Origin of the sequence: Streptococcus sp. 27098_8_99 (assembly GCF_041431935.1) — a bacterium.
GTDB lineage: Bacteria > Bacillota > Bacilli > Lactobacillales > Streptococcaceae > Streptococcus > Streptococcus parasanguinis_D.
Genome location: NZ_JAPVYQ010000005.1, coordinates 1 through 115,343 on the forward strand (window position 1 = coordinate 1; position 115,343 = coordinate 115,343).

The 115,343-nt window shown below is 40.4% G+C and carries 115 protein-coding genes, 8 tRNA genes and 2 pseudogenes (1 of these 125 running past the window's edge); 98 read left to right on the plus strand and 27 right to left on the minus strand.

The window, feature by feature from the left end; all coding sequences use genetic code 11:
* Positions 1-3: 3 nt before the first annotated feature.
* The 25 genes from O3605_RS03810 to purH all read left to right on the plus strand — a co-directional run bounded on the left by O3605_RS03810 (position 4) and on the right by purH (position 19,398).
* Positions 4-77 (plus strand) — tRNA-Met (locus O3605_RS03810).
* Positions 78-93: 16 nt separating this feature from the next.
* Positions 94-167 (plus strand) — tRNA-Ile (locus O3605_RS03815).
* Between the two features lie 10 nt (positions 168-177).
* Positions 178-267: transfer RNA gene (locus O3605_RS03820), tRNA-Ser, on the plus strand.
* A gap of 12 nt (positions 268-279) precedes the next feature.
* Positions 280-353, plus strand: a tRNA-Met gene (locus O3605_RS03825).
* A 3-nt stretch (positions 354-356) separates the two neighbouring features.
* A tRNA-Phe gene (locus O3605_RS03830) sits at positions 357-429 on the plus strand.
* Between the two features lie 16 nt (positions 430-445).
* Positions 446-516, plus strand: a tRNA-Gly gene (locus O3605_RS03835).
* 33 nt (positions 517-549) lie between these two features.
* A tRNA-Ile gene (locus tag O3605_RS03840) sits at positions 550-623 on the plus strand.
* 4 nt (positions 624-627) lie between these two features.
* Positions 628-715: transfer RNA gene (locus O3605_RS03845), tRNA-Ser, on the plus strand.
* A gap of 63 nt (positions 716-778) precedes the next feature.
* Positions 779-1,597 carry a rod shape-determining protein MreC gene (gene mreC, locus O3605_RS03850; protein ID WP_371585287.1) on the plus strand — a complete coding sequence of 273 codons (819 nt, stop codon included), beginning with the start codon at positions 779-781 and terminating at the stop codon, positions 1,595-1,597.
* 1 nt (position 1,598) lies between these two features.
* Positions 1,599-2,099 carry a rod shape-determining protein MreD gene (gene mreD, locus O3605_RS03855; RefSeq protein ID WP_371585288.1) on the plus strand — a complete coding sequence of 167 codons (501 nt, stop codon included), beginning with the start codon at positions 1,599-1,601 and terminating at the stop codon, positions 2,097-2,099.
* Between the two features lie 93 nt (positions 2,100-2,192).
* Positions 2,193-3,434, plus strand: a complete 1,242-nt coding sequence (gene pcsB, locus O3605_RS03860; protein ID WP_371585289.1) for a peptidoglycan hydrolase PcsB — start codon at positions 2,193-2,195, stop codon at positions 3,432-3,434.
* A gap of 178 nt (positions 3,435-3,612) precedes the next feature.
* On the plus strand, positions 3,613-4,587 hold the full coding sequence (locus O3605_RS03865) for a ribose-phosphate diphosphokinase (RefSeq protein ID WP_003002322.1): 975 nt from the start codon (positions 3,613-3,615) through the stop codon (positions 4,585-4,587).
* A gap of 48 nt (positions 4,588-4,635) precedes the next feature.
* The gene (locus O3605_RS03870) at positions 4,636-4,776 is read left to right on the plus strand and encodes a hypothetical protein (protein ID WP_176744607.1); all 141 of its coding nucleotides are present in this window, start codon (positions 4,636-4,638) and stop codon (positions 4,774-4,776) included.
* Between the two features lie 222 nt (positions 4,777-4,998).
* On the plus strand, positions 4,999-5,619 hold the full coding sequence (gene abpA / locus O3605_RS03875; protein WP_223325567.1) for an amylase-binding adhesin AbpA: 621 nt from the start codon (positions 4,999-5,001) through the stop codon (positions 5,617-5,619).
* Between the two features lie 88 nt (positions 5,620-5,707).
* The gene (gene srtB / locus O3605_RS03880; RefSeq protein WP_118228669.1) at positions 5,708-6,556 is read left to right on the plus strand and encodes a class B sortase, LPKTxAVK-specific; all 849 of its coding nucleotides are present in this window, start codon (positions 5,708-5,710) and stop codon (positions 6,554-6,556) included.
* Between the two features lie 154 nt (positions 6,557-6,710).
* Positions 6,711-7,892 carry a pyridoxal phosphate-dependent aminotransferase gene (locus O3605_RS03885; RefSeq protein WP_371585290.1) on the plus strand — a complete coding sequence of 394 codons (1,182 nt, stop codon included), beginning with the start codon at positions 6,711-6,713 and terminating at the stop codon, positions 7,890-7,892.
* On the plus strand, positions 7,876-8,655 hold the full coding sequence (gene recO, locus O3605_RS03890; protein ID WP_201089983.1) for a DNA repair protein RecO: 780 nt from the start codon (positions 7,876-7,878) through the stop codon (positions 8,653-8,655). The genes O3605_RS03885 and recO overlap by 17 nt, the downstream gene beginning before the upstream one ends.
* Entirely contained in the window at positions 8,652-9,647 is a 996-nt protein-coding gene (plsX, locus tag O3605_RS03895) for a phosphate acyltransferase PlsX (RefSeq protein WP_155125373.1), read from the plus strand. The genes recO and plsX overlap by 4 nt, the downstream gene beginning before the upstream one ends.
* Before the next feature lie 3 nt (positions 9,648-9,650).
* Positions 9,651-9,899 (plus strand): phosphopantetheine-binding protein, encoded by a 249-nt coding sequence (locus tag O3605_RS03900; RefSeq protein ID WP_031574126.1) that lies wholly within the window; start codon positions 9,651-9,653, stop codon positions 9,897-9,899.
* A 150-nt stretch (positions 9,900-10,049) separates the two neighbouring features.
* A complete protein-coding gene (gene purC, locus O3605_RS03905; protein ID WP_371585291.1) occupies positions 10,050-10,757 on the plus strand; it encodes a phosphoribosylaminoimidazolesuccinocarboxamide synthase in 708 nt (235 codons plus the stop codon).
* Positions 10,758-10,812: 55 nt separating this feature from the next.
* Positions 10,813-14,538 (plus strand): phosphoribosylformylglycinamidine synthase, encoded by a 3,726-nt coding sequence (locus O3605_RS03910; protein WP_371585292.1) that lies wholly within the window; start codon positions 10,813-10,815, stop codon positions 14,536-14,538.
* A gap of 12 nt (positions 14,539-14,550) precedes the next feature.
* Positions 14,551-15,990 carry an amidophosphoribosyltransferase gene (gene purF / locus O3605_RS03915; protein WP_070505193.1) on the plus strand — a complete coding sequence of 480 codons (1,440 nt, stop codon included), beginning with the start codon at positions 14,551-14,553 and terminating at the stop codon, positions 15,988-15,990.
* A gap of 29 nt (positions 15,991-16,019) precedes the next feature.
* A complete protein-coding gene (gene purM, locus O3605_RS03920) occupies positions 16,020-17,042 on the plus strand; it encodes a phosphoribosylformylglycinamidine cyclo-ligase (protein ID WP_186823056.1) in 1,023 nt (340 codons plus the stop codon).
* Between the two features lie 184 nt (positions 17,043-17,226).
* The gene (purN, locus tag O3605_RS03925; protein WP_371585293.1) at positions 17,227-17,775 is read left to right on the plus strand and encodes a phosphoribosylglycinamide formyltransferase; all 549 of its coding nucleotides are present in this window, start codon (positions 17,227-17,229) and stop codon (positions 17,773-17,775) included.
* A 75-nt stretch (positions 17,776-17,850) separates the two neighbouring features.
* Positions 17,851-19,398: a bifunctional phosphoribosylaminoimidazolecarboxamide formyltransferase/IMP cyclohydrolase gene (gene purH / locus O3605_RS03930; RefSeq protein WP_371585294.1), complete on the plus strand. Its 1,548-nt coding sequence runs from the start codon at positions 17,851-17,853 to the stop codon at positions 19,396-19,398.
* Positions 19,399-19,452: 54 nt separating this feature from the next.
* On the opposite strand, the gene O3605_RS03935 is transcribed toward purH, so the two are convergent.
* Positions 19,453-20,466, minus strand: a complete 1,014-nt coding sequence (locus tag O3605_RS03935; RefSeq protein WP_371585295.1) for a GBS Bsp-like repeat-containing protein — start codon at positions 20,464-20,466, stop codon at positions 19,453-19,455.
* A gap of 182 nt (positions 20,467-20,648) precedes the next feature.
* Between O3605_RS03935 and purD the strand changes: the two genes are divergently transcribed.
* From purD to purB, 6 genes are all read left to right on the plus strand, one after another.
* Positions 20,649-21,911: a phosphoribosylamine--glycine ligase gene (purD, locus tag O3605_RS03940; protein ID WP_371585296.1), complete on the plus strand. Its 1,263-nt coding sequence runs from the start codon at positions 20,649-20,651 to the stop codon at positions 21,909-21,911.
* A gap of 334 nt (positions 21,912-22,245) precedes the next feature.
* Positions 22,246-22,734 (plus strand): 5-(carboxyamino)imidazole ribonucleotide mutase, encoded by a 489-nt coding sequence (purE, locus tag O3605_RS03945; protein WP_000805606.1) that lies wholly within the window; start codon positions 22,246-22,248, stop codon positions 22,732-22,734.
* Positions 22,721-23,812, plus strand: a complete 1,092-nt coding sequence (gene purK, locus O3605_RS03950; RefSeq protein ID WP_371585297.1) for a 5-(carboxyamino)imidazole ribonucleotide synthase — start codon at positions 22,721-22,723, stop codon at positions 23,810-23,812. The genes purE and purK overlap by 14 nt, the downstream gene beginning before the upstream one ends.
* Positions 23,813-24,763, plus strand: a complete 951-nt coding sequence (locus O3605_RS03955; protein ID WP_371585298.1) for a ketopantoate reductase family protein — start codon at positions 23,813-23,815, stop codon at positions 24,761-24,763.
* Positions 24,764-24,771: 8 nt separating this feature from the next.
* On the plus strand, positions 24,772-24,999 hold the full coding sequence (locus O3605_RS03960) for a hypothetical protein (protein WP_045613324.1): 228 nt from the start codon (positions 24,772-24,774) through the stop codon (positions 24,997-24,999).
* Positions 25,000-25,052: 53 nt separating this feature from the next.
* Positions 25,053-26,351, plus strand: coding sequence for an adenylosuccinate lyase (gene purB, locus O3605_RS03965; RefSeq protein WP_003009314.1), 1,299 nt, complete (start codon positions 25,053-25,055; stop codon positions 26,349-26,351).
* A 184-nt stretch (positions 26,352-26,535) separates the two neighbouring features.
* Here the strand turns inward: purB and agaR are convergent, their stop codons facing one another.
* Entirely contained in the window at positions 26,536-27,252 is a 717-nt protein-coding gene (gene agaR / locus O3605_RS03970; RefSeq protein WP_049498209.1) for a transcriptional regulator AgaR, read from the minus strand.
* Positions 27,253-27,383: 131 nt separating this feature from the next.
* Between agaR and O3605_RS03975 the strand changes: the two genes are divergently transcribed.
* From O3605_RS03975 to O3605_RS04105, 27 genes and pseudogenes are all read left to right on the plus strand, one after another.
* Positions 27,384-29,171, plus strand: coding sequence for a glycoside hydrolase family 35 protein (locus O3605_RS03975; protein ID WP_049498210.1), 1,788 nt, complete (start codon positions 27,384-27,386; stop codon positions 29,169-29,171).
* Entirely contained in the window at positions 29,168-29,644 is a 477-nt protein-coding gene (locus tag O3605_RS03980; protein WP_003009322.1) for a PTS sugar transporter subunit IIB, read from the plus strand. The genes O3605_RS03975 and O3605_RS03980 overlap by 4 nt, the downstream gene beginning before the upstream one ends.
* A gap of 26 nt (positions 29,645-29,670) precedes the next feature.
* Positions 29,671-30,585 (plus strand): PTS mannose/fructose/sorbose/N-acetylgalactosamine transporter subunit IIC, encoded by a 915-nt coding sequence (locus O3605_RS03985; RefSeq protein WP_003013827.1) that lies wholly within the window; start codon positions 29,671-29,673, stop codon positions 30,583-30,585.
* A complete protein-coding gene (locus O3605_RS03990; RefSeq protein WP_003002374.1) occupies positions 30,572-31,393 on the plus strand; it encodes a PTS system mannose/fructose/sorbose family transporter subunit IID in 822 nt (273 codons plus the stop codon). The genes O3605_RS03985 and O3605_RS03990 overlap by 14 nt, the downstream gene beginning before the upstream one ends.
* A gap of 11 nt (positions 31,394-31,404) precedes the next feature.
* The gene (locus tag O3605_RS03995; RefSeq protein WP_003002366.1) at positions 31,405-31,809 is read left to right on the plus strand and encodes a PTS sugar transporter subunit IIA; all 405 of its coding nucleotides are present in this window, start codon (positions 31,405-31,407) and stop codon (positions 31,807-31,809) included.
* Positions 31,810-31,892: 83 nt separating this feature from the next.
* The gene (locus O3605_RS04000; protein ID WP_049498211.1) at positions 31,893-33,062 is read left to right on the plus strand and encodes an SIS domain-containing protein; all 1,170 of its coding nucleotides are present in this window, start codon (positions 31,893-31,895) and stop codon (positions 33,060-33,062) included.
* 81 nt (positions 33,063-33,143) lie between these two features.
* Complete coding sequence (locus tag O3605_RS04005; RefSeq protein ID WP_049498212.1) at positions 33,144-34,184, plus strand: aldose epimerase family protein; 1,041 nt, start codon at positions 33,144-33,146, stop codon at positions 34,182-34,184.
* A 420-nt stretch (positions 34,185-34,604) separates the two neighbouring features.
* A complete protein-coding gene (ruvB, locus tag O3605_RS04010; protein WP_371585299.1) occupies positions 34,605-35,603 on the plus strand; it encodes a Holliday junction branch migration DNA helicase RuvB in 999 nt (332 codons plus the stop codon).
* A 6-nt stretch (positions 35,604-35,609) separates the two neighbouring features.
* Positions 35,610-36,176: a nucleotidyltransferase family protein gene (locus O3605_RS04015; RefSeq protein WP_070505202.1), complete on the plus strand. Its 567-nt coding sequence runs from the start codon at positions 35,610-35,612 to the stop codon at positions 36,174-36,176.
* 173 nt (positions 36,177-36,349) lie between these two features.
* A complete protein-coding gene (locus O3605_RS04020) occupies positions 36,350-36,775 on the plus strand; it encodes a low molecular weight protein-tyrosine-phosphatase (RefSeq protein WP_371585300.1) in 426 nt (141 codons plus the stop codon).
* A 28-nt stretch (positions 36,776-36,803) separates the two neighbouring features.
* Positions 36,804-37,208 (plus strand): MORN repeat-containing protein, encoded by a 405-nt coding sequence (locus O3605_RS04025; RefSeq protein ID WP_031572807.1) that lies wholly within the window; start codon positions 36,804-36,806, stop codon positions 37,206-37,208.
* Complete coding sequence (locus tag O3605_RS04030; protein WP_049498137.1) at positions 37,198-39,000, plus strand: acyltransferase family protein; 1,803 nt, start codon at positions 37,198-37,200, stop codon at positions 38,998-39,000. Before O3605_RS04025 ends, O3605_RS04030 begins: the two co-directional genes overlap by 11 nt.
* A gap of 402 nt (positions 39,001-39,402) precedes the next feature.
* Positions 39,403-42,054: a bifunctional acetaldehyde-CoA/alcohol dehydrogenase gene (gene adhE, locus O3605_RS04035; RefSeq protein ID WP_070505206.1), complete on the plus strand. Its 2,652-nt coding sequence runs from the start codon at positions 39,403-39,405 to the stop codon at positions 42,052-42,054.
* 313 nt (positions 42,055-42,367) lie between these two features.
* Positions 42,368-42,949, plus strand: coding sequence for a hypothetical protein (locus tag O3605_RS04040; RefSeq protein ID WP_014712637.1), 582 nt, complete (start codon positions 42,368-42,370; stop codon positions 42,947-42,949).
* 13 nt (positions 42,950-42,962) lie between these two features.
* On the plus strand, positions 42,963-43,268 hold the full coding sequence (locus tag O3605_RS04045) for a hypothetical protein (protein WP_049498136.1): 306 nt from the start codon (positions 42,963-42,965) through the stop codon (positions 43,266-43,268).
* A complete protein-coding gene (locus tag O3605_RS04050; protein WP_003009394.1) occupies positions 43,268-43,591 on the plus strand; it encodes a hypothetical protein in 324 nt (107 codons plus the stop codon). Before O3605_RS04045 ends, O3605_RS04050 begins: the two co-directional genes overlap by 1 nt.
* A gap of 207 nt (positions 43,592-43,798) precedes the next feature.
* Positions 43,799-43,916 (plus strand): annotated as a pseudogene (locus O3605_RS04055) (alcohol dehydrogenase); the annotation flags it as partial.
* A 79-nt stretch (positions 43,917-43,995) separates the two neighbouring features.
* Entirely contained in the window at positions 43,996-44,898 is a 903-nt protein-coding gene (locus O3605_RS04060; protein WP_371585301.1) for a helix-turn-helix domain-containing protein, read from the plus strand.
* A 249-nt stretch (positions 44,899-45,147) separates the two neighbouring features.
* A complete protein-coding gene (locus O3605_RS04065) occupies positions 45,148-45,534 on the plus strand; it encodes an ABC transporter permease (RefSeq protein ID WP_156671600.1) in 387 nt (128 codons plus the stop codon).
* A gap of 169 nt (positions 45,535-45,703) precedes the next feature.
* Positions 45,704-46,402 carry an N-acetylmannosamine-6-phosphate 2-epimerase gene (locus O3605_RS04070; RefSeq protein WP_156671601.1) on the plus strand — a complete coding sequence of 233 codons (699 nt, stop codon included), beginning with the start codon at positions 45,704-45,706 and terminating at the stop codon, positions 46,400-46,402.
* 138 nt (positions 46,403-46,540) lie between these two features.
* Positions 46,541-47,857 (plus strand): extracellular solute-binding protein, encoded by a 1,317-nt coding sequence (locus tag O3605_RS04075; protein WP_013904413.1) that lies wholly within the window; start codon positions 46,541-46,543, stop codon positions 47,855-47,857.
* 182 nt (positions 47,858-48,039) lie between these two features.
* Positions 48,040-48,927, plus strand: coding sequence for a carbohydrate ABC transporter permease (locus O3605_RS04080; RefSeq protein ID WP_013904414.1), 888 nt, complete (start codon positions 48,040-48,042; stop codon positions 48,925-48,927).
* 15 nt (positions 48,928-48,942) lie between these two features.
* The gene (locus O3605_RS04085; RefSeq protein ID WP_156671602.1) at positions 48,943-49,782 is read left to right on the plus strand and encodes a carbohydrate ABC transporter permease; all 840 of its coding nucleotides are present in this window, start codon (positions 48,943-48,945) and stop codon (positions 49,780-49,782) included.
* 74 nt (positions 49,783-49,856) lie between these two features.
* On the plus strand, positions 49,857-50,309 hold the full coding sequence (locus O3605_RS04090; protein WP_156671603.1) for a NanQ anomerase/TabA/YiaL family protein: 453 nt from the start codon (positions 49,857-49,859) through the stop codon (positions 50,307-50,309).
* Positions 50,310-50,330: 21 nt separating this feature from the next.
* Positions 50,331-50,978 carry a DUF624 domain-containing protein gene (locus O3605_RS04095; RefSeq protein ID WP_003009419.1) on the plus strand — a complete coding sequence of 216 codons (648 nt, stop codon included), beginning with the start codon at positions 50,331-50,333 and terminating at the stop codon, positions 50,976-50,978.
* Positions 50,979-51,009: 31 nt separating this feature from the next.
* Positions 51,010-51,927, plus strand: a complete 918-nt coding sequence (locus O3605_RS04100; RefSeq protein WP_371585302.1) for a dihydrodipicolinate synthase family protein — start codon at positions 51,010-51,012, stop codon at positions 51,925-51,927.
* A 15-nt stretch (positions 51,928-51,942) separates the two neighbouring features.
* Positions 51,943-52,830 (plus strand): ROK family protein, encoded by an 888-nt coding sequence (locus O3605_RS04105; protein ID WP_013904418.1) that lies wholly within the window; start codon positions 51,943-51,945, stop codon positions 52,828-52,830.
* A gap of 96 nt (positions 52,831-52,926) precedes the next feature.
* Here the strand turns inward: O3605_RS04105 and O3605_RS04110 are convergent, their stop codons facing one another.
* Positions 52,927-53,766, minus strand: coding sequence for a MurR/RpiR family transcriptional regulator (locus O3605_RS04110; RefSeq protein WP_371585303.1), 840 nt, complete (start codon positions 53,764-53,766; stop codon positions 52,927-52,929).
* A gap of 293 nt (positions 53,767-54,059) precedes the next feature.
* On the opposite strand from O3605_RS04110, the gene O3605_RS04115 reads away from it, so the two are divergent.
* The 11 genes from O3605_RS04115 to O3605_RS04165 all read left to right on the plus strand — a co-directional run bounded on the left by O3605_RS04115 (position 54,060) and on the right by O3605_RS04165 (position 64,941).
* Complete coding sequence (locus tag O3605_RS04115) at positions 54,060-54,383, plus strand: hypothetical protein (protein WP_003015405.1); 324 nt, start codon at positions 54,060-54,062, stop codon at positions 54,381-54,383.
* Complete coding sequence (locus O3605_RS04120; protein WP_070506094.1) at positions 54,373-56,334, plus strand: V-type ATP synthase subunit I; 1,962 nt, start codon at positions 54,373-54,375, stop codon at positions 56,332-56,334. Before O3605_RS04115 ends, O3605_RS04120 begins: the two co-directional genes overlap by 11 nt.
* Positions 56,335-56,364: 30 nt before the next feature.
* Entirely contained in the window at positions 56,365-56,844 is a 480-nt protein-coding gene (locus O3605_RS04125; protein WP_003009435.1) for a V-type ATP synthase subunit K, read from the plus strand.
* A 70-nt stretch (positions 56,845-56,914) separates the two neighbouring features.
* Positions 56,915-57,505: a V-type ATP synthase subunit E family protein gene (locus O3605_RS04130; protein WP_070506095.1), complete on the plus strand. Its 591-nt coding sequence runs from the start codon at positions 56,915-56,917 to the stop codon at positions 57,503-57,505.
* 9 nt (positions 57,506-57,514) lie between these two features.
* Complete coding sequence (locus O3605_RS04135; RefSeq protein WP_070506097.1) at positions 57,515-58,534, plus strand: V-type ATPase subunit; 1,020 nt, start codon at positions 57,515-57,517, stop codon at positions 58,532-58,534.
* Positions 58,515-58,835 (plus strand): V-type ATP synthase subunit F, encoded by a 321-nt coding sequence (locus O3605_RS04140; RefSeq protein WP_003009443.1) that lies wholly within the window; start codon positions 58,515-58,517, stop codon positions 58,833-58,835. The genes O3605_RS04135 and O3605_RS04140 overlap by 20 nt, the downstream gene beginning before the upstream one ends.
* Positions 58,832-59,536 carry a GNAT family N-acetyltransferase gene (locus tag O3605_RS04145; protein WP_070506098.1) on the plus strand — a complete coding sequence of 235 codons (705 nt, stop codon included), beginning with the start codon at positions 58,832-58,834 and terminating at the stop codon, positions 59,534-59,536. The genes O3605_RS04140 and O3605_RS04145 overlap by 4 nt, the downstream gene beginning before the upstream one ends.
* A 33-nt stretch (positions 59,537-59,569) precedes the next feature.
* Entirely contained in the window at positions 59,570-61,360 is a 1,791-nt protein-coding gene (locus O3605_RS04150) for a V-type ATP synthase subunit A (protein ID WP_156671609.1), read from the plus strand.
* Positions 61,347-62,732, plus strand: coding sequence for a V-type ATP synthase subunit B (locus O3605_RS04155; protein ID WP_003002370.1), 1,386 nt, complete (start codon positions 61,347-61,349; stop codon positions 62,730-62,732). The genes O3605_RS04150 and O3605_RS04155 overlap by 14 nt, the downstream gene beginning before the upstream one ends.
* A 3-nt stretch (positions 62,733-62,735) precedes the next feature.
* Complete coding sequence (locus tag O3605_RS04160) at positions 62,736-63,359, plus strand: V-type ATP synthase subunit D (protein ID WP_049475240.1); 624 nt, start codon at positions 62,736-62,738, stop codon at positions 63,357-63,359.
* 460 nt (positions 63,360-63,819) lie between these two features.
* Positions 63,820-64,941 (plus strand): LysM peptidoglycan-binding domain-containing protein, encoded by a 1,122-nt coding sequence (locus O3605_RS04165; RefSeq protein WP_049475241.1) that lies wholly within the window; start codon positions 63,820-63,822, stop codon positions 64,939-64,941.
* Between the two features lie 85 nt (positions 64,942-65,026).
* Here O3605_RS04165 and O3605_RS04170 read toward each other — a convergent pair whose 3' ends face one another.
* Together O3605_RS04170 and O3605_RS04175 are read right to left on the minus strand one after the other, a co-directional pair.
* Positions 65,027-66,196 (minus strand): CynX/NimT family MFS transporter, encoded by a 1,170-nt coding sequence (locus O3605_RS04170; RefSeq protein WP_049475242.1) that lies wholly within the window; start codon positions 66,194-66,196, stop codon positions 65,027-65,029.
* Between the two features lie 346 nt (positions 66,197-66,542).
* Positions 66,543-67,460 carry a helix-turn-helix domain-containing protein gene (locus tag O3605_RS04175; RefSeq protein ID WP_003015436.1) on the minus strand — a complete coding sequence of 306 codons (918 nt, stop codon included), beginning with the start codon at positions 67,458-67,460 and terminating at the stop codon, positions 66,543-66,545.
* Positions 67,461-67,671: 211 nt separating this feature from the next.
* Here O3605_RS04175 and O3605_RS04180 point away from each other — a divergent pair, with 211 nt between their 5' ends.
* The 3 genes from O3605_RS04180 to O3605_RS04190 all read left to right on the plus strand — a co-directional run bounded on the left by O3605_RS04180 (position 67,672) and on the right by O3605_RS04190 (position 69,672).
* Positions 67,672-68,274, plus strand: coding sequence for a hypothetical protein (locus tag O3605_RS04180; protein WP_049486045.1), 603 nt, complete (start codon positions 67,672-67,674; stop codon positions 68,272-68,274).
* Between the two features lie 494 nt (positions 68,275-68,768).
* Entirely contained in the window at positions 68,769-69,050 is a 282-nt protein-coding gene (locus O3605_RS04185) for an autorepressor SdpR family transcription factor (protein WP_371495647.1), read from the plus strand.
* Positions 69,037-69,672: an SdpI family protein gene (locus O3605_RS04190; RefSeq protein WP_371585304.1), complete on the plus strand. Its 636-nt coding sequence runs from the start codon at positions 69,037-69,039 to the stop codon at positions 69,670-69,672. Before O3605_RS04185 ends, O3605_RS04190 begins: the two co-directional genes overlap by 14 nt.
* A gap of 167 nt (positions 69,673-69,839) precedes the next feature.
* Here O3605_RS04190 and O3605_RS04195 read toward each other — a convergent pair whose 3' ends face one another.
* The 3 genes from O3605_RS04195 to O3605_RS04205 form a co-directional block, all read right to left on the minus strand.
* A complete protein-coding gene (locus O3605_RS04195; protein WP_371585305.1) occupies positions 69,840-70,646 on the minus strand; it encodes an Nmad3 family putative nucleotide modification protein in 807 nt (268 codons plus the stop codon).
* Positions 70,643-71,332: a hypothetical protein gene (locus O3605_RS04200; protein WP_023920118.1), complete on the minus strand. Its 690-nt coding sequence runs from the start codon at positions 71,330-71,332 to the stop codon at positions 70,643-70,645. The genes O3605_RS04195 and O3605_RS04200 overlap by 4 nt, the downstream gene beginning before the upstream one ends.
* 108 nt (positions 71,333-71,440) lie before the next feature.
* A complete protein-coding gene (locus tag O3605_RS04205) occupies positions 71,441-72,061 on the minus strand; it encodes a 3'-5' exonuclease (protein ID WP_371585306.1) in 621 nt (206 codons plus the stop codon).
* Between the two features lie 193 nt (positions 72,062-72,254).
* Between O3605_RS04205 and O3605_RS04210 the strand changes: the two genes are divergently transcribed.
* From O3605_RS04210 to O3605_RS04255, 10 genes are all read left to right on the plus strand, one after another.
* Positions 72,255-73,208, plus strand: a complete 954-nt coding sequence (locus O3605_RS04210; protein WP_371585307.1) for a helix-turn-helix transcriptional regulator — start codon at positions 72,255-72,257, stop codon at positions 73,206-73,208.
* Positions 73,209-73,537: 329 nt separating this feature from the next.
* On the plus strand, positions 73,538-74,662 hold the full coding sequence (locus O3605_RS04215) for a hypothetical protein (protein WP_371585308.1): 1,125 nt from the start codon (positions 73,538-73,540) through the stop codon (positions 74,660-74,662).
* 103 nt (positions 74,663-74,765) lie between these two features.
* Positions 74,766-75,653: an abortive phage resistance protein AbiGI gene (gene abiGI / locus O3605_RS04220; RefSeq protein WP_371585309.1), complete on the plus strand. Its 888-nt coding sequence runs from the start codon at positions 74,766-74,768 to the stop codon at positions 75,651-75,653.
* The gene (locus O3605_RS04225; protein ID WP_371585310.1) at positions 75,654-76,838 is read left to right on the plus strand and encodes an abortive infection system toxin AbiGii family protein; all 1,185 of its coding nucleotides are present in this window, start codon (positions 75,654-75,656) and stop codon (positions 76,836-76,838) included.
* A 499-nt stretch (positions 76,839-77,337) separates the two neighbouring features.
* The gene (locus O3605_RS04230; RefSeq protein WP_371585312.1) at positions 77,338-77,787 is read left to right on the plus strand and encodes a CopY/TcrY family copper transport repressor; all 450 of its coding nucleotides are present in this window, start codon (positions 77,338-77,340) and stop codon (positions 77,785-77,787) included.
* Positions 77,788-77,806: 19 nt separating this feature from the next.
* Positions 77,807-79,900, plus strand: coding sequence for a heavy metal translocating P-type ATPase (locus tag O3605_RS04235; RefSeq protein WP_371585314.1), 2,094 nt, complete (start codon positions 77,807-77,809; stop codon positions 79,898-79,900).
* Between the two features lie 706 nt (positions 79,901-80,606).
* A complete protein-coding gene (locus O3605_RS04240) occupies positions 80,607-81,221 on the plus strand; it encodes a CadD family cadmium resistance transporter (protein ID WP_070594807.1) in 615 nt (204 codons plus the stop codon).
* A gap of 11 nt (positions 81,222-81,232) precedes the next feature.
* Positions 81,233-81,571, plus strand: a complete 339-nt coding sequence (gene cadX, locus O3605_RS04245) for a Cd(II)/Zn(II)-sensing metalloregulatory transcriptional regulator CadX (RefSeq protein ID WP_371585315.1) — start codon at positions 81,233-81,235, stop codon at positions 81,569-81,571.
* 43 nt (positions 81,572-81,614) lie between these two features.
* Positions 81,615-81,749, plus strand: coding sequence for a hypothetical protein (locus O3605_RS04250; RefSeq protein WP_002889641.1), 135 nt, complete (start codon positions 81,615-81,617; stop codon positions 81,747-81,749).
* Between the two features lie 69 nt (positions 81,750-81,818).
* The gene (locus O3605_RS04255) at positions 81,819-82,103 is read left to right on the plus strand and encodes a hypothetical protein (RefSeq protein ID WP_014334291.1); all 285 of its coding nucleotides are present in this window, start codon (positions 81,819-81,821) and stop codon (positions 82,101-82,103) included.
* Between the two features lie 500 nt (positions 82,104-82,603).
* Here the strand turns inward: O3605_RS04255 and O3605_RS04260 are convergent, their stop codons facing one another.
* The 7 genes from O3605_RS04260 to O3605_RS04290 all read right to left on the minus strand — a co-directional run bounded on the left by O3605_RS04260 (position 82,604) and on the right by O3605_RS04290 (position 87,640).
* Positions 82,604-83,869, minus strand: a complete 1,266-nt coding sequence (locus O3605_RS04260) for a tyrosine-type recombinase/integrase (protein ID WP_371585316.1) — start codon at positions 83,867-83,869, stop codon at positions 82,604-82,606.
* A gap of 89 nt (positions 83,870-83,958) precedes the next feature.
* On the minus strand, positions 83,959-84,207 hold the full coding sequence (locus O3605_RS04265; RefSeq protein WP_002941172.1) for a MerR family transcriptional regulator: 249 nt from the start codon (positions 84,205-84,207) through the stop codon (positions 83,959-83,961).
* Positions 84,200-84,805 carry a replication protein gene (locus O3605_RS04270; protein WP_003009480.1) on the minus strand — a complete coding sequence of 202 codons (606 nt, stop codon included), beginning with the start codon at positions 84,803-84,805 and terminating at the stop codon, positions 84,200-84,202. The genes O3605_RS04265 and O3605_RS04270 overlap by 8 nt, the downstream gene beginning before the upstream one ends.
* A gap of 202 nt (positions 84,806-85,007) precedes the next feature.
* Entirely contained in the window at positions 85,008-85,613 is a 606-nt protein-coding gene (locus tag O3605_RS04275) for a DUF502 domain-containing protein (protein ID WP_003009483.1), read from the minus strand.
* Positions 85,610-86,710 (minus strand): P-loop NTPase family protein, encoded by a 1,101-nt coding sequence (locus O3605_RS04280; RefSeq protein ID WP_371468803.1) that lies wholly within the window; start codon positions 86,708-86,710, stop codon positions 85,610-85,612. Before O3605_RS04280 ends, O3605_RS04275 begins: the two co-directional genes overlap by 4 nt.
* Positions 86,710-87,030: a hypothetical protein gene (locus tag O3605_RS04285; RefSeq protein ID WP_037608226.1), complete on the minus strand. Its 321-nt coding sequence runs from the start codon at positions 87,028-87,030 to the stop codon at positions 86,710-86,712. Before O3605_RS04285 ends, O3605_RS04280 begins: the two co-directional genes overlap by 1 nt.
* A 181-nt stretch (positions 87,031-87,211) precedes the next feature.
* Positions 87,212-87,640 (minus strand): RNA polymerase sigma factor, encoded by a 429-nt coding sequence (locus O3605_RS04290; protein WP_371585317.1) that lies wholly within the window; start codon positions 87,638-87,640, stop codon positions 87,212-87,214.
* 309 nt (positions 87,641-87,949) lie between these two features.
* Between O3605_RS04290 and O3605_RS04295 the strand changes: the two genes are divergently transcribed.
* The 6 genes and pseudogenes from O3605_RS04295 to O3605_RS04320 all read left to right on the plus strand — a co-directional run.
* Positions 87,950-89,107 (plus strand): hypothetical protein, encoded by a 1,158-nt coding sequence (locus tag O3605_RS04295; RefSeq protein ID WP_003009495.1) that lies wholly within the window; start codon positions 87,950-87,952, stop codon positions 89,105-89,107.
* 76 nt (positions 89,108-89,183) lie between these two features.
* The gene (locus O3605_RS04300) at positions 89,184-89,915 is read left to right on the plus strand and encodes an ABC transporter ATP-binding protein (protein WP_003009498.1); all 732 of its coding nucleotides are present in this window, start codon (positions 89,184-89,186) and stop codon (positions 89,913-89,915) included.
* An 11-nt stretch (positions 89,916-89,926) separates the two neighbouring features.
* A complete protein-coding gene (locus O3605_RS04305; RefSeq protein ID WP_003009502.1) occupies positions 89,927-91,243 on the plus strand; it encodes an FtsX-like permease family protein in 1,317 nt (438 codons plus the stop codon).
* 27 nt (positions 91,244-91,270) lie between these two features.
* A complete protein-coding gene (locus O3605_RS04310; protein ID WP_003009506.1) occupies positions 91,271-91,732 on the plus strand; it encodes a hypothetical protein in 462 nt (153 codons plus the stop codon).
* The gene (locus tag O3605_RS04315; protein ID WP_003009509.1) at positions 91,722-92,525 is read left to right on the plus strand and encodes a hypothetical protein; all 804 of its coding nucleotides are present in this window, start codon (positions 91,722-91,724) and stop codon (positions 92,523-92,525) included. The genes O3605_RS04310 and O3605_RS04315 overlap by 11 nt, the downstream gene beginning before the upstream one ends.
* A gap of 87 nt (positions 92,526-92,612) precedes the next feature.
* Positions 92,613-92,716, plus strand: a pseudogene (locus O3605_RS04320) (FanG protein); the annotation flags it as partial.
* A gap of 182 nt (positions 92,717-92,898) precedes the next feature.
* Here O3605_RS04320 and O3605_RS04325 read toward each other — a convergent pair.
* The 7 genes from O3605_RS04325 to O3605_RS04355 all read right to left on the minus strand — a co-directional run bounded on the left by O3605_RS04325 (position 92,899) and on the right by O3605_RS04355 (position 98,017).
* Positions 92,899-94,164 (minus strand): tyrosine-type recombinase/integrase, encoded by a 1,266-nt coding sequence (locus O3605_RS04325; RefSeq protein WP_156677147.1) that lies wholly within the window; start codon positions 94,162-94,164, stop codon positions 92,899-92,901.
* An 87-nt stretch (positions 94,165-94,251) separates the two neighbouring features.
* Positions 94,252-94,503 (minus strand): MerR family transcriptional regulator, encoded by a 252-nt coding sequence (locus O3605_RS04330; RefSeq protein ID WP_156677146.1) that lies wholly within the window; start codon positions 94,501-94,503, stop codon positions 94,252-94,254.
* On the minus strand, positions 94,490-95,104 hold the full coding sequence (locus O3605_RS04335) for a replication protein (protein WP_156677145.1): 615 nt from the start codon (positions 95,102-95,104) through the stop codon (positions 94,490-94,492). The genes O3605_RS04330 and O3605_RS04335 overlap by 14 nt, the downstream gene beginning before the upstream one ends.
* Before the next feature lie 211 nt (positions 95,105-95,315).
* Positions 95,316-95,915 (minus strand): hypothetical protein, encoded by a 600-nt coding sequence (locus tag O3605_RS04340; protein WP_156677144.1) that lies wholly within the window; start codon positions 95,913-95,915, stop codon positions 95,316-95,318.
* Between the two features lie 3 nt (positions 95,916-95,918).
* Positions 95,919-96,995: an ATP-binding protein gene (locus O3605_RS04345; RefSeq protein ID WP_156677154.1), complete on the minus strand. Its 1,077-nt coding sequence runs from the start codon at positions 96,993-96,995 to the stop codon at positions 95,919-95,921.
* 11 nt (positions 96,996-97,006) lie between these two features.
* The gene (locus O3605_RS04350; protein ID WP_156677153.1) at positions 97,007-97,321 is read right to left on the minus strand and encodes a hypothetical protein; all 315 of its coding nucleotides are present in this window, start codon (positions 97,319-97,321) and stop codon (positions 97,007-97,009) included.
* 264 nt (positions 97,322-97,585) lie between these two features.
* Positions 97,586-98,017 (minus strand): hypothetical protein, encoded by a 432-nt coding sequence (locus O3605_RS04355; RefSeq protein ID WP_156677143.1) that lies wholly within the window; start codon positions 98,015-98,017, stop codon positions 97,586-97,588.
* A gap of 297 nt (positions 98,018-98,314) precedes the next feature.
* Here O3605_RS04355 and O3605_RS04360 point away from each other — a divergent pair, with 297 nt between their 5' ends.
* A complete protein-coding gene (locus O3605_RS04360; protein ID WP_156677142.1) occupies positions 98,315-99,469 on the plus strand; it encodes a hypothetical protein in 1,155 nt (384 codons plus the stop codon).
* A 98-nt stretch (positions 99,470-99,567) separates the two neighbouring features.
* Here O3605_RS04360 and O3605_RS04365 read toward each other — a convergent pair whose 3' ends face one another.
* Complete coding sequence (locus tag O3605_RS04365; protein ID WP_371585319.1) at positions 99,568-101,052, minus strand: DUF8451 domain-containing protein; 1,485 nt, start codon at positions 101,050-101,052, stop codon at positions 99,568-99,570.
* 799 nt (positions 101,053-101,851) lie between these two features.
* On the minus strand, positions 101,852-102,430 hold the full coding sequence (locus tag O3605_RS04370; protein WP_371585320.1) for a TetR/AcrR family transcriptional regulator: 579 nt from the start codon (positions 102,428-102,430) through the stop codon (positions 101,852-101,854).
* 228 nt (positions 102,431-102,658) lie between these two features.
* Between O3605_RS04370 and O3605_RS04375 the strand changes: the two genes are divergently transcribed.
* Positions 102,659-103,393 carry an ABC transporter ATP-binding protein gene (locus O3605_RS04375; protein WP_371585321.1) on the plus strand — a complete coding sequence of 245 codons (735 nt, stop codon included), beginning with the start codon at positions 102,659-102,661 and terminating at the stop codon, positions 103,391-103,393.
* A gap of 6 nt (positions 103,394-103,399) precedes the next feature.
* Positions 103,400-104,746, plus strand: coding sequence for a hypothetical protein (locus O3605_RS04380; RefSeq protein ID WP_371585322.1), 1,347 nt, complete (start codon positions 103,400-103,402; stop codon positions 104,744-104,746).
* Between the two features lie 411 nt (positions 104,747-105,157).
* Here O3605_RS04380 and rpmG read toward each other — a convergent pair whose 3' ends face one another.
* Complete coding sequence (gene rpmG, locus O3605_RS04385) at positions 105,158-105,307, minus strand: 50S ribosomal protein L33 (RefSeq protein WP_001265622.1); 150 nt, start codon at positions 105,305-105,307, stop codon at positions 105,158-105,160.
* Between the two features lie 15 nt (positions 105,308-105,322).
* Positions 105,323-105,505: a 50S ribosomal protein L32 gene (gene rpmF, locus O3605_RS04390; protein WP_003009516.1), complete on the minus strand. Its 183-nt coding sequence runs from the start codon at positions 105,503-105,505 to the stop codon at positions 105,323-105,325.
* A gap of 214 nt (positions 105,506-105,719) precedes the next feature.
* Between rpmF and ilvD the strand changes: the two genes are divergently transcribed.
* Together ilvD and O3605_RS04400 are read left to right on the plus strand one after the other, a co-directional pair.
* Positions 105,720-107,423, plus strand: a complete 1,704-nt coding sequence (gene ilvD, locus O3605_RS04395; protein WP_004219590.1) for a dihydroxy-acid dehydratase — start codon at positions 105,720-105,722, stop codon at positions 107,421-107,423.
* A gap of 588 nt (positions 107,424-108,011) precedes the next feature.
* On the plus strand, positions 108,012-109,286 hold the full coding sequence (locus O3605_RS04400; protein ID WP_049522925.1) for a uracil-xanthine permease family protein: 1,275 nt from the start codon (positions 108,012-108,014) through the stop codon (positions 109,284-109,286).
* A gap of 162 nt (positions 109,287-109,448) precedes the next feature.
* On the opposite strand, the gene O3605_RS04405 is transcribed toward O3605_RS04400, so the two are convergent.
* Positions 109,449-109,790, minus strand: a complete 342-nt coding sequence (locus O3605_RS04405) for a metal-sulfur cluster assembly factor (RefSeq protein ID WP_049522924.1) — start codon at positions 109,788-109,790, stop codon at positions 109,449-109,451.
* Positions 109,791-109,960: 170 nt separating this feature from the next.
* On the opposite strand from O3605_RS04405, the gene hisS reads away from it, so the two are divergent.
* The 5 genes from hisS to O3605_RS04430 all read left to right on the plus strand — a co-directional run.
* Positions 109,961-111,244 carry a histidine--tRNA ligase gene (gene hisS, locus O3605_RS04410; RefSeq protein WP_003010893.1) on the plus strand — a complete coding sequence of 428 codons (1,284 nt, stop codon included), beginning with the start codon at positions 109,961-109,963 and terminating at the stop codon, positions 111,242-111,244.
* Positions 111,245-111,424: 180 nt separating this feature from the next.
* Positions 111,425-112,909 (plus strand): threonine synthase, encoded by a 1,485-nt coding sequence (gene thrC, locus O3605_RS04415; protein WP_195424312.1) that lies wholly within the window; start codon positions 111,425-111,427, stop codon positions 112,907-112,909.
* 50 nt (positions 112,910-112,959) lie between these two features.
* Positions 112,960-114,240: an MATE family efflux transporter gene (locus O3605_RS04420; protein WP_070464639.1), complete on the plus strand. Its 1,281-nt coding sequence runs from the start codon at positions 112,960-112,962 to the stop codon at positions 114,238-114,240.
* Positions 114,237-114,866 (plus strand): HAD-IA family hydrolase, encoded by a 630-nt coding sequence (locus O3605_RS04425; protein WP_371585323.1) that lies wholly within the window; start codon positions 114,237-114,239, stop codon positions 114,864-114,866. The genes O3605_RS04420 and O3605_RS04425 overlap by 4 nt, the downstream gene beginning before the upstream one ends.
* Positions 114,867-115,135: 269 nt before the next feature.
* Positions 115,136-115,343, plus strand: the beginning of a protein-coding gene (locus O3605_RS04430; protein ID WP_371585324.1) for a MarR family winged helix-turn-helix transcriptional regulator. Its footprint extends 221 nt past the window's final position; the window shows 208 of its 429 coding nt (coding positions 1-208); the start codon lies at positions 115,136-115,138; the stop codon falls past the right edge of the window.

Below are 115,343 nucleotides of genomic sequence, written 5' to 3' on the forward strand. Positions count from 1 at the left end.
TATGGCGGTGTAGCTCAGCTGGCTAGAGCGTCCGGTTCATACCCGGGAGGTCGGGGGTTCGATCCCCTTCGCCGCTATATTGTTGATCTTGTTGGACCTTTAGCTCAGCTGGTTAGAGCTCTCGGCTCATAACCGAGTGGTCGTAGGTTCAAGTCCTACAAGGTCCATTGTTATTTTGGAGGATTACCCAAGTCCGGCTGAAGGGAACGGTCTTGAAAACCGTCAGGCGTGTAAAAGCGTGCGTGGGTTCGAATCCCACATCCTCCTTTTTAAAATTAACGCGGGATGGAGCAGCTCGGTAGCTCGTCGGGCTCATAACCCGAAGGTCGTAGGTTCAAATCCTGCTCCCGCAATTTGGCTCGGTAGCTCAGTTGGTAGAGCAATGGATTGAAGCTCCATGTGTCGGCGGTTCGATTCCGTCTCGCGCCATTTCTTTTAATAATAAGCGGGTGTAGTTTAGTGGTAAAACTACAGCCTTCCAAGCTGTTGTCGCGAGTTCGATTCTCGTCACCCGCTTTGAACATAGGTTCATTACCAAGTTTTTAACTTGGGCGCGTAGCTCAGGTGGTTAGAGCGCACGCCTGATAAGCGTGAGGTCGGTGGTTCGAGTCCACTCGTGCCCATTTTGGAGAATTACTCAAGAGGCTGAAGAGGACGGTTTGCTAAATCGTTAGGTCGGGTAACTGGCGCGGGGGTTCGAATCCCCCATTCTCCGTATAATTTCGAAGTTTGAGATAACGTCTCAAACTATTTTTTATATTTTTGAAGGTTTTTTTCTATGTTCTTGAATCGTTTCTTAAAAGTTTTTAGTTTGGTGTTTGTTTTGACTGTTTCAGGAATTTTATTTCTATTCCCATCTGTTAGAAATGCTATTGTTTCAAAATCTTCTGATCTATTAGCTATTGTTGATAAGGCTGTATCGGTACCATTTGTTCTTGTTGAAACTAAGGCAAATGATTTTAAGAATTTATCTGAATTAAGTGATGAAAATCTTTCTTTGAAATCTCGTCTTTATCAAAATGATATTGATCAGTCAAAACTTAGTCGTTTGGAATCAGAAAATAAGGAATTGAAAGACTTGATGTCAATCAAAAATTCTTCATCTGGTTCTAAGCAAGTTGTTAGTCAAATTATTGACCGTAATTATAGTTCTTGGGATCAGGAATTTGTTATTGATAAAGGTAGTTCCGATGGCATTTCTGATTCCATGTTTGTTCTATCATCAGGTGGCGTCATTGGTGTGGTAGAAAGTATAGAGAAAAATTCTAGCAAAGTGAAATTATTAGTCGAAGATACTATTTCTTCACAACACCTGACGTTTAAAATTAAGAGTCAAGGTCAATCTATTTTTGCTTTATTAAATGGTTATGACGAGAAGACAGGTGAGTTTCGGTTGTTGCAAATTGGAGATCCAGTTGAAATTAAAAAAGGGTCTCTGGTTTCAACAAGTGGTTTAGGAAAATATAAGAGTAGTGACTTACCTCTTGGTACTGTGACTTCTACTCAAAAGGCATCTGATCAGTTAGGACAAGAAATTCGTGTAAAACCAAAGGCTAATTTAGATGTCAATCGTTATGTACTATTGATTGGAGAGTAGTGTGAAAGTCATACGTAAGTACCATTTTTTCCCTTTAATCTTATTCTTATCTTTATTTGTTGATGGGCAAATCTCTTTTCTTATTTCTCGTTTCAGTCCAAGCTCCTTTGAACCTACTTCATTTTTATTTCTATATGGTTTTATGTTATTGAGTCTCTATTTCTCTGAGATAGCTAGTATTTGGTGGGGAATCCTTTTTGGTTTTTGTTTTGATGTGTATTTTTTACACACTATAGGAATTGCTTTCCTTGTCTTTCCTTTATTACAGGTGATTTTTTATCGGTGTAATCAGATTATTTTGGTCAATCGATTGACTCGTTTTTTTACATTTTTATTAACGATTCTATTATTTCAGTTTTTAACCAATCTTCTTTTGATTCTTTTTATCGGTATAAAATTTAACTGGATTACATTAATTATTTACCAAATGGCGCCTAGTTTAATTTTGAATGTGCTTCTATTAATAGTATTACAGCCTTTACTTGAAAAGATTTATTTATAAACTCGAAATAAAAATGTAACAATAGCGTAATATAAATTTTCAAAAAATTTGTTATACTAGTTAGTGTCTTATTAGAAAGGGAAAATTTATCTAATGAAGAAAAAATTATTTGCCACAATCTTATTGAGTACAGTTGCTTTATCACAAGGTGCTGTCGTAGCTGGTGTATCAGCTGATTCAACAGATGATAAGATTGCTGCTCAAGATAACAAAATCAATAGTATTAATCAACAACAACAAAGCGCACAAGCTCAGGTAGATCAAATTCAAGGTCAAGTATCTGAAATTAAAAAACAACAAGAAAATCTTCAAGCTGAAAATGATCGTTTGAAAGAAGAATCTGAACGATTGTCAGCTGAGATCGATGAGTTGTCAAAAAATATTGTTGCTCGTCAAGAATCACTTGCAAATCAAGCACGTAGTGCTCAAACAACTGGGACTGCAACAAGCTATATTAATGCGATTGTTAGCTCTGGATCTTTGACAGAAGCTATCTCACGTATTTCTGCTATGAATGAAATTGCAGATGCTAACAACAAAATGTTGCAAGAGCAAAAACGTGATAAAGAAGATATTGCACAAAAACAAAAAGAAAACAACGATGCTATCAATACTGTCATTGCAAACAAACAGCAATTAGAAGATGATGCGCAAGCTTTGTCAACAAAAGAAGCTGAGTTGAAAGTAGCACAATTGAACTTGGCTGCTGAAAAATCAACTGCTGAAAACGAAAAGAATGCTTTGTTGCAACAGAAAGCTGAAGCTGAAAAAGCAGCAGCAGCAGCGGCAGCAGCTGAAGCAGCTTACCGTGCAAAACAAAAAGAGCAACAAGCAGCTGTAAAAGCTTCTGCTAATACAACTCTTCAAGCACAAGTTCAGGCAGCGGCTCAAACACCTGCTGCAACACCAGCGGCGGCACAAACTCAAGCAGCAGCTCAACCTGCTGTTCAAACTCAAGCAGCGGCTGCACCAGTAGCAACTACTTCTCGTCCAACTTATAGTACATCTGCATCATCTTATCCAGTTGGTGAATGTACATGGGGTGCGAAGACATTGGCTCCATGGGCCGGTGATTACTGGGGTAATGGTGGACAATGGGCAGCAAGTGCAGCAGCAGCAGGATTCCGTACAGGATCTCAACCACAAGTTGGTGCCATTGCATGTTGGAATGATGGTGGATATGGACACGTAGCAGTTGTTACAGCCGTTCAATCTACAACAAGCATCCAAGTTTCTGAGTCTAACTATAATGGTATCCGTAGTATTGGTAACTACCGTGGTTGGTTTAACCCAACAACAGCACAAGGTACTGTTACTTATATCTATCCAAACTAAGAATTATACTGAAGCAGAACATTTGTTCTGCTTCTTTTTTGATAGAATTTAGGTAGTGATAGATTTTGTAATTTCCATAAATTAATATTTGAATATTTGCTTAAAAAGCGATAAAATGATTACAGGAGAAATTTGTGCTGACTGTACAATATGGTTTTAGATTTTACTGGAGGAAATCATGTCATTTTCTGATTTAATGCTCTTTGCTTTGTCGTCAAATCAAGAATTGGCTCAACGTGTGTCTCGAGAAATGGGACTACCGCTTGGAAAGTCAACGGTTCGTCAATTTTCTGATGGAGAAATTCAGGTTAATATTGAAGAATCAATCCGTGGGAAAGATGTTTATATTTTGCAATCCACTAGCTCACCGGTTAACGATAATCTAATGGAAATTTTGATTATGGTAGATGCGTTGAAACGGGCTAGTGCGCAATCCATTAATGTGGTGATGCCATATTACGGCTATGCTCGTCAAGACCGGAAAGCTCGGGCTCGTGAACCAATTACTTCTAAGTTAGTAGCCAATATGCTTGAGGTTGCTGGAGTTGATCGTCTGTTGACAATTGATTTGCACGCTGCTCAAATTCAAGGTTTCTTTGATATTCCCGTTGACCACTTGATGGGTGCGCCTCTGATCGCCGACTATTTTGAACGTCGCGGGATGATTGGAAAAGACTATGTTGTTGTCAGTCCAGACCATGGTGGGGTGACTCGTGCTCGGAAATTAGCTGAATTTTTGAAGACACCGATTGCGATTATTGATAAACGTCGAAGTGTCGATAAGATGAATACGAGTGAAGTGATGAATATCATTGGGAGTGTTGAAGGCAAGACTTGTATTTTGATTGATGATATGATTGATACAGCTGGTACAATCTGTCATGCCGCGGATGCCCTTGCAGAAGCAGGTGCTGTTGAAGTCTATGCGAGCTGCACTCACCCTGTTTTATCAGGTCCAGCGATGGATAACATCCAAAAATCAGCCATTAAGAAGTTGGTCGTATTGGATACGATTTATCTATCGGAGGATCGTTTGATTGACAAAATTGAGCAAATTTCGATTGCGAAACTTCTAGCTGAGGCTATTGTTCGCATTCATGAAAATCGTCCTCTTTCCCCTCTATTTGAAATCGGAAATGCCAAAAAATGTTAATAATAAGGAGGCTGGAGACCAGCCTCTTTTGTATAGGAGGAAATACAAATGGAAATCAGAAAATGGTTGGAAAATCTAAAAAAAGAAAAGAAAAGGAAAAAACTAGTTCGAGCAGCTAAAGAACTAGAAGCAAAGGCTGATCCTAGTTTGCCCAAGAAACGATTGCCAAAAAATGGGGTGGTAAAATAGGATAGAAAAGATTTCTATTTTTTAAATACATTTTTATATATGAATAAAGTGTCTTTCCAAGATGGTTTTAAATCCGTAGTTCTATATCTCAAATGGATCAAAAGCTTAAACTTTTTTTTAAAAAAAATGGAAAAAGTCTTGACATAGGCAGAATATCCTAGTATACTAGTCATAGTTACAAAGTAACGAATAATTTTTGAAAAGAAAAAAGGAGATAAAACAATGAAAAAAGTTTTATTATCATCAGTAGCAGCTCTTGCAGTATTTGCTGCAGCAGCACCAGTTCTTGCCGAAGGTGGAGTCAACGGTGGAGCTAACAATCCTAGAGGACCTCAAGATACTGACGTCGCTTCAAAATACTATGATCAATCTGAATTTGTAAGTGCTCGTACAGTTGAAGAATACCTTAACGGTCACATGGGAGAAATCCAAGCTGAAGCAGCTCAAGATCCAGCGGTAGTAGCAGCTAAAGCAGCTTTGGATGCAGTTGAAGGTGGAGACCACAAGTATACTGCAATTAAAGCAGCATACGATGAAGCATATAACAATGCATTCTTAAAAGTACGTAACGTATATGTACAAAAATTCCAAACTGTTCAAAACACAGCTAAGAAAGCTGAAGGCCGTTACTATATCTTGAATGAAACTCCAGAACAAGCTAACGCTCGTTACTTGAAAGAACATGGAATTAATCCAGAACAAGCTAACGCAGACGCAGCTAAAGCAGATGCAGCTAAAGCTGACGCAGCTAAAGCAGAAGAAGCAGCTAAAAAAGCAGAAGCTGGTAAAGCTGGTTCAAAACAAGCTGGTAAAGCTCTTCCAAAAACAAGCGCAGTTAAATAATTTGATTATTAATTAGCTCGTAAAATATCACTGGACCTTCGGGTTCAGTGTTATTTTTTAGAAAAAATCATCAAGAGGAGATCAATCAATGAAAAGAGCTGGGGAAAAAAGTTCAAATAAATTGGGTCTTGTAATTGCTGCTCTTGTTGCAGTTGTTGTTCTTGTTGCTGGATTTATTTTCTTTAATCCATTTGGAGGAACTAAGTCATCTAGCACGGCTAAAAAAACAACTGGAACAAGCTCAACCAAGCAAGAAACTAAATATGAACCAAGTCAAGAAGAAAAAGATTACTTGAAAAATCGTTTTGCTCAGTTAACAGCTGTTAACCCTGAGACAATTGCTTATGTCTATGCACCGGGTACTGAGTTGGATGAACCTGTTGTACAAACCACTGATAATGAAACTTATTTGAATAAGACGTTTGATGGTGGAAATGAACCATACATGGGAACAGTCTTCATGGATATGGACAACAAGAAAGACTTCAGTGATCGTTTGACTTGGTTGTTTGGTCATGCTCGTGGTAGTAAGGTCGGCGACCATCGTATGTTTAATGATGTCAACTACTATGACAAACAAGAGTATTTGGACCAACATCCATATGTTGTGATTGAGACACCAGAGCGGAAATATTACTATGAAGTCATGGGATTGGTCATTGTCCCAGAGGACACTGCTTTCTACCGTACAAGCTTTACTGATGACAATGATTTTACTACACAATTGAAGAATATCTATGAGTCAGCTCGTACGAAGAACCCTAATATCAAGATCAAAGCATCTGATAAGTATTTAGTATTGTCAACTTGTCGTGAAGAGGATGAAACGATTCGTTCTAACCTCTACCTTCGTCAAATTCCTGATTCAGAAATGAAGGATTTTGTGGCAAAACATGCGGATCAATTGAAATACGTGGCAACACGTGGCCAACAATAATGACTTGAAAGACTTAGCATTGCTAAGTCTTTTTTGCATGGAAGGATTTTTGAAATGTCCTTTGGTGGTAAGCAAAAGGTGGGGATCTGCCTTGTTCTTTTGCGATGGGGTCCTATTTATAGTATAATGAATATAAGTGTTTTGGAGGTGTTCTATGTATTTAACGAAACGTTTTAATAAAAATCTGAATCGGATTGAAGTATCTTTGATTCGTCAGTTTGACCAATCAATTTCTTCCATTCCTGGTGTCTTGCGTTTGACTTTGGGGGAACCTGATTTTACAACTCCTGAACATGTAAAAGAAGCAGGAAAGGCTGCCATTGATGCGAATTTTAGCCATTACACTGGGATGAGTGGTTTGCTGGCTTTGCGTGAGGCTGCGAGTCAGTTTGTGGCGGATAAGTATGGGATTCACTACCGTCCTGAAGATGAGATATTGGTGACGATCGGTGCAACAGAAGCCCTGTCTGCAACCTTGACAGCGATCTTGGAACCTGGAGATGTAGCCCTTCTTCCGGCGCCAGCTTATCCTGGTTATGAACCCATTGTGAATTTGGTTGGGGCGGAGATTGTCGAAATTGATACGACAGCAGATCGTTTTGTCTTGACTCCTGAAAAGTTGGAAAAGGCGATTCTAGAGCAGGGTGAAAAATTGAAGGCTGTTATTCTCAATTATCCAGCTAATCCAACGGGTGTTACGTATTCGCGCGAACAGATGGCGAAATTGGCTGCTGTCTTAAAAAAATATGCAGTCTTTGTGATTTGTGATGAAGTCTATTCAGAGCTGACTTATACTGGAGAAGCGCATGTCTCTATGGCCTCCTTCATTCCTGAACAGACCATTGTTATTAATGGCTTATCTAAGTCTCATGCCATGACAGGCTGGCGGCTTGGCTTTATCTTTGCGCCTGCTGCATTGACGGCCCAACTCATCAAGAGCCATCAGTATTTGGTAACGGCTGCTGGAACCATGAACCAGTATGCTGCGATCGAAGCTTTGACGGAAGGTCGGGATGATGCGGAGCCAATGAAGAAGGAATATGTGAAGCGTCGCGATTATATTATTGAAAAGATGTCCGCGCTTGGGTTTGAGATTATTAAGCCAGATGGAGCCTTTTATATTTTTGCTAAAATCCCAGCTGCTTATAATCAAGATTCCTTTGCTTTCTTGCAGGATTTTGCGCGTGAAAAAGCAGTTGCTTTCATTCCTGGTGCTGCTTTTGGTCAATATGGTGAAGGCTATGTGCGTTTGTCGTATGCAGCCAGCATGGAGGTTATCAAGGAAGCTATGAAACGCTTGAAGGAGTATATGGAAGAACATGCTGGAGTCAATTGAGACCCGGGGAATTGTCCTGTATAATCGGGAGTTTCGTGAGGATGACAAGCTGGTCAAAATCTTCACAGAGAAGTCAGGGAAGCGGATGTTTTTTGTGAAACATGCGGGAAAATCACGGTTGAATCCCATGTTGCAACCTTTGGTAACGGCAGATATGTTGTTGAAAATCAATGATGATGGGTTGAGTTATATTGATGATTTTCAAGATGTGCAGGTTTATAAAAAAATCAATGCAGATCTTTTTGCCCTTTCTTATGCGACCTATGTTCTGGCGCTTGCAGATGCAAGTATTCAGGATAATCAGGTGGATCCGGCCTTGTTTGCTTTTTTGGAAAAGACCCTGTCTTTGATGGAAGAAGGCTTGGATTATGAGGTTTTGACCAATATTTTTGAGATTCAGATTCTATCGCGGTTTGGGGTTGTCTTGAATCTGCATGAATGCTGTTTCTGCCATCGGGTTGGCCTTCCTTTTGACTATTCCTTCCGGTATAGTGGGGTCCTTTGTCCGGATCATTATGATCAGGATGAGAGACGCGCTCACTGGCATCCAAATGTTCTCTATTTATTGGATCAGTTTCAAGCAGTGCGATTCAGTGAGCTAGAGACGATTTCTCTACAAGCGGAGATGAAAGCAGCTCTACGTCAGGCGATGGATCAGTTGTATGAGGAGTATGTAGGGATCCATTTAAAAGCTAAAAAGTTTATCGATTCCTTAAGTGATTGGGGAGCGATTATGAAAGATTCATCTGGAGGTGAAACATGAAAAAAATTGCAGTAGATGCAATGGGGGGCGATAATGCACCTCAAGCCTTGGTAGAAGGCGTGAATCAAGCCATTCGTGATTTTGATGATATTGAGATTGTCTTGTATGGTGATGAGGCAAAAATCAAAAACTATTTAACAGCAACAGAGCGTGTATCGATTGTTCATACGGAGGAAAAAATCGATTCAGATGATGAGCCGGCACGTGCTATTCGTCGGAAGAAACAGGCCTCTATGGTCTTGGCTGCCAAGGATGTGAAGGCTGGAGATGTAGATGCTATGTTGTCTGCGGGTAACACGGGTGCCTTGTTGGCGGCAGGTTTCTTTATCGTTGGTCGTATCAAAGGGGTGGAACGCCCTGGATTGATGTCCACACTTCCGACGGTTGATGGTCGCGGGTATGACATGTTGGACTTAGGTGCCAATGCGGAAAATACACCAGAGCACTTGCATCAGTATGCTGTGATGGGGTCTTACTATGCGGAAAATGTTCGTGGGATTCAAAAACCACGCGTGGGTCTATTGAACAATGGGACAGAAGCTAGTAAGGGAGATCCTTTGCGCAAGGAAACTTACCAATTGTTATCTGAGGATGCGTCGATTCATTTTGTTGGAAATGTGGAAGCGCGTGATTTGATGGATGGTGTTGCAGATGTTGTTGTGGCGGATGGTTTCACGGGAAACGCTGTCTTGAAAACGATGGAAGGAACAGCTTTTGGAATCTTGAAGCAACTGAAACAAGCAATTGCTACTGGAAACTGGAAGGCGAAACTAGGAGCTTTTCTCCTCAAGGACCGGTTGAAATCATTGAAACAAACCTTGGATTTCTCAGATGTTGGAGGAGCGGTTTTATTTGGCCTTCAAGCACCTGTTGTTAAAACGCATGGTTCGAGCGATGCAAAAGCAGTCTATAGTACCATTCGTCAGATTCGGACTATGTTAGAGACAGATGTTGTTGGAAAATCAGTGAAGGAATTATCGAAGGAAGGATAATATATGAGCAAACAAAACGAAATTTTAGCTACAATTGAGGAATTTCTCAAAGACCGCAAGGGACCAGATTTCCAAGTTTCTTTGAAATCAGATTTGCGCAAGGATTTACAAGCCGACTCTGTTGAATTGATGGAATTTATTATCAATCTTGAGGATGAATACCAATTGGAGATTCCAGACAAGGCTATTGATGACTTTAACACGGTAGGAGATGTCGTTGACTATATCGAAAAACGAACTGCTAGTAAGTAGTTGAAAAGGGATCGTTCAGAGATTGTTCTGGATGATCTTTTTTTCTGTCCTTTTCATTCGGTTTCTGCCTATATTGTACGGAAATTTATTGAAAATACACTTTGTATGTGATAGAATGAAGGTGATAAAATACGAAAGGCGAACAAAGTCATGACCAATCAACTGATTTATACTGGAAAAGCTAAGGATATCTATACTACTGAGGACGAAAATGTGATTAAGTCGGTCTATAAGGACCAGGCAACCATGCTAAATGGGGCTCGTAAGGAGACTATTAAGGGAAAGGGTGTGCTAAATAATCAGATTTCGTCTCTTATTTTTGAAAAATTGAATGCTGCGGGAGTAGCTACTCACTTTATCGAACGTATTTCTGACACAGAACAACTCAACAAGAAAGTAAAAATTATTCCTTTGGAAGTTGTTCTTCGTAACGTGACGGCGGGTTCTTTCTCTAAACGTTTTGGCGTGGAAGAAGGTTTGGACTTGAAAACTCCAATCGTTGAATTTTACTACAAAAACGATGAGTTGGATGACCCATTCATCAATGATGAGCATGTGAAGTTTTTGGATATTGCCAATGATGAACAAATTGCTTATATTAAGGAAGAAACGCGTCGTATCAATGAATTGCTGAAAGATTGGTTTGCACAAATTGGTCTTCGCTTGATTGACTTCAAATTGGAATTTGGTTTTGATAAGGATGGTAAGATCATCTTGGCAGATGAATTTTCTCCAGATAATTGCCGCCTTTGGGATGCGGAAGGGCACCATATGGACAAGGATGTTTTCCGTAGAGATTTGGGCAGTTTAACGGATGTATATCAGGTTGTGTTGGAGAAATTACAGGGCTTGAAGTAACCTTTTACTTGGTCTTCACTATGATCTTTAAGAAGAAATAGATAAAGGAAATAAAATGGATAAACGTATTTTCGTTGAGAAAAAAGCTGATTTTCGTGTAAAATCAGACTCTTTAGTAAAAGAATTACAACATAATCTTCAGTTGAAAACCTTGAATGATCTTCGTATTGTTCAGGTTTACGATGTCTTTAATTTGGCAGAAGACTTGTTTGCGCGTGCGGAAAAACATATCTTCTCTGAACAAGTGACCGATACTGTTTTGGACGAGGCTGCGGTTAAGGATGATCTTGATAAGTATGCTTTCTTTGCGATTGAAAGTTTGCCTGGTCAATTTGACCAACGGGCGGCATCTTCACAAGAAGCTTTGCTGTTGCTTGGTAGTTCAAATGATGTAACGGTGAACACAGCAAAATTGTACTTGGTTAACAAGGATATTGATGCGAATGAGTTGGAAGCTGTCAAAAACTACCTTTTGAATCCAGTGGATTCTCGTTTCAAAGATATCACTGTTGGCATTGCGAAACAGGATTTCTCTGAGTCTGACAAGACCATTCCAAGCTTGGATTTCTTTGAAACTTATACGGCAGAAGATTTTGCACAGTATAAGGCTGAGCAAGGATTGGCAATGGAAGTGGATGACCTTCTCTTCATTCAAGATTACTTCAAATCCATTGGACGTGTGCCAACTGAGACTGAGTTGAAGGTTTTGGATACTTACTGGTCTGACCACTGCCGTCACACAACTTTCGAGACTGAGTTGAAAAATATCGACTTCTCAGCTTCTAAATTTGAAAAACAATTGCAAGCGACTTATGACAAGTATATTGCCATGCGTGATGAGTTGGGACGTACAGAAAAACCTCAAACCTTGATGGATATGGCGACTATTTTTGGTCGTTATGAGCGTGCCAATGGCCGTTTGGATGACATGGAAGTATCTGATGAAATCAATGCCTGCTCTGTTGAAATTGAAGTGGATGTCAATGGTGTGAAAGAGCCATGGCTTCTCATGTTTAAGAACGAAACTCACAACCACCCAACGGAAATCGAACCATTTGGTGGAGCGGCTACTTGTATCGGTGGTGCTATTCGTGACCCATTGTCAGGGCGTTCCTACGTTTACCAAGCCATGCGTATTTCAGGTGCTGGCGATATTACAGCTCCAATTTCAGAAACTCGCGCTGGGAAATTGCCACAACAAGTGATTTCTAAAACAGCAGCTCACGGTTATTCTTCATACGGTAACCAAATTGGTCTTGCCACAACTTATGTTCGTGAATACTTCCACCCAGGTTTCGTTGCTAAGCGTATGGAGCTAGGTGCGGTTGTCGGTGCGGCTCCTAAGGAAAATGTTGTCCGTGAAAAACCTGAAGCTGGTGATGTGATTATCTTGCTCGGTGGTAAGACTGGACGTGACGGTGTCGGTGGTGCGACAGGTTCTTCTAAAGTTCAAACGGTTGAATCTGTTGAAACAGCTGGTGCTGAAGTTCAAAAAGGGAATGCCATCGAAGAACGTAAGATTCAACGTCTTTTCCGTAATGGGGAAGTGACCCGTTTGATCAAGAAATCAAATGACTTTGGTGCTGGTGGTGTCTGCGTGGCTATCGGTGAATTGGCAGATGGTCTTGAAATTGATCTAGACAAAGTGCCATTGAAATACCAAGGTTTGAACGGTACAGAAATTGCCATTTCTGAGTCTCAAGAACGGATGGCTGTGGTGGTTCGTCCAGAAGATGTAGACGCCTTCGTTGCAGCATGTAACAAAGAAAATATTGATGCTGTGGTTGTTGCGACAGTGACTGAAAAACCAAATCTAGTCATGCACTGGAATGGTGAAACCATCGTTGATTTGGAACGTCGTTTCCTTGATACAAACGGTGTACGTGTGGTTGTAGATGCTAAGGTGGTTGACAAGGATGTCAAGCTTCCAGAAGAACGTCAAACATCTGCTGAAACCCTTGAAGCGGATACTCTTGAGGTCTTGGCTGACTTGAACCATGCCAGTCAAAAAGGGTTACAAACCATCTTTGATAGCTCAGTTGGTCGTTCAACAGTCAATCACCCACTTGGTGGTCGCTACCAAATCACACCAACGGAAGCTTCTGTACAGAAATTACCAGTCCAACATGGCGTGACAACCACCGCTTCTGTTATGGCGCAAGGATTCAACCCTTATGTAGCAGAATGGTCTCCATATCATGGTGCTGCCTATGCGGTCATCGAAGCAACCGCTCGTTTGGTTGCTGCTGGTGCAAACTGGTCTAAGGCTCGTTTCTCTTATCAAGAATACTTCGAGCGGATGGATAAACAAGCAGAGCGTTTTGGTCAACCAGTAGCAGCTCTTCTTGGATCCATTGAAGCTCAGATTCAACTTGGTTTGCCATCTATCGGTGGGAAAGACTCTATGTCTGGTACCTTTGAAGAATTGACAGTACCACCAACCTTGGTTGCTTTTGGGGTGACAACTACAGATAGCCGTAAGGTCCTTTCTCCAGAATTTAAAGCTACTGGTGAAAATATCTATTACATCCCAGGTCAAGCTTTGGCACAAGAAATTGACTTTGATCTTATCAAGTCTAACTTTGCTCAATTTGAAGCCATCCAAGCAACTCACAAAGTCACATCTGCATCCGCTGTCAAATACGGTGGTGTCCTTGAAGCTCTTGCCCTTGCAACCTTTGGGAACCATATTGGTGCAAACGTCGAATTAGCTGACCTTGACACTAGCTTGACAGCCCAATTGGGTGGATTCATCTTCACATCGCCTGAAGAAATTGCAGGTGTTGCCAAGATTGGACAAACAGCAGATGACTTTACACTTACTGTCAATGGTGTAACGCTTGATGGACACAAACTTGACAGTGCCTTCCAAGGTAAATTGGAAGAGGTTTACCCAACGGAATTTGCACAAGCAACTGAGCTGGAAGAAGTACCTGCGTTGGCATCAGATACTGTTATCAAAGCTAAAGAAACAGTTGAGGCACCAGTGGTTTACATCCCAGTATTCCCAGGTACTAACTCGGAATATGACTCCGCTAAGGCCTTTGAAAAAGAAGGTGCAAAAGTCAACTTGGTACCATTTGTCACACTGAATGAAGAAGCTATTGTCAAGTCTGTTGACACCATGGTTGACAACATTGAAAAAGCGAATATTATCTTCTTTGCAGGTGGCTTCTCAGCAGCAGATGAACCAGATGGATCCGCTAAATTTATCGTGAACATCTTGCTTAACGAAAAAGTGCGTGCAGCCATTGATCACTTCATCGAACGTGGTGGTTTGATCATCGGTATCTGTAATGGGTTCCAGGCCCTCGTCAAATCAGGCCTTCTTCCATATGGTAACTTTGAAGATGCGAGCAGCACGAGTCCAACCCTCTTCTACAATGATGCCAACCAACACGTGGCTAAGATGGTTGAAACACGGATTGCCAACACGAACTCACCATGGCTTGCAGGCGTGAAAGTTGGTGACATCCATGCCATCCCAGTATCACACGGTGAAGGGAAATTTGTCGTGACAGCTGAGGAATTCGCAGAGCTTCGTGACAATGGTCAAATCTTTACCCAATATGTTGACTTCGAAGGGAAACCAAGCATGGATTCTAAATACAATCCAAATGGTTCTGTCCATGCGATCGAAGGTATCACAAGTAAGAACGGTCAAATTATTGGGAAGATGGGTCACTCAGAACGTTTCGAAGATGGTCTCTTTCAAAATATTCCAGGAAATAAAGACCAACATCTCTTTGCATCAGCGGTTAAATACTTTACTGGAAAATAAAAGGTATACAAAATGACATACGAAGTTAAATCTCTTAATGAAGAATGTGGTATTTTTGGGATCTGGGGACACCCAGATGCTGCAAAACTGACTTATTTTGGATTACACAGTCTTCAACACCGTGGTCAAGAAGGGGCGGGGATCCTTTCGAATGATGCGGGTCAATTAAAACGGTATCGTGACACGGGTCTTCTCTCAGAAGTGTTTCGGAATCCTACTAACTTGGATAAGTTGACGGGGACGGGAGCGATTGGCCATGTTCGCTATGCGACAGCTGGGGAAGCTTCGGTGGATAACATCCAGCCCTTCCTCTTTCGCTTTCATGATACCCAGTTTGGACTGGCCCACAACGGGAATTTGACCAATGCCAAGTCCCTCAAACGGGAGTTGGAAAATAACGGGGCGATCTTTAGCTCAACTTCTGATTCAGAAATCTTGGCCCACTTGATTCGTCGGAGCCACAACCCATCCTTCATGGGTAAGGTGAAAGAAGCCTTGAATACGGTGAAAGGTGGATTTGCTTACCTTCTCATGCTGGAAGATAAGCTGATTGCAGCCTTGGATCCAAATGGTTTCCGTCCTCTTTCAATTGGGAAAATGGCCAATGGCGCTATCGTGGTTTCATCTGAAACCTGTGCCTTTGAAGTGGTTGGAGCAGAGTGGATCCGCGATGTAAATCCAGGTGAAGTTGTGATTATTGATGATAACGGGATCACTTACGATAACTATACAACGGACACCCAATTGGCTGTTTGTTCGATGGAGTATATCTACTTTGCTCGTCCCGACTCCAATATCCAAGGAGTCAATGTCCATACAGCACGTAAACGTATGGGGGCTCAATTGGCACGTGAATTCAAACATGAAGCAGATATTGTGGTCGGTGTACCGAACTCTTCACTTAGTGCAGCCATGGGATTTGCGGAAGAATCCGGCCTACCAAATGAAATGGGCTTGATTAAAAACCAATACACCCAACGGACCTTTATTCAACCAACACAAGAACTACGGGAGCAAGGGGTTCGGATGAAGCTCTCTGCCGTATCCGGTGTCGTGAAAGGAAAACGGGTTGTCATGATTGATGATTCTATCGTACGTGGGACAACATCACGTCGGATTGTGAAGTTATTGAAAGAAGCAGGAGCTACAGAGGTCCACGTAGCAATCGGTAGCCCAGCCCTTGCCTACCCATGTTTCTACGGGATCGATATTCAAACACGTAAGGAATTGATTGCTGCCAATCACACAGTAGAGGAAACACGCGATATCATTGGTGCAGATAGCTTGACGTATTTGTCAATCGATGGCTTGATTGATTCTATTGGAATTGATACAGATGCCCCAAATGGCGGTCTTTGTGTGGCTTACTTTGATGGAAAATATCCAACGCCTTTGTATGACTACGAAGAATGCTATGTGGAAAGTTTGAAAGAACATACTTCTTTCTATTAAGAGCAGTGCAGAAGAAAAAAGAGGAAAAAATTATGTCTAAAAATGCTTATGCCCAATCGGGTGTGGACGTTGAAGCAGGTTATGAAGTTGTTGAACGTATCAAAAAACACGTAGCTCGTACGGAACGTGCAGGTGTCATGGGAGCTCTCGGTGGCTTCGGTGGTATGTTCGACCTTTCAAAAACAGGTGTCAAAGAGCCCGTTTTGATCTCAGGTACAGATGGTGTTGGTACCAAGTTGATGCTTGCCATCAAGTACGACAAACACGATACCATTGGTCAAGATTGTGTCGCTATGTGTGTTAACGATATCATCGCTGCAGGTGCGGAGCCCCTCTACTTCCTTGACTATATCGCAACTGGTAAAAATGAACCAGCTAAATTGGAACAGGTCGTTGCTGGTGTTGCAGAAGGCTGTGTGCAGGCTGGTGCAGCCCTTATTGGTGGCGAAACAGCTGAAATGCCTGGTATGTATGGTGAAGATGACTATGATTTGGCCGGGTTTGCTGTCGGTGTGGCTGAAAAATCTCAAATCATTGACGGTTCAAAAGTAGCTGAAGGCGATGTGATTCTTGGACTTGCTTCAAGCGGTATCCACTCAAATGGTTACTCACTCGTTCGTCGTGTCTTTGCTGATTACACAGGTGAAGAAGTTCTTCCAGAATTGGAAGGCAAAAAACTTAAAGACGTTCTTTTGGAACCAACTCGTATCTACGTCAAAGCAGCTTTGCCACTCATCAAAGAAGAATTGGTTAACGGTATTGCCCACATCACAGGTGGTGGTTTCATCGAAAATGTACCACGGATGTTCTCAGATGACTTGGCTGCTGAAATTGATGAAAGCAAAGTGCCAGTTCTTCCAATTTTCAAAGCCCTTGAAAAATATGGTCAAATCAAACATGAAGAAATGTTTGAAATCTTCAACATGGGGGTTGGTCTCATGCTTGCGGTGAAACCAGAAAATGTTGAACGTGTCAAAGAACTTCTTGACGAACCTGTTTATGAAATCGGTCGGATTGTGAAGAAAGATGGCGCAAGTGTGGTGATTAAATAATGGTGCTATCACCATTTTATACGGAGAAATTGTAGAAAGGAGTGTTTAGTTAGCAAGCCTAACTGAACACGGGACTCATTTTCTAGGAAAAAAGAGAAATCATTTTGTGGGCAAGCCCCCAGCAATGATTTCCTATTTTTCTACGAAACTGTTCGGCTAGCCGAAACGTCCCTTTGTATCGAATATGAAGATTGCTGTTTTTGCCTCTGGCAACGGCTCAAACTTTCAGGTGATTGCGGAACAATTTCCAGTAGAATTTGTTTTTTCAGATCATCGTGATGCCTATGTCTTAGAACGTGCCAAAAACCTTGGTGTGGTGAGCCATGCCTTTGAACTCAAAGAATTTGACAATAAAGTGGATTATGAAGAAGCTATCGTCAAACTCTTGGATGAACACCAGATAGATTTGGTTTGCTTGGCCGGCTATATGAAAATCGTCGGACCAACCTTGCTAGCAGCTTATGAAGGTCGTATCATCAATATTCACCCAGCCTATCTTCCAGAATTTCCAGGTGCTCATGGCATTGAGGATGCTTGGAATGCGGGTGTTGCTGAGAGCGGTGTGACGATTCATTGGGTGGATTCTGGCGTTGATACCGGTAAGGTCATCAAGCAAGTCCGTGTACCACGCCTTGAAGGGGATACCCTTGATACTTTCGAGACGCGCATCCATGAAACAGAGTACAAGCTCTATCCAGAAGTGTTGGATGTTTTGGGAGTTGCACGAAAATAAGGAAGCAATTGATCGGAAAGAACATTTTCGACTGTAGCAGATAAAGAACTTTTTTAAAAAAGGAAAAGAAAGAACATGACTAAACGCGTACTAATTAGTGTTTCAGACAAAGCGGGTATTGTTGAATTTGCCCAAGAACTCAAAAAACTCGGTTGGGACATCATCTCAACAGGTGGGACTAAAGTTGCCCTTGACAATGCTGGGGTAGATAACATTGCTATCGACGATGTGACTGGTTTCCCAGAAATGATGGACGGTCGTGTGAAGACCCTTCACCCAAATATTCACGGTGGTCTTCTTGCTCGACGTGATCTCGATAGCCACCTGGAGGCTGCTAAGGTCAACAAGATTGAGTTGATCGACCTTGTGGTGGTCAACCTTTATCCATTCAAGGAAACGATTCTTAAACCAGATGTAACTTACGCGGACGCAGTTGAAAATATCGATATCGGTGGGCCATCCATGCTTCGTTCAGCAGCGAAAAACCACGCTAGCGTAACAGTTGTGGTAGACCCTGCTGACTATGCTGTGGTTTTGGACGAATTTGCAGCCAACGGCGAAACAAGTTACGAAACTCGCCAACGTTTGGCAGCGAAAGTCTTCCGCCACACAGCAGCCTATGATGCGTTGATTGCTGAATACTTCACAGCTCAAGTGGGTGAAGAAAAACCTGAAAAACTCACTTTGACTTATGATCTTAAGCAACCAATGCGTTACGGGGAAAACCCTCAACAAGATGCAGACTTCTACCAAAAGGCCTTGCCAACGGATTACTCCATTGCATCAGCGAAACAGCTGAACGGTAAAGAATTGTCCTTCAACAATATCCGTGACGCTGATGCCGCTATTCGGATCATCCGTGATTTCAAAGACCGTCCAACCGTTGTGGCTCTTAAACACATGAACCCATGTGGGATTGGTCAAGCTGACGATATCGAAACTGCTTGGGATTATGCTTATGAATCTGATCCAGTATCGATTTTCGGTGGAATAGTAGTCCTCAACCGTGAAGTTGACGCTGCGACAGCTAAAAAGATGCACGGTGTTTTCCTTGAAATCATCATTGCACCAAGCTACACAGACGAAGCGCTTGAAATCTTGACTACCAAGAAGAAAAACTTGCGTATCCTTGCCTTGCCATTTGACGCTCAAGATGCTAGCGAAGTGGAAGCAGAATACACAGGAGTTGTTGGTGGTCTCCTGGTTCAAAACCAAGACGTGGTGAAAGAAAGCCCAGCTGACTGGCAAGTGGTGACGAAACGCCAACCAACTGAGATAGAAGCGACGGCTCTTGAGTTTGCTTGGAAGGCTATCAAGTACGTCAAATCAAACGGGATCATCGTGACCAACGACCACATGACACTTGGTGTTGGCCCAGGTCAAACCAACCGTGTGGCTTCCGTCCGCATCGCTATTGACCAAGCTAAAGACCGTCTGGATGGCGCTGTTCTTGCTTCCGATGCCTTCTTCCCATTTGCGGATAACGTGGAAGAAATCGCTAAAGCAGGGATTAAAGCGATCATCCAACCAGGTGGATCCGTTCGTGACCAAGAGTCAATCGAAGCTGCTGATAAATATGGTTTGACCATGATCTTTACAGGCGTCAGACATTTTAGACATTAATCAAAAAAGGCACTCATTCAACGATGAGTGTCTTTTCTGCTAATTAAGAAGACCTTAATCTGGGTAGATGTAGGTGACGGTTCCCCAGATGGAGTTGGTTGGGTCGAACCAACCGCGGAAGTTGTCGATATAGCGATGGCCGTTGTAGTTAGACTCTTGGATCTGAATTTTTTGTTCATGTTCGACATCCGTAACCAAGGCGACGTGCCCATATCCCCCATTGTCCCAACATGCGATGGCACCGACCTCTGGAGTGTCTCCTGTCCGGAATCCCACAGCGCGTGCACTAGCTGCCCACATGCCGCCATTTCCCCACCAGTTGTGGGCCCAAGGGGCTAATTCTTTGGCTCCCCAGGTGCACTCACCAATGGGGTAGGTGTTTCCCGGGGGTGTCGCGAGTGGAGTGAGCTTTGCCTTTTCCACTTGAAAGGTAGTGGGGAATAGCCCTTTTAGTTGTCCTTGGCTTTTCTGGTAGACGTGGAGATGAAATAGCCCGCTTCCCTTGTGTTTTTGAGCCTGAAAGCGCAGTTGGAAATGTCCAGGTGCAATCTTCTTTGCGGGATACCAGACCAGATCATCCTGCCCATTTTCTTCAGACCAGATGGGGAATACAATCTCGTCAACGTCTTCGAATAACTTGAGCTGGATGTCAAATTCTTGTGAGGAGATGGGTGTGATCGTGATTTTTGGCTGGGAAGAAGCCAGGTCTTTTTGCTGGACGCTGGTCGTGAGAGGGTAAAGACCGGTTAGCTGTTCATTTGCCTCCACCCCATAAACATGGACATGATAAAGTCCAGCTTGATCAGAATGATTGGTCAATGGTACTTGTAGGTCAAATCCCTTGTCACTGCGTTCCACAGGATACCAAATCAGGTCATCTTGGCCATTTTGGTCAGACCAGACGGGAACTTGGATCTTTTGATACTTATCCGGGACGTTTCCAAGATGAATCACCAGCTGCCCTTTTTCGGCATAGATAGCATTGGTCGTTTGATCTGCATGAGCAATAGAGGCTTGCATCCCCCATGTCGCACAAGTCAGTACGAGAAATTTTTTGATCGTTTGCATAATACTCCTTTTCGTCAATTAGTAGGTCTCACCTATACTATTCGGAAAAAAATGAGAAATAGGAGAAAATAGCAAAAAATGTTTGGATTCTACTGAAAATAGGAGACTTTTGCTGAAATCATTAGAATAAAACGAACGATTATGATATAATTTAATAAAATAATTCGCAAAAGAGGTTCGAGATGAAACTTTTGGTTGTTGGATCTGGCGGTCGTGAGCACGCGATTGCCAAAAAATTGTTGGAGTCTAAGGACGTTGAGCAGGTTTTTGTGGCTCCTGGTAATGACGGGATGCGATTAGATGGTTTGGATTTGATCAATATCGGAATTTCCGAACATTCTAAACTGATTGACTTCGCAAAAGTCAACGATATTGCTTGGACCTTTATCGGTCCAGATGATGCTCTTGCAGCTGGAATCGTGGATGATTTCAATGCAGCTGCTCTCAAGGCTTTTGGTCCGACAAAGGCTGCGGCTGAGCTGGAGTGGTCCAAGGATTTTGCTAAGGAAATCATGGTCAAATACGACGTTCCGACAGCAGCCTATGGCACATTTTCAGATTTTGAGGAAGCCAAGGCCTACATCGAGGAAAAAGGCGCTCCAATCGTCGTCAAGGCAGACGGCTTGGCCCTAGGTAAAGGTGTCGTCGTTGCTGAAACGGTTGAGCAAGCCGTCGAAGCTGCTCACGAGATGCTTTTGGACAATAAATTCGGTGATTCAGGTGCGCGTGTGGTCATCGAGGAATTCCTTGACGGGGAAGAGTTCTCTCTCTTTGCCTTTGTCAATGGGGACAAGTTCTACATCATGCCAACGGCTCAGGACCACAAACGTGCTTATGATGGCGACAAGGGTCCTAACACTGGTGGGATGGGTGCCTATGCGCCAGTTCCTCACTTGCCACAGAGTGTGGTTGACACAGCGGTTGACACCATTGTCAAGCCCGTTCTTGAAGGCATGATCAAAGAAGGGCGTCCCTACCTTGGTGTCCTTTATGCGGGACTTATCTTGACAGCTGACGGTCCTAAAGTCATCGAGTTCAACTCACGTTTTGGTGATCCTGAAACACAAATCATCTTGCCTCGTTTGACATCTGACTTTGCACAAAACATCACTGACATTTTGGAAGGCAAAGAGCCAACTATCACTTGGACGGACAAGGGTGTGACACTAGGCGTGGTTGTAGCCTCAAACGGATACCCACTCGCTTATGAGAAAGGTGTCAAGCTTCCAGCTAAGACAGAAGGCGACATCATCACTTACTATGCTGGTGCTAAATTCGCTGAAAATGGCCAAGACCTTCTTTCAAACGGAGGACGTGTCTACATGCTGGTCACAACAGCAGATACCGTCAAAGACGGCCAAAACATTATCTACAAGGAACTCAACAAACAAAACACAGAAGGCTTGTTCTACCGTACGGATATTGGTAGCAAGGCGAATAAATAAAACTCTTTGAAAATCTTCGATTGACTGTGTTAAAGCTCCTTGATGAACTTTAGTTCTATCTTCGTCGCTTTGCCTTGTCACTCTATGATTTTCTTCGAGTTTTCGAATATCAATGCTATATTAGGCGATGAAGTCGCCAAACACGATAATGGTCGTTTGATTTGCGAGCGTGAGCGAGCTAGTATAAGATAATCGTCGCAGTAGTGGAACTCCTAGTAGCAGAGCTACTAGGAGCGGAAAACTGGAGACTAAGGCTCCAGTTTTAGTAATGGAACGCTACAGGCGGTCGCTTACGTCCGCACTACAATAGACGATTATCAAAAAAGGAGAATAAATGAAACCAGTAATTTCCATTATCATGGGCTCAAAATCTGACTGGGCGACCATGCAAAAAACAGCAGAAGTCCTAGACCGATTCGGTGTAGCCTACGAAAAGAAAGTTGTTTCCGCACACCGTACACCAGACCTCATGTTCAGGCATGCAGAAGAGGCCCGTAGCCGTGGTATCAAAGTCATTATCGCAGGTGCGGGAGGCGCTGCTCACTTGCCAGGTATGGTCGCTGCAAAAACAACACTTCCTGTCATTGGGGTACCGGTCAAATCACGTGCCCTTAGTGGCGTGGACTCGCTCTACTCTATCGTCCAGATGCCGGGTGGCGTGCCTGTGGCGACAATGGCTATCGGTGAAGCGGGTGCGACAAACGCAGCCCTCTTTGCCCTCCGTCTCCTCTCAGTCGAGGATCAGGCTATTGCGACAGCATTGGCAGATTTCGCAGAAGAACAAGGAAAAATCGCAGAGGAGTCGACAAATGAGCTCATCTAAAACAATCGGAATTATCGGTGGCGGTCAGCTTGGTCAGATGATGGCCATTTCTGCTATCTACATGGGGCACAAGGTTATCGCGCTGGACCCAGCAGCGGATTGCCCAGCTTCCCGTGTGGCGGAAATCATCGTGGCACCTTATAATGATGTGGATGCCCTTCGTCAATTGGCTGAGCGTTGCGATGTTCTCACCTATGAATTTGAGAATGTAGATGCTGATGGTCTAGATGCTGTCATCAAGGATGGACAACTCCCTCAAGGTACCGACCTGCTTCGTATTTCTCAAAACCGTATCTTTGAAAAAGACTTTTTGTCAAACAAGGCTCAAGTTACCGTGGCACCTTACAAGGTTGTGACTTCTAGCCAAGACTTGACAGATATAGACCTGTCTAAAAACTATGTCCTCAAGACTGCGACCGGTGGCTACGATGGGCATGGTCAGAAGGTCATTCGTTCAGCAGAAGATTTGGAAGAAGCCAATTCGTTAGCCGACTCAGCTGACTGTGTCTTGGAAGAATTTGTCAATTTTGACCTCGAAATTTCTGTCATCGTGTCAGGAAATGGCAAGGATGTGACGGTTTTCCCAGTTCAGGAAAATATCCACCGCAACAATATCCTGTCTAAAACCATTGTGCCAGCACGCATTTCAGAAAGTCTAGCAGACAAGGCTAAATCCATGGCAGTTCGAATCGCTGAACAACTCAACCTGTCTGGAACCCTTTGTGTGGAAATGTTTGCGACAGCTGATGACATCATTGTCAACGAAATCGCGCCACGTCCGCACAATTCAGGGCACTACTCGATTGAAGCTTGCGACTTCTCACAATTCGACACACATATCTTGGGTGTTCTGGGAGCGCCACTTCCAGCAATCCACCTCCATGCGCCAGCCGTCATGCTCAATGTTCTCGGTCAACACGTCGAGGCTGCTGAAACATATGTGACAGAAAATCCAAGCGCCCACCTCCATTTGTATGGTAAAATAGAAGCGAAGCACAACCGCAAGATGGGACATGTGACCTTGTTTAGTGATGAACCAGATAATGTGGTTGAATTTGGGAAAGGAATTGATTTTTAAGTGAAAATAGCGATTCTAGGACTTGGGGTTATCGGGACCACGTATGCCTACGCCTTTCAAAAAGCAGGCCATCAAGTAGAACATGTATTGAGAGATAGTAAGAAAAGCACTGCTCCGAAGGAGTTGTCAGTTGAACTGCTAGATGGTCGCTACCATTCCAAGGGTGAAAATAAGCACGACACCTATGAGGTTCGTGTGGCAGAAGTCGATTCGGAATATGATTTTATTTTTCTCAGTGTGCGCCATGGGTTTGTCAAAGAAGCTGTGGAGACCTTGCAAAAAAATAATATCAAAAGCACTCTCGTTTTCTTCTGCAATTTCTGGGATACTCGAAAAGAGGTCCAAGAGTGGGCAGGGGATTACGACTATATTCTGGCCTTTCCGACAGCGGGCGGTCACATGCAAGAGAACCATTTGGATGGTGTCCTATTTGATCATTTAATGCTAGAAGGTGAGCAAAAAGCACACATTTCTAACTATGGTGATCTGACGACTTTACTGACTTCTGCAGATTTGAAGTGGGAAGTGCCTCATGATATGGTCGAGTGGATTTGGATTCACATGGCGATTAATGCAGGTGTCACTTCGACAGCTGCGCGTTCGGGGAATTTGGAAAATCCAGAAGAACTGGCTCTGAACTTGATGAATAGTTCTTCGGAATTATCATTGGCCATCAAGGCCATTCGAGAGGCTTTGAAAGTCGTAGAAGCACGTGGTGTAAATTTGAAGCTTTATAAAGCTGAACTCTTACCTTACAAAATTCCCGCTTGGATTGCAGGAAAAGCCATGAAAATCATGTTTGCGAAAAATGAGCTGACACGAAAAATCATGACCTTACACAATGATAAACAGGATATTTTCTACTGTTGTCAAAGTGTCTATCAGACCGGTAAGGAGTTAGGTGTCAAGATGCCCATTCTGGAAGCAAATATGAAGGGCATTTCGATTTAGGAGGTTTTATGATTCAACTCATCGTCAACGCATTTGTTGAAAAAGATAAGACTGGAGCAGTAGTCGAGGTCTTGTATGCTAGTAGCGATCACGAAAAAGTAAAAGCTAAGTATGAAGAGCTAACGGCTCAATATCCTGAAAACTATCTAGCTATCTATGATGTCCCACTGGATACGGATTTGAACACACTGGATCACTATCCGTCAGTGTGGATTGGAAAAGAAGAATTTGAGTAAAAGACTGTTGGTTGCTAGCTGATGTAATACATCAAAAGAAAGGAAAATTAAACATGATTGAACGTTACTCTCGCCCAGAAATGGCGAACATTTGGACTGAAGAAAATAAATACCGTGCTTGGCTTGAGGTGGAAATCTTGGCTGACGAGGCATGGGCTGAATTGGGAGAAATTCCTAAGGAAGATGTGGCTTTGATTCGTGAAAAAGCGGACTTTGACATCGACCGTATTTTGGAAATCGAGCAGCAAACTCGTCACGATGTGGTGGCCTTCACACGTGCGGTTTCTGAGACGCTTGGTGAAGAACGTAAGTGGGTTCACTATGGTTTGACATCTACTGACGTAGTAGATACTGCCTATGGTTACCTCTACAAACAGGCCAACGACATCATCCGTAAGGACCTTGAAAACTTCCTCAACATCATCGCTGACAAAGCGAAAGAGCACAAGTTCACTATCATGATGGGTCGTACCCACGGTGTGCACGCTGAGCCGACAACTTTTGGTCTTAAATTGGCTACTTGGTACAGCGAAATGAAGCGCAACATCGAGCGTTTCGAGCATGCGGCTGCTGGTGTGGAAGCTGGTAAGATTTCTGGTGCAGTTGGGAACTTTGCCAACATCCCACCATTTGTTGAAAAATACGTCTGCGATAAATTGGGTATCCGTGCTCAAGAAATCTCTACACAGGTCCTTCCTCGTGACCTTCACGCTGAGTACTTTGCAGTTCTTGCGAGCATCGCAACTTCTATCGAGCGTATGGCAACTGAAATCCGTGGTCTTCAAAAATCTGAACAACGTGAAGTGGAAGAGTTCTTTGCCAAAGGTCAAAAAGGATCTTCAGCAATGCCTCACAAGCGCAACCCGATCGGTTCTGAAAACATGACAGGTCTTGCGCGTGTGATCCGTGGTCACATGGTCACAGCTTACGAAAATGTGTCACTCTGGCATGAGCGTGATATCTCTCACTCATCAGCTGAGCGTATCATCGCACCAGACACAACCATCTTGATTGACTACATGCTCAACCGTTTCGGAAACATCGTTAAGAACTTGACAGTCTTCCCAGAAAACATGATTCGCAACATGAACTCTACATTTGGTTTGATCTTCAGCCAACGTGCCATGTTGACTTTGATTGAAAAAGGGATGACACGTGAGCAAGCTTACGACCTTGTTCAACCGAAGACTGCCCAATCATGGGATAACCAAGTAGACTTCAAACCACTTCTTGAGGCAGACCCAGAAGTGACATCACGCCTCACTCAAGAAGAAATCGATGAAATCTTTAACCCAACTTACTACACCAAACGGGTGGATGAAATCTTCGAACGCATCGGTTTGGGTGACTAATCGCAACGAAAAAGGGAATTTGAAAAATAGACGAAAAGAAGCAGAGAAATCTGCTTCTTTTTAAACTTTTTATAGCTAAATTATCACTAATTATATATATTTTTAAAGAGGTCTTTAGAAATCGTTTTCAACATGCTATAATGGAGTTATAAAAAAGACCGAGATGTCTCAGTCTTTTTGGTTCTTAGTGATCGCGGTCACAGGAGATGAACTTGATCTTGTAGTAATCACCGCGTTTATAAGTTTCCGTGTATTCAAGGATTTGGCCAGTCGCTTCTAGCTTGGTCATCTTCACTTGTTTGACCGTTGGGAAATTTTCGTCGATCTTCAATACCTTAGCAATCTTGCTTGGTGTAGGAAAGACGATTTCGTTGACTTCTTCGAAGTGCTCGTCATTCATATGAATGTGGTAGTCTTCTTTGAAGCGATCATAGATAGAGCTGTAGTATTCCAAATTTGGATAGTTTGGATTGATGTATTGTTCGGGAACATAGGTTTGGTGGAAGATATAGGTATCATCCCCTGTATGGCGAGTCCGTTCGATTTTATAATAGAATTGCGTTGGGTTGAGGCCTAGTTTGTCTAGGATGCTCAAGGTATTTCCACGTTTAATAGAGAGAACTTTGACTTTGGCCTTTTGGATTGGGAAGGTTTCAACATCTGAAAATTCTACCAGTTTGTGTTTTCGAGCACGAGAAACAAAGGTTCCTTTTCCTTGCTGACGGACAATGTAGCCATCAGCAGCGAGGTCGTTCAAAGCACGGACAACGGTGATAGAGCTGACATCATAAATTTTGATGAGTTCAGCTTCAGTATAAAATTTATCTCCATTTTCAAATTTTCCGGAGATAATTTGCTGCTTCAATTCATCTTTGATGTGTTGGTACTTTGGAATTGCCATAGTGCTACCTCTCTTTAGATTTCTCTTATTTAACCCTATTTTAACATATTTTTTATAAAAGTGTTGACATTTTTTAAATAATTTATTATATTAATAAATGAAAAGGGTTACATATAAGAAAGGGGGCGTTTATGGGAGTTTTTGAGATTCGCGATGCTTTCTATTTAAAAGATCAACCCTTCAAGATTTTATCCGGAGCGATCCATTATTTCCGAATTGACCCAGCAGACTGGTATCATTCCTTGTATAATCTAAAGGCTTTGGGTTTTAACACGGTTGAGACCTATGTCCCTTGGAATGCGCATGAACCCCGCAAAGGGCAGTTTGACTTTAGTGGTCGATTGGATCTAGAGCGTTTCATTCAAACAGCCCAGTCCCTAGGACTTTACATGATTGTAAGGCCGTCGCCCTTTATCTGTGCAGAGTGGGAATTTGGTGGATTACCAGCCTGGCTCTTGGAAGAAGACCTGCGAATCCGCTCATCAGACCCAGCCTTTATCGAAGCGGTGGATCGTTATTATGATCGCTTGCTTGGCTTGTTGACACCCTACCAAGTGGATCAAGGTGGTCCAATCCTCATGATGCAGGTGGAAAATGAGTACGGCTCTTATGGAGAAGATAAGGATTATCTGCGTGCCATTCGGGATTTGATGAAGGAAAAAGGCGTGACCTGTCCTCTCTTTACATCGGATGGGCCATGGCGAGCAACGCTAAGAACAGGAACCCTGATTGAAGAAGACCTCTTTGTGACGGGAAACTTCGGTTCCAAAGCAGCCTATAACTTTGGTCAGATGAAAGAATTCTTTGACGAATACGGCAAGAAATGGCCCTTGATGTGTATGGAATTCTGGGATGGCTGGTTTACCCGCTGGAAGGAACCCGTGATTCGAAGGGACCCAGAGGAGTTGGCAGAAGCTGTACATGAGGTCTTGGAGCTCGGCTCCATCAATCTCTATATGTTTCATGGCGGAACCAATTTCGGCTTCATGAATGGTTGCTCAGCTCGGGGTACGCTTGATTTGCCACAGGTGACATCCTATGACTATGGGGCTTTGCTCAATGAGCAGGGCAATCCGACGGAAAAGTATTATGCTATTCAAAAAATGATGGCGACCTACTATCCAGAGTATCCACAGATGGATCCGCTTGTGAAGTCGAGTTTATCTGAACGAACATTGGAGTTGACCAAAAAGACTAGTTTGTTCGGCAATTTAAACGAGATTGCTCAAGTCACAGAAAGTCTTTACCCACAGACCATGGAAGAAATCGACCACCCATTAGGCTATCTGCTCTATGAGACAGAAGTGGAAATGGATGCGGAAGAAGAGCGCTTGCGTATCATTGATGCGCGTGATCGGGTACAGGTGTATGCCAATGATCAGTTGATTGCCACTCAATACCAAGAAGAAATCGGTCAAGATCTTTTTTTAAACGGAAAAAAGAAAACGATTACAAACTTAAAACTCTTGATCGAAAACATGGGAAGAGTCAATTATGGGCACAAACTCTTAGCGGATACCCAACGAAAAGGAATCCGAACTGGGGTTTGTATCGATCTTCATTTCAAGCTTTATTGGAAACAATATGCGCTTGATTTTAGCCAACTGGACCGCTTGGATTTTTCGAAAGAATGGCAAGAAGGTCAACCAGCTTTTTATCAATTTGCTTTTCATCTAGATCAGGTTGAGGATACCTTCCTTGATATGACTGGATTTGGAAAAGGGATCGTTCTTGTAAATGGCCACCATATCGGTCGTTTCTGGGAAGTCGGACCGACCACTTCACTTTACGTGCCTCATGGTTTCCTCAAAGAAGGAGCTAATAGCCTGATCGTCTTTGAGACAGAAGGGCGTTACCAAGAGACACTTGAACTTGTTCAACAACCTACATTCAAAGAAGTAAAGGGGGAAAACTTATGACTATTGTAGGATGCCGTATTGATGGACGTTTGATCCACGGGCAGGTAGCCAATCTTTGGACTACCAAACTAAATGTTTCACGTATCATGGTGATCGATGATGAAGTCGCTCAAAATGATATCGAAAAAAGTGGCTTGAAACTAGCGACACCGCCGGGTGTTAAGCTCAGTATCTTGCCAGTCGCAAAGGCTGCGGAAAATATCTTGGCTGGAAAATATGATAGCCAACGACTCTTTATCGTAGCTCGCAAACCTGATCGTTTCCTTCGTTTGATCGAAGCAGGCGTTCAGCTTGAAACGCTGAATGTCGGCAATATGTCTCAATCCGATGAGACACGCGCGATTACCCGCTCGATCAATGTGGTGGATGCGGATGTGGAAGACTTCAACAAGATCCACGAAAAAGGTGTAAAGATTACGTCTCAAATGGTGCCAAACGACACTGCAGAAGACTTTATGAAGTTATTAAAGTAAAAGAAAATTTTTAGGAGGAAATTGTCATGATACAATGGTGGCAAATTTTACTACTTACTTTGTACTCAGCTTATCAAATCTGTGATGAGTTGACGATTGTTTCATCAGCAGGCTCACCAGTCTTTGCTGGTTTCATTACAGGACTTGTTATGGGGGATTTAGGAACAGGTCTCTTTATCGGAGCGTCTCTCCAATTGACAGTGCTCGGTGTAGGTACTTTCGGTGGAGCTTCTCGTATTGACGCCACTTCTGGTGCCGTTCTTGCAACTGCCTTTTCAGTAGCGCAAGGTATTAAACCAGAAATTGCGATTTCAACTATTGCCGTTCCCGTAGCTGCTCTCTTGACCTATGCAGATATCCTTGGCCGTATGAGTACTACTGCCTTTGCACACCGTATTGATGCGGCGATCGAACGCTTTGATTATAAAGGGATTGAACGCAACTACCTTCTTGGTGCTGTTCCTTGGGCTCTCTCTCGTGCCCTTCCAGTCTTCTTGGCTCTTGCCTTTGGTGGTGCTTTTGTCCAATCTGTTGTTGACTTTGTTGCAAAATATCAATGGTTCGCAAACGGCTTGACTCTTGCAGGACGTATGCTTCCTGGTCTTGGATTTGCGATCTTGCTTCACTACTTGCCTGTGAAACGTCACCTTCACTATCTTGCCCTTGGTTTTGGCTTGACAGCGATGTTGACAGTGCTTTACAGCAATGTTCAAAGTGTTGGTGCTGCAATTTCTGCTATGCTTGGAACAGATGCGTTTGCAAAACTTCCAAAAGAACAAATGGTTGCCTTCACAAACAACTTCAAATCTGTATCTATGATCGGGGTTGCCATCATCGGTATCTTCCTTGCAGTGCAACACTTTAAAAACAGCCAACGTACAGTTGTAGCTGCTCCAGCAAGCAATGTAGAAAGCGGGGAAATTGAAGATGACGAATTCTAATAACTACAAACTCACTAAAGAGGATTTTAAACAAATCAACAAACGTAGCCTCTTCACCTTCCAATTAGGTTGGAACTACGAACGGATGCAGGCTTCTGGTTACCTTTACATGCTTCTTCCACAATTGCGGAAAATGTATGGAGATGGCACACCTGAATTGAAAGAAATGATGAAATTGCATACGCAATTCTTCAATACTTCTCCATTCTTCCACACCATTATCACTGGTTTTGATTTGGCTTTGGAAGAAAAAGATGGTGTCAACTCTAAAGATGCGGTTAACGGGATCAAGACAGGTCTCATGGGACCATTTGCCCCTCTTGGAGACTCTATCTTTGGATCTTTGGTTCCAGCTATTATGGGATCTATTGCAGCAACCATCGCGTCACAAGGTCAACCATGGGGTATCTTCCTTTGGATTGCTGTGGCAGTTGCTTATGATATCTTCCGTTGGAAACAGTTGGAATTCGCTTATAAAGAAGGTACCAACTTAATCAACAACATGCAAAGTACCTTGACAGCTTTGATCGAAGCAGCTTCTGTACTTGGTATCTTCATGGTCGGTGCCTTGATTGCAACGATGATCAATGTGGATGTAACCTGGATGCCACACATCGGGGACAAAGCCATCGATATCCAAGACATGCTCAATTTGATCTTCCCACGCTTGGTTCCAGCTATTATCACAGGTGTGATTTACTGGTTGCTTGGACGTAAAGGAATGAACTCAACTAAAGCTATCTTGTTGATTATCGTCGCAGCGATTGCCTTCTCTGCCTTTGGTCATTTCTGCTTCGGCATGCAGTAATGGAGTAGGGTATGGCAAAAGAGTTAGTACTGGTCAGCCATGGTCGCTTTTGTGAAGAGCTTAAAGCTAGCACAGAGATGATTATGGGGCCACAAGAATCCATCCATACGGTTGCACTCTTACCAGAAGAAGGGCCAGAAGACTTTACCGCTAAATTTGAAGCAACAGTCCAAGGTCTAGAAGACTATATTGTATTTGCCGATCTCTTGGGAGGAACTCCTTGCAACACTGTGAGTCGCTTGATCCTTGAAGGACGTGCGATTGACTTATACGCAGGGATGAATCTTCCGATGGTCATCGAATTCATCAATAGTAGCCTGACTGGTAATGAAGGGGACTACCCTGAACGTGCAAAAGAAAGTATTGTCAAGGTAAATGACCTCTTGTCAAACCTTGATGATGATGAAGATGAGTAGGTTGGTAGGGGAGTCTGGGAGCATCATCTCAGACTCCTTTCCCATTTATCAACGTTAGATTGTAGAAAGGAACAACAGGTTCTATGTTAGACTATACAAAAGAAGACTTGCAGGAGCTAGGAGCAGAGATCACAACACGTGAGATTTACCAACAACCAAGGGTTTGGAAAGAAACGGCTCGCTTGTACCAAGAAAGAAAAGCGGAAATAAAAGCTTTCTTAGAAAAGATTGGACAAGAGCATGACTATATCAAGGTCATCTTGACAGGGGCAGGGACCTCAGCCTATGTGGGTGATACCTTGGTTCCTTACTTGCAGGAAGTGCATGATGAACGCCACTGGAATTTCCAATCCATTGCGACGACGGATATCGTAGCTCATCCTCAAACCTATTTGAAAAAAGAGGTTCCGACGGTTTTAGTATCCTTTGCCCGGAGTGGTAATTCGCCAGAAAGTGTCGCCACCGTGCAGTTGGCCCAAGACCTGGTCGATGAGCTCTATCAGATCACCATTACCTGTGCTGAAGAAGGAAAACTGGCTTTGCAGGCGCATGGGGATGAGCGCAATCTCTTGCTTCTCCAACCTAAAGAAACCAATGATGCCGGCTTTGCCATGACATCCAGCTTCACCTCCATGCTCTTGACAGCTCTCTTGGTCTTTGATCCAAGCGAGGAAGAGATCAAGGAAAAACGAGTAGAAGAGCTGGTTCATCTATCTGAGCAAATCTTGGAGAAGGACCGTGCGGTCAAAGAAGTGGTCGATCTAGACTTTGAGCGCGTGATCTATCTGGGGGCAGGACCTTTCTTTGGTCTAGCTCATGAAGCCCAGCTCAAGATTTTGGAATTAACAGCAGGCAAAATCGCAACCATGTATGAGAGTCCTGTCGGTTTCCGTCACGGTCCAAAATCCCTCATTAATGACCAAACTCTCGTCTTGGTCTTTGGATCCATTGATCCTTATACCCGTCAGTATGATCTGGACTTAGTTCGCGAAGTTGCAGGAGATCAGATTGCCCGTCAAGTCGTCCTCTTGACCGATCAAGCTGCAGGGATCGAGCATGTACGGGAAGTGTTAGTGGAAGCTTCTGCAGACTCACTAGATATCTACCGTGCCTTCCCTTACATTATCTACGGTCAATTGATTTCTCTCTTGACTTCGCTCAAGGTGCAAAATCGCCCAGACACACCTTCACCGACTGGTACCGTCAATCGGGTTGTTCAAGGGGTGATCATTCATCCATTTCATAAAGAATAGCCACTAATTTTCTATAAAAAGTGGAGTGTTTCTTCTTGTGAAACTGATACAATGGAGAAAAACAGTGAGAGGAGAAGGTTTGTGAAACAGTATCAAGAAAGCGTGTTTGGAGAATGGCAGAATCAAGAGGTTCGGGCTTATCGCCTCGAAAATGACAAGGGCTACCAATTATCTGTCATGACCTATGGGGCGACGATCTTAGAATATGTGACACCGGATAAAGAAGACCAGTTTACGAATATTATTCTAGGCTTTGATCGCTTTGAGGACTATGTGGGCAATAGCCCTAAATATGGGGCTAGTATTGGCCCGGTAGCAGGCCGGATTGCAGGGGCAAGTTTTGAACTCAATGGAGAGACCTATCATTTGGAAGCTAATAACGGTGCTAACTGCAACCACAGTGGATCAACAGGCTGGGACAGCGCTTTGTTTAGCGTGGAGTCGGTAACGGATCAGGAAATTACCCTATACACAGAACGTGCAGATGGAACCGGTGGTTTCCCTGGAAATCTCAAGGTCTGGGTAACCTATGGTTTGACGGAAGATGGTGAACTTGAGATTGCCTATCGGGTAGAAACGGATCAAGATACCTTGGTCAACCCGACCAACCACAGCTATTTCAACCTATCAGGCAACTTCACCCAGCCGATCAATGACCATGTCTTTCAGATCAACCATCAAGGGCTTTACCCTATCCATCCAGACGGTGTTCCTCTTCAGACCGTGGATAGAGAAAGTCCTGTTGTCCAGCATCTCTACCAAGCAATGCTCTTGGAGGATCTTTTTAAGGACTCTGATCCGCAAATCCGTCTGGTAGAAGGATTAGACCATCCATTTGCTCTTCCAGAAGGGCATGAAAATGCCGGCTTTCTTTACCATCAGCCATCTGGACGTTTTTTGACCTTTAAGTCAGAAGCCCCAGCCTTGGTAGTTTATTCAGCCAATTTCGTAGACGAAACTGTTCATCTGCAAGGCCAACCAATGGTTCAGCACAATGGCTTGGCTCTAGAATTCCAAACAGTGCCAGACGCCATTCACAGTGACCAAGCTGAAAAGGTCATCTTGAGAGCAGGTCAAGTCTTCACCAGCAAGACTAGCTACCATGCCATCGCTAAGAAATAAGGAGGAAAGGGGAGTGGCCAAACAAGGATGTGAAATCCTTGCTTGAGACCTCCTCTTTTTCTCGAAAAAAATTTTTTAGAAAAACTATAAGGAAAGTTTAAGCTTCCTATCGTATACTAATACCATCATCAAAGACCTCCTAACTTTGAATGATAAAACTCCTAAAACTTTTTCATAATAATCTCCCTATAAGAGCCACCAAAACCGGTGGCTTTTTTCTATGTACCTTAGCGAACGTTAGTGAGCTTAGGTACATTGATGCAGTTTGAGCGGAGTGAAAACTACGTTCCTTATTTCTTAGCAAACGTTAGTGAGTTTAGGTATGTTGACGCAGTTCGAACGCTAGTGAGAACTACGATCTTTAAAAAACACATTCTATTTATGGTACCGAAGGTATCATTTTTTGCTATAATAGACTGTATGAGTAGAATTTTAGACAATGAAATCATGGGCGATGAAGAGGCCGTTGAACGGACGTTGCGCCCGCAATATTTACATGAATATATCGGTCAAGATAAGGTCAAGGACCAGCTGAAAATCTTTATTGAGGCGGCTAAGCTTCGGGATGAGGCGCTGGATCATGTCCTTCTTTTTGGCCCTCCGGGGCTTGGGAAAACCACCATGGCCTTTGTCATCGCTAATGAACTGGGCGTCAATCTCAAGCAGACTTCTGGTCCTGTCATTGAAAAGGCCGGTGACTTGGTAGCTATCCTCAATGATCTAGAACCGGGGGATGTCCTCTTTATCGATGAGATCCACCGTCTTCCTATGTCAGTCGAAGAAGTGCTTTACAGTGCCATGGAAGATTTTTACATCGACATTATGATTGGCGCTGGGGAGAGCAGCCGGAGTGTCCATCTGCACCTTCCTCCTTTCACTCTGATTGGGGCGACGACTCGAGCGGGTATGCTGTCCAATCCCTTGCGTGCTCGCTTTGGAATTACGGGGCACATGGAATACTATGAACAAGATGATTTGACAGAGATTGTCGAGCGGACCGCCGAGATCTTTGAGATGGAAATTACCCACGAGGCTGCCGAAGAGCTTTCTCTTCGTAGTCGTGGGACTCCTCGGATTGCCAACCGATTGCTGAAGCGGGTGCGCGATTTTGCTCAGATTATGGGCGATGGCTTGATTGACGATACCATTACCGACAAGGCCCTCTCTATGCTAGATGTGGACCATGAAGGACTGGACTATGTCGATCAAAAGATCCTGCGCACCATGATTGAAATGTACGGCGGTGGCCCGGTCGGGCTTGGGACTCTATCGGTCAATATTGCCGAAGAGAGGGAGACCGTAGAAGATATGTATGAGCCTTACTTGATTCAAAAAGGCTTTATCATGCGGACTCGGACAGGGCGCGTGGCGACCCGCAAGGCTTATGAACACCTGGGTTATCCCTACAATGGAGACTAGAAGAAGATGCTGACGGAAGAAACATTAGTAGAACAGATCAAAGCGGATCCGGAGATGATGACTGTCTTGGCCATTATTCGAGATCTAGACTTGGCAGATGCCTGGTTAGCGGCGGGCGCGGTGCGCAATTTCATCTGGAACCAGCTCTCTGGAAAACCAGGGTTTGACGCGACAACCGATATGGATCTGGTCTTTTATGACCCTACGATCAGCTATAAGGAGACTCTGCAGATCGAGCAGGAATTAAAGAAGACCTATCCTCAGTACGCTTGGGAAGTCAAAAATCAAGTCTATATGCACCAGCATAGTCCTGGGACGGCTCCTTATCGCAGTGCTTGTGACGCGGTTTCTAAATACCCCGAGCAGTGTACGGCTCTTGCGGTTCGCTTAAGGAAAGATGGTCAGCTAGAGCTCTTTCTCCCTTATGGGACAAGGGATATCGAAGACTTTATTGTTCAGCCAACTCCGCATTTTTTAGCCAGTCCAGAGCGTTTAGCGGTTTATACAGAGCGTATGAAAAAGAAAAATTGGCAGAGTAAATGGCCTCCATTAGAGGTTCGTTTTCCAAAATAGAGAAACAGATCAGATTTGAAAAAGGAATCTGATTTTTCTTTAAAATGATGGAGCCACTTTGTCATCTTTCTGTCACATTTTTGTTATAATAGTAATAGTATGCTGGTTTTCCATAGTGGAAAGCCAAGAGCTCAGCTAGGTTGGGCAGTCCGAACAAGGAGTTAGGTGGAATCATGAAAAAAATCGTCTTTGTCTGCTTAGGAAATATTTGTCGGAGCCCCATGGCGGAGTTTGTCATGAAGGACTTGACGGATCAGTATGAGATTGAAAGTCGGGCCACTTCTAGCTGGGAACATGGCAATCCCATCCATCGGGGAACCCAGAAAATCTTTCAACAACACCAGGTCCCGTATGATCCAGCCAAGACTTCCTTACAGATCAAGGAAGAGGATTTTTACAACTTTGATTTGATCCTAGGGATGGACGAAAACAATGTAGCAGATCTAAAGCAAATGGCTCCTGCAGGGACAGAGCACAAGATTCATCTTTTTGCTACAGAAAGTGTGCCAGATCCGTGGTATACCGGTGATTTTGAGGAAACCTATTCCAGAGTCCTGAGCGGCTGTAAGGATTGGTTAGATCAGTTAGCAACTTCTTAAGAGTTTGATATGTGAGAGAATACAGAATATGAAAGAATTTTATGAGACTTATAAGGTCTATCTGACGCGAAAAAATTTAGAAATAGCAGCATTAGTCGTGATTGTTCTATCTGCTTTGCTGGTTTTCCTTTCAGCCATTCCAGGTCAGGGCGTCTTGACCTTGGATAAGGGGGCGATCCGTTACGACGGAAGTTTGGTCCGTGGCAAGATGAATGGCAAGGGAACCGTCACCTTTAAAAATGGGGATACCTATACAGGTAACCTCGTCAACGGCTCTTTTAGCGGCTATGGTAAGTTTAAGTCCAAGGATGGTTGGACCTATGAAGGGCAGTTTGTTAACGGCCAGCCGGAGGGCAAAGGCACCTTAACCACAGAAGCCAACGTCGTATACAAAGGAACATTCAAGCAGGGGATTTATCAAAATGCGCATTAAATGGTTTTCACTAGTCCGTGTTACAGGACTCTTATTGGTATTGCTTTACCATTTCTTCCAAAAAGCCTTTCCTGGAGGCTTCATTGGGGTAGATATTTTCTTCACCTTCTCAGGATTTTTGATTACAGCGCTCTTGATCGATGAATTTGCGCGCAAGCAAGGAATCGACTACCTGGCATTCTTGAAACGGCGCTTTTACCGGATCGTACCACCCCTTGTCTTTATGGTCTTGGTCGTGATGCCCTTTACCTTTATGGTCCAACGGGACTACGTGGCTGGTATTGGGACTCAGATTGCGGCGGTCTTCGGTTTTGTGACCAATTTCTTTGAGATGGCAACGGGTGGTAGTTACGAAAGTAACTTCATTCCACATCTCTTCCTTCATACCTGGAGTTTGGCCCTAGAAGTGCATTACTATGTGCTCTGGGCACTTTTGGCATGGTTCTTGGCTAAGCGGGCTAAGACGGTTGGGAAATACCGAGGTATGCTCTTCCTGGCATCCAGCGGGCTCTTTCTCTTCCCCTTCTTGTCCATGTTCATCCGTGCCTTTCTGACAGCCAATTTCTCTACCATCTATTTTTCTAGCTTCACTCACATCTTCCCCTTCTTTGCAGGATCATGCCTAGCAACGGTGACAGGGATTGCCAATGTCAGCCCGAACTTTACAAAGCTGGTGCAGTCTTGGAGCATGAAAAAGACCTTATCGGTCTTGGGTGGAAGCTTTGCCTTCTTGTTTGTGCTCAGTCTTTTCTTGCCATTTGATAGCTTGTGGACCTATCTGTTTGGCTTTTTAGCAGCGACAATCGCAGCTTGTGCCATGATTCTGTCGGCCCGCATTCTCCATGAGAAGACGCCAGATAAAAAAGAACCAGCCATCCTCAATTTCTTGGCAGATACCAGTTATGGTGTCTATCTTTTCCACTGGCCTTTCTTTATCATCTTCTCTCAACATTTGGGAAATATGATGGCAGCCCTTGTGACGACGATCGTTTCCTTGATTCTAACGGCTCTGTCCTTCTATATTTTGGAGCCAACCATTGCAGGCAAGGAACCTCGGGTCTTTGGTATGAAGATGGATCTCAGTTTTTTGACCAAGCCGATCTTTTACCTCATGATTCCACTGGCTCTCTTGATGGTCGGAATCTCCGCCTTTGCACCAACCGTCGGAGCTTTTGATGAGAGTTTGGTGGTGAGTGGGCTCAATCAAGCAGACAGCAAAATGCAGGTTACACGGACGCAGGTGGACAATGCAACTGCAACAGACTATAACGTCTCAAATGGTGTGACCATGATTGGTGATTCGGTTAACTTGCGAGCGCAGGACTACCTAACCAAAGCGATCCCGGGCATCCAGATCGATGCAGTGGTGAGCCGTCAGTTGGAAAATGGAATGAAGGTCTTTGAGACCGATATCTCCAATAAAGTTCTCCTAAAAAATGTAGTCATTGCTCTAGGAACTAATACCGTGAGCAACTACAAAGAGTTGCTGGATCAGTACGTTGAAAAACTTCCAAAAGGCCGTCGCTTGATCCTTGTGACACCATATGATGGTCGATATGCCAACGATCAGTCCAGTGAATCGGTTCAAACCCGACTTTATGAGTTGGAACTAGCTAAGAAATACGACTATATCACCATTGCGGACTGGTACCAAGTAGCAATTGAAAATCCAAATATTTGGGTGGGAACAGACTCTGTTCACTTCAATATGGAAACCAATGGTGGAGAACTCTATGCTCAAACAGTCAAAGAAGCTCTTGACAAGGCTGAAAAAGGTCCAGTTAAGAAGTAAAAATGCTTCTCTGAAACTGAAACAAAACAAATCCTAACAAAATAAAACAAAAAGCAACTTTTTACTTGTAAAAAGCTGCTTTTTTTAGTAAGATTAAGAAAACGCTTACAAAAATCAATTGAAAATATCACTTTGTGAAGAAAAAATTTTTTTAATTATTTTTTCACAATTTTGCTAGATAATTGCTTTCACAGCAATAGGATTGATAAAATTTTCACAAACTTCAAAAAAATCTTTGTGAAAGTTGCTTGGAAGTGTTTACAAAAATCTCAAAATAGAGTACAATTATATTGTGAAATAATTAACAAATCGAAATTTCTTACACTATTCTTGAAAATTTCCGAAAACATGAAAAAGTTCTAGAAAAGGATAAGGGTTTCAAACATTGGAGGAAAGCATCAAATGGCTGATAAAAAAACTCTCTCACCTGAAGAAAAGAAACTCGCTGCTGAAAAGCATGTAGACGAGTTGGTGCAAAAAGCGCTTGTGGCGCTTGAAGAGATGCGCAAATTGAACCAGGAGCAAGTGGACTACATTGTAGCGAAAGCATCTGTGGCTGCTCTTGACGCACACGGTGAGCTCGCTCTTCATGCTTATGAAGAAACTGGTCGTGGTGTCTTTGAAGACAAGGCGACTAAGAACTTGTTCGCTTGTGAACACGTAGTAAATAACATGCGTCACACCAAAACAGTTGGTGTCATTTCAGAAGATGACGTCACTGGTTTAACTTTGATTGCTGAGCCAGTCGGTGTTGTCTGCGGGATCACACCTACAACCAACCCTACTTCAACAGCAATCTTTAAAGCATTGATTTCCTTGAAGACACGGAACCCTATCGTCTTTGCCTTCCACCCATCTGCTCAAGAATCATCTGCTCATGCGGCACAAATCGTACGCGATGCGGCAATTGCAGCTGGAGCACCTGAGAACTGTGTGCAATGGATTACCCAACCTTCTATGGAAGCAACCAGTGCCCTTATGAACCATGAAGGAGTTGCTACGATCCTTGCGACCGGTGGGAATGCCATGGTTAAAGCGGCATACTCATGTGGGAAACCAGCTCTTGGGGTAGGTGCCGGAAACGTACCTGCTTATGTTGAAAAATCAGCTAACATCCGCCAAGCAGCACACGATATCGTCATGTCTAAATCATTTGACAACGGAATGGTCTGTGCGTCTGAACAAGCGGTCATCATCGATAAAGAAATCTACGATGAGTTTGTTGAAGAATTCAAATCTTACCACACTTACTTTGTCAACAAAAAAGAAAAAGCCCTTCTTGAAGAGTTCTGCTTCGGCGTAAAAGCCAACAGCAAGAACTGTGCAGGTGCGAAATTGAATGCGGACATCGTTGGGAAACCAGCAGCATGGATCGCTGAACAAGCTGGCTTCTCTGTACCGGAAGGAACCAATATCCTTGCGGCAGAATGTAAAGAAGTTGGCGAAAAAGAACCGTTGACTCGTGAAAAATTGTCACCAGTCATCGCTGTTTTGAAATCTGAAAGCCGTGAAGACGGAATTAACAAAGCTCGCCAAATGGTTGAATTCAACGGTCTTGGTCACTCAGCAGCCATCCATACTGCTGATGAAGAATTGACCAAAGAATTTGGTAAAGCAGTCAAAGCTATTCGTGTTATCTGCAACTCTCCTTCGACTTTCGGTGGTATCGGGGATGTTTACAATGCCTTCTTGCCATCATTGACACTTGGATGTGGTTCTTACGGACGCAACTCTGTTGGGGACAACGTTAGTGCCATCAACCTCTTGAATATCAAAAAAGTCGGACGCCGGAGAAATAACATGCAATGGATGAAACTTCCTTCAAAAACATACTTTGAACGTGATTCAATTGAATACCTACAAAAATGTCGTGACGTTGAACGTGTCATGATCGTTACAGACCACGCTATGGTAGAGCTTGGTTTCCTTGATCGTATCATCGAACAGCTTGACCTTCGTCGCAACAAGGTGGTTTACCAAATCTTTGCAGACGTAGAACCAGATCCAGATATCACAACCGTTGAACGTGGTACTGAGATCATGCGTGCCTTTAAACCAGATACCATCGTCGCTCTCGGTGGTGGATCTCCAATGGATGCGGCTAAAGTAATGTGGCTCTTCTACGAACAACCAGAAGTGGACTTCCGTGACTTGGTTCAAAAATTCATGGATATCCGTAAACGTGCCTTCAAGTTCCCATTGCTTGGTAAGAAGACCAAATTTATTGCGATCCCAACTACATCTGGTACAGGATCTGAAGTAACCCCATTTGCCGTTATCTCTGATAAAGAAAACAACCGTAAATACCCAATCGCTGACTACTCATTGACACCAACTGTTGCCATCGTAGACCCTGCCTTGGTATTGACAGTTCCTGGATCTGTTGCAGCAGACACTGGTATGGACGTTTTGACGCACGCGACTGAAGCTTACGTATCACAAATGGCAAGTGACTACACTGATGGTCTTGCTCTTCAAGCTATTAAACTTGTCTTTGAAAACTTGGAAAGCTCAGTGAAGAATGCGGACTTCCATTCACGTGAAAAGATGCACAATGCGTCAACCATCGCAGGTATGGCCTTCGCCAATGCCTTCCTCGGTATTTCTCACTCCATGGCCCACAAGATCGGTGCGCAATTCCACACCATCCACGGACGGACCAATGCCATCTTGCTTCCATACGTTATCCGCTACAACGGTACACGCCCAGCCAAGACAGCTACATGGCCTAAGTACAACTACTACCGTGCAGATGAAAAATACCAAGATATCGCTCGTATGCTAGGACTTCCATGCTCTACTCCAGAAGAAGCCGTTGAAGCTTACGCAAAAGCTGTATACGAACTCGGTGAACGCGTAGGTATCGAAATGAACTTCAAAGCACAAGGCATCGATGAAAAAGAATGGAAGAAACATTCTCGTGAATTGGCCTTCCTTGCTTACGAAGATCAATGTTCACCAGCTAACCCACGTCTTCCAATGGTAGACCACATGCAAGAAATCATCGAAGATGCATACTATGGTTACAAAGAACGTCCAGGACGTCGTAAATAAGACACTAGAGAACAACTGATGTTTATCAGCTACCCCCTACTCTTTCGAGTGGGGGGATTTTTGATGGTATTTTCAAATTTTATGCTGACTATGGAAATTGTAAAATCGACTTTATCTTGGCGATTTAGAGTTGGAATTCTCTTTCTTTCATAGAAAATTAGACTTTTTTCAAAAATCTGTGCTATTTTTATAGCATTGCGAGCTAATTTATGTTACCCTATAATGTGTGAATCTGCTTGTAGTTGAAGGGTTATGATAGCTTTTCAGTTATAGGAAACAAATAATAAGGAACTTAGAAAGGAGGCCATCTCATATGGAGTTAGAAGGTGAAGTGCAAGGAAGACAAGATCAGGCACAGAAAATTATTGACATGCCCCAACGAGATCAGGGAACTTCCACTTCAGAAAATCAGCCATCATCTGCTTCGGTGGTCTCCATGTATGGGCAGGAAAGGCCTGGTCAAAGTAGTGGGCATTCGTCTAGTATTTCTAGTCTCCATCAGCAACTGGCAGGAGCATCTGGGACCCAGACTATTCAATTGCGGGAGGAATTGGTGCTGGCAGTAGCACAGAATGCTTCAGCGCAAGCCACTGTCTTTGAGGCAGAGGTCAAGGATAAACTGGAAGAGGCCAAGGAGATGGTTTCCCATAAAGTCGCTGAGGTGTCTCAAATGGCCCACAGTATGGCTCAATTTTTAACAGACGCAGAAGTGGAGCAACTATTAGGGGAGTTCTCCATGGATACTTGTTGGGACCAAGCAGTAGAGGCGGAGAACCTCGCCCAAGCAAAGGCCTACTCTACTCGCTTGTCAGATTTGGCGGGTCAGTTGGAGGCTGCATCAGCTCAATTGGTGGACTTGGACAAGGGACAAGCGACGGCCTTTGATTTTTCATAAGTAGGAGAAAAAAATGTTAGAGATCCTGGGAGAGGACAGAGAACGAATTGAGGAGCTCCATCGAGAGATTAAAAAGGAGCAAGAGCGGATTGCGATCCGAAGTTTGATTGCAACGCAAAAAGCCTTGATGATGTTGGAAGGGATGAGTTTGCAGGTAACCTTGGGCGGTCAATCCGAAAAGATGCGCTCTTTTGCTACAACGACCCTGGTTAGTGATTTGAAAGATGGATTTACAGGAGGAGCAGCGGACGCGGTAGAAATAGCACTGAAATCAGTGAAGAAGCCGATTTTATTGAGTCCGATTAAGGGAGGTATGTGATGTACCATTCAGGAAATAGTGAATTAGAACAACTAGAAGATCGACATTACCGCTTCAACCAGAAACTGAGCGAGTTGGAGTGGGATTATGCGGATATGCGTATGGATGTCCGCCAACATACAGAAAATTTAGTGGACTGGCTAAGTGCTCTGCATTTTCAAGCGCCAAGTGCGGAGGCCCAAAGTGGCTTGGAGCGTTTATTTGCCTTGCAAGAAGAGTTTGAGGCAGAACTCAAGCGCTATGAAGAGCGCTTAGAAGAAGAGCGTGAGCGCGAACAGCAAGAGTACTACAAGCAACGTCAACAATTAGAACAAGGTGATTGAAACATTCCTCTGGTAGAGATAAGAGGAATGTTTTTGTTTGCTCAAAAAACTTTTTAAAATATGCTTCGAACCATTGTAAACGCTTACTCTATATGTTATAATATCACAAAGAAATATACAGAACATGGTTTTATCAAACCAACAAAAAGGAGTCGCTTATGAAAGCTGCAACCTATGTATCTGCAGGCAATCTGCAACTGCTGGATCAAGCTCATCACCCACTACTTCAAACTCTCAGAAGTTAAAAAAAGCCTATGATGTCTTTAAACATGTAGGTGAAAGCCATGCACTCAAGGTCATTATCGAAAATGATATCAGTGAATGAAGTGGCAACTAATGTTTGTTCATAGTTTTTTTAGTAGGGCTGGGAGGTAACTTCTAGCCCTTTTTCAGAGGATTAAGAGATGAGAGATATAAAAAGTGAAATTGGGAAAAAACTAAGACGATTAAGAGAAGAAAAGGGGATGACGAGAGAAGTACTTTGTAATGATGAAAGTGAATTAACAGTTCGTCAGTTAGTACGTATTGAAAAGGGAGAGTCTTTGCCTAGCTTAAAAAAATTAGAATATATTGCGAATATGTTGGGTATTCCAGTGTCGAATATTGTAGATCATGAAAAAGCGGTATTGCCTCGTAGATATCTAGAATTGAAATTTCTAGTTACTCATTTTATGACATATGGGGATGAAGAACGGATAAGACTAAAGGAATCTTATTTTGATGAGATTTACGAATCGTATTTTGAAGATTTACCAGAAGAGGAACAAGTTGCTATTGAAGCTGTAGATGCAGCGTTAAATGTTTTTTCAACTGAGAAAGCTGAATATGGAGAAAATTTGATTGAGGAATATTTTGGGCAATTGATGACTAAAAAAGAATTTTCTCAAAATGATCTATTAATCATCAAATTATTTTTGTTCAAATGTCTCGCGAGAGCCAAGGATAAAAGAGATGCTATGGTTTTAGTTGATAAAATGATTGCTACCAAAAATTCATCTGATAAAACGAGCCTATATTTAATAACCAGAAATTTGATAGCGATGACTTCTATCTTATATCAAGATGAAGATTATGAACAGTTGGGTCCATATATAGATGAATTGGATAAATTGGTACAAGAAACTCAATATTTTCAACAAAAGCCGGGTATAGATATGATGAAAGGAACCTATGCATTCTACGTGGAAAAAGACATAGAAAAGGCAAAAGTATTTTATCACCAAGCAATGGTTTGCGCTCATTCATTTGGCGAATTTGATCTTGAAAATAAAATAAAAAAAGAAATGGAAAAACATTTTAAAAAATGAGGATGTGACATTTATGTCATGTCCATTTTATTTTTAAAGTGATACCATTGTTATTGAAGATGAAGTGGGAATAATAATTAGGTAGGGAAGATAATTATAACTATTACAGGAGGATGATTTTTTCAGATTTGATGGATGAAGTTATCATGTATAAATTATAATTTTCACTTCATATTTCTTGTAAATAACCTATTATAGTCTTATAATATAAGTGCAGAAAACGATTACATAACAGAAAGGTGTGATCTTATGAAACGGTTTCGTTATCATCATGAATTCTGGATGGACTTCCATTTCTGGATCTTGGTCTTGCTTTTAGCAGCTGTAGCTTTGACGATGCAGGCTCCGCTTTCGGTAGTTAGCCTAGCTTATCTTGCTTTTGTTGGGATTTTGATCCTTCTTCAGGTCTTTCAACCACCTGTATCGACACGTCAGTATCCAGAAGGTAGCTACCATTTCAATTGGACCTTCTATCGCGATACCCGACTGTATATCGATCTCTTTTTACTAGCAGGTCTCTTGGCAGGACCAATTGCTTCATCGGATATGGTCTATTGGATCTTGCTTGGAGCCGTCGTGGGCTCTATCGGCTTTGTATTTGTCGTAAAGGAAAAAGCGACTCAAAAGATGGCCTAGGGAATCATCATGTCCTAGATCTCTGAAACTAGTTTCAGGGATCTTTTTATTTTTTCTAAAATGTGAAACTATAATCCAATTGCACGATTAACATTGTAAGCGCTTCAAAAATAGATTATAATCATTTTACAAGTACTCGAGTTGCCTTATTATCAAAGGAGAAGGAGTTATGTCAAAGATTACAAAAGATGAACTGATTGAACAAATCAAAGATGGCATCATTGTTTCTTGTCAAGCCCTCCCTCATGAACCGCTCTATACAGAAGCAGGAGGAGTCATTCCTCTCTTGGTCAAAGCGGCTGAGCAGGGTGGAGCTGTCGGAATCCGAGCCAATAGTGTCCGGGATATCAAGGAAATCAAGGAAGTGACCAAGTTACCGATCATTGGGATTATCAAACGCGATTACCCACCTGAAGAACCCTTTATCACGGCTACTATGAAAGAAGTCGATGAGTTGGCAGCTTTGGATATCGCGGTCATTGCGCTTGATTGTACCAAACGTCCGCGTCATGATGGGCTTTCGATTAGTGACTTTATCCATCAAGTCAAAGAGAAATATCCTGACCAACTCTTGATGGCTGATATCTCTACTCTGGAAGAAGGATTGACAGCTGTCGAAGCGGGAGTGGACTTTGTCGGAACGACCCTTTCGGGCTATACGGACTACAGTCCAAAGGTTGATGGTCCAGATTTTGAACTGATTCATCGTCTCTGCCAAGCAGGAGTAGATGTCATCGCAGAAGGCAAGATCCACTACCCTGATCAGGCCAAGAAAATCCATGATCTCGGTGTTCGTGGTATCGTCGTAGGTGGCGCCATTACCCGACCAAAAGAGATTACAGAGCGCTTCGTCGCGGCCTTAAATTGAGAAAACAAAACAGTAGATTGAAGGAGGAGGAGACCGAATAGAGAGTAGTCGAATCTGAAACAAGAACAAGAATAGGCGTCCTCATTGAGGATAACCCCCTGTAAGAGTAATCTTACCGCAATTGTGAGGAGAAATCACATGAAAATGAAAAAAGTATTGTGCTCGTTGGTAGCTGGTGCAGCTCTTCTAGCACTCGCAGCTTGTGGCTCTGGCGGAGGATCAAAATCAGAATCTTCTGGTGGAAATTCTGGTAAAACAGAAATTACCTGGTGGGCATTCCCAGTCTTTACTCAAGAAAAAGCAGAAGATGGTGTCGGAACCTACGAAAAATCAATTATTGCAGCTTTTGAAAAAGCTAATCCAGATATCCACGTGAATTTGGAAACGATTGACTTCAAGTCAGGTCCTGAAAAGATCACAACTGCTATTGAAGCAGGAACTGCTCCAGATGTGCTCTTTGATGCGCCTGGACGGATCATTCAGTATGGTAAAAATGGAAAATTGGCTGATTTGAACGATCTCTTTACCGAAGATTTTGTCAAAGATGTCAATAATGAAAATATCATTCAAGCCAGCAAGGCAGGCGACACAGCTTACATGTATCCAATTAGTTCAGCACCATTCTACATGGCGATGAATAAGAAAATGCTCAAAGATGCAGGCGTGTTGGATCTTGTCAAAGAAGGCTGGACAACAGACGATTTTGAAAAAGTCTTGAAAGCCTTGAAAGACAAAGGCTACACACCAGGATCACTCTTCAGTAATGGTCAAGGTGGAGACCAAGGAACTCGTGCCTTCATTGCTAACCTTTACGGCGGTTCTGTTACAGATGAAAAAGTAACCAAGTATACAACCGATGATGCGAAATTTGTCAAAGGTTTGGAAAAAGCTTCTAAATGGATCAATGATGGCTTGATGATGAATGGTTCTCAATTCGATGGTGGAGCAGACATCCAAAACTTTGCGAATGGTCAAACTTCTTACACCATCTTGTGGGCGCCTTCACAAAACGGTATCCAAGCTAAATTGTTGGATGCAAGTAAGGTCGAAGTAGTAGAAGTGCCATTCCCATCTGACTCAGGCAAGCCAAAATTGGAATACCTTGTCAATGGATTTGCAGTCTTCAATAATAAAGATGAAAAGAAAATTGCTGCTGCTAAGAAATTTGTACAGTTCATCGCAGACGACAAAGAATGGGGTCCAAAAGATGTTGTGCGTACAGGAGCCTTCCCAGTTCGTAGTTCATTTGGTAAGTTGTACGATGACAAACGGATGGAAACCATCAGCACTTGGACAAAATACTACTCACCATACTACAACACAATCGACGGTTTTGCAGAAATGCGGACCCTATGGTTCCCAATGTTGCAATCTGTTTCAAACGGGGATGAAAAAGCAGAACCAGCTTTGAAGACCTTTACTGAAAAAGCAAACGAAACCATTACGAAAAAATAATCAGTCTATGAAGCGGACCTAAGTCTTTCATAGAAATGAGAATTTGCAGGCCCCTTCGAATCCGTATCTCTCTTTTTGGAATGGAACGAAGGGGTCTTGATTCTTTCTGGATCTTCTTTTCTTAAGTCGTAAGATATGTTTAGAAAAGAAAATAGAAAAAGAACACTAGGAGGTGCCTTACTGTGAAGGTAAACAAAATCCGAATGAGGGAGACACTCGTTTCCTACGCATTCCTAGCACCCATTTTACTCTTCTTTACGGTCTTTGTCCTAGCACCCATGATCATGGGCTTTGTGACAAGTTTCTTCAACTATTCTATGACATCCTTTAAGTTTGTCGGTTTAGAAAATTATTCCCGTATGTTTGCGGATAAGGTCTTTGTGAAGTCCTTGATCAATACCGTCATCATCGTTATCGGATCCGTTCCGATCGTCGTATTGTTCTCCTTGTTTGTGGCCTCTCAGACCTACCATCAAAATGCGATTGCACGTTCCTTCTACCGTTTCGTCTTCTTCCTTCCAGTTGTTACAGGGAGTGTAGCGGTAACGGTTGTATGGAAATGGATCTATGATCCACTATCAGGGATTTTGAACTTTGTGTTGAAATCTGGACATGTCATCAACCAAAACATTTCTTGGTTGGGGGATAAACATTGGGCTTTGATGGCCATCATCATTATTTTGTTGACCACTTCAGTTGGTCAACCGATCATCCTCTACATCGCTGCTATGGGAAATATTGATAATTCCCTCGTAGAAGCCGCGCGTGTGGATGGTGCGACAGAACTGCAAGTTTTCTGGAAGATCAAATGGCCAAGCTTGTTGCCAACAACTTTGTACATTGCGATCATCACGACCATTAACTCTTTCCAATGTTTCGCCTTGATCCAATTGTTGACATCTGGTGGTCCTAACTACTCAACGAGTACCCTTATGTACTACCTCTATGAAAAAGCCTTTAAACTCTCTGAATACGGTTATGCCAACACCATGGGTGTCTTCCTTGCGGTGATGATTGCCATTATCAGTTTTGCGCAATTCAAGATCCTCGGAAACGACGTAGAATACTAAAGAAAGGAGCCTCAGATGAAACCAACACAAAAGAAACCCATCACTGCCTTTACAGTGATTTCAACGATCATTTTGCTCCTTTTGACAGTCTTGTTCATTTTCCCATTTTATTGGATTTTGACAGGGGCCTTTAAGTCTCAGCCAGATACCATTATGATCCCACCTCAATGGTGGCCAAAGATACCAACCATGGAAAACTTCCAACAGTTGATGGTACAAAACCCAGCCCTACAATGGTTGTGGAATAGTGTCTTCATCTCTCTAGCAACCATGCTTTTGGTGTGTATGACCTCTTCCTTGGCAGGTTATGTCTTGGCTAAGAAACGCTTCTATGGGCAACGAATTCTCTTTGCTATCTTTATCGCGGCCATGGCCCTTCCGAAACAAGTTGTCTTAGTTCCATTGGTACGGATTATTAACTTTATGGGAATCCATGATACCCTTGCAGCGGTTATTCTACCATTGGTTGGATGGCCATTCGGGGTCTTCTTGATGAAGCAATTTAGTGAAAACATCCCAACAGAACTCTTAGAATCTGCTAAGATCGATGGTTGTGGAGAGTTGCGAACTTTCTGGAGCGTTGCCTTCCCAATTGTCAAACCGGGATTTGCAGCCCTTGCCATCTTTACCTTTATCAACACCTGGAACGACTACTTTATGCAATTGGTAATGCTGACCTCTCGTCAAAACTTGACTATTTCACTAGGGGTTGCGACCATGCAGGCTGAAATGGCCACCAACTATGGCTTGATCATGGCTGGGGCAGCCCTAGCTGCAGTGCCAATCGTTACGGTCTTCCTCGTGTTCCAAAAATCCTTTACACAAGGGATTACCATGGGAGCGGTCAAAGGATAAGTCGTCTGCTTGGACAAACGATAGTTGTGTACAGATCGGTTTGCTAGGCTGAGAAGTATCGAAAGGATGAGAATATGATATTTGATGATTTAAAAAACATCACCTTTTACAAAGGAATCCACCCCAATCTGGATCAGGCCATTGACTTTCTCTATGAGCATCGGAAGGATTCTTTTGAATTGGGGAGATACGATATTGATGGGGATAAGGTCTTTCTCGTCGTTCAAGAAAATACCCTCAACAAAGCAGAAAACGATCGCTTTGAACACCACAAAAGATATGCCGATTTGCATTTATTAGTAGAAGGGCATGAGTTTTCGAGTTATGGATCTCGTGTGACAGGTGAGGCTATCGCATTTGATGAAGCATCGGACATCGGTTTTGTCCATTGTCAGGAGTCTTATCCGCTTCATCTAGGCTATCATAATTTTGCGATTTTCTTTCCAGAGGAGCCTCACCAACCCAATGGCTATGCAGGGCAAGAAGATATCGTGAAAAAATATCTATTTAAAATTGCGATCGATTGATCACGTTAGAAAGGAATGCCTATGTCATCTAAGGGGGCAGGATTGATCAAAACCGTTTTTAACACGGACAATGTAGTGATGCGTATCAGTGAGAAGGTTCTTGACTTGGTAACCGTTAATCTTTTATTTGTGCTAAGTTGTTTACCAGTTCTCACGATTGGAATTGCGAAAATTAGTTTGTATCAGACCTTATTTGCCATTAAGCACCAGCGTCGTGTTCCGGTGATTCGTAGTTATGCGAAGGCTTTTCGGGACAATTGGAAAATAGGCTTGCAACTAGGAAGTTTAGAACTGATTGTTGCAGGTATTTGTCTCTTTGATTTATTCTTATTTTGGGGGCAAACTTCCCTAGCTTTCCAAGCTTTGAAAACCATTTGTTTAGGCCTCTTTCTCTTTCTTGTGTTGATCTTATTGGCTGCTTATCCGATTGCGGCCCGCTACCAATTGGATTGGAAAGAGTGTTTGCAAAAAGCCATGATTGTGACAGGCTTGCATTTTCCTTGGTTCTTCGTCATGGGAAGTGCTCTCTTGCTTCTATGTATGGCTCTTGCAAGCTCAGTTTTAGCTTTCCTATTGGGGCTTATGATCTTTTTCCTGTTCGGCTTTTCAAGCTTGGCTTTTGCACAAGTTGGATTAATGGAAAAGATTTTCGCCCAGTACCAAGAATAAAATGAATTTATTAATGACAAAAGGAGAAAAAATGTCTGATTTAAAAAAATATGAAGGAGTCATCCCCGCTTTTTACGCCTGCTATGATGACCAAGGAGAAATTAGCCCGGAGCGGGTACGTGCGCTGGTAGAATATTTTATCGCGAAAGGTGTGCAGGGCTTGTATGTCAACGGATCCTCTGGCGAATGTATTTACCAGAGCGTGGCCGATCGAAAGCTGATCTTGGAAGAAGTGATGGCAGTAGCTAAAGGGAAATTGACCATCATTGCTCACGTAGCCTGCAACAACACAAAGGATAGCGTGGAATTGGCACGACATGCAGAAAAACTAGGAGTGGATGCCATTGCGGCCATTCCGCCGATCTATTTCCGCTTGCCAGAATACAGTGTGGCCCACTACTGGAATGAAATCAGTGCAGCCGCACCCAATACAGACTTTGTCATCTATAATATCCCGCAATTGGCAGGGGTTGCTTTGACACCGAGCCTTTACAAGGAAATGTTGAAAAACCAACGGGTGATTGGGGTCAAGAATTCTTCGATGCCTGTTCAGGACATTCAAACCTTTGCTTCTTTAGGAGGCGACGACCACATTGTCTTTAATGGTCCAGATGAACAATTCTTAGGTGGCCGTCTCATGGGAGCGCATGCTGGGATCGGTGGTACCTATGGTGCGATGCCAGAACTTTTCTTGAAGCTCAATCAGCTGATTGCTGAGAAAGACTTAGAGACTGCGCGTGCCTTGCAGTTTGCCATCAATGACATTATCGGAGTCTTGACGTCTGCTCATGGCAATATGTATGCGGTCATCAAAGCGGTTTTGCGCATCAATGAAGGTTTGGACTTGGGATCTGTTCGCTCCCCTTTGACGCCAGTAGTAGAAGCGGATCAAGAAGTGATTCAACGTGCTGCTCAACTCATTCAGGACACAAAAGCCAGATTCCTTTGATCAAAGGAGGTCTAGATGAATCCATATGTTGTAATTGATATCGGAGGGACCAGCATCAAGTATGGTCTAGCTGATGCAAAAGGGCAACTCCTAGAGACCCATGAAATGCCAACGGAGGCCCAAAAAGGAGGACCTCACATTCTTAACACAACAAAGGAAATCGTAGCCCGTTATTTGAAGAAGCATCCCTTGGCAGGGGTTGCGATTTCTTCGGCCGGGATGGTCGATCCTGATAAGGGAGAAATCTTTTATGCTGGACCACAAATTCCCAACTATGCCGGCACCCAATTCAAAAAAGAAATCGAAGAGACCTTTCAGATCCCTTGCGAGATTGAAAATGATGTCAACTGTGCCGGTCTCGCAGAGGTTACTACAGGCCATGCAAAAGGATCGAACAATGCTGTTTGCTTGACAATTGGGACAGGGATCGGCGGTTGCCTCTTGCTCGATGGTCAGGTCTTTCATGGCTTTAGCAATTCAGCCTGTGAGGTTGGCTATCTTCATTTGCCAGACGGTGCCTTTCAGGATCTAGCTTCAACGACGGCTTTGGTCGAGTATGTGGCAGAACATCATGGTGATCCTGTGGAACAGTGGAATGGTCGTCGGATCTTCAAGCGGGCAACGGAAGGAGATAAAATCTGTATGGCTGGAATTGATCGGATGGTGGCCTATCTTGGAAAAGGACTGGCCAATATCGTTTATGTGGTTAATCCAGAGGTCATCGTTCTTGGAGGGGGAATTATGGCTCAGGAAGCCATCCTGAAACCTAAAATCTATCAAACGCTGTGTGCGGAACTCGTTCCTAGCCTAGCAGATAAGATCCGTTTGGAATTTGCCCACCATCAAAACGCAGCGGGTATGTTGGGGGCTTACTACCACTTTAGACAAAAACATGGAACATAAAACAAGTCGCGCTGGCGACTTGTTTTTGATTCATCAAAAAAGCATGAAAGATGAAGAAAACCTGATCTTTCATGCTTTTTAAATAGGGAGACCATATTAAGATTTTCGAGAACGTTGATTAGAAAGCTTTTTGTTTTCCCAGTAGCTATTAAAGACAATTTCCTTTTGTTCTCGGCTTTTATTAAGGAAATGAGCATAGATCAAATCGACCACAATGAGGAGTGGTAAAATCGCAGAGATTCGATCGATATAGGTACTACTAGGAAGGGGTGCGGCCGGTAACACTTCTGTGAATCCTTGGTGGATAGCAGCAGGATTAGCGGTCACAAGAACCGTCTTAGCCCCTTTTTCTTTGGCATCCAAAAGACTGTCTGTAATGGAATTTGTGCTTCCTGATAATGAGAAACCGATGACTAAACAAGAGGAATCGAGAATACTGGTCGTCCATGTAAACCCATCTTGATCGGTTAGGGCTTCACAAACGACCCCTAGGCGCATAAAGCGCAATTTCATTTCTCGAGCGACTAAACCGGAACTACCAATCCCGAAGAAATAGACTCGGTCCACTTGATCAATTAGTTCAGCTACCTGATCTAATTGGGAATCTTTTACCAGACTTTCAGTGACGTTACTGATATGGTGGTAGCGTTGCAAGACACTGAGAGTGAGTTCGTCATGCTCTTGCACCTGTTTTTGATTTTTGGTTTCTTCGTTAAAGTGATAGACAAATTCCCGATAGCCAGTGAAGCCACATTTTTGAGAGAAACGCGTTAAAGCTGCCTTTGAGACATGGAGTAACTCCGTTACGCGAGAAGAGGACAGGGAGTGCTGTCGTGCTTCGGATGATAAAAAATATTGGGCAATGTCGCGTTCCATATCTGTTAACTCAGCTTCATGGCTGGCGATAATGGCGCGTAAATCTTGATCTTGTTTCACAGCAATCCTCCTTTCTCACGAGATGAAATAACAGGATGCTCCTATAATATATTACACATTATAACATGGGTAACCGCTTTATTCAAGTAAAAGAAATCAAGAAATACTGAAACTAGGAACAGGATATGCGAAAAGAAGAGAACGCTACCAATCTTGGCAGTAGGGGCTTGCTGGCTGTCCAAAATTTTCTGAAAATTCCCGGTTGGGCCTGAACAAACAATATGAATTGTGGTATAATTTAAGATAATTGTACTGTTGTTGGAAGAACAATAGTTGAATAAGGAGGTGTGACGATGTCGAATGCAACACTCGAGATGATGCAAGAGATCGAGCAAGCTGCTCAGGGCGTGATCGTAGGTTATGAAGCTCAAGTTGAACAAATCCGAACGGATTCGCGTGATCGCCTTGCAACAGTGGCACAGCATTACGATGAGGAAACCAAGCAATTGGTCACAGAGGCAGAAAAAAACGCCCAGGAAAGACTCGTCCGTTTAACGAAAGATCTGGAAGAAACGGTTGCGCGCAATGATGCCAAGGTACAAGAGGCGATGACCGATAAGCGAGCTGGGTTAGTTGAAGCCATTGTAGAAAAGGTGGTAGCAAGCTATGGCCGTTAGTCAGATGCAAAAACTGTCCCTCATCTTGCCCAAAGATGACTTGGACAGTCTCCTACTAGCGCTGCAGTCTGAGGCGAAAATCCAGATTTATGACCTAAGTGAGCATGAAGAATGGCAGGCTGCCTTTGAGGCAAATACCTTGTCTCAACCCTTGACAGAGGACAATCGTCAAGCCTTGGTAGAGCTGCAAAAACGTCAAGAACAAGTTGAAAAAATGATTCAGACTCTGGAGCCCTACATGCCTGAGAAGAAGGCCCTGCAAGCTCTGAAGGAAGAACCCTTAAGCTTGTCTTTTGATGACTTGCAGGCCCACGGGATGATTCGAGATGAGGATCTTCTATTGACCAAGTTGAAACGCCAATTGCGCGTGTTAGACAAGGCTCGCCAGAAGATTGCGGATGCAAAGGGTGAGATAGAGCGCTTAGAAAAATGGCGACCGTTAGAGGTGACGCCAGCTGCCCTCGCTACTTTTCACTATGTGCATGGCTTGATCGGGACCATCCCAAATAGCGATACAGACGCTGTTCGTTCTTCCTTAAAAGCTCATCCAGAGCTGGAGTTAGAAGAAGTCTTTACGTCTGAGACTGAACACGGCTATGTCATCTTGTATCGTTCGGGAGACCGTGTAGCTGTTCAGGAGCTTCTGGAAGACCATGGGTTCAAAGAATTGGACTATGAAGAAGAGCAAGTCCCAGCCGCTTACTTGGATCGCCTAGAAGGGGAAATCAAAGAGCAAGAAGCTGTAGTTGCAGCAACCCTAGCCGAGTTACAAAACTCCCAGAAGGAGCTGGACCAGCTCAAGTACCAGATGGATTACTTGCTGAGTTCGGGAGCTCGTGAGGAAGCCAAGTCGCTTCTTGCCAGCACGCAAAGCTTGGTAGCTCTAGAGGGTTGGATTGAAACCTCCCAAGTGGCCTCATTGCGAGACTTCTTGCAAGAAGGTTTTGGTTCTCGGGTCTTACTAGAGACACGCGATGTGACGGAAAAAGATTGGGATGACGTTCCGATCCAGTTGCGAAATAATGCCTTGGTAGAGCCCTTTGAATTAGTCACAGAGATGTACGCCCTGCCTAAGTATTACGAGAAAGATCCGACACCAATCGTTTCTCTCTTCTACTTTGTTTTCTTTGGCATGATGGTCGCAGATATCGGTTATGGACTGTTGCTAACGGTAGCGACAGGCTTTGCCCTTAAAGCCTTCAAGCTCAAGCCTGCTACAGCCAAGAACCTTCGTTTCTTCAGTCTCCTCGGGGTTTCAGTTGCCCTTTGGGGTGTGGTCTATGGCTCTTTCTTTGGATTTGAGATGCCTTTTGCCCTGATCAGTACGACCAGTAACGCCATGACCATCCTGATCCTCTCAGTGGTCTTTGGTTTTGTCACTGTCTTAGTTGGACTGTTCCTAGGGGGGATGAAAAATATTCGCCTCAAAGACTACACGGAAGCCTATAATGCTGGCTTTGCTTGGGTCTTGATCCTACTTGGTTTAATGCTTCTAGCAGTAGGCAATATCTTGCCAGGAATGAGCATTTTAGTTCCGGTTGGCAAGTGGTTAGCTATTTTGAATGCCATTGGGATATTGATTGTTTCCATTGTCAGTGCCAAGAAGCTATCCGGTCTAGCCTCTGGTCTCTTTAACCTCTACAATGTTAGTGGCTATGTCGGAGACTTGGTCAGCTTCACTCGTTTGATGGCCTTGGGCTTATCTGGAGCCAGTATCGGTTCAGCTTTTAACCTCATTGTCAATCTCTTTCCACCGCTTGGACGGTTTACGGTAGGGCTTGTGCTCTTTATCGTCCTACATGCCATTAATATGTTCCTGTCCTTCTTGTCAGGATATGTGCATGGAGCCCGTTTGATCTTTGTGGAGTTCTTTGGTAAGTTCTACGAAGGAGGAGGCAAGCCATTTCGTCCTCTCAAACCTTCTGAACGCTATATTAAAACAAAAAAATAAGTATTATCTTTAATAAATAGGAGTATATTCATGGAATCTTTAGCATCATATTTTTCAGCCCATGGGGGCGCCTTCTTTGCAGCATTTGGTGTGGCGATCGCCGTTGCACTTAGTGGAATGGGATCTGCCCTTGGGGTTGGTAAAACGGGTCAAGCAGCAGCAGCGCTCTTGAAAGAACAACCTGAAAAATTTGCCCAAGCCTTGATTTTGCAATTGTTGCCAGGTACACAAGGTTTGTACGGTTTCGTTATCGGGATCTTGATCTGGTTGCAAATTAAGCCAGATATGCCACTTGAAACAGGGGTCGCTTACTTCTTTACAGCTCTTCCAGTTGCGATCGTTGGTTATTTCTCAGCCAAACACCAAGGAAATGTTGCGACAGCAGGGATGCAAATCTTGGCCAAACGCCCTGAAGACATGATGAAAGGGGTTATCCTTGCGGCCATGGTTGAAACCTACGCCATCTTGGCCTTCGTTGTGTCCTTCCTATTGACCCTACGCGTCGGCTAAGACCTAGCTTTGATGGATTCGCCTTACGAGGCGAAAAACACAAGACGCATGCAATAGGAGAAAAAACGATATGGATGAACAAACCCAATTAAAGGATTCGATCTTGGCCCAAGCCCACGAAAAAGGGCGTAAACTCTTAGAAGAGGCCAAGGAAACCATCCTAAAAGAAGAGACTGCGCAAGAAGAGCGTTTGATCCAAGATAAACTCAATCAACGCTCCGAGCAGCTCAAGCGGATTCAACGTCAATTGCAACGTGAAACCCAACAAATCGAAAATAAAAAACGCCAATCAACCCTTGTCACCAAGCAACGAGTCTTAAAGGATCTCTTTGCGGATGCTTATGAAGCAATGGTGGCTTGGCCCCTTGAAAAGGAAATGCAGTTTGTAGATGCGGTCTTAGATCGCTATCAGGGACAAGTTGTGACCCTGACCTTCGGTGCGGTGAGCGCTGCTAAATTTGATTCAGCAGCTCTCGAGAGATTGAAGCAGACGCATCAGAATGTGACAGTTGCAGATGCAACGATCTCAGCTCAAGCAGGTTTTGTCTTGTCGGTTGGGAAGATTGATGACAACTATCTCTACCGTGATTTGGTGGATTCCATTTGGGAGCAAGAAAGCTACCAGATGGCAGCCAGCATTTTCACAAATGAAGAGAACTAGGAGGTTGCAATGAGCGAACGGACCTATTCTCAAGTCAATACAGGAATCAGCGTACGTGAGGCTAGTTTTGTCAGTCCCAGTCAGTTCGAGCAGTTGCTTGCAAGTCCCTCCAGCGAGAGTCGAGAAGGCTTGCTACAAGGGACGCCTTATGCTCTAGATAGCAAAGAGATCAAGGATTTAGCAGCCCTTGAAGCCCGTCTGATGGCAGCCTTGTTGGCAGAATACCAATGGGCTTTTGAGGTAAGCCCTCAGTCAGACCTGGTTAGCCTTTTTACTTTGAAGTACACCTATCATAATCTCAAGGTTTATCTAAAACACAAGGCGACAGAGCGCAAGTTGGGGCACTTATTGATCCCTATCGGTCCTTATTCTCTCGATGTGCTCGAGCATTTGGTGGCGACCTTTTCTGCGGAGCATTGTCCGGCCTTTATGGCGGAAGAAGTGGCTGCAACCTGGCAAGAATTCCAAGACTATCAGGACTTGCGAGTCCTCGAAATTGGGATGGACTTAGCTTATTTTAAACACCTGAGATACTTAGGGGACAGCCTAGATCATCCGATTCTGAAGCAGTTGGTGGACGTGACCATTGACTTTTACAATGCGATTACGGTCAAGCGGGCCTTGGATCAGCAAAAACCGCATAGCTTTATGCACCAATTGCTCTCAGATGAAGGGAGCCTCAGTGCCCATCAGGTGATCGACCTGCTAGAATCCGGTCAGTGGTTGACCTGGTTTTATCAAGTCAATCCGCTAGAGTACGATCTCGCTTTAGAGACTTATGAAGAAAAGATGCGCACCGGTCAACTAAAGACCGTAGAGTTGGAGTATTTAGAGAGTTTGGTGAAATTCAGTCTTCTAGACGCTGGCCGTTTCGAAGTTGATGGACCCCTCCCTCTTGTTCGTTATCTTTACGGAAAAGAGTTAGAGGTGACCAACCTTCGTTTGGTCCTCTCTGGTTTGGACAATGGTTTTCCGCTAGCAGACATCAAAGAAAGGATGAGACCGATTTATGGACAAACAGACCTATAAGATCGCCGTTGTGGGCAATCGGGACGCCATCCTTCCTTTTCGCCTGATTGGCTTTCAAACCTATCCGGTCACAGAGCCACAAGAAGCGATCAATACCTTGCGAAAACTCAGTCGGGAAAACTTCGGGATTATCTACCTGACAGAGGATATTGCTCAGGCCATTCCAGATACAGTGGCTTTTTACGACCAGCAGCTGACTCCGGCTCTGATCCTTATCCCGACCCATAGAGGAACTACGGGACTGGGCCAACAGCGGATTCGTGATAATGTCGAAAAAGCAGTAGGACAGGATATTTTATGAGAACAAATGAATTTGGCCAAGCGATTGGCGATGCACTGCCGGATTTTACACCGGGGCGTCTGCCAGCTATTGAGCGGATCGAAGGTCGCTATACTGTGATCGAGCGCCTCTCAAAAGAAAAACATGGAGCAGATCTTTATCAGGTCTACGGGCCGGACTCTCCAGCAGCGATGTGGACCTTTCTGTTCAAAGGCCCTGCCCGCAATGAAGAGGAGTGGGACCACTTATTAGATGATCTTATGACAGCCCAAGGTCGCTTTTACTATGCGATTGTAGACAAAGATTCAGGCAAGGCTTTGGGGACTTTCTCTCTCATGCGGATCGATCAAGCCAACCGGGTGATCGAAGTCGGAGCAGTGACCTACTCACCAGCGCTCCAAAAGACACGCATGGCTACGGAAGCCCAGTATCTATTAGCGCGCTACGTGTTTGAAGATTTAGGCTACCGCCGCTATGAGTGGAAATGCGATGCCTTAAACCAAGCATCTCGCAAAGCAGCTGAGCGCTTAGGGTTCACCTATGAAGGCTGTTTCCGTCAGGCTGTTGTTTATAAAGGTCGTACCCGCGATACAGACTGGTTGTCTATCATTGACCAAGAATGGCCAGCAATCAAAGAGCGCTTCGAAGCCTGGTTGGATCCAAGCAATTTCGATGCCAATGGCCAACAAAAGCAAGCTCTAAGAGAGATAGCACAAAAGTAAAACAAAGAAACAAAGGATTCCCAGGAGGAATACATGACTCAAGGAAAAATTATCAAAGTTTCCGGTCCCTTGGTGGTCGCATCAGGGATGCAGGAGGCCAATATCCAAGACATTTGCCGGGTCGGCGATCTTGGTTTGATTGGCGAAATTATTGAGATGCGGCGTGACGAAGCCTCTATCCAAGTATACGAAGAAACGTCTGGAGTTGGTCCAGGAGAACCAGTGGTAACAACCGGAGCCCCCCTTTCTGTTGAATTGGGACCAGGCTTGATCTCTCAGATGTTTGATGGGATCCAACGCCCCTTGGAACGTTTCCAAGAAGTCACCGCCAGTGACTTCCTCGTTCGTGGGGTGCAAGTTCCTAATCTCGATCGGGACACCAAATGGGCCTTCGAACCAAGTGTAACAGAAGGAACTGAGGTAGTCGCAGGAGACATCGTCGGTACCGTTCAGGAGACCAATATGGTGGAACACCGCATCATGGTGCCATTTGGAGTCAGTGGACGTGTGACCAAGATCGCAGCAGGTTCTTACACAGTAGAAGAGCCGGTTTATGAGATCGAGCAGGCAGATGGCAGTCTCTTTAGCGGAACCTTGATGCAAAAATGGCCAGTTCGTCGAGGCCGTCCCTTTGCACAAAAACTGATTCCGGTAGAGCCTTTGGTCACAGGTCAACGGGTCATCGATACCTTCTTCCCTGTTACGAAAGGTGGAGCTGCAGCTGTTCCTGGTCCTTTCGGAGCTGGAAAAACCGTTGTGCAACACCAGGTGGCCAAGTTTGCCAATGTAGACATCGTGATTTATGTCGGTTGTGGGGAACGTGGAAATGAAATGACGGACGTTCTGAATGAATTTCCAGAATTGATCGATCCAACAACTGGCCAATCCATCATGCAACGGACTGTTCTGATCGCCAATACTTCGAACATGCCAGTAGCAGCGCGGGAAGCTTCTATCTACACAGGGATCACTATTGCCGAATACTTCCGTGATATGGGCTATTCCGTTGCCATCATGGCTGATTCGACATCGCGCTGGGCTGAAGCCCTCCGTGAAATGTCTGGTCGTCTAGAAGAAATGCCAGGGGATGAAGGCTACCCAGCCTACCTTGGTAGCCGGATCGCCGAATATTACGAGCGTGCAGGTCGGGTCAAGACACTCGGAACCACTGCGCGTGAAGGTTCGATTACCGCTATCGGTGCCGTTTCCCCTCCGGGTGGAGATATTTCAGAACCGGTAACGCAAAATACCTTGCGGATTGTTAAGGTCTTCTGGGGCTTAGATGCTCAGTTGGCGCAACGCCGCCACTTCCCAGCCATCAACTGGTTGAGTTCTTATTCGCTTTACCAAGATGAAGTCGGTCGCTATATCGATCTACATGAACAAATCAGTTGGTCTGAAAAAGTGACCCGCGCTATGAATTTGCTTCAAAAAGAAAGTGAATTGCAAGAAATCGTCCGCTTGGTTGGTCTAGATTCCTTGTCTGAAAAAGACCGCTTGACCATGAATGCGGCTAAGATGATCCGTGAAGACTACCTGCAACAAAACGCCTTTGATGAGGTCGATACCTATACCTCTTTCAGCAAGCAGGTGGCCTTGTTGACCAACATTTTAACCTTTGACCAAGAAAGTCAAAAAGCGTTGGAATTAGGGGCTTACTTCACAGAAATCATGGAAGGAACCGTGGCTCTTCGAGACCGCATTGCCCGGAGCAAGTTCATCCATGAGGACCAGTTGGCAACCATTCAAGCTTTGAAAGAAGAAATCGTAGAAACCCTACACCAAATCGTCGCAAAAGGAGGAGTAGACAATGAGCGTGATTAAAGAATACCGTACTGTCAGCGAAGTTGTTGGCCCCTTGATGATTGTCGATCAGGTCGAAGGGGTTCACTACAATGAACTAGTAGAAATCAAGCTTCATGATGGAACGACCCGTCAGGGACAAGTCCTCGAAGTCCAAGAAGATAAGGCCATGGTCCAGCTCTTTGAAGGATCTAGCGGGATCAACTTGGAAAAAGCCAAGGTCCGCTTTACCGGACGTCCCCTAGAACTTCCTGTGTCTGAAGACATGGTCGGACGCATCTTTAACGGGATGGGGAAACCCATCGATGGCGGTCCAGAGATTATCCCAGAGAAGTACTTGGACATTGATGGACAAGCTATTAACCCTGTTTCGCGGGACTATCCGGATGAATTTATCCAGACAGGAATCTCAGCCATTGACCATTTGAATACCTTGGTTCGGGGCCAAAAACTCCCAGTATTCTCAGGTTCTGGTCTTCCTCACAAGGAGTTGGCGGCTCAGATTGCTCGTCAAGCGACGGTTCTTAATTCGGAAGAAAACTTCGCCGTGGTCTTTGCGGCTATGGGGATTACCTTTGAAGAAGCCGAGTTCTTTATGAACGACCTTCGGGAAACCGGTGCGATTGACCGCTCTGTCCTCTTCATCAACCTAGCTAATGACCCAGCTATCGAACGGATTGCCACTCCTCGGATCGCCTTGACCGCTGCCGAATATTTGGCCTATGAAAAAGACATGCACGTCTTGGTTATCATGACGGATATGACCAACTACTGTGAAGCCCTTCGGGAAGTATCTGCTGCCCGCCGGGAAGTTCCAGGTCGTCGGGGCTATCCAGGTTACCTCTATACTAACCTCTCAACCCTCTACGAACGTGCAGGACGCTTGGTTGGAAAGAAAGGATCTGTGACCCAAATTCCGATCCTCTCCATGCCAGAAGATGACATCACCCACCCCATCCCTGACTTGACAGGCTACATCACCGAAGGTCAGATTATTCTGTCCCGTGATCTCTACAATAGTGGTTACCGCCCACCGATCAATGTTCTTCCATCCCTTTCCCGTTTGAAGGACAAGGGTTCTGGTGAAGGCAAGACTCGGGAAGACCATGCGGCGACCATGAACCAGCTCTTTGCGGCCTACGCCCAAGGAAAACAAGCCAAAGAATTGGCTGTAGTGCTGGGGGAATCCGCCTTGTCCGATACCGACAAGCTCTATGTTAAATTTACGGACCGCTTTGAGCAAGAATACATCAATCAAGGTTTTACCACCAATCGGACGATTGAGGAAAGTTTGGATCTCGGTTGGGAACTCTTATCCATCCTTCCAAGAACAGAGCTTAAACGGATCAAGGATGAGATGATTGACAAGTATCTGCCAAACAAAGAGGATTAGCCTATGGCACGATTAAATGTAAAACCAACTCGGATGGAGCTTAATATTCTCAAAGAGCGCCTCAAGACAGCAACCCGGGGGCACAAGTTGCTCAAGGATAAGCGGGATGAACTCATGCGCCGCTTTATTGAAGCTGTGCGTGAGAATAATCGTCTGCGTCAAAAGGTGGAGGCAGCGCTGGTAGGCAATATGCAAGATTTCGTGATGGCCAAGTCCTTAGAGAGCGACCTCATGGTAGAAGAAATCTTCGCCGTTCCCACTCGAGAAGTGATGCTCCATATCGAGGAAGAAAATGTCATGAGTGTGCGCGTGCCCAAGCTCCATGCCCGTATCGAAAATCCATACGGAGATGATGAAGGAGACGTAGTTTATAGCTACCTCGACTCCAACAGTCAAATGGACAGCACGATCCAAGAAATGGGGGATCTACTCCCTGATTTGCTCAAGTTAGCAGAAATCGAAAAAAGCTGCCAACTTATGGCAGATGAAATCGAGAAAACCCGCCGTCGAGTGAACGGACTCGAGTATGCGACTATCCCAGACCTCAAAGAGACCATCTACTATATCGAAATGAAACTCGAAGAAGCCGAACGCGCCAACCTCGTCAGAATCATGAAGGTCAAATAAGATACAAAGCCCGTAAAATGCAAAGTGAAAATAGGGAGCAGGACAGAAGCACTGTTGTATAGAATGCTTCGTTGTCCTGCCCCCACAAGGCTGATTAGGATTTTTCCGAGCTCTTAAAGCAAGAGAAAAATCCAATCAGCTACTGTGCCTTTGAAGTTAGTACTATTACAGTTTGCGTTTTTCACCCAGCCTTAATGACTTAAAAAAGATAAGAACCTCATCGAGGAACGGCTCCTTGATGAGGTTTTTTGCACCCTGGAACTCTTCTTCCGCCACCCTTTTTTTATGTTACTAGTTTGTAACAATGTGACAAGAAAGACGAAATGTTACAAGAAAAATACAGTTTTGTTAAATAGCCAAAAAGGCCTTTTATTATTTATAAATTGTGATAAGATAGTATAGTAGTTCATTTGTTCAAGAAAATCTTGAGCAAAAAAACAAAGAAAAAAGAGGATAAAAGATGAAATTAAAAGTTAATACGAAAGCCTTGATCGCTTCAACAGTAGCTCTTGCAGTGATTCCATTTACAAAAGCCACTGCAGAAACACTTGAAGATTGGGTAGCTCGCTCAGTAGATGAAATCAAACATGATATCCAACAAAGCGGTGAAAACCAACAAACTTATACCATCAAATATGGTGATACATTGAGTTCGATCGCAGAAGCGCTTGGAATCGATGTTCATGTGTTGGCAAACTTGAACAACATCAGCAACATGGATTTGATCTACCCAGGTACTGTTTTGAAAACAACAGTAAATGATCAAAAAGAAGTAACTTCAGTTGAAATCCAAACTCCTCAAGCAGGTGCGACAGATGCAACCGTTGCAAGTGCTGACTTGACAACAAACCAAGTGACAGTTGATGACCAAACAGTCGCTGTCAACGATTTGTCAAAACCAGTTAACGAAGATAACAAAGCTGTTCCAGTTGCTCCAGCAGCGGAAACTCAAGAAGCTCCTGTAGTTGAAGTACCAGTAGCAGAAACACCAGCACAACCAGCTGTTCCAGAAACACCAAGCTACGGTGCTCCAGCTACCAATGTTGCAACTCAAAACCCAGAAACAGCCCCAGCTTCTGCTCCTGAAGCTCCAGCAACTCAACCAGAAGCTCCTGCTGAAACACCAGCTCCTGCAGACGAAGCTCCGGCAGCACAACCTGCAGCAGCAGAAACTGTCGCAGCACCAGAAGTGCAACCAGTAGCAGAAACCTCAACGAGCGGAAATACGATTCCAAATGATCCACACCTTCAACCTCAAGCGGAAGCTTTCCGTCAAGAAATCGCTGCAAAATTTGGTATCACAAACATTGGTGGTTACCGTGAAGGGGATCCAGACGATCATGGTAAAGGACTTGCAGTGGACGTAATGGTACCAACCAGTTCACAACTCGGGGATCAAGTTGCCCAATATGCTATTGACAACATGGACCGTGCAGGTATCTCATATGTTATCTGGAAACAACAATTCTACATGCCAGTAGACAACATTTACGGACCAGCTAACACTTGGAACCAAATGCCGGACCGTGGTGGAGATACAGCAAACCACTATGACCACGTGCATATCTCATTTAACGGATAATAAAACATTGAACTAGGCCTAGAGCCTAGTTCTTTTTTGTGTGCACAAAAAAAGCCGGAAGACGAATCTTCCAGCCGGACAATGGTTATAAAATATGATCGACTTTTTCCACCTGATAAAGGGCAATCGCCATGATAATGGTTAAGACCAGTAGCATGAGGATAGCTGGTGTCCAAGAGTGGAAGAGAGATTTGCTGTAGCCGAAGAGAATGGGACCAAAGGCTGCAAAGACGTAGCCTCCGGTTTGGGCAAGTCCAGAAAGTTGAGCTGTTTTTTCAGGTGTGCTGGATTTCATAGAGAAAGCGACCATGAGGTAAGGGAAGAGCGAACTAACGGAACTTCCAATTAGGGCATTTAATACCAACCAGTAGAAGAAGTTGCTGGTCGGGATTAAGAGCATGGCTACCCCCAGAATCCCTGCTCCGACAACAATGGCAAGCATCAAGCGTCGATTGCGATCGGATAACCGTGTCGTTAAACTTGGGATCGTCAAGGAGAATGGGAGACTGATCAGGGTAAACACGGAGGCCAGTAGTCCAGATTCAACCTTTGAAAGGCCAGCTTGAACAGCCATGGTCGGAAGCCAAGTCATACTTGTATAGAAAAGTAGTGACTGCAAGCCTCCGAAAATCATGATAGCCCAGACATATTTATTGGTATACCACTTGCTACTAGATTCCGTAGTAGCAGCCTTTTTGAGTCGGTGGTTGTAGCGAAGGTTAGGAATCCAGATAACCAAAGCAAGAGCACACAAGGCTGTCAAGATGTTGACCAAACCTTGCCAAGAAGTGGCTTTGGTGATCGGAACAGCGACAGAAGAGGCGATCGCTGTGGACATCCCCATAGAAGTGATGTACAAAGTGGTCAGAATGCCTAGTTGGCGGGGTCTGTTCGCCTGAATGAGGCTTGGAAGGAGCACATTGAGAAAGGCGATGCCAGCTCCAATCAAGATGGTTCCCAGATAGAGGAAGGGGAGGTTGATAATCCGAATAGCAGATCCGATCGTAATCGCGATCAAAACTAGGAAAAAGAGGCGCTCAATCCCCAACTTTTTAGCAAATTGAATCGCAAAAGGTGAGAAAATGGCAAAGGTGAGAAGTGGTAAGCTAGTCAATAGTCCCAGAGAGCTCACATCTACCCCCAAACCAGCAGCGATGTCAGACAAGACCGTCGGAAGCGTAGTAAATGGTGTTCGTAAAACAATCCCAAGCATAATGATGCCCGGGATGAATAGCATAGAATGTGTTTTTTTCATAAATCCTCCTCAGACAAAAATTCTCTTCATTATAACATAGATTGAGCATAAATTGGAGTATTTGTACAAATGAAGGAGAAGGACCGTAGTTCTCACTGTCGTTCGAACTGCGTCAATGTACCTAAGTTCGTCTACGTCTCTATTGGACTTGACTCACTAAGGTACGTAGAAAAAGCCACCGGTTTTGGTGGCTCTTATAGGGAGATTATTATGAAAAAGTTTAGGATTTTCTATCAAACAAAGTTAGGAGGTCTTTATTTGATGGTTTTATTATAAGGCGGTTTGCTTAAAGAAAACTTAAGAAAAGGCGCTGACCGAAAGAATCGGTCTAAAGTCTGAGACGTCTTTATTCGCTGAAGAAATCAATGCCGGTTTTGTTGAGTTCGTTGACTCGCAACATGAATTTTGTTTTGATTTGAACAAGTGGGCTTCCGAAATTTTCGAGTGCAATCAAACCTTCCAGGGCTTTTAGGACCTGCTTGGCACGATAAACCCCTTCCTTGTCATTTAAGCCAAGGAGGGCATAGACCTGCATAAATTCTAACTGCATGGAAATACTGGTGTTTAAAATCGGTTTGCGCTTGCGAAGCTGGTTAATCGATTGAAGAAAATTCAGAGCTTCTAAGTAGAGTTCTTTTTTAATAAGATAGTTGGCTAGATTTAACAGCAAAGAGGCCAATGCATTGGCAGAGTAGGCAGAATAACTGCTTTCAAAAAGTTCCAAGGATTCCTTTCGAATCTTAGCGACGACTTCATAGGGCAAGACAGATAAAAGGGCAATGGTGAAGTCTTGCTCAATTTCATTTTGATAGGCAAACGGCACTTCTTGAGCGATTCGTTGAATCGAGACAGGTGCGTCTTCCAGGTGGATTTCTTTTCCCATCGCGTTATTGACATTGATTTCAAGCGAGCGCAAATAGAGTTGCCAGAGCTCTTTGTTCTCCTCTGCAACAGGCGATTTTTCGTGCTTTAAGCGCTCAATAATGGACAGAAAATCCATGTTTTCTTGATTGATGTGTTTCATCAAAATAGGACTGAAATTTTGAATGGTTAAGCCAGGATAATGGGACAAAAAGGTGTCCCAATCCACCCCCATAGACAGCAAGAGGCGAGAGAATGTCTCGATGGTTACTCCTTTTTGAGAACGCTCAAATTGGCTGAGGAACTGAGGAGAGACAATGTCTGCAGCGACTTCTTTTAGAGAAAGACCGCGTGCTTCACGAATCTTACGAAATGTTGGACCAAATGGAGAAGATGAGGACATAGGGGGGCTTCCTTTCAATTAGCATACCATTAGTATACCTCAAAAAGGGATGGAATTAAACTCAGAGTTTAATTTTTAACAAAAAAACTAGAAATTATTCGATTTTTAAGAAAAATGAAACTATAGTTTACATGGCCCTTTTTTAGGGAGAGATTTTTGATAAAATAAGGTCAATTCTAGAAGATACGCTTATAACAAAAGGAGATTTACAATGACGACACAAGAAATTTTACAGCTATTAGATGAAAAGCGCGTGCTAACAGCCCCTGCAGCAGTTGCTTGGGATGAAGTTCAGCGCCAACAAAACCGATTAAATAAAGCAGCGAAGAGACTCAATGGGCCAATCACGGTCACACTGGCCCTCAATCTTCTTTTTGCCTTTACGATTTTTCTCTTAGAACAAAGTCACCTGATGCACGGTTTTCTACTGATGCTCGGATTGATGGGTGGGTTGATTGCGATCAAATATTTTGTATTTGTAGCCCCAGCCAAGCAGGCTCTTGCCAATGCCCAGGCCCTTTATAACCAGGAAATCAGCCAACCAGCCTACCAACAAGGGATGCAAGGTTTCCCACAAAAATTTTATAATTACCACGACCTCTTCCGACTATATAACTTAATCGCAGAAGGCCGTGCCTCTACCTTGCCTGAAGCCTACAATCTGCTTGAAATGCAACAATTCCAAGAAACGCAAGTGAATCTGCAAGAGGAGGCCAATGCCCTACAAGCCGATATCGCACGTAGCTCAAGGGTCAGTGCCGTTGCTAATGTAGTCACTGCTTACAATACTTATCGCATCCACAAAGATATGTGATGTCAAAAAGATAAAAGATGAAAAAACCTCCCAAGAGTCATGATCGAAAATCAGAGCTCTCGTGGAGATTATTTTGTTGTCCTGTAAAAAGTAGTTCCGCACGGCATCCATGTACTCAAGTTCACTAACGTATTAAGGATCGTAGTTCTCACTATCGTTCGAACTGCGTCAACGTACCTAAACTCGCTGATGCTCGTAAAGGTACGTAGAAAAAGCCACCGGTTTTGGTGGCTCTTATAGGGAGATTATTATGAAAAAGTTTAGGATTTTCTATCAAACAAAGTTAGGAGGTCTTCATTTGATGGTTTTATTATAAGGCTGATTTCTTAAAGAAAACTTAAGAAAAGACGCTGTTTATAAGAATCGGTCTTAGGTCTGATATTTTTTTACAACAGAAACTATTTAGATTTTTTTCTAAATAGAGTTGACAAAACCATATTCCAGATATACAATCTATTTAGAAAGATTTCTAAATAGAATAGAGGAGATAGAGAATGAATTTTGCGCAAACATTTAAAGCTTTATCGAATCCGATAAGAAGAAGTATCTTAGAACTGCTAAAGGCGGGGAAATTATCTGCGGGAGATATCGCTGGCCACTTTTATGTAGCAGGAGCGACCATTTCTCATCATTTAAGCCTCCTCAAGCAGGCAGATTTAATTCGAGAGGAAAAAGAGAAGAATTTTATCTACTATGAACTCAATACTTCTGTCTTGGAGGATTTAATGGTCTGGCTCGTTGATTTGAAAGGAGACTCTACTGATGAAAACGAATAAAAAACTATTGCTATTGACTTCTATGGTGATCCTTTTCCCCATGCTTTGGGGGCTGATGATTTGGTCGCAATTGCCTAACCAAATCCCGATTCACTTCAATTTTGCTGGCCAGGCCAATAACTTCCAATCGAAACCCCTGGTTGTGTTTGGTCTTCCTATTTTCGATCTCATGGTGCATCTGTTTGTGATCTTTATGATCGGACGTGATCCTAAGAATAGCGCTATGAATGAAAAAATGATCAGAGCGATTTACTGGTTGACCCCAATCGTTTCCTTAAGTACCTCCTATCTCATCTATAGCAAAGCGCTAGGTTCTACTACCAATCCATCTGTTTTTGTTTCGGTGTTGCTGGGTCTTATCTTTGTGATCATGGGCAATTACATGCCTAAGTTGAAAGTGAATCACACGGTTGGAATCCGTCTGCCTTGGACCTTGCAGAGTGAAGATAACTGGCACAAAACCCATCGCTTGGCAGGGAAGTTGTGGGTCCTCGGAGGTTTGATCCTCCTACTGGAAGCAGGCCTTCAATTCGCGCTTTCTTATGTACTGGTGCTGGTCATCCTCGCCATTGTGGTTATCCCTATGGTGTACTCATATCAATTAAGTCGGAAAAATCGTTAGTATAAAAAACAACCAGAGAAAAACTAGTTGGTAACTGATTCTTTTCCGGTTGTTTTTGCTTGTTTTCATAAGAATACGCTCTTATGCCGATAGCAATTCAGGTCAACAGTTTGGTAGATGTTTCCTCTTGCTGGAATGTCTAGAATATGCATTAATTTGCCTTCCAATTACGAAAATAGACTTTTTGCCCAATTAGTTGAGATTTTGTTCTCCACTAATACTTTTTCCTGCCATATTCCAGAATATTGTATTCCCTCGTTTTTAGCAGAATTTCTATGATTACCACATAGATTTTCAGGCCTTAATGCAGGGATTTCTTTCCAAACACTCCGGCTTTTTCCTCTCATGGTTAATACCCTCTTCTCATCAAAATCAAATGTTCCATAACCTTTATAATTAGATGAAAATGCTAATTTATCACTGGGCATATACAACATATTTGATTTAGCATTGATCAGATGATTGTTAGAGTGAGGATGAAAAGAATAACTTTTTTTCAATATATCTTGATTATTTGTTAGATCACCAATTTGCAAATAACCATAAATAGTATTTAAATCAGGTGAACCTTTTTTAAAATGTAGTGTTCCATTCTGAATATCTCCTTCGGTTTGTCTAAACCAACCAAAAAATAGGAAAAGATCCCCAACCGCAACATTTTGGTTTCGTAGTAAACCTTGCGAACTATTAATCTGTCCAAATGCAGGTTTCCAGTCAGAGACAGGCACATTTCTCAGACCTTCTCTTATATCAGGGTCAAGATGGCAGTTATAATGATTAGTCTTATCTTCAGTTCCTCTCAATTGTCTTAAAATATTTGAGAAACTAACCCCGTTATAGTTTAAGTCATCAAAAGATAAGTTATCAAACTTCCCAGGTATTGGTAATGATAATAAGGTTCCGTCAGGTAAGATTGGGCTTGGAATTCCTCCATTAGATGAATCAAACCCTTTTCTAGATAAAATAATTTTCATAGTTTATTTCCTTTTATGTAGAATGGATGGTATGGTAAATCAATAATTTTGTTTTGTGATCCTAGTAAATTCTCAGCAAAATTTGCTAACTCTAGAGTATCCATAAATCGATCATTTGAATTATAAAAACCATTTTTTGCATTCCATCGCGGAAATGGTTTGCCATTTAGTCTAGCTCGGCTTCCCATAGGAAAAAAGGAAAGGATTTCCTTAGGTATTTCAAGAGGAGATTTTCCAAAATAGCTAAAACGGTCTGCGAGAATAACCACCTCATTCATAAAATGAGTATTATGCAATCCATCATGCTCAATCATCCATTGATAAGTATACGAATCCCGCCGATTTTCTGACTTTGGAGATCTTAAATATTCTCCCATAGTCATAATTTCACTAATTTTAGCCACAAAAATTAAATGATTGTATTTGGGGGTAATAAAGGTGCCTTGGTCATCTTTCCACTGTTGACCATCTTTCGAATGGCCAGCTATCGCCATTATGTATGCATCCACTTCATTATTATTAATTTTATCGGCCCAGTTCTTCTTAATGTTTCTTCTTAACTGCTGCATACAACCACCTTCACTTAGAAGCTGAGGTGTTTTATCATAATTTTCAGTAAAAACACAAGGATTTATACCATAATCATGGGTCATCCTATAACAATAAACAATAGTTTGTTTTTTCATAATAATCTATTTTCTCCTAAATAAAATCTATAATTTACCTAGTGCAAGTATTGTCAATGTAGGGAATTTTTCAAAGACAAAAGATAAAAAACTCTAGAATTACATTTTTTATATAGATAGATTTTTTACGGGTAAATCATTTAGTTGTTCAATTTCTTTAAAATTATATTTGGCTAGGGTTTCGTTTAACATGATAGGAAACAGTTTGCAAAGCGCGTTTACATTGGCCAAACAACCTTGGCAACTATAGTCTTCACTGTTCAAAAAATCTTGGATCAGTGACACAATCCCATATCTTTTTCTATCTGGATAAATACGGCAAGCGAGTTCCAGAGAATCGATATAAGTATTTTCTAATGGCAGGTAATGACAATTTTTTAGTTTTTCTTGAAGAAACTTCATCTCAAAAGTTATATTGTGAGCAATAAGTACACTATCTTGAACAAAATCTAAAAAGTCTTGTAGTACTTCTGGTAATGATTTTGAATTCATTATATCTTCATCTGTAATATTGGTAATTTTTTTTATAAAATCACTGAGAGGTTGAGAAGGAGTAATATACTCATTGAAACTATCAATTTTCTCTCCCTTTTCAATTTTTACGGCGCTAATTTGAATAAGCTCATCTTTAGTAGCTTTTAATCCGGTTGTTTCTATATCGAATACAATATATGATAAAGATTCAAAAGATTGATGTTGTCCTTGATAAACAATTTGCATTTCTTTCATGATCCAAACTCCTTAAGTAAAGGTAAAATATTAATTAAATTTTTTCTAAAAGCATTAGTGAGAAACTCACTATGTGTTAATTATATCAGATCAGATAGACAATAGTTGTCCTTTTTAATTGTCAAGATTGTAAAAAACAAATTTTGTAAGGTTTGTTAGTATGTTATAATTTTTAATATGTGGGGTAATCAATATGAATGATCAAGGAAGAATTCTTAATATATTTTTACGTTTGTTTTTTGGAGAGAAATTACAAAAGAAATCTCTAGCAGATGAATTTGAAGTTAATGAACGAACAATACAAAGAGATTTATCATTTTTGAGATATTTTGTGTCTGTTCATTCAAGTATTTTAGGTAATCTTGTTTACAATAGAGATATAAAAAAATATTCAATAGATCGACCATCAACTATAGAAAAGCAAGAAGTACTGTTTATATCTAAAATATTGTTGGAAAACAGAGCATTAAATAAAAATGAATTTAATAGAGTGATAAATAGTTTATTAAACACACTCTCAATAGATGATAAAAAATTAATCGAATCAGTTATAGCTAGCGAAAAATTAAATTACGAGCCAATCTCTGACAAGCAAGATCGTATAGTTAAAACATGGGAGCTCTCAGAAAAGATTATTTATGAACAAGTAATTGAATTAGAATATAAAAGTCCCTATACGGATGTTGTAAAAAAGCACATCGTTTTCCCAGTCTCAATGTATTATGATTTTCACTATTTCTATTTAGTTGCATATCACCTTAAGCACGAAACATATACAACGTTTAAAATTGATCGTATCAAAAGATGGAAATTAAGCGATAGTAAGAAACCAAATATACCCCATCGCAATAAGTTTCGGGATGGAGATGTGAGAAACATGAAAGTTGATGCATTTTCAGGATCTCTCATAAAAATCAGGCTCAAGTTTAATAATGATCCCTCTATTGTTCTGGATCAATTTCCCAATACAAAAATTGTAAGTCAAGAAGAAAATCAGACAGTTATGGAGATTGAAACGCAATATACTCCAGGTCTGAAAAGGTGGCTACTAAGTCAGGGAGATAGTTTGGTGATCACTAAACCTCAAAAATTAGTAGATGATTTAAAACAAACAATCAACAATATGTTAGATCAGTATAGAAAGTGAACTAATCATTAATATATATTAGTTTTTTTCAAAGAGTTATCCGATTCTCCTTTTAAGAAAGTTTATTTTATGTATGATTTATAAAAAAACAACCAGAGAAGAACTAGTTGGGAACTGTTTCTTTTCCGGTTGTTTTTGTTTGTTCATCGTTTCAAATTCAAAATTTTCAGGAAAACACTTGTTTTTCGGAAAGTTTTAAAAATAGTATGATGGAAATGGTTACAATGGCTTCATGAATTTTTTAAAAGATACGTAATTTGCTAATATTTAGTGTTATAATGATCAATAGAAAGAGGATAAAAAATGTGAGGAATAGACGTAAGTTACAAATGAGAACAGCAAGAGAACAACTTTACAGTGAAAAAAAGAGTTTATGTAAATTAGCTAATACGTACATTGGGAAATTGGGTGTAATTGAGAGTTCTTCTAAACTATTTCAGATATATAGTCCGTGGGTTGACAAAAATGTAGATCTGCTAATTGAAAATTTTTTTAAGTCTTTGAAAAATGACAGTACTACATTTTCTTGGTTAAATATTGAGGAAAATTTGCCCAATAGTACTGAAAAGAGTATTAGATATGGTATTCCAAATCATATAAGAGGAAATATTGATGAAGCAACACTCTTTCTTTGTTTAGTTAATCCTAATATTGCAAAGGTCAAAACAAATCGATCAAGTGGTATTCTCACATATTACAAAAATGCAAGAGAATTAGAAACCAAAGATGATTCTCTAAAAATTATTGATTCGGATGAGAATTTATTGAAGGATGATCAATATTTGAAGAAGCATATTGTGGATGTTGAGGATACTAGTAGTATTCTCTATAATGAGTTAAAAATCGTAAGAAAAAGTAAGTTGAAAGAAAATGGTTATTATTTAAGTCATTATTTACCACATTTTTTAATGGAGTCTTTAGACAAGAAAGGATCTCTAAAAAAACTGATACAAACGCTTGATGTTGATGAATGGGAGTACTTAGAAATAATATCGAAGAAAATAGCTAATATTGAAGCATTTCCTTTTAGAAGTCAGAATCCAAATTATATTAGTGGCCCTCGAGGAGAAGGAAATTTTACAAATCAACTGGTCAATTCCGATTCGAAGGTCAGCTTGTTAAGTGCAAGAATTATTATTTGGCGAGTAGTCAATCATATACTAACTTCTAAAAATAAACCTATTTTTATTTTTAGAAGATTTAATACGTTCTGGTTACCATCTCTATCAAAGGTTTTAAAATATGATCTGGGTTTAACGTCAGAAGAAATAGATAATATCCTGTATGATTTACATGAAGATTATTTTATAACTGTTAGAAAAAAAGAATATAATGGACAAAGTGGTTATTTTGGAAGAAATTTTTGTAAAAACAATTTAAGACTAAGTGATAATGAATTCAAGGATCTGGTTGAAACCACTTTAGGAAAGTATCAAAAAGATAACAATTTGTAATTGTTTAAATATTTTTTGGAAAGTTAAGGATGTCATAAATTTTTAACAAAAATAAGATGTTCTATCCATTGAAAAAAGAAATTCAATTTACTAGGAGATTATTATGACCAAAAATATTCTACATGCAGCAGGTATCCATAAAAGTAAAAATGAACTATCAAAAATTACTGCTAATGCACTTTTTAATTTTATGAGGGAGTATTCTTATTTAGAGAATATTCTACTTAATATGTATATTTGTCCGAGATATTATCCAGAGGAAGTCGAATATTTAGATCTAAAATATAACTCAGAACCTTTAACTGAATGGTATATCCCTATGACATGTTTTTGTGATATACCGTTACACCAAATTAGTTATCATGCTGAGGGTAACCCTTTGGATCCTAATGATTTGGGCTATGGGAAGTTTTCAATAGCATTTCACAAAGAATTTGGTATAAAGAAAGGTATTCAACCTATCCATTATTTAAACGAGAATTCAATTAATGTGAAAGACCTAAGTAGTACAATGAATTTTCTGATTGACCAATATTCTTATGAAACAAGTGAAAATGTTGATGTTAGTGTTTTAACAAATTTTATTTTTGAATATATTAGAATAATTAAACCATATTGTGGAGTGATGAAACGTAAAGATCATAATAACAAGACAATAAAGGTTAAGAAAAATTTTCAAGATGAACATGAGTGGAGATATATCCCAAATATTAATCAAGCCGAACTACCTTTAATGCTTGTTGATGAGAATGATAAAAAAGCAGAAGAACTGAGCCATATTTATACTGATAGTATTCTGAATACAAAAGAAGGAGTTTTGAAATTTGAAGTTGAGGATATAAGATATATATTTGTAGATAGTGTTCAGAATAGGGATAGATTAATTAACTTTATTAGAAGAAAAAAGAAGGGGAGGAGACTTTCTTTACAAGAAAAAGATATTTTAATCTCTAAAATAATGGTTTTTGATGAATTAAAGGAGGATTGGTAAATGATTAATTCAAAATTTCAATCAGTCTTTTCAAAAAGTGATTCTAGGAAAATTAAGGCTCCAAGTGCTTTAAGAAAGCATTTAAACGAAAATGCCCCCGAAGGTTATTCATATGAATTACTTGAGGGCAGCAAAGATATATACGTTTTACGGCCTAAAAGTAATAAAGAAAAAAATAGCTTTCAAATAAGAATAAAGTTTCCATTAATATTTGAAGGTATAGAAATTAAAAGTATCGAAGAATTACTTGAAGCTATGTACCGAACACAAAAATGTTTTAAATTAGATGAAGAATTACAAAATGATCCTCCAACCATTATTCATATAGGTGGTGATAAGATTCTTAATCAATTTATTGCTTCAACAGAAGAATTTCCTGAATTACCTTCTTTGAAAATTAAAGTGGGAGGAAATGAAGTTGAGGTCCCTATTAAAAGGATTCCATATCCAAGTCTTGATGTATTAAAAATAGTTTCAGATAAGAACAGTCTTTTCAAAGTAGAAATGCTGATTAATGAAAGTTCAAGTGTAATGGAACTTACTGTGAACTTAAATTATGATATCATTGAAACTGTAGATCAATATTTCGATAATTTTGGGTATATTAGTTCTTTTAATAAAGAAGGTGTAACTATATTTGGTAAAGTTTTTCTTCCAGAAAAACATCAAACAAATGTATTTGAAAAAAACAACGAATTCTTAAATGCGTTAAGAAAACTACAAGAATATTTTGGAATTAAGTTTAATTTTCCCCATGAATTAGAGAAGGATGACATTTATTATACTCAAATACTATTTGAATCTTTTGTAAATAACAGAATGGTCTCCATTGGAAATAATGATCAAGTTAGTTTTCTATTTGAAAAAGAAAAATTTGATTTTAGTAACCCTTATTTAGAAAAAGATAAAGAACTAGGTGTGGTTCTTCATAATGAATTATCACTAGAGTTGTTTGGTACAAATATCAAAATAATGGAGTACAAAGTTTATCCTCGAATGAATTTTGAAAAAATAATAACTGAGAATGAAGAAGTGAGAGTTATATTTAATCTACCTCCTAATAGCAGATATTATATAAGATACTACCCTGATTCAATAAGTGAAGATGAAACAAAAGAAATTGACAACTTATTATTTGAGTTGACTAAAACTGCAATTGAAATTGAAAGAATCCACTTCTCTTAAAATGTAACCAGCGTGTAATAATGGATTATTTTATATAGTCTGATACGGTTGAAATCATTTTAATTATCTATAACAAACAGAAATGTAAATTTCCCTTTTTTAATGAAACTTATTTAAATTTTATGAAATAATAGCGCAGAAATTAGCTATTGAAAGTTGATATAAAGTTATTCTTTAACTGTATGAGATTTAACCTTGTCAAACCAGGCTTGAAAAAAGCTCGTAAAGCATCACAATTCTCAAAACGTTAATCAATACGATACTATCAACGTTTACAGACATTCAAGAATTTTCTCTTGGATGTCTTTTTTGTATAAAAAATAGTTATTTTTCGGAAAGTTAGCTATTAATATTTATCAATGATAAAAATAGCATGTTTTAAGGGACTGACCCCAAAAAGTGAGAATTTAATAAAAAGACTTGACATAATTCGTTTACAATGGTAAACTTATTTTGAACATATTTGTTTACATTTGTAAACAATGAGGAGGAAAGGAAAATGAGTACAATAGAACTTAATACTTATATCACAGATGCAGAATGGGAAGTCATGCGTGTAGTTTGGGCAAATGATCGAGTAACTAGTAAAAAAGTCATTTCCGTATTGCAAGAAAAAATGGACTGGACACAATCCACTATCAAAACGATCTTAGGTCGATTAGTTGGAAAAGGCGTACTAAATACAGAGCATGAAGGTAGAAAGTTTATTTACACTGCCAATATTGAAGAGACAGAAGCCGTAAGGGATTATGCAGAAGATATTTTTAACCGTATTTGCAATAAGAAAGTCGGAAATGTAATAGGAAGCATCATTGAAGATCATGTTTTAAGCTTCGATGATATAGATCGACTAGAAAAAATATTAGAGATGAAAAAATCTTTCGCAGTAGAAGAAGTGGATTGCACTTGTTCAGAAGGACAATGCGAATGTCATTTACATCATCATTAAGCATAAGGAGGAATTTAAAATGAATAATGACAACAAATATTCGTCCCATAATCACTGCGGGCACTGTGGGCATGATCACAGCGAGCACAGTGGGCATAATCACAGCGGGCACAGTGGACATGATCACAGCGTGCACAGTGGGCATAATCACAGCGGACACAGTGGGCATGACCACCATCATCACGGAAGCTTTAAGGAACTTTTCTTAAAGTCATTGCCACTAGGAATCATTATTATGTTCTTTTCCCCTTTGCATGGATTTAAACTACCATTCCAGTTTACTTTTCCATATTCTGATATTGTAGTAGCTATTTTATCTACTATATTAATTATTTATGGCGGACGTCCATTCTATCAAGGTGCAGTTGACGAATTTAAACAAAAAAAACCTGGAATGATGGCACTCGTTTCTTTAGGTATAAGTGTTTCATATTTATACAGTATTTATGCTGTGATCATTACCTACGTAACGGGTGAACACGTGATGGACTTTTTCTTTGAATTTGCTTCATTACTATTAATCATGCTATTAGGTCACTGGATTGAGATGAAAGCTATTGGAGAAGCAGGAGACGCACAAGCAGCATTGGCTAAGTTAGTGCCGAAAGATGCTCACGTTGTACTAGAAGACGATTCAATTGAAACACGACCAGTTGCTGACTTACAGGTAGGTGATTTAATTCGTGTTCAAGCCGGAGAAAATGTGCCAGCAGACGGGATTATCGAGCGTGGCGAATCACGTTTAAATGAAGCTCTTCTAACTGGGGAGTCAAAAGCAGTAAAAAAAGGCCCTGGCGATGAAGTAATCGGGGGCTCAACAAATGGAGAAGGGGTTCTTTATATTAAAGTGCTTGAGACAGGTGATCAATCCTTTATCTCTCAAGTACAGAATTTAATCAGCCAAGCTCAAAGTCAGCCTTCCAGGGCAGAAAATATTGCGCAAAAGGTTGCAGGGTGGCTCTTCTATATTGCTGTTATTGTCGCGCTAATTGCTTTTGTAGTGTGGATGATTATTGGAGATATCCCAACGGCAGTTATATTTACTATTACTACATTAGTTATTGCTTGTCCGCACGCATTGGGTCTGGCTATTCCATTGGTAACCGCCCGTAGCACAAGCTTAGGAGCTAGCCGTGGCTTACTAGTAAAAGACCGCCAAGCCTTAGAAATAGCTCAAGATGCAGATGTGATGATTTTAGATAAAACGGGTACTTTAACAACTGGTGAATTTAAAGTATTAGATGTAAAACTTCTTAATGACAAATATACAAAAGAGGAAATCATTGCCTTATTGGCAGGTATTGAAGGAGGATCTAGCCACCCAATTGCTCAATCAATTGTAAGTTTCGCCGAGCAGCAAAATATACGTCCAGCATCTTTTGATTCGATTGATGTGATTTCCGGTTCTGGAGTAGAGGGTAAAGCAGGTGGGCACCGTTACCAATTAATCAGTCAAAAAGCCTATGGACGTAATCTTGATATGGATACTCCAAAAGGAGCAACACTTAGTGTCTTAGTAGAAAACGATGATGCCATTGGTGCTGTAGCTTTAGGGGACGAATTAAAACCAACAAGTAAAGAGTTAATTAAAGCTCTTAAAAAGAACAATATTCGACCAATTATGGCAACAGGTGATAATGAAAAAGCGGCTCAAGGCGCGGCAGCAGATTTAGGGATTGAATATAGATCAAATCAATCTCCACAAGACAAATATGAGTTAGTTAAAACACTTAAAGATGAAGGAAAGAAAGTTATCATGGTAGGTGATGGTGTAAATGATGCTCCTTCTCTTGCCTTAGCAGATGTTGGTATAGCTATAGGTGCTGGAACTCAAGTTGCGTTGGATTCAGCTGATGTCATATTGACTCAATCCGATCCAGGAGATATTGGATCATTCATTGATTTAGCACACAAAACAACTCGTAAAATGAAACAAAACCTATTTTGGGGAGCTGGTTATAACTTTATAGCTATCCCTCTAGCTGCAGGAATTTTGGCTCCTATTGGTATCACATTAAGCCCTGCATTAGGAGCAATCCTAATGTCTGTGTCAACAGTCATCGTCGCCATTAATGCTATGTTATTAAGTTTAGATCCAAAAAATAACGGTTAACAGATCGAATGATTGAAACTCCTTAAAGTATCAAGATACAATAGTTTTACAGGAGAAAAAGAGATGTAAGTACTGGCTCTTTGTGAAATCGTGTTGGTAGAAGTAGACGATTTTTCTACCAACACGATTTTTAATTTATTATAGAACTGATTTCTTTTAAAATCCTAAAAGCCACCTATTTCGACAGTTTTATAGCTTGTTATTCTATTTTCTTGACAATAATACCACCGTCTCCACACGTTTTTTAACCATAAAAAGACACCTCCATGAGCATTTGATTATATTGTACCAAATCCAACTTGGAGATGTTTTTATTTAATTCTCATTTACGGGGGTCAGTGCCAATTAAAATTGCGTATTTTTTATTTAAAATGTATTAGAATTAAATTCATATAAAATATGCACGAAAAATAAATCAAAATTAAAAAGTACAAATTAATGAAGTGATTATTGATAAAAATAGTTAATAATTGGTTAAACAAAATATATAACTCGTTTATAAATTTATAGAAATGAACCATTATAAATCTCCTCTTAAATATTGAAAAAACCATTGGCAGTGGACATACTTTAAGATTATATATTTCTGAAACTAGTTTCACAATACAAATATTGACATGCAATTATTAATTGGTGGATTTTAAGTTGACATCTATAAATTTTAATGTTAGAATACATTCAAAAATATATTTGAATGAGGTGTTTTATGATTCAAAATATTGTTACTTCAATAATCCTGTATTCTGGGACAGCCGTAGACTTACTTATTATCCTAATGTTATTTTTTGCCAAAAGAAAAAGCAGAAAAGACATCATTAACATCTATTTAGGACAATTTCTAGGCTCTGTTAGTCTAATATTGCTAAGTTTACTTTTTGCATTTGTCTTAAATTATATTCCTAGTAAAGAGATTTTAGGTTTGCTCGGTTTGATTCCAATTTTCCTAGGACTCAAAGTTTTGCTTTTAGGAGATTCTGATGGAGAAGCTATTGCAAAAGATGGTTTGCGCAAAGATGATAAAAACCTGATTTTTCTAGTCGCTATGATTACTTTTGCAAGTTGTGGCGCTGACAATATTGGTGTCTTTGTCCCATATTTTACCACCTTAAATTTAGCGAATTTGATAGTGACTTTACTTACTTTTCTAGTCATGATTTATCTCTTGGTTTTTTCTGCCCAAAAATTAGCACAAGTCCCTTCTGTTGGAGAAACTTTGGAAAAATATAGCAGATGGTTTATTGCCGTTGTTTATTTAGGATTGGGGATGTATATCCTGATTGAAAACAACAGCTTTGACATGCTATGGGCTGTGTTAGGCTAGGAGAAAAAATTATGAAAAAAGATAGTATCTGTCAAGTGGATGTTATAAATCAACAAAATGTTACAACCGCAACGAACTACCTTGAAAAGGAAAAAGTCCAAAAATCACTTCGCATTTTATCAAAATTTACCGATAATAAACAGATAAATATCATCTTTTATCTCCTTGCCGTCGAAGAACTCTGTGTCTGCGATATAGCCTGTTTATTAAATCTCAGTATGGCATCTGCCTCCCACCATCTTCGTAAACTAGCCAATCAAAACATCTTGGACACTAGAAGAGAGGGGAAAATTATATATTATTTTATAAAAAATGAGGAAATCAGAGATTTTTTTAATCAACTAGGATAACAACTATTTTTACTACTTTTTCATGATTATAGGGAGATTATATATGAAATTTTTTGATGAAAATTACTCACAAGAAATACCTACTCGTATCAAATGTTTAAGAAAAAAGTATAATTTAAAGCAAAGCGACCTAGGTAATGCAGGTCAAGTTAGCCAAGTTGAAAAGGGAGGAATTTGAAAGAATTTGTATCTTTTATTTTTTGTTTCATTTATGCCCTATGCTACTGGAATAGTTAGTAGTCATTTCATGAATCATACGGCACAGCTCTTTTATGGACTGATCGTTATTGTTTCAACGGTAGCAAACTGGTTTTTACATAAAGTAATTGATAAACCCAATATAGATCAGAAAGAATTACTTGAAGCTACCGCACAATATAGGAAGTTATTGATACCTGACCTAATAATTAAAGGAGTGGGATTGATTCTGTCCTTAATTCTCTATCCTCCGATTATGATGTATAGTGTTTTAATTGCGGCATTTTACATCATAACTTTAAAAACACTATCCGAAAAAAGAGTGAATAACTAAAAAACGGTGACCAAAGTTAGGTGTATTATTTTAATGCTTAGAGACCTAAACTATTCCCTATTTTAAAAATATTGATTCAGATTTTATGAAATTAAAAAGTAGATATTGTTCAGAAAATCCTTGATATTACGCTGTTTTTAGTCCAACTGAAATCCATACTTTCCAAACCAGGTCATACGATCTGTGAGAAAAAGAACACATAACAAAAAGAGGAGCTTCACAATAAAGTTCCTCTTCTTTTATATATCCGAATCATTATTCTTATTTCAAAAAAGGTAGTGAAAAAGGTAGTGATTCGGTTGATTTATATTGCAATGTAGTGAAATTTAGAATTTCAAGAATCGCTTAAAATCAAGGTTTCTAACATCTATTGACGTGTAGTGAACCCCTATTTCACCTCTGTAAAGGTTAAGTATTATCTATTTTAGCTGTTAGAAACGTTTATATATCAACGTTTTTGTAATGTTCCTTAGTGAAAGGTAGAGCGAATGGTAGAGTAGTTATTGCGTTAGTTCAGCAATCTTATCAAGATAAATACCCACAGCTTCTAACTTTCGTTGTGGTGCTAATTCAGCGTAAGTATCCATTGTAGTTGAAATTGATTTATGTCCCATTCTGACTTGGAGTTCTTTCCAGTTTGTGCCAGCATTAAGCAACATTGAAGCATGAGTGTGTCGGAATAAATGGAAACCATAATCTGGTAATCCTAGACCTGCTAATCTATTCTTGAGAGTTGTTCGCTCGTTTCTATCACACATATAGTTTCCGTATATTGTTGGGAAAATCAATTTTGTTTCAGGTTTATTGTGTAATTTAAGATACTCGTTCATTTCATTGTGAAAATCTCGAAGTTCTTCAAGTATAGACAAAGGAACTGGAATAGAGCGATTACCTGCATCGGTTTTTGGAGTTGCTTTACAGATGACTTTCCCTTTTGTTCCAGTCTTTTTGTTAGCGGTTTTCCAAAGTAATGTTTTGTTGACACTAATGGAGGATTCTTCGAAGTTCAAATCATCAATTGTCAATGCCAGTAACTCATTTATACGCAAGGCTGAAGCTAAGAGTGTGTTACAAATCAACTTAAACCGTCGATTGGCTCTACTGTTATCTAAACTTTCAAGATAATTAAGCCACCTAGCGAGACTATCATCATGTAAAACCATGATACGTTGCTTGCTAGACTTGGGCTTGGGTGGAATCTTGATAGTGTTGACAGGGTTAGAGGTCAGACCATAGTTAGTAATGCCATAGTCAAAAATATCTTTCAACTTATGGACGACAGCACCGAAATCTTTTGCACATCCTTTATTTGCACGCTTCACACCAGATTCAACTGATTTTTTTGATTTCTTTGCTAGGTCATTTAACCATAGCTGAATATCGGCAGATTCAATTTTACCTGGTTTGTAATCTCCGAATTTAGGAATAATATAATTATCTAGGTAGCCCCTTACCCTATTTAATGTATTATGTGAACTAACCCAAGTTTGATAAGCTTGAAACCAAGCTTCAGCTAAATCTTCCAGCGTATTAATAGACACATTCTCTTTTCGAGTAAATCTATTTCTTTCAAATTCTAAGCGAGCTTGAATAACTTCTCTATCAAGTTGCTTAAGTGTTTTTGCAGTAATAGTTGTTGTGACCTGTTTACCAGTTTTAACATCCTTACCAAGAAATGCTCCTTTCAGCGTATATGAAATGGATTTATCTTTTTTGATTTTTTTAATGACCTTTTTGCCATTATGGATAATTGTTTCAGTTTCCATGTTTGCCTTTCTTCAGGGATATTGAAGTAGGCTAAAATAGTTACCACTCTTTCTTTTAGATAGAACTATTTTAGCACAAATTTTCAATATTAGGATTGTAAGAAGTTAATAACATCATCTAGTAAATAGAAGACAGTTCGTGTTCCTTCAATTGGAGGTTCTAATCTTTTTAATCCTTTTTGTTCCCAAGTTTTTAGTGTATTCGGAGAGATATTCAACTGCTTCAGTAATTCTCGTTGTTGAATTATCTCTAGCGGTCTGTTCTGCTCTTTGATTTGAATGAGCTTGATAAGTGTTTGCAATAATTGTTCAATTTGTTCTAACTTTTCGTTATTCATCGCTGTCTTTCTCCTCTGCATTGGTAGCTTGGAACCGATTTGGATTATGCCGTCGAGAATCTAGATATTTGGCGAAGAAATAGGTGCGTTCAATAATGAGTCCTAACAAATTTGTATTGTTTGCTCGTGCATACCAAACTAGCTCTTCAAATTCGGTAAAGTCATTTTCTTCGATAATATCAACTGCTTCATGAATAAAATCTGATGTCTTCGCCTCCATTAAGAATTTATCCAAATCAAAGCCACAACCAACTTCAATATCTTCGATATTGTAAGGGGTCTTGTCAGGATTTTCTGCATGTGTAAAATAGTCAAATAAACCTGTTGGAGACATAACAACTTCGACATGTGCTGGACCGTTTAGTTTATCGCTGATGATATTTGACACTTGGGAATAGCTTTTCAACGAATCAAAGAAGAAAGCACCGTGTTTGTGCGACTTTTTGAACTCTCCTGTTTGTCTATTGACGTCCTTATCATGCCAAGGACTAAGAATAAAGGGGATATGAAGTTCCTCTAAGATATTCAAGTAGTCTTCAGGAACACTCTCCTTGTAAAAGAGAAATGTCCATTTGGTTGAACGTTGTTCTTTTGCCATATATCTTTACCTCGCTTGTTATTATCGTTCTATCTATAGGAGAATATGAGTGCAGTTTTCGGAATTTTTTGAACAAAATTTGTGATTATTGATTATTGAGCTATTGGGGGTCGTAGTAACCCCAATAGCTCATAGTTGAATGGAACATAATAAAAAGGGGGGCTGTTTGGCTCTTGCTAATGCAAGCCACAGCCCCCAAAGATTAACGTTTTTTACCAGTGAACCATAATTGATTGCCGACTCGAATAGGAGCTGAGAAATAGTAATCAGTATGCTGACTAGCAATTTCCTCTTTTAATAGTGCTTCCATATCCTTTAGAATTTTTTGTCCCTGTTGGTCTCTTGGAACTTTGATGAAGATAGTGACAGAATCAGTCTGAATATCAACCATACATTTACGGACAGCTAGATTAAATCCGTTGTTTACAGGGGTTGATGTTGGTACAGTCTGATGTTCAGGACTTGTTACTTTCTGCACTTTTTCACGTTGAAATAAGAAATTTCTAAGAGAAAAAGTATGATAAATAGATTTCGCATAGTTCATAAGTCTGTCTGTTTTCCACCGTTTGACAATTTCTATTCCAATCAATACCAAGGATAAGGACAAGCAAATGAGAGCTAGTCCGTAACTAATAGAACTGATTTTATCAGTAATAGTTGTGACAGTCTCCAACTTGAACAGAGTATTGGTATTCAATTGAATAGATAGACTATTGAAAAGCCAACCGAACAAATACAAGATAGGAGCGATGAGAAGCAGATTCAGAATGAAATTGAAACTTCTCATGAAATAGGTTTTAGTTGTCATAGGATACCTCGTTTAGTGTAGTAAGTTGGGCAGAGCAGAGGGAGAACCTGATAAGGGTGTTCATTATCAATAACTTGAATGATACCTGTACCATGTCCAGTTGGAATAACAATCCCTTCAGGATCTAAGTCAGGAAATAAAAATTGGGTGGTTTTCTGATTGATATTTCCAATTTGCAATAATACGTTAAGCTGTTCCCTTACTGATATGGGAATGCTGTTATGGTCAAAACGCTGGCTTACCAAAAAGAGATGGATTTTGGTAGCACGTCCCAACAAGGCAATCTGTGAGAGTAAGGAGAAAAAGGCTTCTTTGATGTTCTTATTGACTCCCTCTGATAGAGCAAGCACTTCATCAATGACAATGGTTAGATGGGTAAATTGATGGTTAGGATTATCATACAAGATAGCTTGCCTTTTCTGAATGAGAGTTGCACACTGACTTAATTGCTCATTAACCTGTGAAACAAAATCGGATTTTGAACGATTTTCGACAGGGTGGATAACCGCAATGTGATTTTCTCTAGCCCATCGGCTTGGTGTATCGAATTTTGGGTCAATTATAATTAAGTCAGACATATGTTTCAGAACACTCAAAAAGTACGTTAAAGCATAGCTTTTCCCAGAGCCTGAATTTCCAGCAATAGCCCAGTGATTTATCTTTTCAAGGTTTAGTTCAAAGTGCTTCATAATGGGAATTTTTCCTTGTGGTAGGCTAGCTGAAAATTTATCCAAATCAGGAATAGTTAAACGTTCTGAAATTCCTCGTTTCCAAGGGAAGAATAAACCACGTTTAATGTGTAAGTCATCCGTTTCTAGAGGGACAAAATAGGTAGCGTTTTGTTTTAGGAGTGTGTATTGTGGATAAAGTGAAGCATTGGCAATCAGATAGATTTTTTTGTACAAGTCATCATCAAGGATATAGGCACATGGCAGACGAGGGACAAAGATAAACCCGTCTTCTTGAATAACAATATTAAAAGAATTGGTGTAGCTGGTTTCTCCCTGCATTAAAGCCCCCAGAGCCATGTTTAGGCTCTGGAGCAGGTAAGATTGCAGGTAAGATGGGTTCAGCACATCACGAGATTGTGAACTCATTACCGAACCTCCTTGATACCATTTGCTCGGAAGTAAATGTTATATTTTACTTCGCAGGCTTGTAGAGTGTCAAATTGAATCATGGATTGAAAAGCTGGAAGCTCAATCGTATCTTCAAATTTTACTTGGAAAGGGTCTTGCCCTTCCTGTACAAACCATGCTTTATAGGCTACGATTTCTCCGGTTGGTTTTCCTTCTTCAAACCGTTGTTGTGGTTCAAGTTCGGTACTAAGTGAGTAAATCGGTTGTTTTTGACTGATAATTTTATCAGCCAACGTAGTTGTATAACCACCTTTTGTGGTTTTCATTTTGAATGCCATCTGCAGTTCCTCCTGTGTAAATAGAAAATAATGTGAATGAGCCATGCTCGGTTTTAATCATGGGCTGGATACTGTATCTAGGTCATATCTATCACCTCCTATATATAGGAGATTCAGGATATGGTTTTCGGAATTTTTTGAAAAAAACTAGTAGTCTTTTTGTTGACTACTAGTTAATTTATTATGATTGTATTTTTTTAAGAACCTGTTTACAGGCTTCCTTATAGTACTTTTTAGCAGTCTTATCAGACCGACCAACTAGTTGACTAGCTTTTGTAGCATTTAGACCATTTTCAAATATAGCTTTAAAAACGATACGATGTTTTTCATCTAATTCAGCTAATGCCTCACAATAAAGTTGCTCTTCAACTTCTATGATGGTATAGTCTTCACCAGAACAAGAATTACTTTGAATAAGTTCTTGAAGTGTCGTTTCACGTCCATCATTGGATACAATGAAGTCTAAACTGGATACTTGATGGTATCTAATTTTACGTTGATAGTTTGCTTCTTCTTTATCCATGTCATTTAGAATTTTCAACCAAAACTCTTGTTTATCTGGTTCAAGATTAGCTACTAATTCGGCGTTTGTTGGGTAATGTGTTAGCATATACACCTCTTCTAACAGCCTGTTTTAGGAACAGAAAGAAGCGTATATGAGCAAAAATTGATTGCCGATAGGTGCAAAATGGCACACCAAATAGACGGCGAAACAATTCTATACAAGATATAACCTTTATCGCTATATCATCATATCTGTTTCAATCCGTTCCATTTGGTGGCCACCATTTGGGACTGTATTAAATATTTCTGCAAGATTTCTCTTACACTATTATCTTACTCAAAATCTAATGAGGTTTTGTATTATGCTCTTCGTTAGAAAATGGTAAAATATAAATGAGTGGGAGGCAGAAATCGCATGCTATCTAAGGAAGACAAACAAAAAGTAAAAGAGATTATTGAAGCTAATAAATGGTATACATATGAGGAAGCTGAATCTGAGTTGAGAAAGCATTGGAATCCTGATAACGATAAAGATGGTGATTACTTAACCATGAAACGTAGTCAGATTCAAAAGATATTGCGTTCAGACATTATCGGCACTTATTTGGAAATTCATAAACGAAAAAAAGACCAGTCTGACGATGACTGGTTTATCAAAACTATTTATGGTTGGCCTCAAAAAGAACAATTCTATCTAGATTATAGCGATGGAACAGAAAAAGAGTATTATGAGGAACTACATGTATTTCCCAAATATGATAAGCTTTTCTTGGATTCGGATTTGGAGCAGAGTATAATTTTATCAGCTTTTGATGAATTGCTGAATGATGTTGATAAAGTTGAAATGAGGGAGATTTATGAGGAACTGAATGGATCATTTGGCAAAGGGAAAACTCCATTTTTAATGACAGAACCATATCTTTTTGCATTGAAACACGAAATAGAGAGGCGACAATACCCTACGAAAATTCTTTATCTTGACCCACATTCGCCCAAAGAAATCCTTTCTAGGCTGTCAGAAAAATCAACCCAAGAAAGCCTCCAAAACGAAATGTTTTCTGTGATAGATGAATTTATTCAAAATGTTAATGACAAAGTATCTATTCATCAATCAGCACGAGATGTTGAAAAGCAAAGATTTCAAGAGATTTCAAATTTTTTCAAAAAATGGGAATTCATTTATCCCTCACAAATAATGGCATTAGAGAGTGTACTCATAAATGAGGGGCTTCTTGAAAAATTCAATAATACTTTTCAAGTGTTTAGCCAACCGTTTGAATATGTGATTGATGGTGATATCATAAAAAACAAGCTAATTAAAAAATATTTATCAGAAAATGCTGAATCGCTCTCTAGAGATGAATTAGTTCAAGGGCTAAAAAAATCTATTTATTCATTTGAAAAATATGAACTGACAAAATTTGAGATTGCTTTATCAAAAGATACAGAATTTATAAGTGATTCAGCTATGTTCAGATATAAGATTTCTAGGCGAATACATCAAATATTTAGAAGTTTAAATGTGGATTCCATTCTATTTGAATCACTTGATAATGCAGGGATTCATGAATAGTATTAATGTATTTTTAATTTAGTAAATTATTAACCGAAAATAACATTTAGTAAAAAATTAAAATTAGGAGGATACTATGTTTAATAATGTAGCTGTTAATGCAATTGACCTAACAAAAGATTTTCTACTGGAAAAAAATAAGAAGGTGTCGGTACTAAAGGGAGTGACATTATCCGCGGATTATGGTGAATTTATCTCCATATTAGGTATCAGTGGCTCAGGAAAGTCAACTTTGCTAAATTGCTTAGCAAGTTTATCAGAGCCATCTAGTGGCGAGGTTGTTATAAATGGTGTGAATCCATATAGGCTAAAAGATGGCAAACTGGCTAAATTTAGATGTGAAGACATTGCTATTATTTTTCAAAATTATAATCTAGTTCCTGCTCTACCAGCATTGGAAAATGTTACACTACCTCTAAGACTTTCAGGGAAGACTGCCGATAGGAATCAAGTAAAAACCTTATTGGATAATCTGAATTTTAAAGCCGACCTATCGTCATTAGTATCAACACTATCAGGAGGAGAACAGCAGAAAATTGCTATTTCTCGTGCTATTTTATCAGATAGTAAGGTTATTTTTGCTGATGAGCCGACTGGTGCTTTAGACAGTATTTCTCGGAACTTGATTTTTGAATCGCTTAGAAAGATGGCTGATGAGGGGAAGTGTGTTTTAATGGTTACACATGACATTGAGCTTGCATCTAAAACAGATAAAGCATTTATTTTAAAAGATGGTTACATTTCGCAAGAAATTACTAATCCATCAGCAGAAGAACTTTATCAGGCTCTTGAAACTATTGGCAAGTGAGGTGAGAGTATATGTTAAGACTTATTGTGTATCAGTTTCAGTATTCAAAGAGACAATGGTTTGGGACAATTCCATTATTACTTGTATCTAGCCTGATTGTTGGGACATCTTTATTTGGCATTACTAGCTCATCAAGAACTTCAAATATTAATGCTTCGCAACTTTTTCAGATGTTGATTATATTTGGAGGTACTACTCTATTTTTTCTCATTTCAAATAATATAAGATTGCTAATAGACATATTTAGAAAGGACTACGAGTTATGGACTATCTTAGGTGCGAGTAAATCTCAGCTATCTTTACTTGTAGCTGGTCAATTTTCTATAATGGCAGTCATTGTTAGCAGTTTTGGGACAATCCTTTCCTTCGTTGTGACAGATAGTTACTATAAATTTTTACAAAATTTATTAGGAAGAGATGAATTACCTGATTTGGTTATTACATCCAATATTCAGACTGTATTATTGAGTATTTTAATAGTACCAACAATTGTTGGATTAGGAGCTTATTTTTATTCTATTCGATTATTAAAAAAAGAATCAAATTCAAAATCAAATGGTAGAAATTGGAGAGTTAAGGCGACTAAGTTTATTAATATTTCTGTTCGTCTATTCTTATGGTTATTGTGTATAGGTATTATTATTTCAGCAGGTTTTACCAATAATAGAGAAGTGATTGTGATACAATCTGGTATGATTTTATTTTTATTGATTACTCATATATTAATTATTCAAGTTCTATCTCCGTCCACCCAGATTTGTTTAATAAAATTATTAATGAAGATTCTCCCATCTGAAAATTATGCAATCAATACAAGTTTTTGGAACCTACTATACAATCCTAGTTATTTGAAGAGTATACAGACTTCGATGACTATGGGGATAACTCTCATTTCTGGATTCATCCTCTATACCAGAAATATGTACTCATTTATGGATACTATAAATAGTGTCCACGAAGCAAGAGCCTCCTTCATTGCCTATCTATCTGCACCAATTGTGCTTATTATTACTAGTTTTATTTCTATCACAATATTATCTTCTAATAAAGACATTGAAGATATTAGACAGTTACAAATATTGGGCATAACAAAATTACAACTTTTTAAAATACGTATTGCAGAAGCAATAATGCACTCAATAATAATTTCATTGGTCTCTGTAATTTTTAATGCTATTGTGTTAATGTTAGTAAGCTTTATAGGGCAACGTTTAGGGCAGAGTTTAGCAGAAATAGCAGGTTTTTGGCAACCTAGCCTTATTATTCTTTGTTTGTTAGTTATCTTTTATTGTATTACAAAGGGGTTTTATTTATTTAAAGATAGATAAATTGGAAAAGTTATAGAGAGGATTACAATGTCAAGTGATAAAATTTTTGAAATACCTATTCCTAGTGATAATGATGGATTTGTTGTTTTAAAATGTCCAATTTGTAGTGAAAAATTTATGATTCAAGTCCAAGATGTAAATGATGATAGCTTGATAGATGTTTGGTGCCCTAAGTGTGGTCTCAAGAGTGATAATTATTTAGATGATGATGTAAATGATTTGGCAGAAAATATAATTCAAAACTATGTTGCTGATTTATTAAATGATTTTTCGAAGGATATGGAGAGAACATTTAGAAACAATAAAAATATACAATTTAAAGGAAGTAAGAAGATAGCTAGGGAATCAGAAATGCCAATTGGAAGAAAGGTTGGAGACTTCGAAGAGAAAAAATACTTGTGTTGTGATAAAGTAGTAAAATTACGAACTACAACAAAATTCGAAGGCGGTTATTGTCCGTTTTGTGGGGAGTTAGTAGATGGAGATTAATAAAAAAGAACTTAGAAAAATTAGCAGAAGATTTAGAACATTGGCTTCAAATGTGATGAATGCTTATTTCGGAGAACAGACAGATGCATTAATAGAATTTATAGATTATGTTAAGGGGACATCTTTGATATTTGATTATGTTGAGAGCTTAGCTTATGATATAGAGGGGTTAGAATCAGAACTCGATAAAATTGCTTCCTCATATGGAAGTAAAGCTTTAGAACTGGGGGCTGATAGCCGTAGAAGAACTTATCTTTTATATAGAGCTTTTGACTATATTGCCCTTAAAAAGTTGTCTACAACTGATTTTGGACGGTACTATGCACATAGTAAAAAATATCAAGATATGGCAAAAGCATTTGGTGATAGGTTGATTTATCCATTTGTTATAGAAATTGAGGAGTATATTAAGGATATTGCGACCGATATGGGATTTGATAATGATAGTTCATATTATATAACGATTAATAGTTCAGGAGTACAAGTAAATATTGCTGAACATGGTAGTACAGTTAATGCTGAGCAAGGAAATATCATTAATAAAGAGGAAATTTTTAGAGCCATAAAGAATGTGGAGGATGCTATTGAAACAATAGGAAATAGTGAATCTAAATCAGTACTCAAGCAAAACTTAGAGATTGTTAAAAATGAGGTTCAAGAAGTACAACCTAAAAAGGCAATTTTGACTTCAGCTTTTAATACAATGAAATTCATCGCAACTACTGTTGCCTTAACCCCTGATTTAGCAGAAGGAATTAAATTGCTTGCCTCAGTAATTGGAATAAAAATCTAAGAAAGAGACATTTTTTAGGTGAGAATATATGAAAAGCTACAAATTGTAACTTGGAATATAAAAGCTCTGCAAAAACATAAAAAATCAAAAAGCCCTGCCATCGAAATGATAGCAGGGCTTAACTTCAATATCCAAATGATATATTTATCTAAAAAGGTAGAGTAAAAGGTAGAGTTCTTATTGATTTGTAGCACAATTTATTGAAATCCAAAAATTCAAAAATCGCTTTAAATCAATATTTTGACGCCTGTTGACGTGTACTGAACCCCTTACTTAACCTCTGTAAGGGTTAAATAATAGGACTATAAACCTTATTATATCAAGGATTATAGCTTTTTGAAGTACAAAGGTAGTGATAAAGGTAGTGATGAAGTCAACTTGCCAGCTCTTCCATTTTATTTAGGAAAATATCCACTGCTTCAAACTTCTTTTTAGGAGCTAATTCCGCATAGGTATCCATAGTTGTTGATATGGACTTGTGTCCCATTCTATGTTGTAGCTCTTTCCAGTTCATACCAGCATTTAACATCATAGAAGCGTGTGTATGGCGGAAGAGGTGGAAACCATAGTCAGGTAAACCAAGAGCCGATAATCGCTTTTTAAGGGTTGCACGTTCGTTTCTATCACACATATAGTTGCCATAGATAGTTGGGAAAATAAGTGAAGATTTTGGTAGACCGTGCTTTTCAAAATAGCCAGTCATTTCCTCATGAAACTCTTTGAGACTTTCCATGATTGAAAGTGGGACGGCAACTCTACGATTCCCAGAATCCGTTTTAGGAGTTTTCTTACAAACCATTTCCCCTTTGATACCTAGTTTGTTATTTGCACTTTTCCACATTAATGTTTTACTGACAATAATTTCATTAGTTTCAAAATCAAGGTCAGTAATTTCTAATGCCAATAACTCATTTATTCGCAATGCAGATGCTAATAGCGTGTTACAAATGACCTTAAAACGTCTATTTGCTCTGGTATTGGGCAAGGTATCAAGGTAAGATAACCAATGTTTCAGGTCATCATCATGGAGTACCATAATACGCTCTTTGTTTGCTTTTGGTTTAGGTGGAATCTTGATTGATTTGGCTGGATTAGTGGTCAGCCCACAGTTTGTAATGCCAAAATCGAAAATATCACTAACCTTGTGAGCCATTGCACCAAAATCTTTTGCACTGCCTTTCGGGGCACGTTTTGTTCCAGATTCAATTGCTTTTTTGGCTTTTTTTGCTAATTGATTTAGCCACAATTGGATATCTGATGCTTCGATCCGCTCAGGTCTATAATCGCCAAATTGAGGAATGATGTATGTATCCAAGTACCCTCGAACTCGGTTTATTGTATTTTGCGAAGATACCCAAGTTTTGAAGTTGCTAAACCATACCTCAGCTAGACTTTCAAAGTTATCAATTTGGATAGTTTCTTTAATAGTAGAGCCAGCCTTTTCAAACTCAATTTTAGCTTCAACAATTTTTCTATCCAAAGATTTTAATGTTTTAGCAGTGATAGTTTTTGTGATTCGTTTACCTGTTTTTATGTCAGTTCCAATATAAACACCTTTGATGGAATAGCTGACATCACCATTTTGTTTGGTAACTTTTGTTATCTTTTTATTATTGTGTTGAATGATTTCTTTATTCATAGAGCCTCTTTCTTCGGACGATAAAAAAGGCTAGAATAGAACCCTCACATTCTTTGTTTGATAATTCCATTCTAGCACTTTTTGGAGTTAAATAGTTAAAAATTCAATGACATCTTCCATCTTGTAATAAACAGTACGTGTTCCCTCTATTGGAGGTTCAAGACGTTTTAAACCTTTATTTTCCCAAGATTTCAAAGTGTTCGGAGAAATTTGTAACAGTTTTAGAAGTTCTTTTTGCGTGATAATTCCATAAGAATTCTTTGTTTGTAATTCTTTCTGGATGATAGTAATAATTGTATTCAGCAATTCTTCAATTCGGTTTAATTTAATTGTCTCCATCAAAATTTGCTCCTTGTTCTTTGATTGCTTTTTGTAGTCGCTTAGGATTATGCCGACGTGAGTCCAGATAGCGAGAGAAAAAGTAGGTTCGTTCAATGATTAGTCCCAATAGAGCGGTGTCATTATCTCGCGCATACCATACAAGTTCCTCAAATTCTGTAATGTCATTTTGTTCAATGGTATCAATCACTTCTGTGATGAAGTCATCAGAGTTTTGCTGAACTAAAAATTGGGCAAGGTTAAACCCGCAGCCACATTCAATGTCTTTAATATCGTAAGGGCTTTTCTCAGGATTCTCTGCATGAGTAAAATAGTCATACATTCCTTTCGGTGATATGACAGGTTCAACGTGAGCCGGACCGTTGAGTTTGTCTTTGATAAGTTCGGATACTTGCGCGTAACTTTTGAGAGAATCAAAATAGAATGCTCCATGCTTATGTGCTTTCTTAAACTCTCCTGTTTTTTTGTTTACGTCCTTATCATGCCATGGTGACAGAACAAATGGAACATGAATTTCTTCGAGAATTTCTAAATAGTTTTCGGGCGCACTTTCCTGATAGAATAGAAAAGCCCATTTATTTGAACGTTGTTCTTTTGCCATAGGTAAAATTCCTCGCTTTCAATTTTTTATTATTTCTATCTATTAGGAGATTGGAAGGGCATAAATCGGAGTTTTTGAGAAAATTTAATTTTTTTCTGATTATTGATTATTGGATTAAGTGGGGGTCGTAGTCACCCCACTTAATCCTAAACTTTGCAATTAAAAAACGGCGCTGTTTGGCTTCCACTACGTGGGCCACAGCGCCATTAAGCTATTCTCTCTTATTACCAATAAGATAAGTCCATTTTTTTGCTGGTTTCTGAGGTGAAAAGAAATAGTCAGGGTTATATCTTGCCATTTCTTCTATAATCATCGTATCCATATCATTTAGGATCTTCTTGGCTTGTTGTGTCTTTGGGAGTCTAATCATCAAAATAACGTTATCTTCTCTAACATCTACAATAGATTGTCGTACTGCTCTATTGAAGTGTTTGTTAACGGGATTATATTGTTTCATTTTTGTTTGCTCAGTTGTAGCTAAGACTTCTGAGTGTTCACTTTGATGCAAAAAAATGCGGATAGCCAAAGTTTGCTTGATAGATTCCCATAGATTTGATAGATTATCTTCTTTTTGTCGCTTCTTAATTTCATAGCTAACGAGCAAGATGAAAATAATTGAACTGATAATTGAAATTGTTAAGCTAAGCCAGAAAATCATGCTAATAAAGCTAGTAACCACGGATAGATAGGTAAATTTTTGTAAGAAATCCACCATAAATCCTAAGAATACCGTACATAATGTACAGAGGATTACTGTAAGAAATACTGAAAAGCAGAAGTCGAAAAACTTCTGGAAATATGTTGTTTTCATAAGTTACAAGATTCCTTTCTTGGTATAGTATGTTGGACACAGCAAGGGTAAGACCTGATAAGGATGCTCGTTATCAATGATTTGAATAAGCCCTGTTCCTTTTCCGATCGGAATAACAATACCTTCTGGATCGAGGTCTGGAAATAAGAACTGTACTGTTTTCTGATTGATGTTACCAACCTGAATTAATACATTAAATTGTTCGCGGACTGATACAGGAATTGTACTATGATCAAAACGCTGACTTACAAGAAGCAAGTGAACCTTGGTTGATCGCCCTAATAAAGCAATTTGAGATAACAGAGAAAAGAAGGAATCTTTGATATTTTTGTTGATTCCTTCTGATAAAGCAAGCACCTCATCGATAACGATAGTTAGATGTTGAAATTCATGATGTGGATCATCAAATAAAATCCTTTGTCGTTTATGAATTATTGTCAAACACTGACTCAAACTTTCGTTAATTTCTGATACGAAGTCGGATTTGGAACGATTCTCTTGAGGGTGAATGACACTAATTTGATTCTGCTTTGCCCACCGTGATGGAGTATCATATTTAGGATCAACGATAATCAGGTCGGAAATGTTTTTCAGTATACTTAACAGATAAGTTAATGCATAGCTTTTACCACTACCTGAGTTCCCAGCAATAGCCATAGAAGTTACTTTATCATAGTTAATCATTAGATTTGCCATAATAGGGATATCATTACCTTTTAGCGATAATGTGAATTTTTCTAGGTCTGGAATGATTAGCCGCTCAGAAATACCTTTCTGCCAAGGAAAAAACAGCCCACGTTGAATATGAATATCGTTTGTTTTCAGTGCAATAAAGTAGGCAGAATTTTGTTTTAGTAGCGTGTATTGTGGGTAGAGAGATGCATTAGCGATTAAGAAAATCTTTCGATACAGTTCGTCATCAATGACAAATCCTGATGGAAGACGAGGAATGAAGATAAATCCGTTTTCTTTGACAGAAATGTCAAAAGAGTTGGTATAAGAAGTTTCCCCTTGTAATACAGAGCCCAAAGCCATGTTCAGACTCTGTAATAGGTATTGTTCCAACTCTTTTTGTGTGATAGCTGGAACCATTATTTCACCTCTTTAAATCCATTAGCTCTAAAGTAAACGTTATAGTTGACCTCACATGCTTGCAGGTTGTCAAAGGTGATAAGGGAAAGATATTCAGGGAGTTCAGGTTCTTCAAGGAATTTTACTTGAAATGGTGGTAATCCCTTTTGCCCAAACCAAGCCTTATATGCAACAATTTCACCCGTCGGTTTTCCACCTTCATACTTTTGTTGTGCTTCAAGCTCATCACAAAGCAAGTAGATTGGATCTTGAAGGCTAACGTATTGTTCTGCTATTTGACTTGAATAACCGCCTTTACGGTATTGTGGTTTCATTTTCATAGATTAGATACCTCGTATATTCTATTTTGTGATAAAAAGTATTGGTGACATGCTCGGTTTGAGGTCATGAGCTGGACTTGTTGATTTTTTCCTTTCTATCTTATAGGAGATTCAGGAGGTGAATTTCGGAGAATTTTTTAAAAAAATTGAATTTTTTATTATTTTGACTCATACATAATGTCTAATGGAATTTAGAACATACAATTTAGGGAGCTTTTTTTAAAAAAACTGGCAATCATTGATTGCCAGTTTCGGAGACTACCTGTAGTCTTTTAACATATCTTGTAACACTTCTTGGTGTTTTTTGAAGCGACTTGTCACAGTTTTGTCACTACATTCTACAATTTTAGATAGTGCAGACGATGAGATTGGCCTATCTCTTAATTTTCCAACCATAATAATTTGGTCATTCGTAGAGAGGGCAGATATGTAATCATGCACAGTTCCTAATAGTTCGTTATAGATATAAGCTTGTTCAGCATCTAACGAATCACTAGCAATTAAATCATATCTATCTGTTTGACGGCCTTCGTTTGAGATATTTTCATCTAAACTTCCAAGTTTATGGTATCTATCTCTTCGTTTAGCATTTGCGAAAGACTTATCTTCATCTTTCAGTATCTTGTCCCATTTTTGGATATCTGTATAATCCTCTGGAGTGAGACGGTCTTCGAATGTTCTTATTGGCATAATAGCCTCTTTCTAAGTCCATTTCTAGAACGGAAAGAAACTTTTATGAGCTACACTGAATACCGATGTGTGCAAAAAGGCACACCAAAAAACGGATAAACAGATATATGCAGAACTCGACCGTCATCGTCGGAGTTTTCATATTCGTTTCTATCCGTCCATTTGGTGCGCACCAGTTAGGACTGTAATTATATTTGTTGATAAGGTTTCCCTTACAAGACGATTTTATCTCAAAATAAAGGGGATTTTTGTTTATGCTCTTTGTAAGAAAATGTTAAAATGTGAATAGGAGGAGTTATGGGATTATCTGAGAAAGAAAAATTTGAGATAAGAAAAGTTATTAAGGCGAATAAATGGTATACGTTTGAAGAGGCTGAATCCGATTTAAGAAAACACTGGCAACCCGAAAATGATAAAAACGGGGACTATTTATCCATGAAACGTAGTCAAATTCAGAAAATTTTACGTTCGGATATTCTTGGCACTTACTTAGAAATTAACAAAAGAAAAAAAGACCAATCAGATGATGAATGGTTTATACAAACTATTTATGGATGGTCTAAAAAAGAGAAATTTTTTTTGGATTATAGCGATGGTAGAGAAAAAGAATATAATGAAGAACTGCATGTGTTTCCAAAATATGATAAATTGTTTACTGAATCTGAACTAGAGCAAAGTATTATTCTCTCTTCTTTTGATGAGTTATTAGGTGACACGGATAAAATGGAGATGAGGGAAATCTATGAAGAATTATATGGTGGAAGTGGTAAAGGGAAAACCCTTTATTTAATGACCGAGCCCTATCTTTTTGCGTTAAAACACGAGATAGAGAGGCGACAATATCCTACGAGTACGATTAGCATTTCCCCACATTCTCCTAAAGAAATACTTGAGAGAATATCAGAGGAAAATTTTTCCTACAATCTTCAAACGATTGTATATACTTTAATAGACGAGTTTATCTATTCAATCAATGATGAAGTGTTTAAACATCAAAAGGCAAGAAATGAAGAAAGACAACGGTTTCAGGAAATTGCTGATTTTTTAAAAAAATGGAAAACTATCTATTCTGAAGAAATACAGAAATTAGAAAAAGTCTTGTCAACCGAGACACTTCTTGAAGAATTTTATGCAATATTGAATAAATTTAATCAGCCCTTTGAGTATCTTGTTGATGAGAAACTTATTAAAAATAAATTTGATGAGAAATATTTGCATGAAAATTTACAAATCTCTAGTGATGAATTAAAAAAGGCAGTAAAGCAAACTATTTATTCAGTTGAAAAATATAATTTGGATAAACTTGAGAGTGCTTTATCAGCAGATACAGAGTTTATAAGTAAATCAGCTATATTTAGGCATCAAATATCTAGCCGTATACATGAAATATTGCAAAATTTAAACGCAGATTCTCTCTTGTTTTCTTCACTTAGAAATGCAGGCATTGAATAAAGAAAAAATGCAGACTCATTAAGTCTGCATTTTAGATTCTGAAAATTTTAGAAAAGTAAGATAAAGGATAAACATTAGTTTTTGAACAGGTCTAATATTTAATACATAGTCATGAAATCTCCAAGATTTTTGATTTGTTGTTTAATAATATGGTATTGTTCGGTTGAACTTTTGGGGAGAACATATCTTGTAGAGCGTCCCTTACCTTCTATCTCAATATACTTTTTATTTTGTAGAGATTTCAGGTTTTCTCTAAATTTATATTCGGTCATTAAAGAATTTTCGAGGACATCATTTTTAGTAATGCTACCATTTTTTATGATATATTCAAGTATTATCTTTTCATTATCTGATATGTCTGAATAAGAAGATAATAAATCTACTTTCCAGATTGTAACAACAGTACTATCAAAGGTAGTGCTTACTTCAGGAATTTTTAGTTTATATTTTTCGGAAATATCAAAAATTTTCGGTCCGCCTGACCCAGCTTTTTCTGACATCCCAATTCTACGGAATAATGAAGAGATTGTACTGTTTCGCGTTTTGGAAGTTCCGCCATGTATAAATTCAGGAATAGAAATTTTCATCTTACCTGGATTTTTAAATTCATAGAAGTCTTGATAAGCCGTAATAACTATAGGAGAATCAAAATCATAGTAAGCATGCATTAAGCAATTTACTAAAGCTTCACGTATAGATTCAGATAGGTCTTTCTTGAATGGTAAACGATGAGCAGATTCGTTATTAAACTCAAATCTATCATTTGTTGTAGTAGTTAATTTCTTATATGCTAAATTGAAAAAGTCGAACATGTTTAAATCAGGGTACATCATATCACCTGTTGAAATTCTATCGTTCCACCTAGTTGAAAGAGAGGTATCTTTTTCAAAATAGTCTAGTTGAAATTTTGGATAACGAGAAATGATAGAGTTATACTTTCCAAAGAATATCAGTCCTCCTGCAGTTAATTTATATGTATTATTTGTTCTATCTTTTTTGAATACACCAATTTCGATTAGAAAATCTCTCAAAGAAATGCTATTATATTTTGTGTTGCCAGTAAGTTCAATTAATAACTTTTTGTAATGTTCTATTGTATCTAAATTTAGGTCGTTTTCGTCAAAATTATTAAGTAACTCACTATCAATATCATCATGAGAACTTGTCATCAGATACTTGAGCTCTTCTTTGTCAAGTCGAACATCACCTTCACCTAATCTTTTATATGATTCACGATAATCATTTTTTAGATGAACAGGTTTTTGGTCAGGGTTGGCTTCTCTTACAGTGACTACTATGAGTTGTTTATCTTTGTTTGGAATGTCAATGTATTCAATGTCATTATCAGTAAGTAGATTACAACTAACTTTTTGTTTGTTTGCAACCAAAGCAAATAAATTGTCTCGTATTTTTTGAGGATTATTGACTCCTTGGTAGGGGTCGATATTTTTTTCATCTATTCCGAGAATTATTTTTCCGCCATTGGTATTTGCAAATGCTGAGTAGGTTTCCCAGAAAGATTTTGGTAGACTATTTTCAGCTTTTTTGTATTCTAAATCAACCCCTTCAAAAATTAAGTTCATTTTTTCCCTTTCCCTAAAATACAATATTTCTTAAAGTTTTTTACGATTATCACGCGAAAAAATAAATTTGATAGATAACTACTAATCCTTGATTTCATAGTCTTTCTAAGATGTCATCTTAAACCGTCATGCGAAAATCACGCGAAAATCACGCGAATATTTTCCATCAAAATTCGATTTAAAAGCTTGTAGGACTTTTAATTGTGAAAGATAAAATAGGCAGATTTAATTGGAACTTTTTGATGGAATTTTTAAAGCACTATTGCGTGAATATAGAATTCACTCTATTATAACACAATGATAAGAATAAATAGATGTCGGAGTAAGCATAGAAAAAAGAGAAACCTCATCGTGAAGTTTCTCTTGCTTTTGATTGTCCGAATCAGTATCGTATTTCAAAAAAAGTAGTGATTTAGCTGATTTTTATTGCAATACATTGAAATTTTAAAATTCAAGAATCGCGTTAGATCAATTTTTTTCGTTTCTATTGAAACGTAATTATCCGCTATTTCACTTCAGTAATAATCAATTCGTGAATCGTTTTGATAAGGGTTAATCTAGAAGAATAGGATAACCATCTTATTTTATTAGCTATATTTAATTGGCGATAGATGTTAATCTCTTTACTTTATTTTTTGAAATAAAGAGATTCAACAGAAAAATGATCTATCGAGACATGTATGTTTTGTAAAGAACGTAGATGGGAAAGAGAACATTGTGTTCCTTGTAATAAATCTCTTTCAAGGAATGTTTCGCAACTCTACTATAACGTGTTTATTCCTTTTTGTGTTTACACAACTTATTTTACACTACCGTCATGTTTGATTGGACTTAAATGATTATTTAACGGAGTGCTTATCAATTCAATAAACTGTTTTGAAAAGACTTCTGGCGGAGTGGGAAAAGGTTCAGTGATCCAAGTTTCTATAATACTTAATACACAATTTACAATATAATTTGATAAAGTATCATTTTGTAGGAACGAATGGTTTAAGTTAATAGGTGCGTTTAGTAGCCAGTTTGAATATTTTTCTCGTAAATAATTTCGCCAATTAGGGATAGCCGACGTAGAGTAGACACAGCGAAGCCAATCTCTATATTTATATAATTCTGGAATAATAATTTTTGAGAAAAAAACTTCAATTGAGAGATTGTGTTTTTCAAATAGTAAAAATTGTTCATTTATAGTAGTATCAATAGAATCCATGATGAAATCTACTATTTCTTCATAACTTTTAAAATGCTTTTGGTATATTGCTTGTCTCGAAATTTTTGCCTCGTTAGCGATTTCAGTTATACTGAAAGTTGAGCGTTCTGGATATCGTTCTGCTAGTTTAAAAAACGAATTAATAATCTTTTCTTGAGTTCCTTTTACCATATTAAATCCTAAAAAAATTTACAAACTGTCAAAATATTTATATATACGATATATTCTAAAGAGAATTTGTTTAATTTTCAAGTTTAAAAAGTTGATAATGTGTAAATTTTTTCATATGAAGATATAAAACAACGATGGGTATTATCATGTATAATAGGATATACAGTATATTAATCAAAACTGGTTACCATTTTAAAAATTATTCAGTAGTGTTTCAGAAAGGAAAATATGAATACAGTTGCAGTAGGAGTAAAACATTTATCAAAGAAATTTCATATTGATAAAAATAAAGAGATTACGGTGCTTAGAGATATCTCTTTCAGTGCTGGTTATGGTGAGTTTGTATCTATATTAGGAGTAAGTGGATCTGGTAAATCAACCTTGTTAAATTGCATATCGAGTTTATCAGGGCCAACCGAGGGAGTTGTCACGGTTAATGGTTGCAATCCATATCAATTAAAGAATAATAGATTGTCACAATTTAGAAGAGAAGATATTAGTTTTATTTTTCAATCTTATAACCTACTTCCAGCTCTCCCAGCTTTAGAGAATGTTGCTTTGCCTCTGAGATTGTCCCACAAAAAAATAAGTAAAAACGACATTCAGGCCCTGTTAGATAAAATGAACTTTAAAGCTGAATTGATGTCCCCCGTTTCTTCATTATCTGGCGGAGAAAAACAAAAATTAGCTATCGCAAGAGCAATTCTTTCAAATACTCGTATTATATTTGCAGATGAGCCGACAGGTGCTTTGGATAGTACATCAAGGAAGATTATTTTTAAAATGTTAGCTGATTTAGCACATGAGGGAAGATGTGTCATTATGGTAACCCATGATATTGAATTAGCAAGTCAAACGGACAGAGCCCTAATCTTAAAAGATGGCAAAATCTATCAGGAATTGTTTACCCCCACTGTTGAAGCTCTTTATAAGGCGTTAGAAATGAAAGATAGTGGGGATTAACTTAAAATGTTTAAATTAATTTATTATCAATTTAAGTACTCAAAAAAACAGTGGCTAGGGATGTTTCCTCTATTTTTTGCTTCGAGTTTATTAGTTGGAATGTGTCTCTCTGTTGCATTTAGTACTATAAAGTATCAGCAAGTATTTCGAGATGTTGGGAGTCCTACCTTATTATTTGTAGGGCCAGTTCTTTTTGGTGGATTTACTTTATTATTTCTAGTTTCTGGTCTAATTCGACTATTTTTGAATTTAGCAAAAGAGGACTATCGACAATGGTCAATAAATGGCGGAAGTAGAGTTCAATTGTCATTATTGATTAGTGGACAGCTCACTATTTTTGCATTTTTAGTAAGTATAATAGGAAGTTTTTGCTCAATCTTTTGTGCAAGATTTTATTATAGTTATGCGCAATACTTGGGGGGAGAAAAATTATTACCAACTATACCGGTTGATTTCAGTATGTCAGCATTTCTCTTGACCATCCTGATTATTTGCTTACTTGCCTTCATAGGTAGCTTTCTCTATTTATATAAGATCCTAGGTAATACAGTCTTGCTTGGAGATAGATTTGATTCCAAAAACTACTTTTTTATTAAGTTAATTAAAGTTTTAGGCTTTGCTCTAAGTTTAGTCTTCTGGCTAAAATTGATTATTCCATTCTTCACTGTGTCTGTGAGCAAACCTAATGAAAAATTATTATTCAGATTGGATGACTCAATCTTACTAATTTTAGTTATGCATTTGTTCTTGTTAGCCTTCATTTCGCCACATATTCAAACTTTTCTAACTAAAATTTTATTAGGTTGGCGTTCGTCTTATGATTTTGTTATGGCAAAATGGATTATTCTGAAGGATCGAGAGTATTTGAAGTCATTAACGGTTTCTATTTCCATAATAGCAATCTTAATTTCAGAATTAATGATTTATTCTGATGTTGCCTACTCAAATTTAGCAAAAAAAACAGCATCAGTTGAAATAAATGCTGTTCTACTGTTTTTTGTAGTAGGGCCACTAATAGTTGTGATAGCTAATCTTATTTCTATCACAGTTCTTTCTTCAGTTAAAGAAAAAGAAGAGAAATCGCAATGGGAGAGAATTGGAATATCACATAAGCAGGCCGTGACCATAAGATCTGTACAAGCATTAACATATACTGTTATAATGCTTACTTGCACAGTCTTTTTCAATATTATTTTCTTCGTATTAATGCATAAAGAAGCTCTGTTGTTAGGGATTAAACAGATGAAGTATGGAACTATTATTTATTATCCAATAGCTATTTCTATAGTTATGTATTTATTTATTTTTATTACCAAAATTTGGTTTGATATTAGAAATAAAACAAATTTATAAATTATAGAGGTGTCAAATTATTTCGTATGTATTGCACATAAAAAATTGTTCCATTAATGTTCATATTCATTCTTACACACTTTAATTTTATTTGACTAATAATGATTTAATTGCCTATTTATGAGATCTTTATTGCACTATATTTTACAATTTATCTATTTATAAATTACTTGAAACCAAACCGTTTCAACCCAGGTCTTACGATTTGTAAATAAAAGAACAATAACAAAAAGAGGAGCTTCATACTAAAGTTCCTCTGCTTTTTATCGTCCGAATCAATATTCTTATTTCAAAAAAGGTAGTGAAAAAGGTAGTGATTCGGTTGATTTTTATTGCAATGTAATGAAATTTTAAATTTCAAGAATCGCTTTAAATCAAGGCTTCTACCGTCTATTGACGTGTAGTGAATCCCTATTTCACCTCTGTAAACACAACGTGTTTGCGAAGTTTTGGTGAGTACTTCTTCAATTGAAGACGGTCTGGAGTGTTACGTTTGTTTTTAGAAGTAAGGTACAAGCGTTCACCAGATTCTTTGTGTTCAAGTGTAATATTTACGCGCATGGTATCTCCCTTCTATTATTCAGCTGATGCAGCTTTAGCGATCTTACGTCCTTTGTAGTATCCTTTAAGTGATACACGGTGTGAACGTGAGTAATCTCCAGTTGCTTCGTCAAAGTTTACAGATGGAGCTGTTACTTTGTAGTGCGTACGACGTTTGTTTTTCTTCGCTTTTGATGTGCGACGTGCAGGTACTGCCATTTCGTTTTTCTCCTTTTAAGATATAAATTCAATTAGGTTTGATTTTCATCAACTGTAACAGTATAACAAAACTTTTTTGTAAAGTAAAGTTACTTGACAAAAAAATTGAAATTTTTGAAAGAAACTTTTCTGTTGTCTGTTTCTCCAAAGTCCATGCCTATCTTTGTGGCCTCTTTTATGCTATAATGGTAAAAAATGTAACGAGAGGAATGACATGACAGAATTAGACAAACGCCATCGTAGTAGTGTCTACGATAGCATGGTAAAATCTCCCAACCGTGCCATGCTTCGCGCGACGGGAATGACCGATGAAAGCTTTGAAAAACCAATTGTCGGAGTGATTTCGACATGGGCGGAAAATACCCCTTGTAACATCCACCTTCACGATTTTGGAAAATTGGCCAAAGAAGGTGTGAAAGATGCAGGTGCTTGGCCGGTTCAATTTGGGACCATTACGGTTGCGGACGGGATTGCTATGGGGACTCCTGGTATGCGCTTCTCCCTAACATCTCGCGATATCATTGCGGATTCTATCGAAGCAGCTATGGGTGGTCACAACGTTGATGCTTTTGTAGCCATCGGGGGCTGTGATAAGAACATGCCTGGTTCGATGATTGCCATTGCCAATATGGATATCCCAGCGATCTTTGCTTATGGTGGGACTATTGCCCCAGGGAATCTTGATGGAAAAGATATCGACCTGGTTTCGGTTTTCGAAGGAATTGGGAAATGGAATCACGGTGATATGACGGCTGAAGAAGTGAAGCAACTGGAATGTAACGCCTGCCCTGGCCCTGGTGGCTGTGGTGGGATGTATACGGCCAACACCATGGCGACAGCGATCGAGGTCCTTGGGATGAGCTTGCCAGGTTCCTCTTCTCACCCTGCTGAATCAGCGGATAAGAAGGCCGATATCGAAGAAGCAGGTCGTGCTGTTGTCAAGATGCTGGAAATGGGACTCAAGCCATCTGACATCTTGACCCGTGAAGCCTTTGAAGATGCTATTACCGTGACCATGGCGCTAGGTGGTTCCACCAATGCCACTCTTCACTTGCTCGCGATTGCTCACGCAGCCAATGTGGACTTGACCCTTGAAGACTTCAATGATTTCCAAGAGCGCGTGCCTCACTTGGCAGACTTGAAACCTTCTGGTCAATACGTCTTCCAAGACCTTTACAATGTCGGTGGTGTGCCTGCCGTCATGAAATATCTTCTTAAGAATGGGTTCCTTCATGGAGATCGCATCACATGTACTGGTAAAACAGTAGCTGAGAACTTGGAAGCCTTCGCTGATTTGACACCGGGTCAAAAAGTCATCATGCCACTTGAAAATCCGAAACGTGCGGATGGTCCATTGATCATCTTGAAAGGGAACTTGGCTCCTGAAGGAGCAGTTGCCAAAGTATCAGGTGTGAAGGTCCGCAACATCACGGGCCCTGCTAAGGTCTTTGACTCCGAAGAAGCTGCCATTGAAGCCGTTCTTTCGGATGAAATTGTGGATGGCGACGTTGTCGTTGTTCGTTTCGTAGGTCCTAAGGGTGGTCCTGGTATGCCGGAAATGCTATCCTTGTCATCCATGATTGTTGGGAAAGGCCAAGGAGACAAGGTAGCCCTCTTGACAGACGGACGCTTCTCTGGTGGTACGTATGGTCTCGTTGTTGGTCACATTGCGCCTGAAGCTCAGGTTGGTGGCCCGATCGCCTACCTCCACACAGGGGATTTGGTAACGGTTGACCAAGATACCAAAGAAATCACCATGCACGTTTCAGACGAAGAGTTAGCGAAACGCAAGGCAGAAACAACCTTGCCGCCACTGTATAGCCGTGGGGTTCTGGGTAAATACGCCCACATCGTTTCTTCAGCATCACGTGGTGCCGTAACCGACTTCTGGAATATGGAACAGTCTGGTAAACAGTAATTACAAGGACGACTTTGTCCAAAGAGAGAGTGGGACAGAAATCGGTAATTCGTTAGAATTCGATTTCGTCGTCCCACCTCCGCACAGTTGAGTAGGGCTGTAAAAGCTGATGAAATCAGTGTAGTAGAGCCCACTCAACCACTGCGTCTTGCTCGACAATCCAAAAATAATTGAGAGGCTAGGACTTTTGTCCCAGCCTCTTTTTTGGCTCAAAGTCGCTATTTTTAACCCTGTCGCTGAAGCGTATGAATATTACTTTTTGGGAGATTTGAGTGTATTATCTGTCATTTTTCTTGTAAATCCGTCTATAATTTGCTATAATTGTGACTAATCGAATCAATCCTTTAATACTGTCCAGAGAGGCAGGCAAGGAGCTATGGAAATGAAAGGCCTGGGAAGACCAGCCTATATTTTGTGTATCTCCTTGTTGTGGGGGATTTTTTTGTATAGTTGAAAAGTGGTTTGATGAAAAAGAGAAATCGTCGATGATGGAGCATGAAGTACTCCTTTACGATTTGGTCATCGAAGGTAGACGTTTTTGTTCAGCCATAGCTTGTCGCATCTTAATTTTAGGAGGTTTTTACGATCGTGAATGACGTTAAATATGATGTGAATGATATGCCAAAACCTGGTTTATTGGTTGGTTTATCTTTCCAGCATTTGTTTGCCATGTTTGGGGCGACAGTGCTGGTGCCGATTTTGGTTGGGATTGATCCTGCCATTGCTTTGTTCTCATCTGGTTTGGGGACCTTGGCTCACTTAACCGTGACCAAGTATAAGATTCCTGCTTATATGGGGTCTAGTTTTGCTTATATTGCTGCTATGCAGATGCTGATGAAGTCAGATGGAATCGCAGCAGTTGCGCAAGGTGCTATGGCGGGTGGCTTGGTCTACTTGTTTGTAGCTCTGATTGTTAAGCATGCGGGTAAAGATTGGATTAATAAGGTCCTTCCACCAATCGTGGTTGGTCCCATTATCATGGTAATTGGTTTGAGTCTTGCGGCGAATGCAGTCACTGATGCGACAACCTTAAATAAAAGCTATAGTGGTTATGCTCTATTGATTTCGATGGTGACCCTCTTTGCGGTTATCCTCTTTAACATGTATGGCAAGAAGATTGTCGGTGTCGTCCCAATTTTACTTGGATTAATTGTGGGCTATATTTTCTCATTGGCTCTTGGTTTGATGACAGGACATAGTTTTGTTAATTTCTCAGAGGTAAGTGCGGCGCATTGGATTCAAGTTCCAAACTTTGACATTCCATTTGTAGATTATAGCTTTAAACTCTATCCAAGTGCGATTTTGACCATGGCTCCGATTGCCTTTGTGACCATGACGGAACATTTTGGTCACCTCATGGTTTTAAATAGTTTGACTGAGCGTGATTACTTCAAGGATCCAGGGCTTGATCATACGCTTACTGGTGATGGCTTGGCACAGATTATTGCTGGATTCTTTGGAGCTCCTCCAGTAACTTCTTATGGGGAAAACATTGGGGTTATGGCCCTTAGTAAGGTCTACTCAGTTTACGTTATTTCAGGCGCAGCAGTGATTGCGGTTGTCATGAGCTTTATTGGGAAGCTATCAGCACTCTTGCACTCTATTCCAACTCCTGTATTGGGAGGTTTGTCTATTGCCCTCTTTGGGGTTATCGCTGCTAGCGGTTTGAAAATTTTAGTTGAACATAAGATTGATTTTGATAATAAAAAGAATCTCTTGATTGCTAGTGTGATCTTGGTATCAGGGATCGGTGGTTTGATGATTGACCTTGGTGGTCTTCAAATTACAGGTGTGGCAACTTCAACGATTCTAGGAATCGTGTTGTACCAAATCCTTCCAGAACCAAAAGCTGACGAGGCTTAGTCCATTCTGGTAGTGAAAAAGTTTGAATGGATTTAAACATTATAAAAAACGAGGAACAAACTCTGATGGCAGAGCTGGTGTTCCTCGTTTTTTATTGTGGATCGGATTTCCAAAGAGGCATTCCTTCATTAGTTGACTACATTTTTAAAAAGGCAATGCTTATTATCGTGGCGGAAGGCCAAGGGCGATGCGCCCGTATCGGCTGATTCGTGTAATTTTCCAAGCGGGTAACCAAGTTACTTCAACCTTGACATCTTCGATCCCCTCAATTTCTTTTAGGCGAGCGACGATTTCGATCGGAAGGCTCTCAGCACAGTTACAAGCCGTATCGGTGAAGGTCATGACCACCTTGCAAGTACCGGCTTCATCTAGATGGATCTCGTAGATCAGTCCTAGGTTATAGACATCTAACTCAACATCGGTATCAAATACAAGCTCCAATTTTTCGATTAACGACTTCTCTAGTGCGAGGGCGCGGTCATTGATTTTGATATCCTCTCTCATCGCAAGATCCTTTCAGTGTAGTATGGCTTCCATTTTCTCATAATTCGGCTGATAAGGCAAGAAGAGAAAGAGGTTTTGAACGTGTCGAACGAAGGAAATTCTGTCCAGTCTCCATTTCTCTTCGAATTTGTGGTAAAATAGAGGCAAAAGTAAGACAAAGGATGAAGGCTATGAAATTACAAAAACCAAAAGGGACCCAGGATATCCTTCCTGGTGATTCAGCGAAATGGCAATATGTAGAAGGCTTTGCACGCAAGGTCTTTGCGCGATACAATTATGATGAAATCCGCACACCGATCTTCGAACATTATGAAGTCATCAGCCGTTCAGTAGGGGATACGACGGATATCGTTACCAAAGAAATGTATGACTTCTATGACAAGGGAGACCGTCATATCACGCTTCGTCCAGAAGGAACAGCTCCTGTTGTCCGCTCGTATGTAGAAAATAAACTCTTTGCGCCTGAGGTACAAAAACCAAGTAAGTTCTATTACATAGGCCCAATGTTCCGCTATGAACGTCCTCAAGCAGGTCGTTTGCGTCAATTCCACCAAATTGGGGTAGAATGCTTTGGATCGAGCAATCCTGCAACGGATGTCGAAACCATTGCCATGGCAGCGCAATTCCTGAAAGAACTAGGAATTGACAATGTAACCTTGCACTTGAACACCTTGGGAAGCCCTGCTAGTCGTCAGGCTTATCGTCAAGCCTTGATTGATTACCTCTTGCCAATGAAGGATCAATTGTCTAAGGACAGCCAACGTCGCTTAGAAGAAAATCCGCTTCGTGTCTTGGATTCAAAAGAAAAAGAAGACAAGGCGGCGGTTGAACAGGCTCCTTCCATCCTAGACTATCTTGATGAAGAAAGCCAAGCGCATTTTGATGCGGTTCGTCGGATGTTAGAAGACTTGGGGGTAGCCTATGTCATCGATACCAATATGGTGCGTGGCTTGGATTACTACAACCACACGATTTTTGAGTTCATTACAGAAATTGAAGGCAATGAATTGACAGTCTGTGCAGGTGGTCGCTATGATGGGTTGGTTGAATACTTCGGTGGCCCTGCGACAGCTGGTTTTGGATTTGGTATCGGTGTGGAACGGATCCTTCTCGTTCTTGAAAAGAAAGGCATTGAATTACCGATCGAAACAGGCCTAGATGCCTACATCGCTGTCCTAGGAGATGAGGTCAATGAAGCAGCGCTTAGCTTGGTTCAAGCCCTTCGAATCCAAGGCTTCAAGGCAGAACGTGACTATCTTGGACGTAAGCTCAAGGCACAATTTAAGTCAGCAGATGTCTTTGCGGCCAAAGCCTTGATTACCTTAGGAAGCAGTGAGGTTGAAAGCGGTCAAGTCACTGTGAAAAACAACCAAACTCGTCAAGAAGTAACGGTAGCTCTTGAAAGCTTGAAGAAAGACTTCCCATCTGTTTTAGCAGAGTTGGGATTGGCTTGATCGAACGGGAAAGACAAGGATAGACAAGATTTATCTGGGAGTAGGGGCAAAATGGTTGCTCCTGCTCTCTTTTATCTTGATTCTGTTTGCCGACCTTTGCCAAGATTTGGCGAAAAGCCGTTAAATTTTCTGACATTTATGATATAATGAGAAGACTACTAGTAAAGGAATGAAACAGTCATGACATTAGTTTACCAATCAACACGAGATGAAAAAAATACTGTAACAGCTAGTCAAGCTATCCTTCAAGGGTTGGCGACAGATGGCGGTTTGTTTACTCCAGTCTCTTATCCTCAAGTAGAGCTGGATTTTGATACCCTCAAAGACGCTTCTTACCAAGAAGTGGCCAAGCTTGTTTTGTCAGCCTTTTTGGACGACTTTACGGCAGAAGAGTTGGACTACTGTATTTCTCATGCTTATGACAGCAAGTTTGATACTCCAGCTATTGCTCCTCTTGTCAAACTCGATGGGCAATACAATTTGGAGCTTTTCCATGGTTCAACCATTGCCTTTAAAGATATGGCTTTGTCGATCTTGCCTTATTTCATGACAACAGCAGCTAAAAAGCACGGTCTGGAAAATAAAATCGTCATCTTGACAGCGACATCAGGGGACACTGGTAAAGCTGCCATGGCAGGTTTTGCCGATGTTCCAGGTACTGAAATTATTGTCTTTTATCCAAAAGACGGTGTCAGCAAGGTACAAGAGTTGCAAATGACGACTCAGACTGGGGACAATACCCATGTCATCGCCATTGATGGAAACTTTGACGATGCCCAAACCAATGTGAAACATATGTTCAACGATGTTGAACTACGTGAAAAATTGGCAGCCAACAAGATGCAATTCTCATCAGCCAACTCCATGAACATTGGCCGTTTGGTTCCTCAGGTTGTCTATTACGTATACGCCTATGCGCAATTGGTGAAAACAGGTCAAATCACAGCTGGAGAAAAAGTCAACTTCACCGTCCCAACAGGAAACTTTGGAAATATCTTGGCAGCTTTCTATGCCAAACAAATCGGTCTTCCAGTTGGGAAATTGATCTGTGCCTCAAACGAGAACAATGTCTTGACAGACTTCTTTAAAACACGTGTCTATGATAAGAAACGCAGCTTCAAGGTGACCACTAGTCCATCGATGGATATCTTAGTCTCTTCAAACTTGGAACGCTTGATCTTCCACTTGGTAGGCAATGATGCCACAAAGACCAAAGAGTTGATGGAAAGCCTCGTTGCAACAGGTCAATACCAATTGTCCGACTTTGATGCAGATATCTTAGATTTGTTTGCGGCTGCATACGCAGATGAAGCAGAAACTGCTGCAGAGATCAAGCGGGTCTATGAAGCGTCTGATTACATCGAAGACCCTCATACAGCCGTAGCATCAGCCGTTTACCAAAAATACCGGACCCAAACAGGGGATGCTGCTAAAACAGTCATTGCCTCTACAGCAAGTCCTTATAAATTCCCAGTTGTAGCAGTAGAAGCGGTGACAGGCGAGACAGGTCTAGGCGATTTCGAAGCCTTGGCCAAATTACACACCCTCTCAGGTGTTCCTGTGCCACCGGCCGTAGATGGACTTGAAACTGCGCCGGTTCGCCATCGTACAAGCGTAGCTGCTAAAGACATGCAAGCAGCAGTAGAAGACTACTTGGGACTGTAATTCTCCCTATTAGAAAGATCAAAAGAGCCGTTTGGCTCTTTTATATACTCATGAATTCATACAAAAAAATCTTAAACATTGCCCTCCCTGCCATGGGTGAAAATTTCTTACAAATGCTGATGGGTATGGTGGACTCTTATTTAGTGGCTCACCTGGGCTTGATTGCCATTTCAGGTGTTTCCGTCGCAGGGAATATCATCACCATCTATCAAGCCATCTTTTTGGCACTGGGTGCGGCAGTTGCCAGTGTTATGTCCAAAAGCTTGGGTGAAAAAAATCAAGCCAACATTGCCTACCATGCGACAGAGTCACTGAAGGTGACCTTGTTGTTGAGTGCTCTCTTAGGAGGGGCTTCGCTGTTATTTGGACGCCAGATGATTTCGCTGTTGGGGACTGAAGCTGCAGTAGCCGAAAGCGGGGGGATTTACCTTTCCTTGGTCGGCGGGACCATAGTTCTCTTAGGCTTGATGACGACCTTGGGCTCCTTGGTTCGGGTGGCCAACAATCCACGTCTTCCTATGTATGTGAGCCTGTTGACCAATGTTTTGAATGCTCTATTCTCCTCTGTGGCCATTTTCCTTTTTGGTTGGGGAATTGTCGGAGCAGCCTTGGGGACTGTGCTGGCCCGTCTGGTTGGGGTTGTCCTCTTGTGGCAAAAGGTCCGGCTACCCTTTGCCCCCCTTCGTTGGGGATTGGATCGTAAGCTCTTGAACTTAGCACTTCCAGCTGCCGGAGAGCGGCTGATGATGCGGGCTGGAGATGTGGTGATCATTGCGATCGTGGTTGCTTTTGGGACCGAGGCAGTCGCAGGAAATGCCATCGGAGAGACCCTGACCCAGTTCAACTACATGCCTGTGTTTGGAGTGGCCACAGCGACGGTCATGCTCGTAGCACGGAGCCTAGGCGAAGGGGATCTTGAGCAGATTGACCGCCTTCGAAAGCAGTCTTACTGCTTGTCCTTTGTGTTGATGTTGCCCATTGCTCTGAGTATCTTTTTTGGGGGCACCCTTCTGACCCATCTCTACACACAAGATACAAAAGCGGTAGAAGCTAGTCTATCGGTTGTCCTCTTTTCTTTGTTGGGAACGCCGTTTACAGCAGGAACGGTCATCTATACAGCTGTTTGGCAAGGCTTGGGAAATGGGAAACTTCCATTTTATGCAACGACGATTGGTATGTGGGTCATTCGAATTGGAGCCGGTTATCTGCTTGGAGTAACCCTTGGCTTTGGCCTTCCAGGGGTCTGGACGGGGACACTGCTCGACAATGGCTTTCGTTGGCTATTTTTGAGTCAGCTATATAGACGAAAAGTAGGAGAGAAGAAAAAATGACAAAACAAGCCTTTATTTGGGATTTGGACGGGACCTTGCTGGATTCTTATGATGCTATACTGGCGGGTCTTGAGGAGACTTATGCATCTTATCAGCTTCCGTTTGACCGAGCGAGTATTAAAGACTATATCTTGAAGCATTCGGTTCAAGATCTTTTAGTAGCGGTGGCAGCAGAGTATCAACTGGATGTGACAGACTTAAATCATCGCCGAGCAGAAAGTCTAGCAGAGAAAAATGCCCAGGTCCTTCTGATGGAGGGAGCGCGTGATGTCCTGTCCTGGGCGAAGGATGCTGGGATAGAACAATTTGTCTATACCCATAAGGGAGAGAATGCCTTGGTCATCCTACGGGACTTGGGTTTGGAATCTTTTTTTAAAGAGATTTTGACCAGTCAAAGTGGTTTTGCCCGCAAGCCTGACCCAGAAGCAGCCATTTATCTGATGAAGAAGTACGGGTTGCATCCGGAAAAGATCTACTATATTGGGGATCGGAGCCTGGATATTGACTTTGCAAGAAATAGCCAGATTCAGAGTATCAATTTCTTGACGTCTGACTATGAAGGTAATCACCAGATGGAAAGTTTATTAGATATTCCAGCTATTTTAAACGTTGAAAAGAATCTGTAAAGAATTTGTTTTCATTTTGAAATAAAGTCGTAAGCTTTCTTTAAGAAATGTCCGCTATAATAGAACCATAAACAAAGACCTCCTAACTTTGTTTAGAAAAATCCTAAAACTTTTCTTTTTCATAATAATCTCCCTAAGAGTCGCCCAATCAGGCGGCTTTTTTTGTGCGAAAAAACAGTGCCAGCTTTTTTTCTTGCCAGGATAGAAGAAAAAGTTTATGATTGACTAATCAATTATTGATTTATCAAAAAACGATTCGGAGAAGGAATATGGCAGAAATAAATGATTCGCTCTACCAACTACGTTTGGCAGATCAATCGACCACACAACTCTTTGAAAAGCGACTAGGGATTAGCTTAACACGTTACCAAATCTTGCAGTATCTATTAGAACAAGCACCTTGCAATCAGATCGCGGTTCAGGAACGCTTACAGATTGATCCAGCGGCTTTAACCCGGCATTTCAAAATTTTAGAAA

Excerpts from the sequence above, each read along its gene's own strand:
- mreC (WP_371585287.1), top strand. The coding sequence starts at position 779 with ATGTTCTTGAATCGTTTCTTAAAAGTTTTTAGTTTGGTGTTTGTTTTG.
- pcsB (WP_371585289.1), top strand. The coding sequence starts at position 2,193 with ATGAAGAAAAAATTATTTGCCACAATCTTATTGAGTACAGTTGCTTTA.
- O3605_RS03865 (WP_003002322.1), top strand. The coding sequence starts at position 3,613 with ATGTCATTTTCTGATTTAATGCTCTTTGCTTTGTCGTCAAATCAAGAA.
- O3605_RS03870 (WP_176744607.1), top strand. The coding sequence starts at position 4,636 with ATGGAAATCAGAAAATGGTTGGAAAATCTAAAAAAAGAAAAGAAAAGG.
- abpA (WP_223325567.1), top strand. The coding sequence starts at position 4,999 with ATGAAAAAAGTTTTATTATCATCAGTAGCAGCTCTTGCAGTATTTGCT.
- srtB (WP_118228669.1), top strand. The coding sequence starts at position 5,708 with ATGAAAAGAGCTGGGGAAAAAAGTTCAAATAAATTGGGTCTTGTAATT.
- O3605_RS03885 (WP_371585290.1), top strand. The coding sequence starts at position 6,711 with ATGTATTTAACGAAACGTTTTAATAAAAATCTGAATCGGATTGAAGTA.
- recO (WP_201089983.1), top strand. The coding sequence starts at position 7,876 with ATGCTGGAGTCAATTGAGACCCGGGGAATTGTCCTGTATAATCGGGAG.
- plsX (WP_155125373.1), top strand. The coding sequence starts at position 8,652 with ATGAAAAAAATTGCAGTAGATGCAATGGGGGGCGATAATGCACCTCAA.
- O3605_RS03900 (WP_031574126.1), top strand. The coding sequence starts at position 9,651 with ATGAGCAAACAAAACGAAATTTTAGCTACAATTGAGGAATTTCTCAAA.
- purC (WP_371585291.1), top strand. The coding sequence starts at position 10,050 with ATGACCAATCAACTGATTTATACTGGAAAAGCTAAGGATATCTATACT.
- O3605_RS03910 (WP_371585292.1), top strand. The coding sequence starts at position 10,813 with ATGGATAAACGTATTTTCGTTGAGAAAAAAGCTGATTTTCGTGTAAAA.
- purF (WP_070505193.1), top strand. The coding sequence starts at position 14,551 with ATGACATACGAAGTTAAATCTCTTAATGAAGAATGTGGTATTTTTGGG.
- purN (WP_371585293.1), top strand. The coding sequence starts at position 17,227 with ATGAAGATTGCTGTTTTTGCCTCTGGCAACGGCTCAAACTTTCAGGTG.
- purH (WP_371585294.1), top strand. The coding sequence starts at position 17,851 with ATGACTAAACGCGTACTAATTAGTGTTTCAGACAAAGCGGGTATTGTT.
- O3605_RS03935 (WP_371585295.1), bottom strand. The coding sequence starts at position 20,466 with ATGCAAACGATCAAAAAATTTCTCGTACTGACTTGTGCGACATGGGGG.
- purD (WP_371585296.1), top strand. The coding sequence starts at position 20,649 with ATGAAACTTTTGGTTGTTGGATCTGGCGGTCGTGAGCACGCGATTGCC.
- purE (WP_000805606.1), top strand. The coding sequence starts at position 22,246 with ATGAAACCAGTAATTTCCATTATCATGGGCTCAAAATCTGACTGGGCG.
- purK (WP_371585297.1), top strand. The coding sequence starts at position 22,721 with ATGAGCTCATCTAAAACAATCGGAATTATCGGTGGCGGTCAGCTTGGT.
- O3605_RS03960 (WP_045613324.1), top strand. The coding sequence starts at position 24,772 with ATGATTCAACTCATCGTCAACGCATTTGTTGAAAAAGATAAGACTGGA.
- purB (WP_003009314.1), top strand. The coding sequence starts at position 25,053 with ATGATTGAACGTTACTCTCGCCCAGAAATGGCGAACATTTGGACTGAA.
- agaR (WP_049498209.1), bottom strand. The coding sequence starts at position 27,252 with ATGGCAATTCCAAAGTACCAACACATCAAAGATGAATTGAAGCAGCAA.
- O3605_RS03975 (WP_049498210.1), top strand. The coding sequence starts at position 27,384 with ATGGGAGTTTTTGAGATTCGCGATGCTTTCTATTTAAAAGATCAACCC.
- O3605_RS03980 (WP_003009322.1), top strand. The coding sequence starts at position 29,168 with ATGACTATTGTAGGATGCCGTATTGATGGACGTTTGATCCACGGGCAG.
- O3605_RS03985 (WP_003013827.1), top strand. The coding sequence starts at position 29,671 with ATGATACAATGGTGGCAAATTTTACTACTTACTTTGTACTCAGCTTAT.
- O3605_RS03990 (WP_003002374.1), top strand. The coding sequence starts at position 30,572 with ATGACGAATTCTAATAACTACAAACTCACTAAAGAGGATTTTAAACAA.
- O3605_RS03995 (WP_003002366.1), top strand. The coding sequence starts at position 31,405 with ATGGCAAAAGAGTTAGTACTGGTCAGCCATGGTCGCTTTTGTGAAGAG.
- O3605_RS04000 (WP_049498211.1), top strand. The coding sequence starts at position 31,893 with ATGTTAGACTATACAAAAGAAGACTTGCAGGAGCTAGGAGCAGAGATC.
- ruvB (WP_371585299.1), top strand. The coding sequence starts at position 34,605 with ATGAGTAGAATTTTAGACAATGAAATCATGGGCGATGAAGAGGCCGTT.
- O3605_RS04015 (WP_070505202.1), top strand. The coding sequence starts at position 35,610 with ATGCTGACGGAAGAAACATTAGTAGAACAGATCAAAGCGGATCCGGAG.
- O3605_RS04020 (WP_371585300.1), top strand. The coding sequence starts at position 36,350 with ATGAAAAAAATCGTCTTTGTCTGCTTAGGAAATATTTGTCGGAGCCCC.
- O3605_RS04025 (WP_031572807.1), top strand. The coding sequence starts at position 36,804 with ATGAAAGAATTTTATGAGACTTATAAGGTCTATCTGACGCGAAAAAAT.
- O3605_RS04030 (WP_049498137.1), top strand. The coding sequence starts at position 37,198 with ATGCGCATTAAATGGTTTTCACTAGTCCGTGTTACAGGACTCTTATTG.
- adhE (WP_070505206.1), top strand. The coding sequence starts at position 39,403 with ATGGCTGATAAAAAAACTCTCTCACCTGAAGAAAAGAAACTCGCTGCT.
- O3605_RS04040 (WP_014712637.1), top strand. The coding sequence starts at position 42,368 with ATGGAGTTAGAAGGTGAAGTGCAAGGAAGACAAGATCAGGCACAGAAA.
- O3605_RS04045 (WP_049498136.1), top strand. The coding sequence starts at position 42,963 with ATGTTAGAGATCCTGGGAGAGGACAGAGAACGAATTGAGGAGCTCCAT.
- O3605_RS04050 (WP_003009394.1), top strand. The coding sequence starts at position 43,268 with ATGTACCATTCAGGAAATAGTGAATTAGAACAACTAGAAGATCGACAT.
- O3605_RS04060 (WP_371585301.1), top strand. The coding sequence starts at position 43,996 with ATGAGAGATATAAAAAGTGAAATTGGGAAAAAACTAAGACGATTAAGA.
- O3605_RS04065 (WP_156671600.1), top strand. The coding sequence starts at position 45,148 with ATGAAACGGTTTCGTTATCATCATGAATTCTGGATGGACTTCCATTTC.
- O3605_RS04070 (WP_156671601.1), top strand. The coding sequence starts at position 45,704 with ATGTCAAAGATTACAAAAGATGAACTGATTGAACAAATCAAAGATGGC.
- O3605_RS04075 (WP_013904413.1), top strand. The coding sequence starts at position 46,541 with ATGAAAATGAAAAAAGTATTGTGCTCGTTGGTAGCTGGTGCAGCTCTT.
- O3605_RS04085 (WP_156671602.1), top strand. The coding sequence starts at position 48,943 with ATGAAACCAACACAAAAGAAACCCATCACTGCCTTTACAGTGATTTCA.
- O3605_RS04090 (WP_156671603.1), top strand. The coding sequence starts at position 49,857 with ATGATATTTGATGATTTAAAAAACATCACCTTTTACAAAGGAATCCAC.
- O3605_RS04095 (WP_003009419.1), top strand. The coding sequence starts at position 50,331 with ATGTCATCTAAGGGGGCAGGATTGATCAAAACCGTTTTTAACACGGAC.
- O3605_RS04100 (WP_371585302.1), top strand. The coding sequence starts at position 51,010 with ATGTCTGATTTAAAAAAATATGAAGGAGTCATCCCCGCTTTTTACGCC.
- O3605_RS04105 (WP_013904418.1), top strand. The coding sequence starts at position 51,943 with ATGAATCCATATGTTGTAATTGATATCGGAGGGACCAGCATCAAGTAT.
- O3605_RS04115 (WP_003015405.1), top strand. The coding sequence starts at position 54,060 with ATGTCGAATGCAACACTCGAGATGATGCAAGAGATCGAGCAAGCTGCT.
- O3605_RS04120 (WP_070506094.1), top strand. The coding sequence starts at position 54,373 with ATGGCCGTTAGTCAGATGCAAAAACTGTCCCTCATCTTGCCCAAAGAT.
- O3605_RS04125 (WP_003009435.1), top strand. The coding sequence starts at position 56,365 with ATGGAATCTTTAGCATCATATTTTTCAGCCCATGGGGGCGCCTTCTTT.
- O3605_RS04130 (WP_070506095.1), top strand. The coding sequence starts at position 56,915 with ATGGATGAACAAACCCAATTAAAGGATTCGATCTTGGCCCAAGCCCAC.
- O3605_RS04135 (WP_070506097.1), top strand. The coding sequence starts at position 57,515 with ATGAGCGAACGGACCTATTCTCAAGTCAATACAGGAATCAGCGTACGT.
- O3605_RS04140 (WP_003009443.1), top strand. The coding sequence starts at position 58,515 with ATGGACAAACAGACCTATAAGATCGCCGTTGTGGGCAATCGGGACGCC.
- O3605_RS04145 (WP_070506098.1), top strand. The coding sequence starts at position 58,832 with ATGAGAACAAATGAATTTGGCCAAGCGATTGGCGATGCACTGCCGGAT.
- O3605_RS04150 (WP_156671609.1), top strand. The coding sequence starts at position 59,570 with ATGACTCAAGGAAAAATTATCAAAGTTTCCGGTCCCTTGGTGGTCGCA.
- O3605_RS04155 (WP_003002370.1), top strand. The coding sequence starts at position 61,347 with ATGAGCGTGATTAAAGAATACCGTACTGTCAGCGAAGTTGTTGGCCCC.
- O3605_RS04160 (WP_049475240.1), top strand. The coding sequence starts at position 62,736 with ATGGCACGATTAAATGTAAAACCAACTCGGATGGAGCTTAATATTCTC.
- O3605_RS04165 (WP_049475241.1), top strand. The coding sequence starts at position 63,820 with ATGAAATTAAAAGTTAATACGAAAGCCTTGATCGCTTCAACAGTAGCT.
- O3605_RS04170 (WP_049475242.1), bottom strand. The coding sequence starts at position 66,196 with ATGAAAAAAACACATTCTATGCTATTCATCCCGGGCATCATTATGCTT.
- O3605_RS04175 (WP_003015436.1), bottom strand. The coding sequence starts at position 67,460 with ATGTCCTCATCTTCTCCATTTGGTCCAACATTTCGTAAGATTCGTGAA.
- O3605_RS04180 (WP_049486045.1), top strand. The coding sequence starts at position 67,672 with ATGACGACACAAGAAATTTTACAGCTATTAGATGAAAAGCGCGTGCTA.
- O3605_RS04185 (WP_371495647.1), top strand. The coding sequence starts at position 68,769 with ATGAATTTTGCGCAAACATTTAAAGCTTTATCGAATCCGATAAGAAGA.
- O3605_RS04190 (WP_371585304.1), top strand. The coding sequence starts at position 69,037 with ATGAAAACGAATAAAAAACTATTGCTATTGACTTCTATGGTGATCCTT.
- O3605_RS04195 (WP_371585305.1), bottom strand. The coding sequence starts at position 70,646 with ATGAAAATTATTTTATCTAGAAAAGGGTTTGATTCATCTAATGGAGGA.
- O3605_RS04200 (WP_023920118.1), bottom strand. The coding sequence starts at position 71,332 with ATGAAAAAACAAACTATTGTTTATTGTTATAGGATGACCCATGATTAT.
- O3605_RS04205 (WP_371585306.1), bottom strand. The coding sequence starts at position 72,061 with ATGAAAGAAATGCAAATTGTTTATCAAGGACAACATCAATCTTTTGAA.
- O3605_RS04210 (WP_371585307.1), top strand. The coding sequence starts at position 72,255 with ATGAATGATCAAGGAAGAATTCTTAATATATTTTTACGTTTGTTTTTT.
- O3605_RS04215 (WP_371585308.1), top strand. The coding sequence starts at position 73,538 with ATGAGAACAGCAAGAGAACAACTTTACAGTGAAAAAAAGAGTTTATGT.
- abiGI (WP_371585309.1), top strand. The coding sequence starts at position 74,766 with ATGACCAAAAATATTCTACATGCAGCAGGTATCCATAAAAGTAAAAAT.
- O3605_RS04225 (WP_371585310.1), top strand. The coding sequence starts at position 75,654 with ATGATTAATTCAAAATTTCAATCAGTCTTTTCAAAAAGTGATTCTAGG.
- O3605_RS04230 (WP_371585312.1), top strand. The coding sequence starts at position 77,338 with ATGAGTACAATAGAACTTAATACTTATATCACAGATGCAGAATGGGAA.
- O3605_RS04235 (WP_371585314.1), top strand. The coding sequence starts at position 77,807 with ATGAATAATGACAACAAATATTCGTCCCATAATCACTGCGGGCACTGT.
- O3605_RS04240 (WP_070594807.1), top strand. The coding sequence starts at position 80,607 with ATGATTCAAAATATTGTTACTTCAATAATCCTGTATTCTGGGACAGCC.
- cadX (WP_371585315.1), top strand. The coding sequence starts at position 81,233 with ATGAAAAAAGATAGTATCTGTCAAGTGGATGTTATAAATCAACAAAAT.
- O3605_RS04250 (WP_002889641.1), top strand. The coding sequence starts at position 81,615 with ATGAAATTTTTTGATGAAAATTACTCACAAGAAATACCTACTCGTATC.
- O3605_RS04255 (WP_014334291.1), top strand. The coding sequence starts at position 81,819 with ATGAATCATACGGCACAGCTCTTTTATGGACTGATCGTTATTGTTTCA.
- O3605_RS04260 (WP_371585316.1), bottom strand. The coding sequence starts at position 83,869 with ATGGAAACTGAAACAATTATCCATAATGGCAAAAAGGTCATTAAAAAA.
- O3605_RS04265 (WP_002941172.1), bottom strand. The coding sequence starts at position 84,207 with ATGAATAACGAAAAGTTAGAACAAATTGAACAATTATTGCAAACACTT.
- O3605_RS04270 (WP_003009480.1), bottom strand. The coding sequence starts at position 84,805 with ATGGCAAAAGAACAACGTTCAACCAAATGGACATTTCTCTTTTACAAG.
- O3605_RS04275 (WP_003009483.1), bottom strand. The coding sequence starts at position 85,613 with ATGACAACTAAAACCTATTTCATGAGAAGTTTCAATTTCATTCTGAAT.
- O3605_RS04280 (WP_371468803.1), bottom strand. The coding sequence starts at position 86,710 with ATGAGTTCACAATCTCGTGATGTGCTGAACCCATCTTACCTGCAATCT.
- O3605_RS04285 (WP_037608226.1), bottom strand. The coding sequence starts at position 87,030 with ATGGCATTCAAAATGAAAACCACAAAAGGTGGTTATACAACTACGTTG.
- O3605_RS04290 (WP_371585317.1), bottom strand. The coding sequence starts at position 87,640 with ATGCTAACACATTACCCAACAAACGCCGAATTAGTAGCTAATCTTGAA.
- O3605_RS04295 (WP_003009495.1), top strand. The coding sequence starts at position 87,950 with ATGCTATCTAAGGAAGACAAACAAAAAGTAAAAGAGATTATTGAAGCT.
- O3605_RS04300 (WP_003009498.1), top strand. The coding sequence starts at position 89,184 with ATGTTTAATAATGTAGCTGTTAATGCAATTGACCTAACAAAAGATTTT.
- O3605_RS04305 (WP_003009502.1), top strand. The coding sequence starts at position 89,927 with ATGTTAAGACTTATTGTGTATCAGTTTCAGTATTCAAAGAGACAATGG.
- O3605_RS04310 (WP_003009506.1), top strand. The coding sequence starts at position 91,271 with ATGTCAAGTGATAAAATTTTTGAAATACCTATTCCTAGTGATAATGAT.
- O3605_RS04315 (WP_003009509.1), top strand. The coding sequence starts at position 91,722 with ATGGAGATTAATAAAAAAGAACTTAGAAAAATTAGCAGAAGATTTAGA.
- O3605_RS04325 (WP_156677147.1), bottom strand. The coding sequence starts at position 94,164 with ATGAATAAAGAAATCATTCAACACAATAATAAAAAGATAACAAAAGTT.
- O3605_RS04330 (WP_156677146.1), bottom strand. The coding sequence starts at position 94,503 with ATGGAGACAATTAAATTAAACCGAATTGAAGAATTGCTGAATACAATT.
- O3605_RS04335 (WP_156677145.1), bottom strand. The coding sequence starts at position 95,104 with ATGGCAAAAGAACAACGTTCAAATAAATGGGCTTTTCTATTCTATCAG.
- O3605_RS04340 (WP_156677144.1), bottom strand. The coding sequence starts at position 95,915 with ATGAAAACAACATATTTCCAGAAGTTTTTCGACTTCTGCTTTTCAGTA.
- O3605_RS04350 (WP_156677153.1), bottom strand. The coding sequence starts at position 97,321 with ATGAAACCACAATACCGTAAAGGCGGTTATTCAAGTCAAATAGCAGAA.
- O3605_RS04355 (WP_156677143.1), bottom strand. The coding sequence starts at position 98,017 with ATGCCAATAAGAACATTCGAAGACCGTCTCACTCCAGAGGATTATACA.
- O3605_RS04360 (WP_156677142.1), top strand. The coding sequence starts at position 98,315 with ATGGGATTATCTGAGAAAGAAAAATTTGAGATAAGAAAAGTTATTAAG.
- O3605_RS04365 (WP_371585319.1), bottom strand. The coding sequence starts at position 101,052 with ATGAACTTAATTTTTGAAGGGGTTGATTTAGAATACAAAAAAGCTGAA.
- O3605_RS04370 (WP_371585320.1), bottom strand. The coding sequence starts at position 102,430 with ATGGTAAAAGGAACTCAAGAAAAGATTATTAATTCGTTTTTTAAACTA.
- O3605_RS04375 (WP_371585321.1), top strand. The coding sequence starts at position 102,659 with ATGAATACAGTTGCAGTAGGAGTAAAACATTTATCAAAGAAATTTCAT.
- O3605_RS04380 (WP_371585322.1), top strand. The coding sequence starts at position 103,400 with ATGTTTAAATTAATTTATTATCAATTTAAGTACTCAAAAAAACAGTGG.
- rpmG (WP_001265622.1), bottom strand. The coding sequence starts at position 105,307 with ATGCGCGTAAATATTACACTTGAACACAAAGAATCTGGTGAACGCTTG.
- rpmF (WP_003009516.1), bottom strand. The coding sequence starts at position 105,505 with ATGGCAGTACCTGCACGTCGCACATCAAAAGCGAAGAAAAACAAACGT.
- ilvD (WP_004219590.1), top strand. The coding sequence starts at position 105,720 with ATGACAGAATTAGACAAACGCCATCGTAGTAGTGTCTACGATAGCATG.
- O3605_RS04405 (WP_049522924.1), bottom strand. The coding sequence starts at position 109,790 with ATGAGAGAGGATATCAAAATCAATGACCGCGCCCTCGCACTAGAGAAG.
- hisS (WP_003010893.1), top strand. The coding sequence starts at position 109,961 with ATGAAATTACAAAAACCAAAAGGGACCCAGGATATCCTTCCTGGTGAT.
- thrC (WP_195424312.1), top strand. The coding sequence starts at position 111,425 with ATGACATTAGTTTACCAATCAACACGAGATGAAAAAAATACTGTAACA.
- O3605_RS04420 (WP_070464639.1), top strand. The coding sequence starts at position 112,960 with ATGAATTCATACAAAAAAATCTTAAACATTGCCCTCCCTGCCATGGGT.
- O3605_RS04425 (WP_371585323.1), top strand. The coding sequence starts at position 114,237 with ATGACAAAACAAGCCTTTATTTGGGATTTGGACGGGACCTTGCTGGAT.